Consider the following 115,343-nt stretch of genomic DNA (forward strand, 5'->3'; position numbering starts at 1 on the left):
GGCGTCCTTTTCTATCTCTCCTCTGTATTGGAGTCAAAATACGGGATTGGCAATATTAAAAAGGGTCTTTTTTTAGCCATTCCGTTAGGTGCGCTTTGCATTGCCTCCTATATTGCCGGGAAAGCCATTAAAGAAAATAAATCTTTGATGAAATGGGTTACCTTTATTGGACTCGTTTTATTAGCCATTAGCACAGTAGTCTTAAGCTTTTTTGAAAGTCTTTGGCTGCTTATTGGTTTATTTGTCATTGGCGGAATCGGAATTGGCATAAGTTTACCTTGTCTTGATTCCCTCATTACGTCCGGAATTGAGGAGGAATTTCGTGGCACTATTTCATCCATTTATAGTTCCATGCGCTTTATCGGTGTTGCCTTTGGTCCTCCGATCATTGCCATATTAATGAAGAAATCGAATATATTGATATTCTATTTATTAGGGGGTTTGGCCGTATTATGTGTCCTTGTATGTTTATTTGGCATTAAGCCGGAGAAACATGCCGTACGTTGATCATATAGTTATCAGAAAAAGCTGTTCTCTAGTACTTTTTATACTTATAAAGAAAGATGCTGTCCAAGGTGTCTGACCTCATCCAGTTTGCTCAATCTTGTTTCTGCGATATCCAGTGTAGGCAAGATACAGCATTCCGGGTCAGTTCCTTTACTTGGACAGCTTTTTTTGTGAGAAGGATTGGCATGTTGCCTTGATTAAGGATGGTTTTATGTAATTTTTTTATTCATTCTTATCTGAAAATGAATTGTCCATATTTTTGTCCTAAACAGACCTTTTCATGAATATGATGGTACAAGCTATACCATTATGGAGGTCGTTTACAGATGACAGTCTTTTTCAGTTACATCCTTTTAGGTCTCTCCTTGGCTGCTCCCATTGGACCGATTAATGCTGCCCAGCTTGACCACGGCATAAAGCATGGTTTTTTTCATTCATGGTTTGTCGGACTTGGTGCCATGTTGGCAGATGGTTTATTTATGTTACTTATATTTTTTGGTGTCGTACACTTTCTGGAAATCCCGTTCATGCAAACTTTTTTATGGCTATTCGGCTTTTTTGTCCTTATTTATACCGGAATTGAAAGTTTGATTCATTCTGCCAAAATTGACACAAGAAATGAGCGCAATAATGAACCCTTAATAAAATCTTTTTTGACCGGTTTTTTTATGTCATTATTAAATCCGTTATCAATATTATTTTGGCTAGGCATCTACGGATCTGTCTTAACTACAACCGTAAAACAATACGGACAAGAACAATTGCTCCTCTACAGTTCTGCTATTTTTATCGGACTTTTTATTTGGGATATTACAATGGCAGGAATTTCAAGTACATTCAAAAAATACTTTGCAACGAAATTCTTAAAACTGCTATCCATTATCTCCGGGTTATCCCTGATCGGCTTCGGTATTTATTTTGGTTATCAAGGAATAAAAGCACTATTTTAATTTTTTATACAGAAAATGCCGGGTTTTCTCGTTTAAAGAGCCCGGCATTTATTCTATATATTTCAAATATTTTCCAGCCTTTCAAATAGTCCTGTCTGTTTCGTTCGTTGCCCTTCCTCTTTCGCACCTTTAAAACGGCGATTCATGATGACAGTCACAATTCCGATGACGAAAAGAAAGCCGATACTGATGTAAAATCCAGGTCTGCTCGAATGATAAATAAGAGATCCGGTCACTGCTGATAAGATCAATACTGTGGCAATAATCCGTTTGATCTGATCAACACGAGTCAAAGTCAGTAATCTTTTGCCTGAATACAAGATGAAAACCCAATTATAAAGCAACATTAACCCTGCTGCTGTTGTAATATATTCATAAACGGAATTTGGCAACAATAACCCTAAAACAATGGAGACAATCAGCCCGCCTGTCGTTAATACTAAAGCAGGGAAAGGAACTTTTAATTTGCCTTTCTTACTTAATTTCTTCGGCGCATATCCTTCTTTTGACAATGAAATCAGCAATGTTGTAACCGCATAAAGGGAAGCAGACATTGTCGAAAATCCGGCAATGACTAAAATAGCCGTAAATAAATGGGGAATAAATGCTAAACGAAATCCATCCAAAGCAACGACGAACGGACTATCATCCATCGTAAATTTTGATAATTGAACTAAAATAACCGACATTCCGATCGAAACAAGGTAGATGGTCGTCAGTAATACAAGCATTACTTTCCCTGACTTTGGTGCATCTTTTGCATTTTCCAATCTCGTTGCATAGATGCTCATTATTTCAATCCCACCAAATGCATAAAAGGAAAATAGAAGTGCTGCCCAGACTCCTTTCAATCCGGCCGGTAGAAATGTCGTTAATGAATTAGGAAAATAGGTTCGACCTCCACCTCGGTCCAATACACCGAACAAACCAAGGATGGCGAGGATAATAAACATTACGATGGCAGACAATTTGGCAATGGCAAACAAGTTTCCGAGCCGTTCAAACCATTTAACTCCTACCAGTACTACAATGATTCCTAATACGGTATAAATACTGGCAAAAATCCAGATCGGAACTTCCGGAAACCAAAATTTTGTAAAAATGGAAATGCCCGTAAGCTGACTGCCCATGATTAACATTTCCGAACTCCAATACACCCAACCGCTTGCGAAACCTGCCCAATTTCCAAACGCTTTTTTTGAATAATAACTAAAGGAACCGGACTGGGGATCATCTGCTGTCATTCGGCTCAACACATCATAAACAATATATGTGCCGATTGCCGCCAACAAAAACGTGACCAATACGGCAGGTCCGGCAGCTTTGATGGCAATATTCGATCCGAGAAAAAAACCGGTGCCAATAATAAAACCAGTTCCCAAAATGGACAATTGCCACCATTTTAATTTTTTTTCTTCTTTATTCATCCAGATCCTCCCCAAATTGATATTTTAAGATGTTTGTTAGTGTTCCCCTCAACAGTTGAAAATAATCGTTCTCTGTCAACTCCTTCATGGATTTCAGGAAAGTTTTACTAATTCGTTTAGGTGGTTAAGTTAAAACAAATAGGAAACGATAATATTGTAAATTAAAGCTATAAATTGGGAGGTTAATGTATGGGTATTTTAAGCGGAAACCGGAAGACTGCCAAGAAATGATAGATTTCATTGTTGTTAATGTATGGGTATTTTAAGCGGAAACCCCAAAAATGAACCATTACATTATGGGGAAGTATTTGGTATATGGTCATTTTTATTTACATCACAAGCATGTGTTGCCGCCTATCAGACGATGTTAAACCATGCTGGTGACGGTGATCTTAAGGAATTAATTCATGAAGCGATTACAGCAAGTCAAGAAGAAATGTAAGAAGTAGCAGAGTTGTTAAAAGAAAATGGTGTTGGTCTGCCACCTTCGCCACCAGCAAGACCGGTTGCAGATTTAGAAAGTATTCCTGCAGGCGCAAGATTTATGGATAATGAAATTGCGGCAAAAATATCCGCTGACATCGCGGCAGGATTAATCACCTGCAGTACGATGATGGGGCAGGCCATTCGGGAAGATATTGCCTTGTTATTTGGCAGATTTCACGGAAAAAAAGCGGTTCTTGGCGGCAAATTTTTACGACTGAATAAAGAAAAAGGTTGGTTAGTTCCACCGCCGCTCCATTTACAACCAAAAGAGGATTAAACCATCAACAGTTTTTAATCTATATTCGACTAAAAACAACAAAGGGGCTGTCCCCAAGTGATGGACAACCCCTAATTATTTGATCAAGATTTCGTTATTTTACATTGAAGTGAACAAGATTATATCTTTTGAACATTTACTGCTTGAGGTCCTCTTTGACCTTCTTCAATATCAAATGAAACGCTTTGTCCTTCTTCCAATGTTTTGAAACCTTCTCCTTGGATGGCAGAATAATGTACAAATACATCGTTGCCGTCCTCTTGTTGAATAAAACCAAATCCTTTTTCAGCATTAAACCATTTTACTTTTCCTGTTGCCATGTAAATCCTCCTAAAAAATGAATGTGGGCTTTCTACCCATACATTACTATTATAAATGAAAAATTGAATTCTAAACGTTCTTTTTGAAAAAAACAAGAAAAATTAGTGGAAGAAATTCCAAAAATTAAATATGGTGATGAACCACTTTGCCCATCACCAATGATTTATTATAGTCTTACAACGTTAGCAGCTTGTGGTCCACGGTTACCTTCAACGATATCAAAAGAAACAGATTGCCCTTCTTCTAATGTTTTGAATCCATCACCTTGAATAGCTGAATAATGTACAAATACATCATTTCCGCCGTCTACTTCGATGAATCCGAAACCTTTTTCTGTGTTAAACCATTTTACTTTACCTTGATTCATGTTAATCCTCCTAAAAATATGAACATTTTTACATACTTCTTATATAATGAAAAAAGTCGCAAACCGAGATGCAGGACAACTTAAATCGCCTACATCATTTGGTGTTGCGACTTTAAATCCCAAAAAAATATAAAGAACTATGTATCACACTTATAAATATAAAGGAATTTGCTGAAAATGTCAACTCAAATATTAGGGTTTTTTTAAAAATTTTGCAGTTTCCCTTATTTTTCTATCCTCTATGGACGGTAAGTTAATACAATCGGACGCATACGGGCAGCCCGTTCCTCACCAACTTTTTTTATAAATTCGAAAATCTTGAAAGTGGGGGTCTTGACTGCCGTTAAGATCGGATCCATTTTTTTAATAAAACGGTTTAATCACACCACAAGCAAGTCGTTTTCCTGCGTCACCTGCAGGCTGCGTCCGGAAGTCATCAGGGCTTTCATGAATGATCATTGCTTTCCCAATCACTTCACGGACACGAAATTTGTCCGTAAACACATTCATGCGTGTGTACCCGTTGTTCGAAAATATGACAGGCAGATCCCCTGCATGATTCCCATGTGGTTGATTGGTCGGGTTCCAGTGACCGCCGGCTTCTTGAAACGGATCATCCCCCTTCCCTACCGCACAACTGCCTTTTTCATGAATATGAAAGCCATGTGGACCGATAGGGTCTTGACCATTTCCTCGCTTTTGATATAGCGGTAGCCCGTTTACCTCAACAAACACATCGGTTCCATTGCCCATATCGGTAAATACAACAAAGCCATGAATATTCGGTGCCAATGGTCCCCCTTTTATTTCAGCGTAAGCCCTCACCGGTGTTTGACTACCGTGGTAATACAATGGCCATGGTTGAACAGGATAACAAAAATAACCAACCTGATACAATACCGCTTCCTCCTCTTAAATTTTTCTCTCTATTGTATGTTAAGAAAAAAATCGCGCCACTTCTTATCAGCCTCTTCCCCTTACTAAGCTTTTTTCTTGGCACGAGTAACAGGTTTCCGTTTTTTAACCGGTTTTTCTTTTGTTTCCTGATTCGGTTTTGTTCGGTCTATCGAAGCTTGTAGGGCTGCCATTAAATCCATAACATTATTCGGCTTATCTTTTGTCTCGGGTGTCACCATTTCTTCTCCTGTCCGTTTTGCTTCAATTAAGTTTAATACCGCTTCTCGATATTCATCATGATATTTTTCCGGATGAAATTCCGTTGATAATTGATCAATCAAAAGAATGGCCGTGTCCAATTCCTTCTTTGTTATTTGGTTAGCAGAAGGGACATTCGGTACGTCCTTTGCTTTTCGAACCTCATCGGGATAATGAATTGTCTCCATTACCAATGTGTTTTCATAAACCCGGATCACGGCAAGCTGCTCTTTGGAGCGGATGACAATTTTGGCAATACCGACTTTTTCAGTTTCTTGCAACGCTTTTCTTAATAATGAATACGCTTTAACCCCTCCTTCATTCGGAGACAAGTAGTAACTGCGTTTAAAATAAATCGGATCAATATCTGTAATTTTCACAAAATCGATAATCTCAACTGCTTTATCTTCTATTTCTTTTTCAAGACCGGCAAAATCTTCATCCTCAATAACGATATATTTTCCTTTTGTATACTCATAAGCCCTCACAATTTCATCATTGGAGATTTCTATATTACAATTGGGACATACTTTTTGATATTTGATGGGGGTATGACATTTTTTATGCAGACTCCGAAATTTTACATCTTTATCTTCCGTCGCAGCATGCAATTTTATCGGAATATTTACTAACCCGAAGCTGATACTTCCTTTCCACATTGTATGCATTTCATAATCATCCCTTTATCTTTGTTTTTATTACATAGTGTTCATAAGCACCGTTTTTTTCATACAGATGAACTTTTGGTAAATAAGTTATTACTACTATAGATATACTAAGAAAAGCGCAAGTAGCGACCACTGTTAGATCATACCAGCTTTTCAAAGTTCTTTTATTAAAAAACGGGTGATAAAAAATGAAACCAATGCTGCCTACACCATCCTTTGATGTTCCAAAAGAAGAAAAATGGGTTTATGAAATTAAATATGACGGGTTTCGTGCCATCATACAAATGGATGATCAAGGAATTGATATGATTAGCCGCAACGGTAAAAGTCTGATTGACCAGTTTCCTGAAGCAGTCAATTTTTTTAATCATTATAAAAAACATTTATCCGATTTTTTTCCCATCCTATTGGACGGTGAATTGACCATTTTGGAAAATGACAGTAAGAGTGATTTTTTTCGTTTGCAGACTAGGGGACGAATGCGCAGTAAAAAGCGAATTTTTGAAGCATCGCTGTCAAACACTACCACTTATCTTGCGTTTGACTTACTTCAATTAAAAGGTCAATGGGTGACAAAGCAGCCTTTTCTAAAACGAAAGGAGCTGCTTTATCAAGTGATGAAACATTGCAGTCTTCCCCTTTCACCCGACCCGGCCAATCATTGCTTTATCCAGTTTCTTCCATTTCATAAAGAGTTTCATGAGGTTTGGGAAACGGTCAAGCAGAAAGAAGGAGAAGGAATCGTCGCAAAGCAGGCAGAAAGCAAATGGATTGAAGGAAAGAGAACGACACAATGGCTTAAGATCAAAAATTGGAAAAAAGTGCACTGTTTCATTACTGCTTTTGAGAAAAACAACGGATTTTTTCATGTTGCTGTTTATGAAAAAGAAAAGATCATTCCCATAGGTCTTTTCAAAAATGGAATGAATCAGGATGAAACAAATATACTGATTCAAATAATGAAGAAAAATGCCACCGATGAAGACGCCAAATTCGTGTATGTACAGCCTTCAATATGTGTAGAATTATTTTATTTACAATTTTATGATGGAACTTTACGTGAGCCGTTTTTTTCTCAATTTCTTTTCCAGACATCACCGGCTGACTGTACCCTTTCCAAGATGATGGAAATGTCCGAAGTGAACAAGACGGAAACTGATACGGATATTCCGATCAATATCACCCATCCGGAAAAACCGCTTTGGGAAAAAAATTCAATAACGAAATTAGATTATATTAAATATCTGAAATTTATTTTCCCTTATATGGAACCGTTTTTAAGAAATCGATTACTTACCGTTATCCGCTATCCGCATGGGATTTTCGGGGAAGCTTTTTTCCAGAAAAACTGTCCGGACTATGCACCAGACTTTGTGGAGACTTATTTGGACGAAGGAATAAATTATATTTTATGCAATAATTTTGAAACATTTCTTTGGCTCGGGAACCAGTTGGCAATCGAATTTCATACCCCATTCCGAACCATTGATAAAAAATTCCCGACAGAAGTTGTCATTGATTTAGATCCGCCAACAAAGGCAGAATTTCCGCTGGCCATCGAAGCTGCCCTTTATCTAAAGGAAGATATTATTGACAAGTTAGGACTTCATGCTTTTGTCAAAGTGTCCGGCAATCGGGGAATTCAAGTGTATTTTCCGCTATCCGGCAACCGAATCACTTGGAATCAAACGAGGAAGTTCACTGAATTTATCGCCAATTATTTACTTATGAAAAATGACAAGCATTTTACAATTGAACGGTTAAAGAAAAACCGCGGTCATCGGTTGTATGTTGATTACATCCAACATGCAAAAGGAAAGACGATCATTTGCCCGTTTTCGGTTCGGGGAAATGCAAACGCCGGTGTGGCCGCACCGCTGGAATGGGATGAGTTAACCGATAACATCACCCCCGACGGCTTTTCCATAGATGTGGTTATGAAAAGGATAGAAGGAAAAGGAAATCCCTTTGCTTCTTTTTTTCAAGTTGACAATGACGGGCCACTACAGGAAATGATTCGTTTCATAAAAGACAAGTAAGCCGGATGCATGAATCACTATTTAGATGGATTCTCTACCAAAAATTTCCATCCGTTTTTGTTTCGCTTTTTCTTCTATTTTCCGGTATTGTTCAACTTCATCTTCATATGCTTGTAATTTGGTGAAGTCTATCATGAGATCTCTTGAAAGATCAACCGTTACCTTACCATCAAATTCATAAGTTCCATTGCCAATTAGGTCGATCCATTGTTTGTCGTCTTGCTTATGAACAATGGTCTTGACAAATCCGCCGTTATTGTAAACGATAAGCGGTGTTTCATAGTCGTGGAGTCCGTTCAATATAGCAACCAAGCTCGAAGCTGACATTGCGGTTCCGCAGGCGTTCGTAAAACCGACTCCCCGTTCAAATGTATGAACAAAAATTTCACCCTTTTGAATCGGATAAATGAAACTAACATTAACACCGTCAGGAAAATATTGATTTTCTTTGTTAACAAATGAAGCAATCCGCTCCTGTTCCCCTCCAAGGAGAATCTCTTTCGGAACAATGGAAATGAGATGAGGATTCGGGACGGCAAGCGCAGTAAATGTTAAGTTTTCTGATAAATAGGGCAGTTTTTCATTTATGATCATTGCTTTTTCCGTATTCATCGGTAATGATGCCGGATCAAACAAGATTGGTGAAATTTCAACTTGGTAAAAAGGAAGATCTGCTTGTTCAACATATTTTTTTACATATAAATCTGCTTTTAATGTTTCAACAATCACTTCTTCTTTACCTGTTTGTTCAAGAATATATCTTCCGGCAACACGTAAACCATTGCCGCACATGGATGCCACTGTGCCATCCGAATTATAGATGGACATTGTTCCGTCTGTCCGGCCGCCGACAGTAACAAAAAGAATCCCGTCCGCTCCAATTCCGGTTTTCCGGTCGCATAAAAGAAGAGCCAGCTTCACCTTTTCTTCGTGGCTAAGTTCTCTTTGCATATTTTTTTCATCAATTAAAATAAAATCATTTTTGGAACCGTGCACTTTTTTAAAGGTACATGTAAACATAAAAAAACTCCTTACATTCTATTTCTTTGAATCTATCTTAACAACAGACTGCGTTTTATTCAAATAGAAAAAGGCTGCTTCAACTGTTTTTTTGAAACAACCCATTATGATTAACTCATCTTTGTCAATTCCTCTTTCATATATGCTTCATCCATCGGTCCAAAATAAATGGAGTGGATGATTCCATTCGTATCAATAAAATAACTGGTCGGCAGTCCATATATTTGATAAAGTTTAATAACTTCACCTTCTGTATCTAATGGAATCGGAAACGTCAGCCCAAGTTCTTTAACAAATTCTTCTGCTTTTTCTTTTGTTTCTTTCCCTACAGTTGAATTGACGGCAATTATTTCTACATTGGAATCACTATATTGTTCGTAAACCCTTTCCATTGCAGGCATTTCTTCTCGGCATGGCGGACACCAGGTTGCCCAGAAATTCAAAATTACTTTTTTTCCAGCTAATTCACTCAAACTTATCGTTTCACCGGATAATGTTTGTAATGTAAAATTCGGTGCTTTTGTCCCAACCTTTAACCCCGAAGCAGCATCCCCATATACCGCTTGTGCTTGCGATTGACCGTTTACCAACTGTTCATCCTTTTTAACAACATGCTCTTTTCCATCCTTATGGATAAACAACTCAATGCCGGCAAGAATAACAAGCACAAGCAGAACACCGATAAAAAATTTCTTCATCTTATCACCCTTTGTTTATATATAAGTAAATGCGAAATTGCAATTTACCATATGTATCCTTTGCTAAAAACAGTCTTTTATTCAAAAAATTTAAATTACCTCTCGATGCAGACTAACGCTAACAAAATTGCCGCTTTTTCAGTACTAGTCAGTTTCTCTTGAAAAGTCACAACCGGTGTATTCAACCGAAAAAAGCTGCTCCAATCAAGCGGCAACCATCCTTTTTTGCTTACAGCTAATTGCCTGTACTTATTGTAAAAAACAATTTCCCGGTTCGGCAATCTTTTTATCTTGAATATATTTTGAGGGAAAATAATTTCACCGATGATATTCTTTTTCCCTTTCGGATCGATGTGACCGATAACCTTTCCATCGTTAAAGGTAAATGTAATGGAACGGTCATTTTTCTTTCGAATTTTCATAAACATGACCCGATTGTTTTCAAAATAAACCAAATATGGCCCTTTCAACGTATGCTTCAACTGAATTTTTATATTCGCCGTACCGTCCGGCTGAAAAAAATATGTATAAGAAGATGCCTTTTCAATGAGAAAAACATCAAGTCCGCTCTTACCATAATTATATCCGTTTTTTATGTTAAGACGCACAGATTTTTTAAAATAATATAAATGAATCATATAATAAAAAATACTTAAAGACAATAATAGAAAACAAGATGCTAATGGTTTATTATGTTCAGCTAAAAATATCGAAATGATAATTGAAATCATCGTGAAAAACAGACTAATGTTTAAACTTTGATTTCCTAGTTTATAGTAAAACATTTTGATAGACATATGGCGACCCTTCTCCCTATGAAACCTATTTTCGATAAATTTCACTTTATCTCTTAATAGCAATAAAGGCTAGAAACCAGCCTTATATAAATATTCATATGTTTACAAGGTGATATTCATGAATTAAATACACCAATTATCCATTAATTATTAATAAAATATTTACAAATACTACTTTTCTTTTGTAATAAATTTTTGTATCATACAAATAGATCATAACTATCCTACACAATTGAAAATATATGGGAAGGCAAATGGTGCGCCACCGGATTTTCCGGTTCTAGTGGGTTCGATTCCCACCCCGAAATTTTTTATTAATACTAAAAAAATTTCGAGGTGGGCTTCTTTCTATCTTTCTGAATGATAGAAATCCCCCTCAGTAATTGGAGGGATGAAAATGTTATTAAAAAAGAGAGATTTATCCGACTGTCAAGCATTGTATTCATTGCTGACCCACCCGGATGTCTTCCCGTTTATACGTCATAAACCGAATTCATACGAAGAATTTTTATTTATGACTAAGCAAACCATTGAGGCTGAAGAACGTGGTGAAATGATCTCACGTACGATTGTTGATGAATGGGATCGACCCATTGGCACGATAAACTTATATGATATTGAAAATGGTGCAGGTTTTTTAGGAACGTGGCTCGGCAAACCGTACCATGGAAAGGGATATAATATACTTGCAAAGGAATTGTTTTTTGAAGAATTATTTTTCGTTCAAAATATGGAAACGGTTCTTTTGCGAATTCGACTCGAAAATATCCGCTCACAAAAAGCAGCAGAAAAAATTCCTTATGTCACTCTTGCCAATCAAAGTCGGCCCTCAATTTACAAAGCAATTAACGAAAATCCATCTGGTTACCGATATAATTTATATGAGATAACAAAGGATGCGTACAGCTTATATTATAAAAAGAACAATGCACAAGTTCAGGGACCTATCCACCCATTGGAAGCATAATTTTTTCATTTCTTGTTGTTAAACGTCCATTGATTGGGCGTTTTTTTAGCTAATAGGGTCTCTCTAGAGTGAATTCCCCACCTCAATTGGATGCGGTTGAACAATGATTCTTCGCTTAACGACAAGTCAAGACCGTTTGTGCAAAATCACCAACCCAGTTCCCCAAGCATATTATGTACAAAAGTTTTTATTATTCATTAGGAAAGAATACGGACAACTAGGCGTCACGGGTCGCCTAAAAGCTCGGCAATTGCCTATTTTTTTATCAAACATGCCATACATATAAACAGAGAGGTGTTTTGGATGTGGCCATGGGGTTTCTTCGGATCAAATAAAACTAATTTTGACCCTTTTCAATATTTAAGCGAAGGAGAGTTCCAACAAATGCTTGACCAGTGGATGAAACAGGCTTTCCCTGACTTTATCCAGTCGATGATGAATGATGGAACTACTTTTCACCATAAAAATACGGATGAGGAAAACGAGAACCGAGAAACTTCGACAGTGAAAGAAACTCTATTTGAAACACATGATGACATCTTTATTCGAATACCTATTCAAGATGAAAAGCAAATTGATCGATTAAAGATATATTACAGTTTGAATAAATGTGTCATCGACGGATTAAACGAGGACAGCAGTCCGCACACCATTATCCTCCCTGCAACTGTCAAGAAAAAAGGAGCAAAAGCAATTTATCGCGATCAAATTTTAGAAATTCGTATTCCAAAAAGTATTGAATGGCAAATGAGTGAAATTGATGTTGATAAATTTTAACATCATCCGGAATATAAAATCATTTTTTGGGCAGTTTATGAATAAAAACAATTATGGAGGATGATTTTCATGTCCATTCCCTATCGATGTCCCAACTGTAAAACAAATAAGTCCCGCTTTAATCTGATCAAACAAGTGGCAGAATCAGTCAAATTGGATCCGTCAACGGGATCGGTGGTACAAACATATACGGATGAAAATTTAGATCCTTTCCATATACCTTATCGAGGACCGGAGTATAAAATTCAATGCGGTGTTTGTGGATTAATAGAAGATGAACGGACGTTTGCTAAATTTGGAGAATCTGAGCTGTAGGATATGATCAAGTTGGAAAAACCCTTTCAATTTCAAACACAAGGAAAAATTTTCGACTCGTTTTTTTATATAAAGAAAACTCGGGCGTCCGAGCCTTTAGGCGAAAGCAGAGCCGCAAGAGCACTTATACTTAATTCTTAAAATTTCCAACTACGTCGAATTCGCTTCTTTGCTGGAAATTTATACTTTCTTAACGTACCAAAAAGGGCAGTCTGGAAAGTCGTCTATTGTACTTTCGGCTGCCCCTTTTAGTTTGCCGTGTTTACTTTATTTTTTCGTTTAATATTTCCACTGATTTTGCGATTTGCGGGTCTTCCGCAATTAGTTTATTTCGCAATGCCTCCATAATTTGAACGGTTGTATCACCGGTTACAACCCCTGTTTGTTCCAATCCGTGATCCTTTTGAAATTTGATGACTGCTGCTTCTGTCTCATCATCAAAAGCGCCGTCAATGGTGCCCGGTTGATATCCAAGAGCCTCAAGCATTTTTTCAATGGTTGAAACTTGTTCATTTATACTTTTCTTTTTCAACTCGACTCCGGGATCAACATAAGTTAAATTCGCATATTCCGGCATTTTCACTTCATAATCCGGTACAATTCCTTGCTCATTTATCCACTTTCCGCTTGGTGTTAACCATTTTGCGGTCGTCAATTTCAAGGTGGAGCCGTCATTGTAACTAGCAGCCGTTTGTGCGGTCCCTTTTCCAAAAGTTTTTTCACCGACAATTGGTACCCCTGCTGATTCCTTCAAAGCACCGGCTAATATTTCCGATGCACTCGCACTTCCGCCATCTACAACAGCAACTAGAGGAATATTAAAAGGTTCCTTCTGATTTGACAATTGACGGACTTTTTTACCATCATTTTTTTCCATTTGATAGATGACTTTCCCATTCGGCACAAATAAACTAGAAATTTCAATTGCTTGATCCAGTAAGCCTCCTGGATTTTGTCGTAAGTCTAAAATTAGTCCTTTCATTCCTTGCTTTTTCAACTCATTGATGTGTGATACGAGTTCCGTATAGGTTCGTTCAGAAAACATAGTGATCTGTATTTTTCCAATTTGACCATCCAGCATCTCGCTATAAACCGTTTCGACCGGGATAACGTCACGAGTGATACTCAATTCAATTGGGTCAGTAACCCCCGGACGAGAAATTTTCAAATTGACTTTCGTTCCTTTTTCACCGCGGATTAGGGAAACAGCTTCATTGGAACTCATTCCTTGAATACTTTTTCCATCCACTTCAAGGATGATATCATTAGCCTTAAGTCCTGCTTTTTCTGCCGGTGAACCTTTAATTGGAGCAACAATAACGATATGATCATCCTTTTGTTCGACCTGTGCGCCAATACCTTCAAAAGAGGACGAAATGGTCTCATTGAATTCTTCTGTTTCTGCGGATGTCATATAGTCCGAATAAGGGTCCCCTAGAGATTCCACCATCCCGTTAATGGCCCCTTCTATTAATTTTTTATCATCCACTTTATGAATATAATTGGCTTTGATGCTTTCAAATGTTTCATATAGTTTTGTAAAATCTTTCCGATCCTGAATTTGAATTTTCTCCACTACCTTTTCATCCCCAAAAGAAAGGACAAAAGCGGTCATTCCTGTCGTAAGTATTACGATAAGGAAAATTAGTATAATAAAATGAAATTTCTTTATTTTCATGTATTTATTTGGATCAACAGAATCGGTTTTATTTTCGGTATTTTTCTCTTCTATTTTTTCACCGTTATCCACTCATTCTCACCACTTTCAAAAAAACTAAATAATGAAACTGCAGGTATATTTCAATGCGAAACATTACACGGTTCAATGTCTAAACGGCTTTTGCATTTTGGAAAAATTCTTCCAATGTCCAATCGTTTTCATAAATAATTTTTGCCGTTTCTTCTCCAACATAGCGGAAATGCCAAGGCTCATATTGATATCCGGTGATTGCTTCTTTTCCTTTTGGATAGCGTAAGATAAAACCGAATTTATGAGCATTTTCTCTCAGCCATGTGCCTTCAGGGGTGCTTTCAAAGGACTCTACTAAATCAAGATTTGCACTCTCTGCCGAAATATCCATGGCAAGTCCGGTTTGATGTTCACTTTGTCCAGGTATGGCAACAGCTTCCACTGCTTTTTCTTCACCTTTTGCTTCAACTTCTCTTTGAAAGACTTCCGTTTGTCGCGTATAGGAACGATAACCGGATACAGCATACAAGGAAATTCCTTCAACTTCAGCTTGTTGAAACATTTTTTCCAAAGCACGAGCAGCTTCTTCCTTTAAATAGCTCTTTTCGATATCTAAAAACCGAACATTAGGTCTGACAAGATTAGCCGGAACATAATCTGCCGGTAAGTAAGCGGATTGTTTGTTTACAAGAATTAATAGATTATCCACATTTTGAATGACTTCTTTTCCATCTTGTTCTGCAACGATATTAAAGTACTTCTTATCTAATTTTATTGTGCCATCATTTTCATCAGCGTTTTCCGGTGAATTTGACTGGTCATTTTCGGTTGTTTGTTCATTTGCCTGATGATTGTTGTTACTTTGCTTATTTTCTCCGGTTAAATCATTAAGCGAGCAGCTCGTTAATAGTAATAGCATTCCGGTCAATACGGATATAATAATCGTTCTCATTTATTTTCTCACCTATTTTCCTTTTATTCAACATTTATCATTTTATCACTCTCCTGAAGCCTTGAACAGATAAATTTATTTTACTCATAAATACCAGTATTTCCCAACTTACCGTGTTGCATTTGGTTGCGATGGCTTACGAAAGTGCTCCGGGGCCACTGAAAAAGTCAATCTGAAAATTCGAAATAATTATATGTATAATAAATTGAAAAAAATACCCCCAATATTTGGTATAATAAAGTTATACTACAAACCAAAACCAAACTGGGGGTATCTATCATGCTTAAAGAAAAAGATAATCAATTAAGCATCTATTCCATATTATACGATAAAATTCCTGAAAATCATACACTTAAATTATTAAGAGATGAAGTAGATTTTAGTTTTATCAATAAAATGCTTGAAAAAACTTACTGTAAAGAATATGGAAGGCCAGCAAAAGAGCCCGAACTTATGGTTAAAATCTTGGTGTTACAAAAACTCTATGACTTATCTGATGAGAAAGTTATAGAAAATTGCTCATTAAACCTTGCATATATGTATTTTTTAGGAATCAATCCGGAAGACGACCTCCCTCACCCAAGTCTTTTGACAAAATTTCGTAAAAGTAGATTAGAAGGCAATCTCACCATAGATGAAATTATTATTGAAATCATAAACCAATGCATTGAAAAAGGAATTTTACAAAAGGTTTCTGGTATAACGATTGATTCCACTCATACAGAAGCCAACACCAAAAAATATAGACCGGAACGAGTCATGAAACAATTAGCGAAAAAAATCTTTAAAACGGTTAAAGAAGAAAACGGAGAAATACCAAGTGAAATCAACCAAGAAATCCCTGATTATAAAGAAATAGAAAACCATGATGAAGCTAGAAAAACAATGAAGTCCTATCTTGAAGAAACGGTATCAAAGGTAGAAGAACTAGTTGAACTAGAGAAAGCACCTGAAACAAAAGCACTCGTTAATAATGCGAAAGAAATTTTAGCAGACCCGAAGTTTATAGAGCAAAGAGGGGTACGATCGATTGTCGACCAAGAAGCGAGAATAGGGTATAAAAGCAAAAATGATCCTTTCTTTGGTTATAAAACGGAATTTATGATGACAACAGAAGATCGAATAATTACAGCTGTACATACTGGTAATGGAGCTTATGTGGATGGCACGAAGTTTGATGAATTATTAGAGTTAACCAAGAAAACGAGAATAAAAATACCAGAAGTGTACGGTGATAAAGCCTATTTTAAAAAGCCAATCTTAGACAAAATCTCTGAACTTAAAGCAAAGGCATACATCCCTGTAAGTGAAGCTGCATATCGCATAGACGAAGAAAGATTCAGTTATAACAAAGATTCTGACGAGTGGTTCTGTAGTCAAGGAAACAAAACAATCAAAAAGAAACACTACATAAGAAAATGTGGAAAAGAAACGTATAATTACTATTTTGACAGAGAACAATGTAGAAATTGCCCAATGCGAGAAGTTTGCATAACCGGAAAAACAGTCGGGAAAGTATTAGGGATCGGAATCAACACCCCAGAATTTTATGAGTATAGTCAACAACAGAAATCGGAGGGATTTAAAGAGAAGTATAAAAAAAGAGCATGCCAAGAAGGGAAAAATGGCGAAATGAAGAATTTCCACGGGTTAGATCGTGCCAAATGGTACGGTCTAAAAAGCATGGGCTTACAAGCCAAGCTCACAGCCTTGGCAGTAAATTTAAAGAGGATAGCCGCCATACTATCCTCTAAAAAGGCGAATTATATCCAAACATTTGTCATTTTTACTAATTTCTATGGTAAAGAGTACCATTTACAGAAAATTCATCTAAATTCTATTGTAAAAAATACCATTTACAGAAAATTTCTTACACTACACAGCAAATTTTACATAAAAAAAATGGCTTTTTTCAGTGGTCACAAGTGCTCCTTATGTACATATTTTTATTCTTCATCTTTCCTACTAGAAGTAAAACACTATCCGAAATTTATACATGAATATATAAAAAAGGCCGGTTTATGCAATAACCGGTTTCCAAATCAGAACACTATCTATCGATATATTATATCTGATTGAAGTTTCATCTTGAAAACCGACATTACAAAGCCAGCCCGTTTTAGCAAATTAAATAATTATTGAACAGCTGCTTCTAAAGCTACCTCAATCATGTCATTGAAGGTTAGTTGCCTTTCTTCGGCCGATGTGGCTTCACCGGTTAAAATATGATCACTAACCGTCAAAATCGCCAATGCTTTCCGTCCAAATTTTGCAGCCAATGTATAAAGTGCAGCCGCCTCCATTTCAACGGCTAAAATACCATAGTTTGCCCATTTTTCATGTTCAGCATAATCATCGTAAAATAGATCGGCACTGAACACATTCCCAACTTTTAGATGCAAACCTTTTTGGATTCCGGCATCGTAAGCATTTTTCAACAACTCAAAATTGGCTGTTGGGGCATAATCGACCGCACCGCCAAAAATTTTCCGATTGATTTGTGAGTCTGTTGAGGCTGACATGGCTAAAATAACGTCACGAACCTTTACATCTTTTTGAATCGCCCCGCATGTACCAACACGGATTAAATTTTGAACGTTATAGCTTTGCATAAGTTCTGTTATGTAGATTGAGATTGATGGGATACCCATACCCGTTCCTTGTACGGACACTCTTTTTCCTTTATAGGTTCCCGTAAATCCTAGCATATTACGAACTTCATTATAACAGACCGGGTTTTCTAAAAAATTCTCGGCAATATATTTCGCACGTAACGGGTCTCCAGGTAGCAATATTGTTTCAGCAATTTCATTTTCTTTTGCACCAATATGCGTACTCATCTAAAATTCCTCCTTTAATGATCCTATACTATTATTGACACATTCAATATACCATATTAAAAGAGGCAATGTTGAATTTTTTCAATAAAAATTAGGATATTTATGAACAAATCATTCCATCATAAAAGAGAAGGAATTTTTGAAAGGGAGGAATAAACTTGGGTAAAAAGCATCGGAACCGAATTAACCAGCCAAAGAAAAAAAATAACATTTCGGAAGAGGCTTTAATCGCAGAACAGGAAGCACATGGAAAAGATATTTACTCAGCTGAAAAAAGGAAAGGTTAACTGATAAATGATTAAAGTCCTATGCAAGCTGCAACCTTCATAGGACTTTAAGATATTAAAATGGCAAGCAATAAATCAATGGGTGTAACGTGATATAACATCTTGAAGTTTGTGTTTCATGTTGGCTAGATCATTAGATGTAACCGTGAGACGGACTTTCGATTCGTCCATCTCGAGAACCTCGGAAAAAAGAGAAGTCAAACCGCGAGCCTTTCGATCAACTTCCATTAATATGTCAACTTGATGTTCGGACTGATTAAAAAATGTCATTTCCAGTTCATCTAATTTACCACGGAACGGGCCGGAATATGGTACAAATTCAAATTCTTGAATAATTGGTAAACTTGTCCGTAAAAAACGCGGTGCTGCTTCACAATCGACATTTCGAAGTCTGAAACCTATATCATATATCGAATTAATGACAGCTGCCGCTAAATTCCCCGGATCAACTTTAATGTAGTCCTTGTCGGTCGGATCTACGGAACTTTTTATATCTGCACCGGTGGCAACCCATATTTTTGTTTTTCCGTATGTGACAGGTGTATCATAAGGTAATTGAAAAGAAAACGGAATCTCTTTGAGTGCTCCGGGTTTGATGGTGAAAGATTCAGAGATAAAAAAATGTCCGATATTCGCTACATCTGTTACCTTCCGATCGTCCGTTTCCCTGATAAAATTTGTATACACATTTAAGTATAGGGAATCAATATTTTGTTCGACATTTCCCCCTCTCACTTCGATACTCCCGCTGATCATTTCTCCCGGTTTAAGACGATCCTTTTCTAATTTCGTGTCAATTTGTGCACTACCGATCCCGACACTGGCGAGCATTTTATTGAAAAATGACATCTATAAAACTCCTTCCCAATTGTATTCGCTTATTTATACGAATACTTTGGCCGGAAGTTCCTATTTTTTTAAAGTAACAATCAGCGGGAAGAGTCGAAATCCCCCGCTGATTGAAGTTTCACTTTACTCATTGTTTTGAAAACGGTGTTTGGACAATGCTTCCAATTTTTTCAGGATTTCTTTCATCTTTTTTTGATAACCGGACTCACCAAAATTTAAATATAAATATTGATAGTCATTATAAAGATCGAGTAAAGAATCAATATTTTCCATATCCTGTTTACGATTTTGCATTTTTTGCGATGCGATTAATAAAGGGCTTTTTTTCCCCTGTTGCTTTTTGGCATTTAATAATTTCTTTGCATTTTCCTCATTTGTTATATAAGTTAACTCATCTTCTCCCGCTTCAACCCAAGCTCCATCATAAAGTCGTGAACATTCATAAATAAAATCTTCCCATGCTGAATCTTTATACCTCCAGATTTCTGCCCGAAAGCCGATTATAACAAATAAATCTTGCCCGTAGCCATTAACCCGAACAATATCTCCAAACTGGAAACGATATTCGATTTGAACATTTTCCTGTTTCTGTAAAATAATGTTTTTCTTATGGTCCTTCCAAGCCAGCAAATTCTTTTCAAAATACAAATCGTGGCTGTCCTTCACTTGATAAAACCATTCTCCACCAATTTGGTAAATTTTGTTGATTTCCGAAACCAAACCGTTTTGATCGATTGCCACACGATCACCTATATGAAACTTTGGTTGCTCATGTTTCGACATTCCCCCTATCCCTCACTTTCTCGCTGTTTCTCTATTATATGCATGGAGGAAACATGATGAAACACGAACGAGATTCGAGTACAATAGGCGATACCACTAAATAATGATAACTTGACTTTTTATGTCCGCTTTTTTGATCAAGCACTTATTGTAAAAAAAGGGGATCGGAATTTTGAATCATTTCGACTCAATCCAATCACCCTTCATTTCATTTATCTTCTATTTCTTTATATAACTCCCAAGCCCGATCAAAAGTAGTCATTGATGGTAAATAGTCACCGTTCATTTCCAAATAGCGACTCAACTCATCATAGTCGGTTGAACTTTTCGGAAAACCGTGATCGAGAAATGCATCATTTGCAAATTTTGCCATTTCATCCTTTGCCCCGGCATTACGATATCTCATTAAAAAATGATAAAAAGATTTTGCCATTTGCCTTTCCTTCCTAAAATTTGTCTTTCTAACCAACAGGCAGCTTGATTTTTTCAAGTCAATCAAACAATTTTTTATATTGTCCGTATCCTTCCTTTTCCAAATCTTTCTTTGGAATAAATCGTAAGGCAGCCGAATTAATACAATAACGTAATCCGGTTGGTCCCGGTCCGTCCGGAAATACATGTCCTAAATGGGCATCACTCGTCTTCCCTCGAACTTCTGTGCGAATCATCTGATGGCTCGTATCCATCTTTTCCATCATTTCTTCATCATCAATCGGTTTTGTGAAACTCGGCCAACCGCATCCGGCATCATATTTATCTTTTGAACTGAAAAGCGGTTTTCCGGAAATAATATCAACATAAATTCCTTCTTCAAAGTGGTCCCAATATTCATTATGATATGGCGGCTCCGTTCCGTTGTTCTGGGTTACCTCATATGCAAGCGGCGAAAGTTTTTTCTTTAATTCATCCTTTGATGATGGCATTATTTATCCCTCCAATGTTTTTCGATAAATGTCGCTCTTCCCGAACCAATAAAATATCGCTTGTAATGCTCAGGATTTTTTTTGTAATAGTCCTGATGGTATTCCTCTGCTTCAAAAAAATCGTTTGCAGGTAATATTTTTGTGGCAATTGGTTTATGAAAGCGTCCACTTTTCTCTAGCGCTTGCTTTGATTGTTCAGCTTTTTGCTTTTGTTCATCATTCAAATAAAAGATTGCGGTCTGGTAGGATTGCCCCCGATCATAAAACTGACCGCCGGGATCAGTCGGATCAATTTGTTGCCAAAAAATATCAAGTAATTGCTCATAAGATATGATGGACGGATCATAAGTAATTTGGACCGCTTCATAATGACCCGTTGTCCCTAGACAAACTTCTTCATATGTCGGGTTTGGAAGAACTCCTCCCGTATATCCGGATACCACTTTCTTAATACCCGGCCATTGGTCAAAAGGTTTTACCATACACCAAAAGCAACCCCCTGCAAAAATTGCCTGCTCATATTTATTACTTGTCATTTTACCACCCCTCACTCGTGCTTTTTGGTTCTTTATATTTTAGCAAAAATGACTTAAACGTGTAAAAACATTCGATTGATTGCATGTGTAACGTATTTATTGTTCCTTTGCCATGCTGTAAAAATTGCCATCAATAGCGAAAATGTTATTTCCCTTCCTTAATTTATTTTGTTAATATATCTTTAGATTACTCGTCCTGATGGTTTGAAAGGAGAAACAATATTGTCAATTCAATTACCCGAAGCTTTTATTACAAAAATGAAAAATTTACTTAAAGAAGAAACTGCAATGTTTTTAAAAACCTATCAAGATGAACGGACAGCAGGCTTACGACTAAATCCGCTAAAAATTACGAATGAAAAGTGGGAAAGCATCAGCCCATTTCCGATTGAAAAAATCCCCTTTACCGATTACGGATATTATTATCATTACCAACAAGATGAACCCGGAAAACATCCGTACCATAGAGCCGGACTTTATTATATTCAAGAACCTAGTGCCATGTCTGTAGCTCGATTGCTTGATGCTAAACCAACTGACAAAGTGTTGGATTTATGTGCAGCACCAGGCGGGAAATCAACCCAAATCGGCTGTGCCATGGAAAGTAGAGGTTTACTCATTTCAAATGAGATCCATCCGAAACGGGCAAAAGCACTTTCCGAAAATATTGAACGGTTTGGGCTAACGAATACAGTCGTCACAAATGAAACACCGGAGCGACTTTCGCAACATTTTCCGTTTTATTTTGACAAAATTCTACTTGATGCTCCGTGCTCGGGAGAAGGTATGTTTCGAAAAGATGAGGAAGCAAGGCAATATTGGAGCCAGGAGCATGTAGAACTTTGCCGGGAAAGACAGCTGGAGATTCTTGACTCCGCCTATCAAATGTTAAAGGAAAACGGAATTCTCGTATATTCAACCTGTACGTTCTCACCCGAAGAAAATGAACAAGTCATTGAAACATTTCTTAACAAATATCCGGACATGGAATTGTTAACAATCGAAAAACGAAATGGGATCGAAGGCGGCCGCCCTGAATGGACAAAATACCGGTTATCGGAAGTGGAAAAATGCGCCAGACTTTGGCCGCATAAATTAAAGGGAGAAGGTCATTTTGCGGCCAAGCTCATAAAAACTTCCACAACCCCGGAAAGTCCGACCAAGCCATTCAAATCGAAGAAAAAGCAAGATTGGCAAGACTATTGTTTATTTGAAAAGGAATATTTGCAACAGGTGAACTGGAAAAATTTACACGTATTAGGGTCTGTCATTCATTCGCTTCCCGATGAATGTCCGGATTTAAGCGGGTTAAGAGTCATACGTGCCGGCCTCCACCTGGGAGAATTAAAGAAAAACCGATTTGAGCCAAACCATGCCCTCGCCCTTGCATTAATGAAAAATCAATGCCGGCAAACAATCGATTTGTCTTTAGAAGGCGAGGATTGGCAACGATATTTAAAAGGCGAAACTTTGAAAGGAACGGGACAATATAAAGGATGGGTACTGATGACGATTAACGGTTTTCCGCTCGGTTGGGGAAAAGAATCGAATGGAATTATCAAAAACCTTTATCCCAAAGGGTTACGGATTATGTAAGAATAGTAGAAAAGCGCAGAAGGCTGCGCTTTTCTTAATAAACAAGCAATGAAAATGAAATATCATCATTTTTCAGGTCAAAGGTATTGGCATGAATGTGTAATTGATTTTTCAATTTGATATCCGTTAAATGGATGTAAATAATTTTTTCATTAGGGAAAATTTCCACCCATTTTGGGAAGTGATAATTATTTTTGATAAAATTCATCACATATCTTGACGGCAATTGTAATTTCCCGATATGGATCGTATTTTGCGATAAAATCAAATCACCATTTTCCAGTGCTTTTGGTTCGAAGGTTAATTTCATTTCAACATTCTGGTCAAAAACCGGTAACGTTCCATATAACTCCACTTCATCATTTAAATACACTTTATAATCAATCGGACTATCCGCATTCTCTTTTTCAATGAAGTCGTTAATCAAAATATTTAAGTCCTGTTTGTTTGCCGTAACCGTTAGACTTGCCTGACTTTTTTTAGACACTCCATTCTCACCGGTAAGTGAATCACCGCCTGCCGGAAGAAAAACCATCGTGAAAAGGAAAACAATGATTACGATATTTATAATAAGCAACGTAAAAAAGGCTGTTTTCCACGTAAACTTTTTACTCATCGATAACCTCTCTTTTCTATCAATCCCATTTTTTTATACCTTGATTTTTCAATATAGCTGAAAATACTTCTTTGCTAATCCGTTCATACCCCTTATTGTTCGGATGGAAATGATCCTCATACAATAAATTTTCATCCGGATTAGTGAAAATAGGTGATACATTGACAAAAATCGCATGATCATATTGCTCAACAACTTCCCGGGCAGCTGTATTCCAGTCTTCCATAATGGCATCAAATTCTTTAATCTCTTGAAACCATTCCGAAAATGGATTATATAACCCGATCAAAACAATAATCGCATCCGGATTAGCGGTCGTAATTTCCGATAATATTGAATTTAACCGTTTTTCATAACCGACTAATTCTGTTTCAAATTGATTTATTTGTAAATTCGAAATATGATTGCTGACAATTTTCATAATATCATTTCCACCAATGGTAATTAATACCATATCTGCCTTGTTAATTGACTCCTTAACTTCATTCGTTTTGAGCCGTTCCAATAACTGGTCTGAGCGCTGACCTTTAATACCAAGATTGGTAACTTGCACATCTTTAACCCCTTTTAATGTTACCAAGTCTTCCTGTAAATATTTTAAATACCCACCCTGATTTGTCGTATCGCCAACCCCTTGAGTCAGTGAATCGCCAATTGCCGTAACGTGCATGGTTGAAGGGATAAAATCAACGGGCAATTTCGTTTTTTTATTGTCGGAATAGATTTCCCTGAGCGGTTGAGTTGATACAGAATTTGCTTGAGTGGAAAAAATGAAATAACCAAAAGTGGAAATCAAAACGACAGCAAATATTGTGAAGGTGATTTTTTTCAATCTTTTCACCTACTTATAATAGTTTAATAAAATTGTATTTTTATTATATCATATTCATATTGGAAAAAAGAACATGCAGCAAGATGATGCCGCATGCAATTAATCACTTTGTTTTAATAAAATTTGAATATCGGATAACAATTCCTCATATGGAACATCCAAGGCCGAATAATATTTTACAATAATACCATCTTGGTTGACTAAAAACAAGTCCGTTCCGTGAATCACTTGATCATCATCTTCCGGTTTATATACCTGGAATTTAAAGTTCTCTTTAGCAAATTGTTCAATATGTTTTTGTACATAGCCGGTAAGAAAATGCCAATTATGTAAATCCTCGGTAAAATGACTTGCAAACGCTTTTAATATATCGGGTGTATCCACTTCCGGATCGACACTGAAAGAAACCAATTCGACTTTATCCAAACCTTCTTCTTCAAGCATTCTCTGAATACGAGCCATATTTGCCGTAATTGGCGGACAAACGGTTTCGCAGTTTGTGAAAATAAAATTAGCTACCCAGACCTTTCCTTTTAAATCCGCTAAACCAAACGGCTCACCATTCTGATCTGTATACTCAAAGTCTTCAATCGGCCATTCGACACCGTTTTTAATTGTTGCAGAACTACAGCCATTTAAAATAATTAGCATAAAAGCCAACAATGCCAGAATACGATTTGTCCTCACATGATCCCCCCCTGTCCTTGGCAACATTGTAGCAAACCAGAAAATTAAACGAAAATATAATGACTTTTATAAATAAAATATATTTTTTACATAATAATACCAAAAAACATTAAAAAACCAGCTTAAAAGATTTAAGCCGGTTTTCTTTAAAATTTTTTGTAAAACAAATGCTATTATTCGGCAAAATAAGTGAAACCGATCGCGCCAGATCCGGTATGCGTACTGATGATCGGAGTCGTTTCCACAATTTTTATCTCCAGATTTTCATAGAGCTCATGAAGTTTTTCTTTTAACCTGGTCGCCAGTTCCATTCCATCAGCATGAGCGAGACCGATACCTTTAATAGTTTTCCCGTCTACATCTTCCTTGAAATTTTTCACTAAATGCTTAATAACTTGACTGTAATTACGGACATTTGCCATTGGGGAGTACATTCCATCTTTAAGTATTGCAATTGGCTTAATATGTAAAAGAGAACCTATTAAAGCTCTTCCTTTTCCGATTCGCCCACCTTTAATTAGATTTTCTAACGTATCCACAACGACAAATAACCTCGTATGATGACGAACTTCTTCTATTCGATGCAAAATTTCTTTAATCGATTTTCCTAAATTAGCCAATTTACTAGCTTCAATTACTTGAAAGGCAAGTCCTCTGGAAATATACAATGAATCAACAACTGTTACTTTCCCGTCAAATTGGTGTGCCGCCGACTGAGCCGTTTGAACTGTTCCACTTAACGGACCAGCACAATGAATTGAAAGTACTTCACTCCCATCCGCAGTCAGGCGTTCATATAATTCCGTAAAAGTACCGAATGAAGGTTGAGATGTTTTTGGCAACTCTTCTGATTTTCTCATTTCCCTCATAAATTCTGACGGCGTTATATCTACTCGATCCAAGTAAGTTTTTCCGTTTAAATCAATTTTTAACGGTATAATATGAATTCCATACTGCTGGGCTTCTTCAAATGATAAATCTGCTGTAGAATCTGTAACGATTTTAGTAGACATTAAAATCCACATCCTTCTGACAATAATTTAACTAAATAACGGTCGAATACATTCCTCTCCATTATTTTTAGGAGAGTTTACAAGACTTGAGACAACATATAATTTTTGGTTTTCCATCGGATAGGGCTTAAGAAGTTCCTTTGCTTTTGCATAAGGATATTCCTTTGTATTTAGCCAAGTTTCCCATGCCTCTTCATTATCCAACATAACCGGCATTCGTTCATGAATATTTCGTACCTTTTCATTGGCGCTTGTTGTCAGAATAACACAAGTGAATAATTCCGTATCGCCTTCCTGATTACGATCCCAAAGAGCGGCAAAGGCAAACGGTTTTCCATCATCTTTCATGATCCGGTACGGGGTTTTCTTACCATTTTCCACTTTCCACTCATAAAAACTATCGGCAAAAATAACACAGCGATGTTTTTCTACTAAATGTTTGAAACTTGATTTATCAGTTAACGATTCAGAACGGGCATTAATCAATGGTTTCCACTGCTTCGGTTGTTTCACCCAATATGGAACCAATCCCCATTTCATATAACCCGCCCTTCTTTCACCGTTATGAGCAATAGCAGTCAAAACTAGTTGGGAAGGGGCAATATTGAAACTCGGCGAAAAGTGGTCCGGTATGAACTGTAACTGAAAATAGTCAACTACATCTTGCAGATCAACAGTTAAGGTAAATCTGCCACACATATTTCGCACCTCTTCCATGGGTTAACGTTTTTTATAAAGCAAATATTCATAATCATAGGGATTTTTTTCGTCTCTTCTCCCTTTTTCCTTAGAAACCAATTGAAAGTGAGACCAATCCAGTTCCGGAAAATAAACATCCCCGGAAAACTCTTGATTGATTTTTGTCACATATAATTTTTCAACAAAAGGAAGGAAAATGCGAAACATATCAGCACCACCGATGATAAACACTTCGCCATCTTTATTCCGACAATAATCAAGCAAATCTTCCAGTGTGTGAAAAACGGTACAACCTTCAAAAGATATATTCTTATTTCTTGTCAATATAATATTTTCACGACCGGGGAGCGGATGACCGATGGATTGGAAAGTTTTTCGCCCCATGACGATGGGATGACCCATTGTTATTTTTTTAAATCTTTTCAAATCATCCGGTAAATGCCACGGAATTTCGTTGTTGTTTCCGATTAACCCGTTTTGATCCATTGCAACGATAAATGATATCATACACTTACGACTCCTTTGATCGGCGGGTGTGGATGATAGTTTTCCAGTGAAAAGTCTTCATATTTAAAATCAAATATATTTTTGACATTCGGATTTAATTTCATCGTCGGCAGTTTCCGGGGCTCTCTCGTTAATTGCAATTTTACTTGTTCGATATGATTTAAATAAATATGGACATCACCAAATGTATGAATAAATTCCCCGGGCTCTAGGTCACATACCTGGGCGATCATCATCGTGAGCAATGAATATGAAGCAATATTAAACGGAACACCTAAAAACAAGTCACCGGATCGTTGATATAGTTGACAGGACAGTTTGCCATCGACAACGTAAAATTGAAACAAAGTATGACATGGGGGCAGTGCCATCTTATCCAAGTCACCGACATTCCATGCACTAATGATGAGGCGTCTGGAATTCGGATTCGTCTTTATTTGTTCAATGACTTCCTTTAATTGATCATGGGTTCTGCCGTCTGCCCCTGTCCATGACCGCCATTGGTGACCGTAAATCGGACCGAGATTGCCATCTTCATCTGCCCATTCATTCCAAATACGAACCCCGTTTTCTTGTAAATATTTTACATTCGTATTACCTTGAATAAACCATAATAATTCATGAATGACCGATTTTAAATGGACTTTTTTTGTCGTAAGTAACGGAAAACCTTCTTGAAGATTAAACCGCATTTGATAGCCAAATGTACTAATGGTTCCGGTACCTGTACGGTCTTCCTTTTTTACACCATTTTCAAGCACATGTCTACATAAATCCAGATATTTTTTCATCATAAACCACCTTTATTTATTGCAATTTCTTGATAAACGTATATGTTTTTGGGGCGTGCTCTTTTAAATAATGATTTGTATCACTATTCGCATAAAAGTAAGCAAAGACCTCAGCGAAATATTCTTCCGGATATAACAAATAATAATTATTATTCCCGAATAATTGTTTAGCTTCAAGTTTCCAAATCGATTGAAAATAGATTTGATCGCGAATCCCCTTAAAAACGATTCGGTCAATGGAATGAGCCAACTCATGCAATTCCAAATTTACTGAACCATGTCCTTCTCCTTTATCACTGGCACCGATTTTCACAAATACGATCCTGCCTCCACCTGCACCGGGGACATTATCCCAAGTTACCGTTGTATCTGCATAGCCTCTGGGTGTTATTCCTGTCAACGAACGGGTACTTGGAAAATCCGTCAAATGGCCGTTAAATAAACGAATTTTAATATGTTGATCATATATTTTTTCCAAGAGCAATATGGGCAGTGAATCAATTCGGTTAACCATCTGTGCTGCTGCTTCTTCATCAAATGAATTATTCGGTAATAATATTATGGACGGAGTAATCTCTGAAGCTCGTAAATTCAAATGTTGGTTGAAATGTGTATTTTCAATATCTTTTAAAAATAAAAAATCAAACGTTGTAGTTGAGCCTTGAATAAAAATCACGATCAGCACCGTAATCATAAGGGATAATTTCTGTCGTTTCATGCTGCATTCCACCCTTAACAAGTAGGCTATTTACATAAACTTTGTTGCCATAGATACCGACTCATATGTTTCCTATGAAGTTAACACGCAATGGACAGCAGATTTCCTCTCTATTTGTAAAAGCATATATCCGTTTCCGAGAATATTGATAAAAAACTCTCTTAATCTATCATATTATAACTTGGTAAATATGGCTATAGCTTTCTATCCATCTTTGAAAAAAGCACATACCAATAAAGTATGTGCAAATATGGCGATAGCGCTATCCATCCTTGAGAAAAGTACAATACCTTTAACATATGTGGAATTTCGCATCATTTGACTTAAGAAGGAGGTACTCAGGCGCTGTGAAACCGGCAGAGTACCTTCTCGAATGGGCAGACTTTCATTAACAGTGATCAGCAAAGGCAGTTAGTAATTTGTCAACAACTTCTTCAACAGCATGACCTTCAATCTCATGACGGGGGATAAAATGGACGACAGTTTTTCCCTTCAAAAGTGCCATTGAAGGTGAAGATGGTTCAATACCGATAAAATATTCCCGCATTTTTGCTGTAGCTTCTTTATCTTGCCCGGCAAATACCGTAACGAGATGATCAGGTTTTTTTTCAGTATGTTGAATTGCATAAGTAACTGCCGGACGGGCTAGTCCGCCTGCACAGCCGCATACTGAATTAACGACAACAAGCGTCGTTCCGCTGACACCTTCCATAAACGTCTCTACTTCTTCAGCGGTTTTTAATTCTTTAAAGCCGACTCCTACTAATTCTTCACGCATCGGCTTAACAAGTTCACGCATATATTCTTCATATGCCATTGACATAATTTATCCTCCTCGTACAATTTGTTTTAGCGTTAAGTGTATAATATTTTACATTTCATTTTATTAAAAAGCAAAAGCTCTAACTATTCGGTTGTTTTCTTGCCTCGGTCATTTGTTTCCAAACCGATCCCCTTGCATTCTCTCCGCCTTCAATTCGTTCAATGGCCATCTTTATTTGTAAGGCCACTTCAAACTCAGGGTCATTCTCGGCTTCTTTTAATGCGGGCAAAGCTTTTTCATCTCCTGTTTCATATAAAAACATGGCAGCGCGCCAACGGACAATTTTACTCTTGTCTTTCAAAGCATGGATCATTTCTCCTTGAGCTTCCGGGAATCCGAGATCACTTAAACAATCACCGGCTGTTCGTCTTACCGTAACTGTCTTATCTCTTAATCCTTGATAAATATAGGGCAGCACTTTCTTATCCTTTATCATACCAAGGTATACAACAGCAAGTCTTCTAATAGACGGTTTCTCGTCATGCAACGCTTTTTCGAGGACAGGTAAATCAGCAAGTGTCGGCTCTTCCATTTGTTCTAAAAGTTGATAACGTCTTTTCCAATCAGGATGATCTAAATCTTGTCGTGTCAATTTCCGATATTTTTTCTGAACAACGGACCGTTCGGGTTGTTTTGCCGACTCGACAAGTGCGGCCAAACGTTCTGAAGGATAAGATGCAACAACCTCATCTAAAATTGTTTGACCGATTTCATCAAAGTCGCCATAACGAACCCCGTGATCCACCCATTTTCTAAGAAAAACAATATTATCTTCCGGCAATTGGGCTTTTGTAATTGCCCGGACAAACTCTTCAGGCAAGGCCACACGTTTTTCTGTTTGCCCGTCAGTCAATTTTATTTGCATTGGAATCCCCTTGAACATCTGCAAAAAAACTTGAACTTCCCCATAATGTTCATCGGGGCCAATAAAGTTTTCTTTTTCGGTTGCTTCTTCACCGAGCGATATACGAACCAAGGGTAATATTTGTTTCCAATCCGCTTTCGGATGCCTTTCAACTGCCAAAAAATCTGCCACATGGTAAACTCCTTTAACACCTTCAATTTCCAAAATGGCCCGAATTTCCTTTGGTGCTTCATTTCGCATCTCTTCACGGTAATTATTTCGTGCTCCTTTTGGCAATTCTTCATTAAGAATTATTTTCATCGTATGTGGACTGGGTGTTGGTTCAATTGCTTTTATTTTCATACACATTCACCTCTCCTTCTGCCATCTTTTTATTATCTTAATACGGAAAGTTGTCGTAACGCAAAATATTCGACTTTTCTATAAAAAGCACTAGACATGAATCAATTGAAAACTTTCGACCAGTTCCCTACAAGTTATGTCAAGACGCCGGTCGTTTTCTATCCTTCCGCACGTTCAGCTAAATAGGCCCATCGTTCGATTAAATATTCAAGTTCATTGTTCCACTTCTCTTCTTCTATCATCAGCTCTTGCAACAAAGAAAAATCACTGCCGGAACTTTCCATCTCCTTTTTAATTTGTGCCAACTTTTTTTCTGCTGCAGCAATTTTTCCATCAATTTCTTCCCATTCTTTTTTCTCTGCAAACGTCAATTTCTTTTTTATCGGTTGATTTTCTTGCGGATTTTGCTTTTTGGGTGAGACCGGTTTTTTAACATTTTTTTCCTGCTGACCGGCAATCATTTGTAAGTATTCGGTGTAACTGCCAATGTATTTATCAATTACTCCATTACCTTGAAAAATTAACAGCTCATCACAAACTTTATCGAGAAAATACCGGTCATGAGAGACAGTAATGACCACACCTGAAAAATCTTCCAAAAATTGTTCCAGAACCGTTAACGTTTCCGTGTCAAGATCATTTGTCGGCTCATCCAACAGAAGTACATTTGGTTCTTCCATTAACAACTTTAATAAATACAATCGTCTCCGTTCACCACCGGACAACTTGCGAATGACCGTCCCGTGGGTATGCATCGGAAATAAAAACCGTTCCAACATTTGTGCGGCGGATATTGTTTGACCTTCTTTCGTATGAATAACATCGCCCGTTTCACGAATATATTCAATCATCCGGCGATTGACATCCATATCAACTGATTCTTGAGTATAATAGGCAAGTTTAACCGTCTGACCGATTGTTATTGTTCCTTGATCCAGCGGCTCTTTTCCGGCAATTATATTTAATAAAGTTGATTTTCCGCTTCCGTTTTGTCCGACAATGCCGATACGGTCTCCCGGTTTTACCAACATATCAAATCCTGCTAATATCGTTTTCTGGCCGAATGTTTTATATGCTTCTTTTATTTCAATAACATCTTTGCCCAGTCTTGTACCGCTAAAAGCAATATCGATATTTTGCATATCTCCCTTTTTACGTATATCTTCTTCCAGTTTTTCAAATCGCTGAATCCGTGCTTTTTGTTTTGTCGATCGGGCTTGTGCACCACGCCTGATCCAAGTAAGTTCCTTCCGATATAAATTCTCCGCCTTTTCTCGTTGGCGCACAGATTCCACCTGGCGAACTGCTTTTGCCTCAAGATAATTTGCATAATTGCCCTTATATACATATAAAGAGCCTTGATAAAGTTCAAAAATACGATTAGAAACGGCATCAAGAAAATACCGATCATGGGTAACAAACAGGATCGAAGCCGGATGCTTTGCTAATTCATCTTGAAGCCATTCGATCATCTCGTAATCAAGATGGTTTGTCGGTTCATCCAGTAAAAGAAGATCGGCTTGGTCCATCAAAACCTCAGCTAAAGCAACTCGCTTTTTTTGTCCCCCGGATAGATTCCTAATTTTTTCATTAAAATCGGTCAGTCCAAGCTTTGTAAGCATCGTTTTTGCCCGAGAGCTGACATCCCATCCGCCAAGCTCATCCATTTTCTTTTGCAAGTCGAATAATCGGTTCAATAGTTTTTCATTATCAGGATCATTATTCAACTGTGTTATTACCGTTTCGTATGCCCGAATGGTTTGATTGATTTTTGTATCACGAGCTAAAATTTGTTCCAAAACGGTCAGTTCATTATTTAAAATCGGATCCTGAAGCAAGATAGAAATGGAATAATCATTCGGTTTTGTAAATTCACCTTGATCCAAATCATCTATGCCGGCGATTATTTTAAGGAGGGTTGATTTACCTGTTCCGTTCACACCGATTAAACCAATTCGTTCCTTTTCACCAATGGAAAACGAAATATCTTTAAAGATTTGCTTTTCACCGATTGTTTTTCCTAATTGATTTGCAGTCAAAATACGCATGTTTCACCATTCCACTCATAAAAATTACTGTAACCATCCTTTGAATACAAGTTCGCCATATGATTTTGTTTCATTGCCTAGTGCTGTAACATCTGATAGATCGATTTTCCGGCCATGATTGTTTGTTCGATTATCGATCCTACCTCATCAAGCGTCTTTTCGGTAATCGGATGGATCTTATTAAATTTGTAAACTTGAACGGTTCTTTGGTCTAAATAGATTTGTTTGTATGCTTCAAAATAAAAATCTAAAGCAGGCTGTTGTTTAAAAAACTTTAAAATTCGCTTTTCTAATATTTCATTTAATGAATTCGATAAGGAATATTGAATCGATAAATTTGCCCCCGGTTCCTCTGCTACTGCAGCCCATTCCGAAGCTAATTGTTTGAAGTCTGCTTTCAACTCTACGGTCATTGTTAATAGTTGTTTCCGGTCTCGTTTATGGATAAACGACATGTTAAAATTCCGTGACAAATCAGCTAAATTAACGAGATCATTTCTTTCAATGACCTTGATTTGGCCTGAAAGATCATAATCATAGACAAGCCCTTCAAGAATAACTTTGATATTTTCATATGCGGTCGGATCAAACATGCTATCATCCTTTTTTCAAAAAATTATTTCACCGATTAAGGAGGACTTTGAGGCGAAAAAAGTTCTGTTCACCGAAGACCATGGATTTTTATTATCTCTTGCAAACAAAAACAAAGAAATTTTCCCTTCCAATATATTAAAATAGGCCGGTGACTTTTCCGCTTTCATCAAGATCCATTCCCATCGCTGCAGGGCGTTTTGGTAAACCTGGCATGGTTAACATATCGCCTGCATAAGCAACGATAAAACCGGCACCAACGGAAGGCTTAAATTCGCGAATGGAAATCATAAAGTTATCAGGTCTACCGATCTTTGTCCGATCATCTGATAATGAATATTGAGTCTTTGCGATACAAACAGGTACATTTGCCCAACCGGCATCTTCAATGGCTTGTACCTGTTTTTTCGCTTTTGCTGATAATTTTATCCCGTCGGCACCATATACTTTCGTAGCAATCGTTGTTAATTTCTGTTCTATTGAATCTGTTACTTCATACAATGGGGCAAATGTTTGGTTGTTGTTATTTTCTGAAAGTAATGACATCATCTTGTCGGCAAGTTCGTTTCCTCCCCGGCCGCCTTTCTCCCAAACTTCGGTTAAAGCATAAGGAATATTTTGTTCTCGACATAACTTGTCAAAAGTCGCTATCTCATTACTATGATCGCCGGTAAACCGATTAAGTGCGACAATATATGGAAGTCCAAATTGTTCCATCGTTTCCACATGTTTTTTCAAATTGGCAAAACCTTGAATCAAAGCTTCCGAATTTTCTTTATGCAACTCTTTTAAGGGAACACCGCCGTGCATTTTTAACGCCCGGATTGTCGCAACGATAACGACTGCACTTGGATTTAATTCTCCAATCCGGCATTTAATATCAAGAAATTTCTCGGCACCTAAATCTGCTCCAAAGCCGGCTTCCGTTATGACATAATCAGCAAGTTTTAAGGCGGTTTTTGTTGCAATCAGACTATTACATCCGTGAGCAATATTGGCAAAAGGTCCGCCATGAATAATTGCCGGCGTATGTTCAAGTGTTTGTACAAGGTTCGGCTTAAAAGCATCTTTTAATAACAAGGTCAAAGCTCCCTCAACACCCAGATCCTGAACGGTTACCGGTTCATTATGCACAGTAAAAGCGACAACGGTTCGAGCAATTCTTTCTTTTAAATCACGGAAATCTTTTGCCAGGCAAAAAATGGCCATCATTTCCGATGCCGCCGTTATTTCAAAATGATCTTCACGGGGAACGCCATTTTTTTCTCCGCCCAGTCCGATAACGATATCTCTTAAGACCCGGTCATTTAGATCAATGGCCCGTTTCCAAATGATTTTTCTCGGATCAATTCCAAGCTCATTCCCTTGATGAATATGATTATCGATAAAAGAAGCGAGCGCATTGTTGGCAGAAGTAATTGCATGCAAGTCTCCGGTAAAATGGAGATTGATATCTTCCATTGGGACAACTTGCGACCAACCGCCGCCGCAAGCACCTCCTTTTAATCCCATTACCGGTCCGAGTGATGGTTCCCTTAAAGCAATGATTGCTTTTTTCCCTAATTGCTTTATTGCATCACCGAGACCAATGGTTACCGTTGATTTCCCTTCACCGGCAGGAGTCGGATTAATCGATGTCACTAAGATTAATTTTCCATTTGAACGATTGTGTAAACGACGAATCGCTTCATTTGATAATTTTGCTTTATATGGTCCGTAACATTCAATTTCGTTTTCTGCCAATCCGATCTCTGCGGCAATTTCCCGGATTGGTTTCATCTTTGCTTGTTGTGCAATTTCAATATCCGTTACAAGGTTTGACATGTTTTTCCTCCTCAATCTGTCATTAAAATATATCTTCAACCATTGGGAAAATCACTATCCCGCTAATTGTTAGGTAAATAATTGGACGCATGCGGGAATTCCCTCTTCCGGTTATTTTCCTCATGGACTTAACATAACAGACTTACAAAAAAGTACGATAAGCCTATTTTAACATGACATTTTCTGACAAGGAACATCGTTTTTTCATCATTGCTTGAATTTTCTTCCTAATAATTGGAGAAAGTAAGAATGAGGTGAGAATATGGAAGAAATTGTCGCTGTGGATAGAAACTATAAAGGTGAAATTATTAGTTTTCAAACATCCACCGGAAGAGTGATTTCTTATCAAAAAGCAATGGACGAAATTATCGAAGGTCGCATTACCGGAGTGGAAATCGTGGAAGCTCATGATGATGACAAACCACTTATCATTAATTCAAATCATCCGGATGACGAATCTTTTGTCAATTACCCACCGATATTCTAAACAGGAAAATTGTATAATTAATTCATTTTGCCTCACCACAATGTTCTTAAACTGTTGAACTTTAAAGTTTTTTGAATGGTATATTTATTTTAAACAAATAACTTATGAATAAAGTGGAGGACGATTAAAAATTATGTCAATCCTCCATTTTGTTCTGCATTCGGTTTAATTCTTCCAAACGTTCCGGATTTTCTTCAAAATACTGGACTAAGTCTCCAATGCGGTCAATTGCATTCCAGCTGAGATGGTGCTCAATCCCTTCAACATCATGATAAATATTTTCCTCTGCAACACCGATCATTTTCAAAAATTGTTCAAGTAATTCATGACGATATACTAACCGCTTACCTGTCTTTTTTCCTTTCGGTGTTAAAATCAGGCCGCGGTATTTTTCATAAATTAAATACTCATTTCGATCAAGTTTTTGAACCATTTTCGTCACGGATGAGGGATGAACGGAAAGTGCTTCGGCAATATCGGAAACCCTTGCATACCCTTTATTTTCAATCAATAAATATATTTGTTCAATATAGTCTTCCATGCTAGGTGTCGGCATTTTATTTCCTCCACAAAATCGTATACATATAATATATATTTTACTATAATTCCATGGTATTAACAAGATTTGCCATTGTTTTGCCTTTTTTGTCAAAGGTGTTAATGTTTTTCCAATATCCTCTGAAACATCTCTTCCAGTGCCTGAATTTTCTTGACTATGAATACGCTTTATTGTATATTAAATTTAATCAAGAAATGTGATGCAATCCTTTTTTGTATTCGTTTTTTGAGAAATAATTTTTATTGACACTTTGGTGTCGGGAGAGTTTAGGAGGAAGAAAAATGCAAAACGGTAAAGTAAAATGGTTTAACAATGAAAAAGGCTATGGTTTTATTGAAGTTGAAGGTGGAAATGATGTATTTGTACACTTCACCGCCATTCAAGGTGACGGGTACAAAACACTGGAAGAAGGGCAAGAAGTTTCTTTTGACATTGTGGAAGGAAATCGTGGACCTCAAGCAGCTAATGTTGTGAAATTATAAATTAAAATTCATATAAATAGAACAGTGAATCATCTAGGCTGGTTGTTAAAGACCAGCCTTTTTGGTGCATTAAGAAAGTATAATTTCCCAACAAAAAACGACCATTCTACGCAGTTGAGAATTTTCAGGCTTTTCGGTCAGGCATAAACTTTGTTCTATAGGCTCGGACACCCCCTTTATGACAGTTTCCTGCCTGTCTCTTTTAATTTCATCCCGACAGTACAATGATTGATACAAAAGCTATGGGCAAACCTTCTCCCTTTTTCTTTTTTAAAAAATTGAAAAACAAAACAGCCGTCACATATTTTTAACAATTCATCGATCTCTTCCAGCAATGCCTTTCGTTCCTTGTCAATCGCTTCATCCGACATGATCTTTTTCATCATTTATTCTTCATCACCTAATTTCTGTTTACTTTCGATCATTACTTGTTTTAATGCTTGACGTGCCAATTTGTCAGCTTCTTTATTATCATTCCGGTTTATTGGTTCATACACCGGATGAAAGTTCAACTTTTTCACCAATCTTTCAATCCGATCCAGCCAGCGATTAAGATTTTCTTCGTAACATGGCCATTCACCGCGCAGTTGCATTAACAACCCTTGACTGTCCCCTTTTATTATTACTTTTTTTCCGGCAATTGGGAACTCACCTAATCGTTTGACGGCATAATGGAGAGCACAATATTCAGCCTCATTGTTCGATTTCAAACCTTCCACCCGTTCATTCCAACGTTCGCGGTACTGCTGAGCGCCTTGTTTATAATAAAGGACGACACCGATTCCTGTCTCGTCGGTTTCTTTATTGTAACTGGCATCAAAATACAAGAGAAATTCATCCGGTTCTTGTTCAAGCCTTTGAAGAACTTTTTTCACTTCTTTTTTCGTCCATGATATTCCTGTTTCATCTTCAAACGACATGTTTTTTACCCGACCGGTTTTTTCCAAATCCTCGGCTATTTCCAAAAGAACATCGTCTTTGATCCATTCAGAAATAAAGTTCGTTTCTGTTTTATTTTTATTATAATAGTCCCATTTTATTTTAAATTTCATCTTCTCATCCCACAGTTTATTAGAAATAGATTTTATAAATTTTATGGTTCATCCATGCAAGCTTTAAGTTTGGTATCAATCTTTCACAAACTAAAAAATATCGGTTTAAAACTTAGAGTGACATTGATAAAATGGAAATAATTATTTGAATAACATTATCATAAACAGGTATACATTTTTTATTCAAATAAAAACCTTTCAAAAGCTACTATTTATAAAATATAAATAAACATTCGAGGGGGGTTTCAAGTGAACAAGAAATACATTGCAGATTTCACCTTATTATTCGTAGCATTTGTTTGGGGAACAACATTTGTCGTTGTACAGAATGCAATCTCATTCTTACAACCTCATACCTTCAATGCTGTTCGTTTTTTTATGGCCGCACTTCTCTTATCCGTTTGGTTAGTTGTTTTTCGCAGGGATGAAATAAAAGCAATCAATAAAAAACTTTTACTTTCCGGAATGGCCATCGGTTTTTGGCTTTTTATCGGCTATGCATGCCAAACCATTGGTCTTGTTTATACAACCTCGTCTAAAGCCGGATTTATAACCGGTTTAAGCGTTGTTCTTGTCCCGCTATTATCTTTTTTTATTTTAAAAATCAAACCGGGGATTTATGCAATCATCGGTGTTAGTATCGCAACTGTTGGGCTTTACTTATTAACAATGAGCGGAACTGCTATATTAAATATCGGGGACTTGCTTGTATTTTTTTGTGCGATCGGTTTTGCCATGCAAATTATTTATACAGGTAAATATTCATCGCAATATCCTTCTCTGTCATTAACCATTATCCAAATTAGTTTTGTCGCAATATTGTCAAGTGATTGTGCATTTCTGTTTGAGGATTGGCAAAAAGCAATCCAACCTGAAATTCTGTTCCAAAGAGAAGTTGTTATTGCTTTAATGGTTACAAGTTTTCTAGCAACTGCTTTTGCGTTTTTGGTTCAAACCTATTTTCAAAAATACACTTCAGCGACCCATACCGCATTAATTTTCGCAACTGAACCTGTATTTGCTGTCCTTACCGCATTTCTTTTTGCCGGTGAACGAATGTCAGTCGGCGGTATTATCGGCTCAATCTTTATCTTACTCGGGATGATCTTCGCTGAGTTCCCGAGCAAACGAAAAAAAGCGGCAGAAAATACGATTCAAGAAAAAGCCGTTTAGTAAAGAAAACTCGGCGAATGCCTAGCCTTTAGGCAACGGAAAATCCGCAGTTACACTTATACATAAATCCTAAAATTTTCCACTCGGCGAATTCGCATCTTTGTTGGAAATTTATACTTTCCTATTAGCCAAGATTTAATCCCCGACTTAAGAACTTCGATCGGGGACTATTCTTTATAATAATTGCTTTTGTTTTATAAATTGATATGCTTCGCGTTTATCCTGAATATTTTCGCTCTTTAACGTTTCAAGTAGTGATAAATAAAAACTGCCGTCAAATCGTTTTTGCACTTTTAAAGTCATTTCAATGGCAATTTTTACTAATTTCTCATTTGCATTCGCATAGTCCATTCCAAAGTAGATAAACCCTATTGCGTCTTCTTTAAATTGAAAACCTTTCCCTTGTAAATTGCGAATATATTCTCCTACGGCTTCTTTTTCAGTACTCATTTTAATCAACCTCTAACATGCTTTTATATTCAATGCTAGGAAACCTATTTTCGATCATGTCACTTATCTTATGCTTGTTCGATGAAGATCGTTAAATAATTTTTATCAAAGCGAAAATACTACAAATGGAGGTGAATGAAACATGTCCGGCAGAAATCGCGGAACAAAAGCACTAGGTGTCAATCCACAAGGGTATGGCCAGGATGATACGATGACCCATGATCCGAAAAGCAAATTGGAAAATGCGGCAAAAAAGAAAAATACAAAATAATTTTTTCCTAAAAAGGCTGTTCACAGGAATCCTCATGCTTTCCTGACGATTAGATTACTGAACAGCCTTTCTATGAATTACCCTACATGCGTTTCTTCATGCCAGTCTTCCAACATTGTTAAGATCCGTGACATTCCTTTAATATCAAGTTGTTTCAGTTTTTCTCCCCAACCTTTCTGAAAAAAGCGGATCTTTGCGTCGTCAAAATGAAATTCTAACGGAACATCCAGCTTAATTTCTGCCAATTTTTTTGATAATAATAAGGAGTCCATATCTGTCTCAATCTTTTTTCGTTGTCCGGGTGATAATTGAGCCAGCGATTCCAATAAGTTCTCAACTGAAGTATATTCTCGAATCAATTTTTCGGCTGTTTTCGGACCAATTCCTCGAACCCCCGGATAAAAATCACTCGTATCCCCGGTCAAGCCCTTTACATCGATAAATTGGCGAGGATGATAACCTCTTTCATTTATAAAAGTCTCCTTTGTTTGGATATCATAATTACCGAATCCTTTTTTTAATAACACAACGGAAATATGGTCATCTAATACTTGCAAGATGTCATGGTCTCCGGTTACGATGACAACATCTGCTTTATCTTTGCTGCGAGTGGAAATCGTCCCTAAACAATCATCCGCCTCAAAGCCGGGGATTCCTATATTAGGAATCGAAAAAGCTTCGACCACTTCTTTTGCTAAATCAAATTGTGGAATCAATTCATCCGGTGGTGCTGCTCTGTTCCCTTTATAATCACTGTATAACTCATTGCGGAAAGTTTTTGCACCCATATCCCAGCAAACAGCTAAATGGGTCGGGCGAAAACGGTTAACCGCCGTAAACATATGTTTTAAAAAGCCGTTTACGCCGTTTGTCGGAATACCTGAGTCATTAAACATAAATTGACCGGATGGACTTGTTGCATAAAAAGCCCGGAACAAAAGAGCCATCCCATCGATTAACATTAATTTCGATTGTTTATTGTTCAATCATGTCACCTCAAACGTTATCTATAAGAAATTTCAAACCTCAAAAACTAACTTTGATTCACAGATAATAATTCTACCTCATTTAAACGATTTTTTAAATGGCCAATATCGATTTTATCATCCAAAATCGACAACCAGCCTTCATATTGTTCCGCTATCTCACTGCGTATTTGTTCAATCATTTCGGCAAATTGCTGTTCCAAAATGGCAGTAAAATGGGTGGAAAGAGCCGCTTCATTTTTTGCTAAGTTTGCTTTCATCTGTTCCTGCAAAATGGCTTGAATCATTTCAGCCATCTGTTTTTTCTCATTCTTTTCAAAAAATGTCCGTGTATTTTTGAACCCGGCTAAAGCTTTGGTAAAAAGATCAAGAGGAAGATCTTTTAATTCGTTTTGAAAAACAACGGTTTCGACTCGATCTGGCTCATATAACGAAAAAGAAAGATTCCCATTTATTTTTAGTAATTGTTGTAAAAGCTTTTCATATATTTCTTTTAGTTTCAATGATAAAAAGTTTTCCAACCGCAATGAAGTAGCCCTTAACTCCTGTGCCAAGTCAAAACCAACCGAATGAAGTAATTCTTTCATTGCTTGATGTAAAGCTTGTTTCGCCTCATGACCGCTTCCTTTTATTGTAGCCGGATTAAACGCCTCTTTGAAAAAGTCGTTGAATCGATAATTCGTCCGTTGATAAATATAATAAATGAGTTCTTTTAATTCCTCGTTTACTTGTTCCTTTAAAATGGAGGAGGTGTAGGTACGAATCGATTGTTCAGCTGTCTCTTTTTCAGACCTTAATGTTTCTCTTTTTTCTTCTTTCATCTGTTCATCTGTACTTGCTGTTTCAATAAGGTGTTTCAACCGATCCACCGCATGTTCCCATTCCGATTGACCCGCTTGCAAAGTGATTTGTCCTAAATCATTCGTAATAAATTGATAAAAATCTTGTTCGAACAGCGGGAAACGGGAACCATGTTTTTCACCGGTCTGTTTTTCTTTTAAAGCATTTTGACTGGAAACGGGGTAAATTTTCGCATTTCGTATACCATAGGTCAACAATTGCTGTTCTACATATGAAAGAACATCTTGCAGTTCCTCTTCTGTGTTGGCAAGATCAATGGCGTTTACGATAAAAAACATTTTATCAAGGGCAAATTGATCCTTTACTCTGCCAAGTTGTATCAAGAATTCGCGATCTGCTTTCGAAAATGCATGATTGTAATAAGTAACAAAAACAATCGCGTCCGCTTTCTTGATATAATCAAAAGCAACATCCGTGTGTCGTGCATTAATCGAGTCGGCTCCCGGTGTATCTACAAAAGCTATCCCCTCATTCGTTGCCTCTGATTCATAATAAAAATCAATTGCTTCAACAAAACAGGATCGTTCTTCCAAAGCCACAAATTGTTGAAATTCTTCAAGACCAACCGTTACCTTTTCCCCTAATTGATGTTTAAAAACCGGATATCCTTTGGCAAAAGCAGTCAAAAAAGAAATTTGTGTTTGAAATGATTGTGTCCTATCAATTCGTTGGATGATTTTCCCAACAATCGATACAGCTTCTTCCAAATTTTTTGCATCAATGTCAAATTTTTCCAATGCTTCATTTACATCCGCCAACATTTGCTCTTCCCTTTTTAACGTAACAACACCGGTTTTTGTCGGGTGTTCGTCATTTGCCGGCAGGATTCGATTTATTGCGGCGGTAGTCGGATTCGGCGAGACCGGTAATATTTTCTCCCCAACAAGCGCATTGGCAAAAGATGATTTACCGGCACTGAAAGCACCGAATAAAGCAACGGTAAATTGCTTTTGATTCAACCGATTAGCCCTTTCAATCAACTGCTTGCGAATTTTGTCCATATTGGGAATATCTGTCAACAATTCCGCTGTTCTTTGCAATTTCTGAATGATTTTTTGTTGTTCAAGATGAAAAGCAAAAGATTGTCCGGTACTTGCTTTTTTAACAGTTTTCGTCTGATCATTTTGTGGTTCTTTATTTTCCTTATTCACTTCCAAAGGTTCCTCAACAATCCCATTCACTTGTGACTCGGTATAAACAATCGTTTGGATCTCCTCAACAGTATCACGGTCCAATTGAGTATTTTCACGGTTCATAATCGTCAATAACTGATCTTTTACAAATTTATATTCTTTATCCATTTGATCCAGTTCATTTTTAGCTGATAATAAATGTTGTCGTTCCTGATGTTTTCGTTTTATCCCGTCCAGTTCGGTTTCAAGTGTTTCTAACAATACCGTTTCAATTTTTGCCAAAAGATTATGACTGATTGAGATAACATATTTCTTTAGATTATCGGCTACTTCATTGGTAAAATGTAAAACGGATTCCCCGGTCACAAGAGCACCCGGTTTGACGGCATTTTCAATATGTTCATTTTTAACAGGAATTGTCAGTTTTTGAACTTGACTTTCAATCTCGAATGGTTGAATATTGTACTGTTTTAAAGTCGACAGGAACAGTTTTTTCAAATGAACACTAAGTTGAGTATCAACCGTTTTTTGTAGTGCCTGATAAAAAAAGTCGAATCTTGCCTTTCTCACTTCTTCCGTTTTTTTCTTGGAAAAGAACAGTCCGACTTTAAAATCTTTTTGTACCGATTCTAAATATTCTTTGGCCAATTCACGGGTTTCTGCCGGCATTAAATAGGCATTTTTTAACATTTCCTGGATATCTGCAATCATTTGATCCCGGAAATTTTGTAACCCGGATTCTTTTATCTCTATTTCTTCTTGCAACTGTTTTAAATCGGCCTCCAGATGGTTTTGTTCTTCAACAGTTATGGACGATAGGATTTGTTCGAGCTCGTTCCTTCTCATTTCTTGATCTTCTGAAACCTTGCGCAAATGTTCTTCCATGACTAGCCTGAGCGATCCTTCCAATGGTACCGGCTCTTTTTTCGCAAAGATATGTCTAAGTTCCTCAACCATGCTAGTTAATTCATTGTGTGGATGATCAATTTCTTTCAAACTAGTATAAAAAATTTTTACCGGTTGAATATCCCATGCAAGGAAAGCATCCGCTATTGATTTTTGATACGTGTCAAAACTCAACTCATTGGCTTGATGTTTATCAATCATATTGATGACCAAATAAACTTCTTTGCCATGATTTGCCATTTCTTTCGTAAAAAGAAAATTTTCTTCTGCCATAACATGGTTATAGTCCATTACATAAAACAATGCGTCCGCCAAATGAAGAGCTCCCTCGGTTGCCAAACGATGGGCATCATCCGTAGAGTCAATACCCGGAGTATCCATAATCACCGCACCCTTTGGTAAAAATTTTGACGGATATGCAATTTCTACCCTTTTAATCGACTCACCATTTTTAAAATACTGTTTAAAGTGGCCAAAGGAATCGGTTGGCTTGTATTCCCGGACAGCCCCGTCTTTATAAAAAATTTTAAAAGATATATTATCGCTGGCTTTCAGTTTTACCAAATTGGCACTTGTCGGGATCGGGCTGGCTGCAAGAATATCCGCCCCGATTAACCAATTGATCATGCTTGATTTCCCGGCTGAAAAATGACCACAAAAAGCAATTATTTTTTCGCCATCCATTACTTTGGCAAGTAAATCCCTTATTTTATCCGCTGCTTGAAGATCGCCGTTTTTTGTGTAAAACTGATGCAAATCAAATAATCGGTTAATTGAACAAATGTCCCCTTTTGTGAAATCAAGTGTTGATACGTGCATATTGCTACCCCTTTGTAAGATTGATTATGATAATCCTATTCTAAATGGTTTTTGCCGATTTTCCCACTAATAAGGCAAATTTTTATCATGTTAACAGGTTAAAAGTTTTGCCGGAATAAGAAGCCGCATAATCATTTTGAGAATGTACTACAGTCTCAGCAAATAATTAATTACAAAAACGGCTGAAGGAATCAAACTCCATTGGGCTTTGAATCTCTTTGTTAAAGACAGTAAGAAATTGGATAGTGACGATTACTTCGTAGTTGGTGTTTTTGCGGTTTTTTGTACAATTTATTTATAAAGGGTCCCTGCATGGAAGGACCCTTTTGCTGATGTAACACTTATGATACCTTTTGTTGTTTTTGCAAAAGATATTTTGATTGACCGATTTTCAAAACATTAAACACAAGATTAAGTAAAACCGCAGTCAAACTTCCAAGAACAATGCCACTATCTGTTAAAATACGTAAACTGGCCGGTAAATCACCGAACATTTCCGGAACAACCGTAACCCCTAAGCCTAACCCTACTGAACAGGCAACTATTAGAAGATTTTCTTGCGATGAAAAATCGACTTGACCTAACATTTTAATACCTGAAGCAATAACCATTCCGAACATAGCCACCATTGCCCCACCAAGAACGGAAGATGGTATGATGGTGGTGAATGCGCCAATTTTTGGAACGAGACCTAAAAGAACTAACATTCCCGCAGCCGTATAAATAATATTTTTGCTTTTCACTCCGGACAATTGAAGCAAGCCGACATTTTGTGAGAAAGTTGTATATGGAAATGCATTGAATATCCCACCTAAGACAATGGCTATCCCTTCTGAACGATACCCTCTCGCAATATCATGTTCATTGATTTTTTTTTCGCAAATATCACTAAGAGCAAAATAAACACCGGTTGATTCGACTAAACTAACAATGGCAACAAGTGTCATCGTCACAATCGGCATGATATGGAACTCAGGTGTTTCAATAAAAAAGAGTTTCGGTAAATGAAACCATGACGCTTCTTTTACCGCCGAAAAATCAACCATGCCCATGAAAGAAGCAGCTAAAGTTCCTGCTAAAATACCAAGCAAAATCGCTATTGAACGAATAAAACCGTTAAAAAATCGAAAAATGGCAAGGATAAACAGCAATGTGCCAAAACCTAGCAGCACATTTTCCACTGCTCCGAAATTACTGCTGCCCTGACCGCCTGCCAAATTGTTCATCGCAACCGGAATTAACGTTACCCCAATAACCGTAACAACCGATCCCGTAACAACCGGCGGGAAAAATTTTACGAGCTTACTGAAATATTTGGCAATGACGACAACGATGAGGCCACTGGCAATAATAGCACCGTAAATTGAGCCAACACTATATTGATTTCCGATCGCAATAATCGGTCCGACAGCTGTGAATGTACAGCCAAGAACAACCGGTAAGCCGATGCCAAAAAATTTATTTTGATACACTTGTAAAAAAGTAGCAATGCCGCACATCATAATGTCAATGGAAACAAGGTAGGTTAATTGTTCACCGGTTAAACCGATGCCTGCTCCAACAATTAACGGGACAATGACTGCCCCTGCGTACATCGCTAAAACATGCTGAATTCCTAAAGATACGATTTTTGATTTTGACAAGTTCATTGTTTAACCTCCTCATGAACAAAATGAACCCTTCCATTTTCCAATGACAATATTTGTGCCAACGATTCAACGCGAATGCCATTTTTACGTAATTGATCTCCACCATTTTGAAAAGTTTTTTCAATGACAATACCAAGTCCGACTAAACTGGCCTCCGCCTGGTTCACAATGTCTATTAAAGCCAGTGCCGCTTGTCCGTTAGCTAAAAAATCATCAATGACCAAAACACGGTCATTTGTATTTAATAATTTTTTAGAAACGGATACTTCGGTTTTTTCCTGTTTCGTAAATGAATAAACTTTTGAATGATATAAGTCATCAATCATCGTTAAAGATTTTTTCTTCCTCGCAAACAATACCGGCGTCTGCAGGATCAGACCGGTCATCACCGCCGGGGCAATCCCCGATGACTCCAATGTTAAGATTTTCGTAATTTGGTCATTTTTAAACCGTTCGGCAAACTCTTTTCCGATTGACAACATGAGTTCCGGATCAATTTGATGATTTAAAAATCTATCAACTTTTAAGACAGAGTCAGAAAGGACATTTCCTTCTAGTATGATTTTCTCTTCTAACAGTTTCATAGATGCACTTCTTCCTTTCATTTTGTATTAGAAAAGCGCAGAGCGCCCGCTTAGCGACGTACAAACTGGAGCGCCCCGCAATGAGAACAGATTTGCTTCCTCGAATAGACATCGCACGAAGAAAAAGCGATTAGCTTTTTCGAGGAAAAGGAAACACGGCGAGGGACGAGCCGTTGTTGACTTATCGTAGTGGAGGAGAGTGAAGTTTGCTAGTCGCTGGCGCTCGGAGCTAGACAATAAAACTAATTCCAAGTTATTTACATGTATTTTTATACTTTCTTATCTTTAAATAAAAACCCAAAAGTATTGCTCACAGATTATGAATGAGCAAAACTTTTGGGTAATATACAGGATGTAAAGACAATAAACTTAATAAACCTGTACAAACGAAAACAATTGCTCACCCATAGTCAGATTATTTACGGTAATCTGGTAGAAACTTGCGGGCCGTATCCCCGCGATTATATGAGTGATTCGCTGTAAAATTAATTCCATTATAGCACAGATGAAATAGGAATCAACAAAAATAGTAAATCAGAAATATTTCAATATTGGCAATTACAACATTTTTGACAAAATCCCGATAATCGATCCTAATACAGCACCTATGACCGGAATAGCCACATACATCAATTTTTTTCGAAAATCCCGCTTTCTTGCCATTTCTTCGGGTGTCATCCAGTTATTCATTTATATTATTTTCCTCCAAAATAGTATCAATAGACTAATTATAACGTTTTCATATTTTCAAATACATATGAAAAAATACCTATATTTTTTACAAAATGTTAACAAATTGGCGACATTTACGATGAACTATGTAATCGTGACGACATAATGACGATATATATTATAAAATATAGAAAATGGCGAAAGGAACTTATTGATGGAAACATTCGTAGCACGACAACCAATCTATGATATCGAACATAAAATTTACGGATATGAATTATTATTTCGTAAATCTATCGACAGTCATTCGGCAGGGTCCAATGATGATTCGGCAACAGCGGACGTTTTGGTCAACAGTTTTCTTAATTTCGACCTGGGTGAATTGACAAACCATACTTATTGCTTTATCAATTTCACAGAAAATTTATTGCTGAACGGTACACCGGAAAATTTTCCCCCTTCCAAACTTGTAATCGAAATTCTGGAAACCGTTTATCCAACTGAAGAAATTATCTCTGCCTGCCAAAAATACAAGGCCTTAGGGTATAAAATTGTTCTTGATGATTATCAATTAAATATTCAGGATAAAAATTCATTAAAAATATTACCATTTGTTGATTTGATTAAAGTTGATTTTCGAACCACCGGAAAAGAAATGCGGAAACAAATGCTCAAATTAAAAAACTTTTTCTCTATTCAATTTTTGGCTGAAAAGGTAGAAACAAAAGAAGAATATCTCGAAGCATGTGCGGAAGGTTTTGATTATTTCCAAGGTTATTTTTTTCAGAAACCTGTTGTTCTTTCTCAAAAGGATATTCCGACATTCTTTCATAATTATATGCTACTAATCGAAGAAACAAGAAAGCCTGAACCGAATGTTGATTATTTGACAAAAGTTATTGAAAGCGATCTCTCTTTTTCTTTTAAACTATTAAAATTAATTAATAATCATTATCGACGCAATTTTAAAATTGAGTCGATTAAACAGGCCATCATGATTTTAGGATTAAAAGAATTCAGACGATGGCTATATATATTATCGATTCGAGATGCTTCGAGACAACAAGATCCAATCATTGAAAATTTAATTCAAAATAGCTTGGTACGGGGAAAGTTTTGTGAGACTCTCGCCAAAAAGATGAAAATTCAAGGAGAGCCGGCGAGTTATTTTTTAACTGGAGTGTTTTCTTTAATAGACGAAATTCTCCAAACACCAATGACCACCCTTGTAAAAACTTTACCATTGAAAGATGATATTATTGATGCGCTATTAGGAAAAGAAAATCAGTTTCAATTAGTATTAGCATTGATTATTGCTATTGAGCAGACAAATTGGGATCAGATTGGCCAGTTGGCTAAAAAAATTAATGTGGCTTATGATACGATTACAGAAAGCTATTTAGAAGCAATAAAGTGGAGTAATCAATTTTTTTCAGAAGAAGGGTCCTAAGGTTCATCTGAACAAGTTGCGCGTTTCAAGGGTGAAGGGGGTCATAAGCCCCTGACCCCTAAAATTCATAAATTTCCTTATATTTTTCTGTCAAATAGTTGAGCAGATATTTCGGATTCGGTCCTTCACCTGTTACATCCTGCAAAATCTCTAACGGTTTTTTTGTTTTTCCAAATTGATGGATGTTTTGGTTAAACCATTCTTTAATTTTATCAAGCTTTCCGGCTGCCAGCAGTTCATCAAAATTTGGTAAATCTTTTAATAACGCATGTTTGAATTGAGCAGCGTATATAAACCCGAGTGCATATGAAGGAAAATAACCGAAACTCCCCCCGGCCCAATGGACATCTTGTAAGACACCGACACCATCATGTTCCGGTTCAATACCCAAATATTCCTTATATTTTTCATTCCATATTTTCGGTAAATCCTTTACTTCAATCGTATCATTAAACAGTGCCTTTTCTATTTCATAACGAATGATAATATGTAACGGATAGGTGACTTCATCTGCTTCAATTCGAATCAATGACGGTTTTACTTCATTAATGGCTCGGTAAAAATCAAGCAATGGAACATCGTCGAATTGTCCCGGTGAATAGGATTTTAACAGATCATAATTTTTCTTCCAAAACGATAGATTCCTTCCAACAAAAATTTCATTAAATAATGATTGAGATTCATGAATCCCCATCGATGTCCCTTCAGCAAGCGTCGTTCCGGCCAAATCTTTTGAAATGTTTTGTTCATATAATGCGTGCCCGCCTTCATGGATAGTACCAAAAATGGCGACACGAAAATCATTTTCAACATATTTCGTCGTCACCCGAGCATCGCCGATATTTAATGTAATTTGAAAAGGGTGTACCGTTTCATCCAAACGCCCTGCGTCAAAATCATAGCCCATTTGTTTTAAAATTTCGATGCTGAAATCAAGTTGGCGATCCTTTGGAAAACGGTTATAGATGAATGATGTATCAAAAGTTTTCCCGGAGCTTTGAATTTGTTGCAAAATATCCCGAATACCATCGCGAACATTTTCAAAAACTTCATCTAATATATCGACCGTCATATCCGGCTCATACATGTCCAATAACGTATTGTACTTATTTCCTTCATATCCCCAATAGCCGATAAATCGTTTCGTTGTGTCCACTAATTGTTCTAAATATGGACGAAATAACTCGAAGTCTTTCTTTTCTTTTGCCTCTTCCCAAACCGACTCCGCTTTTGTTTGTAAAGTTACATATATTTGATACTCGTCAAGCGGGATTTTTTTCATGCGATCATATGTTTTTTTACAATCTAAAGCAGTTTTTAATGCAATTTCAGAGACTGCCGGTTCTCCTTCTTCAATTAATGCTGTTAAGTAGCCATTCATTTCCTCTGAAGTTTGCATTTGATATATTTCTGAGGAGAGAATGCCGATCACCTCGGAGCGACCGTCTACACTTTTTTTCGGTGCTCCGGTCCGTAAATCCCAGTACATAACACTTATTGCCTCTTGATACGCCGTAATTTTCTTCACATAATTTAAAAATTTCTCTTCTATTAATTTAACATTTTCATTTGTCATAGCCTTCCCCCCAATGATAGTATGTTTATATTTTAACATAAGTTTACGAAATATTAACCTTTTTTGACAAAAAAGGAAATTATTCCCTTTTAGCAAAATTGCATGAAATTTTCAGCCAGTTTTCCTTCCTCTCCGTTTCAGTAAAATAAAAAGCAATCGAATTTGATTGCTTTTTATTTACGCATTTGTGTATTTATCGGTGTTGTCAGTGAATATTGCATAGCTAGTTGTAAATTTTGTTCCGCTTCTTTAATCGTATCTAATGCTTCGTTCGAAATATTTTCTGATTGCAATTGCTGATACGTAGCTTCCAGCGCTTTTGATATTTTTGCAAAATCAAGATTCCACTTATCCATCGTCCATCCCTTTCCGATAACCATTGATAATACTATTATAGACGGTGGCAGGGAAAATATTCCTTGATTGAAAAATCGATTTTTATCATCATACACGTTTTTTGGGGCCAAAATATTGATAATAATCCGTTTTAATAAACCCGTTAAATAATTTCCGCTTTTTAGTCGCTTTTTTTCCAAATAACTCTTCAAAATCTTCGTTTGATGTAATCAAATAAATCGACCACGTGTCAAGCATTTGTAAAGTTGCACCAAGTTCCCGGTATAACTTTTCGACTTTTTCTTTTTCGCCTATACGTTCTCCGTAGGGCGGATTGCTGACAATTACACCGTATTCAAGATCGGTACGGAAATCAGTCGCTTGCATTTGTTTAAACTGGATGAGGTCCCCGAGTCCGGCTTCCATGGCATTTGCTTTTGACATATCTACCATTTTATGATCGATATCCGATCCGAAAATTTGTAACGGCCGATTATATTCTGCCAAGTCTTCCGCTTCCGTTCTTGCTTCATCCCAAACCTTCGAATTGAACCAATGCCATGTTTCACTTATAAAATCCCGATTGAAACCGGGTGCAATGTTTTGTCCGATTAATGCCGCTTCAATCGGGATAGTACCTGAACCGCAAAAAAGATCGACAAACGGCCGATCCGCTGTCCAGTTTGTTAACAGAATTAATGCCGCTGCCAACGTTTCTTTTAATGGAGCCTCACCTTGATATGCCCGATATCCCCGTTTATGTAATCCTGACCCCGCTTGTATCAATCGTAATCGTTACGATGTCTTTTAAAATAGAAACTTCCACAGGTACTTTCGGTCCTTTTTCCTGAAACCAGGTGATCTGTTTATATTTTATTTTTAATCGATCTACGATGGCTTTTTTAACAATGGCTTGACAGTCCGGAACACTGTGCAAAGTAGATTTTACTGATTTCCCCGAGACTGGAAACGCACTGTCCACATTGATAAATTGTTCCCACGGGAGATTTTTTGTTCCCTCAAACAGTTGTTCAAATGTTGTTGCTTTAAATTCACCAACGATAATTTTTACCCGGTCTGCCGTACGAAGCCAAAGATTACTTTTGGCAATCGCATATTCGTCACCCATATATGTAATTTTTCCGTTATCGACTTGACATTCATAACCGAGATTTCTCACTTCTTTTGCGACAATCGCTTCAATCCCCATTGGAGATGTGGCAAGAATTTTTAATTTGTTCATGTCATCACCTTTACTATTATTAACACAATTCAAAACAAAAATGCTCCCTTTCAAAATGAAAAGAGAGCATTTTTTCCGTTTTAGCCGTTAATAACGTTCTGTAAGCCATGTTCTGTACCATCGTACTGCTTACGATTGAAAAATCTCGTACTCCGGTGGTAATCATCTATCTGCAAGAGCTTGTCTCTTGCCTCTCTCTTGAGTTGAATTCCTCAGAGAAAGTTCCCCTACCATTATTTGGGTTTCTCGCTCGCGGGGTTTACCTCGTTCCACCCTTGTCATTTCTTCCAAGGCTACGTCACTGTGGCACTTTCAAGGTAATAGAGCCATATCCGAAGACTTAGGCTCGTTCCCTGCCGTCAGCCCAGTCGAAACCAGGCTGCCCTAGCTTATTGTTTCGCTAGGCACGAACACTACGGGCATCTCAGCACCGTGCGAGCATGGACTTTCCTCAGCATAATTGCCGCGATTACCCGAACGTTATTAACATGACACGTATATATTATAAAAGAACTTTTTCTAAAATACAACTGGTATTTTTTTCTGTCATTGTGACTGATAAGCAAGATAAATTTTCGATAACTGTTAAAAACCGTTGTGTCTGAAAAGTGGTCCTTTATCTATATACCAACTTACTTGATTGGAATTACCAGTCTTTATCATTATTTAATTTATTCCCAAAGACATGTTTTTCCAAATTGCTCAATCTTTTTAATATATCAAAATTCGTTGCACCGGTTGTTTGTACGGGCTGTCTTCGCGCTTCTTCCAATTGTTTTTTTAGTTTTTGATTTTCGAATACAAGTGTTTCAATCTCCTTATTGAAATTTTCATAATCCTTTATAATGATATCCAGAAATTTATCAACTTCCTCTTGATTATATCCACGCATACTCGTTTTAAATTCTTTTTCTAAAATATCCTTAGGTGTTAATTGAATATTGTTTGCTATCAAAGTTTTTCACCTCGATCATGCTCATCATTAATCTTATTTTTTCAAAAATGCATTCCTTTGTCAATTCTTGCTTGTTGTTTGTTTCAATCGTCTAACGTATTTATGTAATCATTGATATACCTTATTATATAATAAAATGGAAGAAAAGGGTCTAAAGAACTATTATGGGGGGCCGATATTTTTCATCAGCCCCATATTTCTCATTTACGTTTAAAAACCAAATGGTCTTCTTGGCGGCGGACAACAGCAATTCAAATGCTGATGGCATACTTCATTTACCACTGAATGGGTATGCGGGCAATAATGTTGGTGCTGAAACATATGCTGGTTGACAGTGGTCGTATGTGAAGGATGAACATGCGGTACGATATGTGTAAATTGGTTTGTATTTACAAATTGTTGCGTTGGATGTACCACCGGCGGCAATACATTGGGTGGAAATGCAGGCATACATATACTCCCCTTTCTGCTGGTTGATTTCCTTATACATTAATAACCTATGTCAAAACAGGGGAACATGTACTAATGAAAATACCTATTTTTCAACTTTGAAACCACCGTCATCAATACCAGAACAATACCTTCATAATCACGTCTCGAAAAACCGTAAAAAAGAACATCGTTGAAATAACAATTGTAAAGAATAAAAATAAAACTGTGCGATGCATGGCATTCCCTTTCTTTCAAAAAATATGATGATAATCCAGAACTAATTTTAATTCCAGCCAAGCTTTTCATCAATATTTTTTTACTGGAAAATATGCATCCACTTTTCAGCAACCAATAAGGTTAGGTGAAAGATTTTACCAAGCCGGTATAAACAAATCCGATTTTTTGGACGTGAACCGTCATGACCATGTTCAATTTAACTTAATTTTTTTCTTCTTATTTTCCCTTCCAAGCGAAAAATTCTTTTTTCTAATTCTTCCTTTAAATGATTATTTTTATAATCCAAGAGCTGAGTTGATTCATACTCTTCTAATGCCAATATGCTTAATTGTAGTGCCTTTTCAAAATCCTTGTTCACATGCTCATGAACTTTTGCCAGTTCGATGCAAGCATTTATTTTCTCTATTCCGTTGCCCAGTTCAATGATTTCTTGCCAAATCGCTTCTGCCATATCCCGCTTCTTCTGTTTTTTATATTGAATGGCAAGATCATACATGCCCTTCCATTTTTCTCTCCCTCGTAAACTTGTTATCGCCTCTTCATATACTTGAATGGCCGCATCCCTTTCATTCAAAGCAGAATACCATTTACCGACGGCTAATTTTTCCCTATTTGTTTGATTCACATCAAGTCCTAATAATTGACAGGAAATATGCGTATATAAAATGATTAGGGATAGTACATCTTCCTCATTATGCTCCATCACCTTAACAATTCCGTCCAGTTGATTGGATTGAAGAAAATCAAAATAAATGATGGGCGCTAAATATCCGGGAACATCTTCTTCCCTTTCGATTCCCAAAACCTCTTTCTCAACGATTGTAAGTTTTACGGATTCTAATTCATCTTTCCATAGTCTCCTTGATGCATGCAGCAAATCAAAATGACCAAATGCCGGAAGCTTCGGTACATGTTCTCTGATCAATGTGTGTCTTGTTTTCACTTGCGGCCAATCAAATGCTTTTCCATTATACGTAACAAGGGTGGTATAATCAACTGATTTCAAAAAACTGTGATAAAGCGGAATTTCACCCCCGGGTTCAGGCAATAAATGTTGTTTCACTACGACCTCATCATCATCAATGAAAGCATAACCTAATAAAAAGATCGTATTGCCTGTTCCACCACCGAGTCCTGTCGTTTCCGTGTCAAAGAAAAACAAATCTGTTGGACGGTACCCTTTTGCGGATAAAGGGTGGAGAAGAGAATGATTTTGCCAAGCATTGACGACATTAAGATAATCAAAAAATGTATATTTCCCCCTTTGTGTTTCAAGAGGATAGCGGACTTCACGAATAAGGCAATATTGATCATCTAATATATATGGAGCAACCCCGAAATTATGCCATTTTTCCAAGTTTGGTATGTCGATAAGTTCTTGTTTTGCTTCCGGTTGCGATTCTTGTTTCTTCGTTCCGGTTGGTAAGTACGACTGATAAACTGCTAACTTGTTTTTTAACTTCATTTAAGCACCCCATTTAAGAAAGCATTCAAAAGGGTAATTGCATCTATTTTGCCGTTTTGTGAAGTACCGTCCGTCCCAATACAAGAAGGACAACCATTCTCACACGGGCAATTTTTTATCATTTTCCTCGCTTCCAGCAAAATATCCGTTATTTTATCGTAAATTTGATCGCTCAGGCCCACTCCACCCGGATAACGGTCATATAAAAAGATCGTTGGTTTTTCATTATGACTCGATTTCAATTGCGGTGTCACATACACATCGCTCGGATCACACATCACATACATCGGCACCATATTTTTTAAAAGATGTGCCATACCGATCAACCCTTGCTCCAGGCGATCTTTATGCCAATTCGGCTCATCCTTTAATGAAATCCATGCCGAAGTTGTATGCAATATTTGTTCCGGTAAATGAATCGGACCGGAACCGATATTTTCATGGGTTTCAAATTTAATCTTTTTAAAAATTGTCGCCATCGCTTGTACAGCCACGTCCCCATATTGAATTTGCGCGACATCCGTTTCTCTTTCCTTATCAACCTCTAAAACTTTCAAATCAACAGCCAAGTTTGCATCTGTATAATAATCCGTTTGCACTTCACGTACAAATGCCTTTTTTTCCTCCCAGTCTAATTTTTCTACCTGATATTGAACTCCTTGATGCATGTAAATTGCCTCATCATGGAGAAGCGTTAAAGCGCTGAAAGTATCCATTTCTCCGATCACTTGTACATGGGCAATGTCGGTTTGGTCAATAATGACTACATTTTCCTGTGAAGCGGAACGAAGACTGATATTATGCGCCGGAAATGAATCACTCATCCAATGATATTTATTCCCGCTAAAAACAAGAATTTTTTGATCAAGCAGGTAATCGAGTACATCCTCCACATCAATCCCGCCAAACGTTTCTCCTTTTTTAAACGGTAATTCGAAAGCTGCACATTTTACATGATCAACAAGAATGATTAAATTATCCGGGTTGATTCGGGCAACTTCCGGTGACTGTTTGAAAAAATATTCCGGATGATTGATAATGTATTGGTCTAGTGGGGCTGAACTGGCGACATACAAAATTAGCGCCTCTCCATGTCTTCTCCCGGCTCGTCCGGCTTGTTGCCAGGCGCTCGCAATCGTACCGGGATAACCGGTCATTATACATACTTGTAATTGTCCGATATCAACGCCCAACTCCAACGCATTCGTGCTGACCACACCATAAATATCCCCATTTCTCAGCCCTTTTTCGATTTCTCTTCGCTCTGTCGGTAAATAACCGCCCCGGTACCCACGTATTCCCTTTGGTCCAATCTTATCTTTAATCAACTCTTGTAAATACGTTAAAATAATTTCCACTCGAACTCTGCTTTTCGCAAAAATAATTGTTTGAATTTTATTTTTCAGAAACTCCCCGGCGAGCTTCCGAACTTCCAAAGTTGCACTTCTCCGGATATTTAATTGTTTATTTACAATCGGCGGATTATAAAAGACAAAATGCTTTCTTCCGCTCGGGGCACCGTTTTGATCAATTAACTGCATGGTTTTACCTGTTAAAGCTTCGGCCAGTTCCTTTGGATTGGCAATGGTCGCTGAAGTACAAATAAACACCGGATCACTTCCGTAAAAACGGCAAATCCGTTTTAATCGACGAATAACATTTGCTGTATGGCTTCCGAATACACCACGGTAAATATGTAATTCATCAACGATAATAAATTTTAAGTTTTCGAACAGAGAGACCCACTTTGTATGATGCGGCAAAATTCCGGAATGAAGCATATCCGGGTTAGTTATTACGATATGGCCAGCTTTGCGAATTTTTTGCCGGATATGCGCCGGTGTGTCCCCGTCATATGTATAACTATTAATTTCGATCCCCGCTTCATCAATCAATTCATTTAATTCACTTTTTTGATCATAGCTGAGTGCCTTCGTTGGAAACATATATAACGCTCTTGCTTCAACGTTCTCTAAAATCGTTTGCAGAACCGGAAGATTATAACAAAGTGTTTTCCCGCTCGCCGTCGGGGTTACGGCAGTAAAATCCATTCCTTTCATACCATAATCAAAAGCTTCCCGTTGATGACTGTATAAAGAGGTAATCCCCCGCTTTTCTAATGCTGCCTGCAATTTTGGATGCAATTCTTCAGGAAATGGAACATTAATGGCCTCCTTCCCTTCTATCGTTTCCCAATGGATAATATTTTCGTTAATTTCATTTGTTTGTTTCATCCAATTGATGATTTCTTGTAATTGACGCTTACCTAGCATCCGCTTCACCCTCTACAATTCATACCAAATTTCCCTTTAACATTTATTATAACGAATACACGTTCCTATATCAAAAAATATTTACCGTACAAACATCGTACCATTAATCTAACACGATTTTTATTATTTTTCATATATTATATCGGAAATAAAAATAAAAAGTGGGGTGGAAAACATGGATGAACAATTACCGGAAAAAAAGGACAGCCATTCAAATGAAGCTTCTCCATTTTCTCATATTTTTCAGGACCGGCCATTTCGTAATATTTTGGAGACCATTGATCAATTTTTTCAAAACTCCAATTTAAAACCGGGTTTCAAAGTCAATGTTCAAGAAGATGTTGATAAATACATCATATATGCAGAATTACCCGGGGTAAAGAAAAATCAAATTGACATCCATATTTTGGAGAGAAGCATTACCATCACTGTGAATCGTTCAGAAAGTGAGACAATTCAAAATGATAAAGCTAAATCATATACGAAGATACACGAATATGAAAAAGCCAGCCGGACGATTCCTTTTTATCATCCAATTCATTCAAAAAACGCCAAAGCCAAATACCGTGACGGGCTATTGACGATCATCCTGCCAAAAAAATCCGGGAAGAAACTGAATTTAGAAGATTGATGTTTTTAAAAGTTAAATAATTGTTTTATACAAACAGATGAATTTCGCTAATGTCCATTGAAAATAATGGTAACCTACAGCAATTGGTTTTTCGCCAATTGCTTTTCTTAGATATGATGGAAGGACTTGCACTTGGCACATATTTACGATTTAAATAAAAGACTGAATCCTTTTAGTAAAGAAGAAACTTGATTGATTACTCCCATGAATTGACCGGCCGTTCCTAGCATTTTATTAAAATCGATGGATCCATCTTTATTTTTAAATGATTGGATAAAGCTGTTCATCGGACTCTGGGGAAAAGATTGATGCGACGCCGATAAACTAAAATTTGGTAATATCTGATTAGAAAAATTTGAAATTTGATTATAAATTGGGTGTAATGGATCATCCAAAAATTGTGTAAACGGTACATCGTTATTATTAGATGGGAAATGGTTGTCTTGATTAAAAAAAGCACTCGGAGGCCAGACTTGTCCGGGAGCGACACCGGGAAACATACCCTGAGAATTCATTGGTGTTGGACCATGAAAGAATGGCGGTGGGAACGTATTTACCCCTACAGGAAATTGCAGGTTGGCATTCGTACCTAAATGATTTTGTGGCATTCCAAATGTCTCCGGAATCGCATTATATTTTCGTGGAAAAAACTGGTTGTGTGGCAGATGATACATACATATCAATCCTCCTCATGAACTCCACCATATTGTATGATTGTTCGCCTAATCATGTGAATTTAAAAGTTTTGCGGAAACTCATTTTCGTTTATTTCGCTATGTAATTTTTCTAATATATAATGGATTGAATGGAGACGATGTTTAAAACGGGAATAGCTTGTTTTAGGAAAAAAAGCTTGTACACTTATTTCTTTAATATTCTCAATAGTGGCATCGATTTGTTGAATATATAAGTGTTTCGGGTGAGAAGTGACAATGAATTTCTTCGCCAGTTCCCCCCACTCTTCTAAAACGAAATGGACTTCATCAACAAATGGTTTAATAACCGTATAAAAATCTTTTTCTTCTCCCGTTTCCCGTGCATGTTCATAAATGTGATCCATTTCCATTACATAATGTTTTAATTTTTTCGTTGCTGATACAAGTTGCATTTTGTCCATACATTAACCCCTCCTATCCATCCAATTATATCATAAGTAAAGAAAACCCGGTGATTGCCGAGCCTTTAGGCGAAAGCAGAGCCGCAAGAGCACTTATACTTAATTCTTAAAATTTCCAACTACGTCGAATTCGCTTCTTTGCTGGAAATTTATACTTTCTTAACGTATAAGTAAAGAAAACCCGGTGATTGCCGGGTTTTCTTTAAACAGTCCTACTGATTGAAGTTTCACAATATCAACGGAAAATCAAAGCCGGACCAATTTTTTTACATTGATGCTGCCTGTTTCATAATCGGCTCCGTATTCCTCACCTGTTGTTTCGTTTGATTTTCTTTCGTCACTTTCATTATTTCCTTTTCTATCGCAGAAATATTTCTTGAAAGGTTACTTGTTTGTTCTATTATTTCTTCCGTTACAACGAGATGCATCTTTTGCTCCACTAACGCTATTTCCATTTCCAAACACTTGATTAATTCCAAAATTTCGCTCGTTTTCACTGTTTTATTGCTTGCCATCTCAATCCCTCCATCCTTCGTTATTATGTAATTTCGACCTGCTTTCATCACTTCCTTCCTGTTTGACAAAACTAGAAGAAATTCGCCAAACAAAGTGGAATTCTGACAAATATTCAGAAATCATTGTCAAAACATGTTTCTTGACCTTTTGTTCATAATAACGATAGGAGGTGCAGCCAATGGAAAAAAAGAAGAAACAAAATCGCGTAACTGAAAAAGAAAATCATGCAGACACAAAAGCGGCTAAAGGAAATCCAAAACTAAATGGCCCAAACCGTCCATCCACTTAAGTTAAAGGAAGACACCACTACATATTGACTTCTTTCCCCATCGTGGTGTCTTCCCTTCTTACCTACTCATTCCACCGCATCCATTCCTTCAAGTTTACCAACAGTTCAATTTCTATATGTTTTTTCCTTAACCAATAAGTCATGTTCACTTCTTCTTTTATGATGGGTGGCAGGAACCATCGTTTTTTAACCCGTTGCTTTTTATCCCAAGATATCCCGGTTAATGGTTCCTGCTTTACAATCGGATACGTTAGTCTTAACATAGGCGTGTTCCGTTTTTTTAACCAAAATTTTTCGTAATCGTACCGTGAACCTGTATGCGGTGTATGAATGGCAAAATCAATAAATGTTTGAAGCCTCCCCGTATCAAATAAAATCCACGCTAATTTTTTCCCGAGTTCGATTCGTTGATCCAGTTTGACAAATTTTTTTACAGTTGCCCCGAAAATTTCACCGTAACAAGTTGGAAAAATAACTGCATTGAAATGAAAAAGTTCCTGCAAATAAAAAGGTACTGTTTGAAATACTTTTTTTTGATAAAATAGTTTTGATATGATTGGCTCTTGTATCAAGTTCTGTTCATTAATAATGAGGGAATACAATAATCGATTTTCATTACCGGTTTGCCAAAATCGAAACCATTCTTGCTGCATAAATGCCGAAACATGAAAATAAGGTAGTAAGTGAAACAAAGGACGCCCTATTTTCGTTGAATAATGATAAAGTAATAATTGTGGATACGCATCTTGAAAAATCAGCCAATTAGCCCGTTCATAAGTTAAAAACAAATACGTGCGATATTGCTTGGTCAACAAGGAGGAATACGATTTGCCTTCCAAATCACACATATTCCAGCCGGCGTTACGGGAAACCAATCCGGCAAGAAAAGCCCATTTAATTTCTTGGTAACGAAAATAAAATGACTCATAACAATTCGTTCGTGATATATTATCTATATTGCCTTTTCTTGTTGTTTGTAAAATATGTTGGATTAATTGCCTCTCGTCATGATTCATCGAGATGTTCACATCCTTTATAAAATTTCGGTCGTTTCATTCCGACCGGTAAATAAACAGCCCGGAGTTGCGCATGAAGAAGGTTTAACGAGGTGGTTAGTTTGGAAATCCATTATCCGAATGGAAAAACGTTTCATTTTAAAAAAGAGGATAGAAAAATAAAAGTAAAAAAATATCAATACGGAAACCGTGGGATGACTTTAGAGGATGATATTAATGAGTCCAATAAATATTATTTGTCAAACAAGATTGCGGTTATTCATAAAAAACCAACTCCTATTCAAATTGTTCAAGTCGATTATCCGGAGCGTAGCAAAGCAGTAATAAAAGAGGCCTATTTCAAAACACCTTCGACAACGGACTATAATGGTGTGTACCGGGGGAAATATCTTGATTTTGAAGCAAAGGAAACAAAAAGCGAAACATCTTTGCCGTTAAAAAATTTCCATGAGCATCAAATTAGACATACAGAAGCGGTACTAGCTTGCGGAGGTATTGCTTTTGTCATTATTCGTTTTTCAAAAACAGAAGAAGTATTTCTTTTAGAGGGTGAACATCTGCTGAAATTTTGGCAACGGATGGAATCAGGCGGCAGAAAATCGATAGCGAAAGATGAAATTATGCAATATGGACATTATATACCACTTGGAATTCAGCCAAGAATTGATTATATTAGATTAATAGAATCTCTATATTATTAGGGGTAAAATAACTTACCTCAAATTGTGAGAAATTCCTTATTCGATATTTGACGGACAATCCCGTTTTCGATTTTGATAAGGAATGAAAGGATGGTCATTGTTTATGACAGAACAATATAAATCAAGAACAGAAAAAAGACGTGCGAACCAGAAAAATAAACAGAAACAACCAAAAGGAAAAGGGAAAAGTATAGCCAAGAAAATATTTTTAACGATGATAATTGTCGGATTTCTATGTTTAGTTGGCGGATTGGGAACCTTTGCTTACTTTGTTTCAGATGCACCAAAACTGGATCCGCAAAAGCTAAAAGTCCCTGTTCCGTCAAAAATTTATGATATGAATAAAGAACTGGTTACCGAATTAGGTACAGAAAAAAGGGATCTGGTTGAATTTAACGAAATTCCGGACCTGATGAAAAATGCGGTTTTGGCAACTGAAGACGTCCGTTTCTTTAAACATAACGGAATCGATTTAATTCGTTTGGGCGGTGCCGTCATTAGTAATATCACCGACGGCTTTGGTTCACAGGGTGCATCTACCTTAACGCAACAGGTCGTTAAGCTCTCCTTTTTATCAGAAGAAAAAACATTGAAGAGGAAGGCGCAAGAAGCTTGGCTTGCTCTGCAACTTGAACGCAATTTTTCAAAAGAAGATATTTTTGAAATGTATGTTAACCGTGTCTCAATGGGTGGGAATGTGTATGGAATTAAAGCAGCGGCTCAAACATATTTCAATAAATCACTCGATGAATTAACATTACCTGAAGCGGCTTTAATTGCCGGCTTACCGCAACGACCGAATGCTTATAATCCATTTGTCAATCCAGATTTAGCCGATCAGAGGAAGAACACTGTGTTATCTCTTATGCATCAGCACGGCTTTATCTCTGAGAAAGAAATGAAAGAAGCTCAAAATATATCTATTGCATCATTAATTGTAAACAAACCGGAGGACACAATTAAAGATGATTCGCCATATGATTCCTTCGTCGATCAAATTATCGAGGAAGTTGAAGCATTAGGTTATAACGCATTTACGGATGGCCTTGAAATATATACAACAATGGACCCGAACGCACAAAAGAGAGTCAATGATATTTTAAATACAGATGAATATATTAAGTATCCGAATGATGAAATCCAAGCCGGGGTCATTTTACTCGATACTCAGTCTGGAGAAATTCGGGCAATTGGCGGCGGTCGCCATCAAAAAGTAAGGCGTGGGCTTAATTATGCGATTGATATAAAAAGACAACCGGGTTCAACAATCAAACCAGTTCTTGATTATGGTCCGGCAATCGAGTATTTAAAATATTCAACATATCAAATTTTCAAGGATGAACCTTATACGTATTCCGACGGGACACCGGTTAAAAACTATAACGGGAAAAATTACGGCGAGGTGACCATGCGTTATGCCTTGCAAGAATCCTTAAATATTCCAGCTGTCAAAGCAATCCAAGCGGTCGGATTAGAAAAAGCGAAAGAGTTTGCCAATAATCTTGGAATTGGATTGAAGGAAATTTATGAATCATATGCAATCGGCGGCTTCGGAGGCGGTGTTTCCCCTTTACAGTTAGCCGGTGCTTATAGTGCTTTTGGTAACGGAGGAATATACAATGAACCGTATGCCATTAAGAAAATTGTGTTATCTGACGGGGAAACCGAAATTAATTTGGAACCGAAACCGGAACGTGTTATGAGCGACTACACCGCATTTATGATTTCTGATATGTTAAAAACGGTCGTCCAAAGCGGTACAGGTAGGGCTGCACAAATTTCCGGCGTTCCGATTGCCGGAAAAACCGGGACGACAAACTATACGAAGGATGAGTTAAAAAAATATAACTTAAAATCATCTGAGTCACCGGATTCTTGGTTTTCCGGCTATTCAACCAATTATACAGCTACAGTCTGGGTTGGTTACGAGAAGAAGGCAAAACCGGTAGATGATACAAAATTACCGATAAAGATTTTTAAATCACTTATGACCTATATGCATGACGGGATCGATACACCTGATTTTAAACAACCGTCAAGTGTTGTTAAATTACCGATTGAAAAAGGTTCCAATCCGGCAAAACTGGCAAGTCCGTTTACACCGGAAAGTAATATTGTCTATGAGTATTTTGTCAAAGGTACAGAACCGAAAGAAACATCAAAAAAATACGAATCGATTCCGGCTGTAACCAATTTAAGCGTTGATTATAACCAACAAAACGCAACGGCAAGCTTAAATTGGAACTATGAAAATGTTGATAATGTCAATTTTGAAGTACATTTATCAGCAGATGGTTCGGGTGATCAAATACTAGGCACAACAGATAAAAACAGCTTTGAGGCTAATAATTTAGTACCCGGATTAAAATATACATTTACGGTTTATGCCGTTTATGATGGCCATAAGAGTGATCCGGCTTCCGTTACCCTTGATCTTTCTTCTTTCACAGATGATTCACCGGATAATAATCAAGGAAATGAGGAAGATACGGATAATGAAGGAACAGACGAACAAGAAGACGATAGTGGAAGCACTCCCGGACAGGGAAATCCTCCGGGAACAAATCCAGGAAACCCAAACCCAGGGAATCCGAACCCAGGAACTCCAAGTACTCCTAATCCCGGAAATGGCGGGAATAACGGAAATGGCGGAAATAGTGGGGGTGGCGGAAATGGTTCATCGCAATACTCAACCGGTTCCGGCACGTAAATCTTCAATGAAAAGTAAAAAGAGTGAATCGACTAAGTTCGATTCACTCTTTTTTTCATTACCATATATTTATAAAAAATTTTTTCTTGTTCAATCATTAATTCGGATAGTTGGATAAAGGAATGGTACAAAGTCGGTCGCTGCATTAAAAACTGAAGCCGTTCGACGATATTTACCGGTTTCGCCTCAAACAGCACTAATTTCTCCTGTAAATTTTTTAAATCAGTCGGTTCATTGTTTGACCAAAATAACAGTCGGATGAAAAGGCTGATTCCCTTTACCATCAACGGTTTCGTTTCTTTATTTTTTCGTTCTTTAAACAGCCCAGTAAGCTCCTTCAAGTAAGGTTGCCACTCATGGACAATTTGGATAACTGCTTCTTTTTCATTTTTCCAAGGCATGCTTTCATCTATACCGAGATAAAACCGATTTTCTTCAGGAAAAAAATCGGCCGGCGTCAACGAATCAAGATAAAAGAACTCATGTTGTAATCGTTCACTTACCTGCATTTTCCAATTCAAGACCTTTCGTTCGTTTTTTTCCTTCACGACAAAGGGAAAGCAGCGGACATTCCAAACATTTTGGTGATTGGGCTTTGCAATGGTACCGGCCAAAAAAGATCATGCGATGATGGGTAATACTCCATTCATCCATTGGAACTTTTTTCATTAACGTTTTTTCCACTTCCAGAACACTATCTTTCCAACGACAAATGGCCAAACGTTTCGAAACCCGTTCGACATGCGTATCAACAGCAATCGCAGGAATACCAAAGGCAACAGAAACAACAACATCTGCCGTTTTTCTCCCCACCCCGGGAAGTTGCATTAATGTATCGCGATCACTTGGAACTTGTCCATCATATTTTTCTATTAAAATTTGACAAAGCTTTTGAATGTTTTTTGCTTTGTTCCGGTATAAACCGATTGACCGGATATCTTGTTGTAATTCATCTAACGAAACTTTTAAATAGTCCTCAGGCCGCTTATATTTTTCAAACAAAGATTTTGTTACTTTATTGACAAGGGCGTCTGTACATTGAGCAGACAAAACAACTGCAATTAAAAGCTCAAACGGATTCGAATGATTTAATTCACAATGGGCTTTTGGAAACATTTTCCCCATTTCATCCAAACAAAAACGTATCTCCTTTTTCGTTAACATATTCACTCCCCTTAACTTTCTAACCAATTATAAAACGGCACCGCTTCGGTTTTCTTTTGCTTTTCCTGCCCGCGGTTTTTTTGTTGCCCGTTGCGGAAATGTCTGCTTTGATCCTGTGCTTGTTCCACAGTTTTAATCCCGGCTTTTTTCCATTCAAAGAGAATCCGATCGATATAGCGGAAATTTAATTTTCCTGATAAAACAGCTTCCTTCAATGCAGCTTTGATGAGAGCGGGACTATGATGATCATTATCGATCCACATCGATAAAGTTTCACATTCTATCGGGGATAATGCTCTGGCAAATTCTTGCTCAAACAGGGTAAATAGCGAGCCTTCTTCCAGATTTGTTTGAAATTGCAAATCTTCCTGTTCATGAAGCGCATGCTCATTGATCAGTTTTAGCCAAAGTGGTTTTAGAGAATATTTTTCGAAATAAATGCCCTCTTCTGTCTGACCTTTCAAAATCTCCAAATACCCTCTTTGGATTAAAGTTAAGATGGTTTGCGAACAATGCTCAGTCGATAATACCATCCGCTCGGCAATTTCATCAATGGTAGGGAACTCTTTACCCTTCTCGATAAAATTGTAAATATGTAGAATAACCATACACTCGATATCGGTTAACCCGATTTTTTTATAATAACGGAATAAAAAAGAAGGAATCGAAATAACCCCTTCTTCAATCCAGGAAAGGAACGTGTTTTTATTCATATTTGACACCTCAAAATTAGTATAGCATGAATAAAAAGTTAATGAAATAGGGACTGTCATAAGTGTGACAATCCCTCTTCTTTCTATGGATATAGACGGTTTAATAAACGCGGGAATGGAATGGTTTCTCGGACATGTTCACAACCGGCAATCCAAGCAACGGTTCTTTCCAGGCCTAAACCAAAGCCGGAATGTGGAACAGAACCGTATTTCCTTAGATCTAAATACCAACTATACGTTTCTAAAGATAATTGATGTCGTTCAAGTTCTTGTTTCAATAAATCATAGTCATGGATCCGTTCAGAACCGCCAATTATTTCACCATAACCTTCCGGGGCAATTAAATCGGCACATAACACGACATCATCACGGGTCGGATCCGGTTGCATATAAAACGGTTTAATGGCTTTCGGGTAATGGGTAATGAACACCGGCTTATCAAATGAATTGGCAATCGCTGTTTCATGCGGTGAACCAAAATCGTCGCCCCACTTGATATCATCAAAACCTTGTTCGTGTAAAAATTTAATCGCATCATCATATGTAATTCTCGGGAACGGAGCTTGAACTTTTTCTAATTTCGTTGTGTCACGATTTAATATTTTCAATTCCAACGAACAATTTTTCAAAACCGATTGAACCACATAGGAAACATAGTCCTCTTGAACTTTTAAATTGTCTTCAAATTCATAAAAAGCCATTTCCGGTTCAATCATCCAAAACTCGATTAAGTGACGGCGTGTTTTTGATTTTTCTGCACGGAAGGTTGGTCCAAAAGAAAACACTTTTCCAAAAGCCATTGCCGCTGCTTCCATATATAATTGACCGCTTTGAGAAAGATACGCATCTTCGTCAAAATATTTCGTATGGAATAATTCCGTTGTTCCTTCAGGCGCACTCCCCGTCAAAATCGGAGGATCAATTTTTATAAAACCTTCTTTATTGAAAAATTCATAGGTTGCCCGAATAATTTCGTTTCTTATTTTCATATTGGCATGCTGACGTTTTGAACGTAACCAAAGATGACGGTGGTCCATTAAAAATTCCGTACCATGTTCTTTTGGTGTAATTGGATAATCATGGGCTTCGTGGATTAATTCCAATTTGGTTACTGATAATTCATAGCCAAACGGTGAACGCTCATCTTCACGAACGATACCCGTTACATACAAAGAGGATTCTTGCGTGAGTGATTTCGCTAATTGAAAAACTTCCTCAGGTACTTCATTTTTAACGACAACACCTTGGATGAAACCCGATCCATCACGAAGTTGCAAAAAGGCAATCTTCCCGCTGGAACGTTTATTGGCAAGCCAAGCTCCGATCGTTACTTCTTGTCCAACATAATTTTTCACTTCTACAATCGTTGTCTTCACAAACTTCCCTCCAAAAATACTACTAAAGCCCTTCTTTATTATACAGCTCCAAAAATTCACTAGCAACGTTTCCTAAACTTACACCGCACCTATCATAGTCAGTTCGATATGAACTAACCATCAGTGGTCACTTGATGGAAGTTTCGCTTTATCCCGCATGACGGGCACTAAATCTTCCTCTTTACGTTTAGAAAAAATTTACGATGCAATTAGTGAAAGATAAGTGCCCGTATGTACCCGATTGGCTCAACTAACCATCAGTGGGGCCTTCTCTCCCCACTGATGGAAGTTTCGCTTTATCTTGAAGTCATTTTAGTTTCCACAAAGTTTTTAATACGGGCGGCAGCCTCTACTAAAATATCTTCACTTGTTGCATACGATAAGCGAATATAGTCAGGCGAGCCAAATCCTGTTCCCGGAACGACTGCAACATGCGCTTCACTCAATAACGCTTCAGCAAACTTATCAACGGTATCATAACCGGTCAATTTTGCTGCTTCTTTCACATTAGGAAATAAATAGAATGCGCCATGAGGTTTGACACAGGAAAATCCAGGTATTTCCATTAATTTTTCATAGAATAGGTTTAACCGTTTTTCAAATTGAAGCTTCATTTCTTCCACGCTTTTTTGACTGCCACGATATGCCGCAATGGCTGCATATTGAGATGGAGTGGCCGGATTTGATGTGCTTTGGCTGGCAAGAGATGTCATTTGTTTTATTAATGCTTTGTCTCCTGCTGCATAGCCAATCCGCCAACCGGTCATCGCATGAGACTTTGATACCCCGTTAATAATCACCGTTTGCGATTTTAACTCTTTAGAAAGTTGGGCAATCGAAACATGTTGCTCCTCATCATAGATTAATTTTTCATAAATTTCATCAGATACGATGAGAATATCATGAAGCAAACAAATCTCACCCAAAGCAGCAAGCTCATCACGACTATATGTCATTCCGGTTGGATTGCTCGGGGAATTAATAATCAGTGCTTTTGTTTTTTTGGTAATGGCGCGCTGCAATTTTTCCGGTATTAGTTTAAACTTGGTAGTTTCATCTGTTTCAACAATTACAGGAACACCACCTGCCAGTTTTACTTGCTCAGGATAAGTGACCCAATATGGTGCAGGGATAATGACTTCATCTCCATCATTGATCAGTGTTTGAAACAGTAAGTAAAGCGCATGTTTTGCCCCATCGGTTACAATAAGGTTTGAGGGTTCATAGCTTAATCCTTGGTCTTTAGCAAATTTTTCAATGATTGCTTGTTTCAACTCTAACAAGCCACCAGAGGGAGTGTACTTTGTTTTTCCCTCTTTCATTGCCTGGTAAGCAGCTTCAATAATATGCTCAGGTGTGTTGAAATCGGGTTCGCCGACACCTAAACCGATCACATCTATTCCTTTCCCTTTTAATTCATTGGCCAGTGCGGTTATTGCCAATGTTGCCGACGGAGCCAATGTTTTGATTCGATTTGCTAGTTCCATCCGTGTTCCTCCTTCATTTGCCGGTTTTATTTATATTAAAAATAACTGAATCGACAACGTTTTTGAGCCTATTTTCTATAAATTATACACTCTGTACCATTCCCCATTATAAAAATCAACATATAAAATACTATAACGGTCTTCCTGATCCCGATAGGTTATTTCATATGCCGGAGCATTTTCAACCATTCCTAATTTTACCCGAATAATTTCTTTCGGCTTTTTATCATTCGATAAGGTAGTTAATCCACCCCGTACAAAGTTTAGTAATTCTTTTTCAGACATGCCTTCATTTTTTTCTTTTACAATTATATCTTTTTTTGCATCTTCCGGAACCCAGACAAAAATCTCTTTGTCCTTATCATTCTTACCCTTAATGACATAATAGCTGTCTGTATAATGAAACCAATCAACCGAAGTAACAGACACTAAATTCGTCTCCTTTTCCGCTCTTTCAATTGCTTGCGTTTCGCCTGTTTTCACCGATTTTGTAGCCGAGATATATATTGATATGAATCCGATCGTTAACAGAACAACCGAAACGATCGAAATCATGAAAATTTTAAATTTCATCATCCGTCCCTTCTTTTCAATGAAATGATTATTATGTAGCCTTTATGTTCGGTAAATGGTAAAAATAGCTTTTTTTTGATCTTCTTTATCTAATGCGAGTCCAAACATTAAATCTTCTTTTTTTAATGTTCGATTTAAAATATCAACGATTTTATAAAGGTCCGGTGAATATTCCACCTTTATTGTCGAAAGAACCTCTATCTTTCTTTCCATAAATCATCCTCCCCGGATCTTGTGAAACCAATTTCCATCATATGGCAAGTCTATAGGCGACTCGTAATGACCAAGCAGGTCCTTTGACTTGCCGCAAACAACGAGAAATCATTCCTTTCTCGACAGCTAAAGAATATTAAAAATCTTTCTTTATTATACCAAGAAAATAGTGTGAAAGATAACTGCTTTCTCCCGATCTTGAAAAAATTTATTACTATTTCATTAAAATATTTTGTCGTCTAGGAATCATTATCAAGCTTTTTACATAATAAAGTTAAATCGACCTTTTCCAGTGGTACCGGTGGGATTGAATGTAAAAACGTACGTCCATAACTAGTTGAATAAATGCGTTTATCAAATATGATCCATTCACGAATCTTCGTTCCCGGATTCATCAGTTTTACAAATCCTTGTTTAAAGCGAATAACCGCTTCCGGTAAAGATAACGTTTGAAACGAATTGATCCCTTTATTTTTCAGTGCTTTTGCTCGATGGTAATGAACCGGTTCATTAGGAGAAAGAAAAGGTAGTCTTACCATTATCGCCGTTTGAAGTGATTGATCGAAACTGAATTGTTCCAGATTCGAGTTTGAAATGAACAAAATCACCTTATCAAAGCGGCTAAATTGCTTACTAAGCCGATGTAAGCTTCCGCTTGAAACGCCTTGTGCCATGAGTAAATATTCATCAAGTGCACCACTGTCTTTTATTAAATGGTACGTTTTTTTCAACATTTCATTGGAACTGAATAAGATTAACAACTTTCTTTCCAAAGTTGTTGCGATGGCGATAATGGAATTACTAATTTTTTCAATATACTCCTCTTCCTTTACCTCTGAAATATTGGGTAAATCGTTTAAGCTGTATAAACGAATCTGTTTATAAAACGACTCGGTGGAATAAAACTGTTTAGTAACAACAGGAAAATCATTTAAGCCAAGCTTTTTTATCATATATTGGAAAGAGTCCTCGACTGTTAACGCATTTGAAATAAAGATGATCGCCTTTTTACGTAAATATAATGTCTTTGCTAAATCATCCTCCACATATAATGGCTGACTGTGAATGACAATAGATGTAAGAGGATTCCGTTCATCCATGTCTAACCAAATTAATTTATTGTTTTGCAAATCTTGAAATTCCATGTTCATTTGTTTAAGGATGGTTAGATCTGTCAATAGTAAGGAGAAGTCTTCAACTGTCATTTTTTCCTGTTCAGATAAAAAATGATAATAACGGAATAATTGATTTAACCGTTCTTCTAAACATGAAAAGAAAACGGTAAATGCATCATAAACTCGTTCCCAACTATAAAGAATATCGGAAAAAATCGGTGTATTTTCAATAACAATTTTTCCGTTATATATATTTTTGTTGTTTTGTTTATAAACAACCACACATGTTTGAAAAAACTCATCCAGACGTTCTAAAAAATCATGAATAATCAATTGAACTTTCTCTGCATTATATGTAACCGGCAAATTGTATTTTGTCAGTATCGCATCAATTTTTCCCGACACTTTCATTTGTTCAATCGGACCTAATTGATTTAATAAAAATTTCATTCTCCGGTAAGTTAATTTCATTCCGAAAACCGATAAAGCGTTATTTTCAAATAAATGTGCCTCATCAATAATGACATATTCAAAATCAGAAAAAATATTATTTTCTTCCTCCACATTTGTTAACAAATAATGATGATTTGTAACAACAATTTGTGCTGCGCTGGCTTTGGTTACGGCTTTCCGATAAAAATCCCGGTCGAACCATGGATTACTTCCTTCCTTATCGATTTGAATACCGGAAATCCTGCGCAAAAATTGCCAACCGCCTGTCGATAAATTCAACTCATCACAATCACCGGTTTCTGTTTCAGTCAACCAAACTAGAATTTGCATTTTTGTAATCACTTCATCATAATGCTCACTATGCTCATGTAAGATTCGTTCAAATTTCCATAAATTTAAATATCGGTTTCGTCCCTTCAACAACTGAACGGAAATTGGTTGAGCCAAACATGAACGAACTTGTGGAATAATCTCTTGTAAAATAACTTGCTGATCATGAACCGTTGCGGTTGCCACTAATACAGGCTTGTTTTTTTGCATCGAAAAAACGGCGGCCGCTAATAAATAAGAAAATTTATGATTGGTCTCTGCACCGGTTTCAATTAATGCCAAATCACCACGATCAAGAGAAGCATGAATAAAAGAAGCGGGTGATTCTTCTGCCCATTCGTCTTGTAAATTCACTTTCTCCAAAACCGCTTTATGGTGCCCGGTACTTAGATTTTGATCGACTTTCTCTTTTTTCAATACAATTCCGCGAAACAGTTCCAAATCAACAGCTAATTTTCGCGGATGACTGACCCTTTCTAAATACCACTGATCAAGAAGGTGAAATAAATCCGACTTTACATATTTTGCCAGATTACGTAAAGCGAAAATCGTTTGATCCGGAAGATGATCCAGTTTGTTAAGCATGGCTAAAAACCATTCAGCCGTGACGATGGCATCACTGTCTGCCTGATGCGGCCGGTCATGATCGAAACCGGCGAAATTGGCAATATCACTCAACTTGTAACTTTCCAAGGTAGGCATAAAGATGCGCGTCATTTCCACCGTATCAATAACCGGAGAGGTAAGTTTCGGAAAACCCCCAAGCTCCAATTCATCCTGCAAAAAGGTTAAATCAAAATGGGCATTATGAGCAACAAAGCAAGCTTCCTCCATCAGTTGGAGAATTTCCCCGGCGACCTCCGTAAAAGATGGGGCATTAGCAACCATCTCATTATCAATCCCGGTTAATTCGGTAATAAATGGAGAAATAGGGATTCCCGGATTAAGAAAGGTGGTAAATGTCTCCGTTATTTTTCGATCTTCCAGGACAACGCCGGCAAACTGGATCATTCGGTCGCCTTTTTTCGGAGAATGTCCTGTTGTCTCTATATCCACGATTACAAATTTATTCAAAGTCAACACCTCATATTTCTATCAAGAAAACATTACCATAATTTTGCACTTTCGAAAAGTCTCCTATTCCTGATAGGAAAGTAGAAGCTGGTTCTTTCGTAGCTTTCCTTGTGAAGCCAAACAAGAAATAAGAAAAGCGCAGAGCGCCCGCTTAGCGACGTACAAACTGGAGCGCCCCGCAATGAGAACAGATTTGCTTCCTCGAATAGACATCGCACGAAGAAAAAGCGATTAGCTTTTTCGAGGAAAAGGAAACACGGCGAGTTTACGAGCTGATGTTGACTTATCGTAGTGGAGGGGAGTGAAGTTTGCTAGTCGCTGGCGCTCGGAACTAGACAATAAAACTAATCCCAAGTTATTTACTTGTATTTTTATACTTTCTTATTCTGTTAAAAAGTCCGGCTGAAATCGATATTCGATCTCAGCCGGACGTGAATACAAAAAGTTTATGATTCAATCACCGTTTTTTCCTTTTCTGCTCCGATGATTTCAATTATTTTGTTTTGTTCATTTAAAACGGCAATTTTCGGTCGGTGTTCTTTCACTTCTTTTTCATCAACAAAAACATAAGAGATCACGATAATAATATCACCCGGTTGGACTAGTCTTGCAGCGGCCCCATTCAGGCAAACAACATGGCTGCCTCGCTCGCCGGGTATGATATATGTTTCAAAACGGGCCCCATTATTGTTATTGACAATTTGAACCTTTTCGTTGGCTACCATGCCAACCGCATCTAATAAGTCTTGATCAATCGTAATGCTGCCAACATAGTTTAAATTGGCTTCCGTTACACGGGCACGATGAAGTTTGGCATTCATCATTACTCGAAACATTTCTACATTCCACCTTTAAGTTCAAGAATGATATTGTCGATTAATCTCGCTTTTGAAAATTGGACGGCGATAGCGATTATGATTTTCCCCGTTAACCTTGTCTGAGGTTTTAATTCGGGATATGAATATATTTCGACATAATCAATCTTTCCATTTACTTTGTTTTGTAAAAATTGTTTTATTCCCGCAATGATGACGTCGGGGTCTCGTTCACCGGCAAAAATTCGTTCTTTTGCCTCTACCAGTGATTGATAAAGAAACGGTGCTTCCTGACGTTCTGCCTCTGTTAAATTCACGTTCCGGGAACTTTTTGCAAGCCCGTCTTCCTCACGTACCGTTTCGACCGGACGCAACGTAATTGGGAGATTTAAATCTTTTATTAACCCATCAACAACAGCGACTTGCTGGGCATCTTTCAACCCAAAATACACATGATGCGGGCGAATAATAGAAAATAATTTTACAAGAACCGTTGCAACCCCGTCAAAATGACCGACACGCTTCCTGCCACAAAGAACATCTACCCGCTTTTTCACTTTTATTTCCACGGTCATTTCATCGGGATACATTTCTTGAACAGTCGGGCAAAATAAGTAATCAACACCGACACTTTTTGCCAACCGTTCATCTCTTTGGAGATCCCGCGGATAAGCATCATAATCTTCATTCGGTCCAAATTGAAGCGGATTAACAAAAACACTGGCTACAACAATGTTATTTTCTTCTTTCGCTCGCCTCATTAATGTTAAATGACCTTCATGCAAATAGCCCATTGTTGGGACAAAGCCGATTATTTGGTTATTTTGTAAGCATTGACCTGAAATGTTGCTCATCTCTTCAACCGTCCGGATGATTTTCATGCTTTCACTCCTCCATACAAGCCCGCCAAAACTTCTTCTTTGAGGGTGTAGCTTGTCTGTTCATCCGGAAATGTACCGTTTTTTACCTCAGTAGCGTAGTTTTTGATTCCGTTTATAATTTCTGTTTGGATATTGGCATACGGTTTAACGAATTTAGGTAGACGATCAACGCCGTAACCAATTGCATCATGATAAACAAGTACTTGTCCATCGGCATGATTCCCCGCACCGATCCCGATTACCGGAATTTTCAATTGTTTGGTTAGCTCAGCTGTAAGTTGGTAAGGAATACATTCAACGACAAGCATGAAGGCTCCTGCTTCTTCACATTTTTTCGCATCTGCTATCAGTTTACGGGCAGCTTCCACCGATTTCCCCTGTACTTTATATCCGCCTAATACACCAACCGATTGTGGTGTTAACCCGAGATGTCCAACAACAGGAATCCCGGCTTTCGTTAATTGAGAAATCGTTTCCAATACATCGTCTGCCCCTTCCACCTTCACCGCATTTGCCCCGCCTTCTTGCATAATTCTTGCGGCATTTCTTAACGTTTCATCTTTTGATAAATGATAAGTGGCAAAGGGCATATCAACAACGACAAAAGTATTTGCTGCCCCCCGTCTGACAGCTTTTGCGTGGTGAATCATATCATTCAAGGTTACTTGAATAGTTGATTCATAGCCAAGTACGACCATTCCCAGTGAATCCCCTACTAAAATACAATCGATGCCTGCCTGTTCGACAAGTTTTGCTGACGGATAATCATAGGCAGTTATCATGGTGATTTTCTCTTTCATTTCTTTCATCTTCAAAAAATCGATTGTTTGTTTCATTTTTTTTACGTACCTCCTCTTTTTTTCAGAGGAAATGAAACTTTGAACTCCGCCAAACAGATTTGACGCAGTTGCCCTTATGTCAGGAAGGAAAAATCGGCTAGTTTTGCGTTCAAAACTTTAAAGAAAACTCGGCGACTGTCGAGCCTTTAGGCGATGGCAGAGCCGTAGTTGCGCTTATACTTAAAACTTAAAATTTCCCACTACGTCGAATTCACTTCTTTGCTGGAAATTTATACATTCTTAAGGTACAAGGAAAAATTGTTGTCGTTTTCCCCTCTCGCTGTTCCTCTTCTCATGGATGAAAAACATAAGCTCTGGTGTCGAGAGGCGATTCGCTTGCTTGAACTTCACAGCTCTTTTTATCCTTTTTTGAACACGTAAGATAAACAAAAAAATCCTTCCAGGGCACGAAGGATTTGAAAATTTTTTTCAGTTTCATCCCTCTGTCCCGGTCCTCTACGGCTACAGGCAGATTTTCTATTATAAAAAAACCGATGAGATGATAGATACCGCCCGGAGAGGTGCAGTTCTATCTCTTGGAAATCATTATATCAACTTAACTGATTTTTGACCAGTAAAATGTAAAAAAGAACCGGACCTGTTTATGATCCGGTATTATGGCAAATCAATATCCGCAGAATAAATTTCCATTACTTCCCCGGAGGCTTGCTTCAGTAATAGAACACCTTCATCATTAATTCCTATGGCAAAACCGGTATAACTCCCCTTTGCCGTACGGGCAGTAATTTGTTTCCCGATTGAGTTCGCGTAACTTTCCCACAATTGTTTAATTGGTTTAAACCCTGTATGTAAATAATCATTTAATAGTTGTTCTAATTGATAACAAATATTTTGTAACAGCTTTGTTCGGCTAACGGTTTTGTCGGCTTCGATTTTTAATGATGTAGCAATCGTTTGTAATTCTTCCGGAAAATCCGCCTTGTTCTGATTCACATTCACACCGATACCGATAATAACCGATTGAACCCTGTTTTCTTCAGCTTGCATTTCCGTTAAAATGCCACATACTTTCCGGCCGTTAATCAATATATCATTTGGCCATTTAATTGTTGGATGTAGACCGGTTGTTGCTTCAATTGCCTGAATAACAGCCACCGCCGTCAGTAATGTTAGCTGAGGCGTTTTCTGTATCGGGATTTCGGGGCGAACGATGATACTCATCCACAATCCTGTTCCTTTAGGAGAATACCATTGCCTGACTAGTCGTCCCCTTCCTTCCGTTTGCTCATCGCTTACAACCAATGTTCCGTGCTTTGCTCCATTCAATGCGAATTCTTTAGCTAACTTTTGGGTGGATGAAACGGATTCATAAAAATGAACTGTGCGACCAATTTCTTCCGTCTCCAACCCTAAGTAAATTTCATTGGCCGATAGTTTATTGGAATGTTCAACAAGTAAATATCCTTTTTTTCGGACAGCCTTCACTTGAAAACCTTCCTTTTTTAACTCTTCAATATGTTTCCAAACAGCCGTTCTGCTGCAACCGATTTCCTTTGCCAATTTTTCTCCGGAAATATATTCCCCTTTTGCATTTCGGAATGCGTTTAAAATATCTTTGCGAACGTTCGATTTCACGGGAACAACCACTCCTTGATTTTGCTCTTGTCATTATCAATTTCCTTGTTTATTATCGCCTTTTCGATTTTTTCTAGCGTTTCCTTGATCCAAGGTCCGCTTTTTTGATTTGCCCAGTTCATTAAGTCATATCCGGAAATCGCCAGTTGTTCACGACTGTTAATCGGCAAATCAGCCCATATGTTTTTCACCGTTTGCACATTTTGTTGTACAGGGAGATGATGCAGAACAGAGTAAATTTTTTCGGAACTTATACACGTATCATACCCGTTGTAATAAACCATTTCTTTTGTCCAACTCTGTTCTTTCCGCAATTTGTATGCCACATAAATCTTTTTCACTGCTTTAATTATTCTTAAAGGTGTTTTCCATGCACGTAAAAATGCGTCAACCGGTTCTTTATCAATTAGGATGAGTAATATCGCCCATATTTCCGCTTCTTTCCATATTGGCAGATGAATTATATCAGCAGTCTGTTTCAGTTCTTGTCCATAGCCGCTAAGTTTTGGTAAATAATGATGCAAATTTTGTTCAACAAGTAAGCGAAGGGCATGTTTCCGACTCTTCCCGACAAGGATTTTTTGAAATTCCGCATAGATTCGTTCAACCGAAATATTCGTTAAAAGCTCCCCGTATTTTTCGATAGCCTTATAAGTATCTTGCTCGATTCGAAAATTAAGTTGACTAACGAAGCGAATGGCCCGCATTATGCGAAGAGCATCTTCGGTAAATCGCTCTTCCGCATTTCCGACCGTTCGAATCAATTTGTTTTTAATATCTTCTTGACCGGAAAACGGGTCGATTAATTCACCGGTTTTCGTCATAGCAATCGCATTCATCGTAAAATCTCTCCGTTTTAAATCCTCCTGAAGGGAACGAATAAATGTAACCTTATCAGGTCTGCGGTAGTCGGTATATTCACCATCTGTACGAAACGTGGTAATTTCGTAGTTCTCACCATTATAAATAACAACTACTGTACCATGTTTAATCCCGACATCAATTGTTTTTGGAAAAATTTGTTTAATTTCTTCCGGGAATGCACTTGTTGCAATATCAACATCCTCAATGGATCTATGTAAAAGTGCATCTCTGACAGAACCGCCGACAAAATACGCTTCAAATCCGGCTTGTTCAATTTTTTCCAAAACCGGAACAGCCTTCTTAAACTTCTCAAGCATATCACTCATCCATTTCCATTAGTTGGTAATAAATATCTTCATATTGGTTCAGGATTTTTCCTGAAGAAAACTGGGTCCGGGCTCTTTTTATTCCTGCTTTTGAAAATTGCCAATGAAGCTCATCATCTTGCAAAATCTTTAAAGACATGGAGGAAATCATATCGATATCACCCACCTCACAAATATAGCCCGTTCGTCCGTTTTCAATTACTTCCGGTATTCCGCCGGTATTCGTTCCGACACAAGGTACACCGCAAGCCATTGCTTCCAGCGCAACTAACCCGAAACTTTCTTTTTCCGATAACAATAACAATAAGTCACTTATAGCATATAATTCTTCGAGATTCTCTTGCTTGCCAAGAAAAAGAACCTGTTTTGTTAAATGACGTTCATCCACCATTTGTGATATTTTTCCCATTTCCGGGCCGTCACCGACTAACAATAGTTTTGCCGGAATCATCTCCGTAATTTTTTGAAATGACTCAATCACATCTTTCACACGTTTGACCGGTCGGAAATTGGATACATGTATAATTACTTTTTCATCTTCTTTAACGCCAAAATCAGCTTTCAATTGATGGTTAGCATCCATTTTATAGTAGATTCTTTCGTCAATAAAATTATATACGGTTCGAATTGGTTTCATAGGTGTAATTAAAAGATGCGTTTCATCAACTAGCGCATTGGATACGGCTGTAACTTCATCTGATTTTTCAATACCAAATTGTATGGCTTTTTTCAAAGACGAGTCTTGACCTAATACAGTAATATCCGTACCGTGCAATGTTGTGACAATTTTAAAATCGGTTTCTGCCATCTGCCTGGCTAAAAGCGCACAAATGGCGTGGGGAATTGCATAATGGACATGAATAATTTGCAATTTTTCCCGATCCGCTACCTCAGCAATTTTACTAGCAAGCTGAATATCATACGGGGAATATTGAAAAACAGCATATTGATTCACTTCCACTTGATGGAAAAAAATGTTGGGATACATTTTCTTTAGACGAAACGGCATGTTTGATGTTATAAAATGAATTTCATGGCCTTTTTCCGCTAGCATTTTTCCCAACTCTGTTGCAATAACCCCGGAGCCGCCGACTGTTGGATAACAAACAATTCCTATTTTTAGTTTCATAATCCCATCCTTTAATGATAATTGCGATGTTTTACCGTTGTGACTTTTCTATAATTTTAGACATTAACACCTGTCTAAATACTTACACGTAACTGATAAAATGAAAAAACTTTCATTGTCTCATATTCTTGATGACTTCTCTCCAATCAATATCTCCTCTTTCTAAACCGCGAATCAATACTTCCGCAGTTCCCATATTTGTTGCGATTGGAACACGATAGACATCGGCAAGACGAATGAGTGCAGAAACATCCGGCTCATGCGGTTGGGCAGTTAAAGGATCCCTAAAGAAGATAACAATGTCCATTTCATTTTTAGCAATCCTCGCACCAATTTCCTGGTCACCGCCAAGAGGTCCGGATTGAAAACGATGCACCTGTAGTCCGGTTGCCTCGATAATTCGCTGACCTGTTGTTCCTGTTGCAAAAAGGCTGTGTTTTTCAAAAATATAACGGTAGGCTGTAACAAATTGAACTAAATCATCTTTTTTTCGATCATGTGCAATCAGGGCAATATTCATCTATAAACACCTCTATTTTTTTATTATGATGGAACCTTGTTAGTCCAGAATGTTCTCTAAACCATAGACGTATCCATCAAGTTTCATAACTGTCTCAACGGAAACTTTCACTCCCGTCATGAAGGATGACCGATCATATGAATCATGGCGAATGGTTAATGTTTCGCCTTTTGCGCCAAATATCACTTGCTGATGAGCAATTAAGCCGGGCAGTCGGACACTATGAATATGCATACCGTAAAATTCAGCTCCACGGGCTCCTGTCAATTTTTCGGTTTCATTCGGATGACCTTGTTGTTTCGGCTCCCGATATTCATGAATCATTTCAGCAGTTTTAATTGCCGTTCCACTCGGGGCATCCAGTTTCCCGTCATGGTGCAGTTCAATAATTTCAACATCGCCGAAATATTTGGCTGCCATTTGAGAAAATTTCATCATCAATACGGCCCCAATTGCAAAATTAGGAGCGATAATGCAGCCAAGCTTTTTCTCATTGGCAAGAGCTTTTAATTCTTCTAACTCATCAGGTGAAATTCCTGTCGTACCAACAACCGGCCGTACATTTAATTCAAGTGCCGCCTTGGCGTGATAAAAGGCTGCTTTCGGAACAGTTAAGTCAATTAAGCAATCCGGTTCCGTATGTTTCAAACAAGTATGTATATCGGTATAAATCAGGCAATCCACTCCCTGAAATTCCGATTCAACTTCAGAAAGCTGTTTCCCATCGTTTTCTTTATCAATAACGGCAACCAGTTGAAAATGCCTTTGACAGGTGACCATTTTAACGGCTTCACGTCCCATTCTCCCCCGTGGCCCGGCAATAACAATTTTAATTGGATTCGTCATCGTGATTCTCCTCCTTTTTTGTCCAGCGATTTGCATCCCGCGTTTTAAATTTCTCCATTACTCTATTATGTGCTTCTTCCAAGTCAATTTCCAATGAATTGGCAAAACAAATTAATACAAATAGCATATCTCCCAATTCTTCTTCAATGGTTTTTTCCTTCTCTGTTGATTTTTTCGGTTTCTCACCATAATAATGATTCACTTCCCGGGCCAGTTCACCTAATTCTTCAGTCATTCGAGCCGTTAATGCCAAAGGGCTGAAATAACCTTCTTGAAACTGGGAAATATACTGATCGACATCTTTTTGCAAGTCATGGATAGTTTTCAAGCGTATCACCTCTAGTATTTTGGATGAATCTTGCAATGCTACTATAGTATATGTTACTTGAAATTACGAGAGAATGACAATCATTTATTGTTGAAAAGTAATATTTGCTATGGATTGAGGAAAAGAGTAAAATATTGACGGACTCATTAGATTGATAGAGAGAAATTCCATTTTTAGAAAGGAACATGCTTATGAAAAAAATTACCGTCAACATCAAAATGAAAAATATCCTTCTTATCTTATTCGGTACAGCCATCTATTCATTTGGACTCGTCCATTTTAATATGCAAAATAATTTAGCAGAAGGCGGATTTACCGGAATCACATTACTTCTTTATTTTTTATATTCAATTAATCCGTCTATCAGCAATTTAGTTTTAAATATTCCTGTTTTTATCCTTGGATGGAAATATTTAGGAAAAACTAGTTTTATTTATACCATTATCGGTACAGTCGGCCTCTCCTTCTTCCTCGAAATTTTTCAACGTTACCAAGTTACCATTCCGCTTGATCATGATATGACATTAGCAGCACTTTTTGCAGGGGTGTTTATCGGCGGGGGACTGGGGATTATTTTTAGAAGCGGCGGAACAACGGGAGGGGTTGATATTATCGCCCGCTTAGTTCGAAAATTCCTAGGATTTCCGCTCGGACGGACGATGTTCTTATTTGATGCGGCAGTCATCACCATTTCCATCATCGCCTATTTGACACCAAGAGAAGGAATGTATACTTTAGTTGCTGTGTTTATAGGTGCGAAAATAATTGATTTTATCCAAGAAGGAGCATATTCAGGCCGGGGTGCTTTCATCATATCCGACAAATATTCGGAAATCGCAGAAAAAATAAGTACAGAATTATATCGAGGTGTAACCGCTCTTGAAGGGCAAGGATATTATTCAAAAGCAAATAAAAAAATCTTATACTGTGTTGTTGCCAAACGTGAAATTATACCTTTGAAGAATATTGTAACTGCGATCGATCCCCATGCTTTCGTTACGATTACCCATGTCCATGAAGTGTTAGGTGAAGGTTTTACTTTAGATGAAAACAAAAATCCAATCCATATTTAGTATTGAACGAAACAAGAGCTGATGATCATCAGCTCTTGTTTCAGTTTCGTCATTTTTATTAATCATCATTGTTCATGCCAACAAACATCAAAACGAATCGTAACAGTTCCAATAATGCAACGGCAGCAGCAGCAACATATGTTAAGGCGGCAGCATTCAGTACACTTCTTGCGCCTCTTTCCTCGTCATTTCGAATAATGCCTAAGGAAACAACTTGGTTTAATGCCCGACTTGATGCATTAAATTCTACCGGCAACGTGACAACTTGGAATAGTACGGCTACTGCCATAAAGATAATTCCAAGTAAAGCCAAATTCGCCATTTGGAACATGAAACCGATGATTATTAAGATCCATGATGTATTTGAACCAAAACTTGCCACCGGAACTAATGAAGATCGTAAACGTAAAAAGGCATAATCTTCTTGATCCTGAATAGCGTGTCCGCATTCATGGGCTGCAACAGCAAGTGATGCAATCGAATGACCATGATAGTTTGCCGAAGATAGCCGCACTACTTTTGCACGTGGATCATAGTGGTCACTTAAAAATCCCCGTGTTTCTTCAATTTGAACATCATATAAGCCATTCGAATCCAAAATTCTTCTGGCCACTTCATAACCAGTGGTTCCTGTGGAATTTGGAACATTCGAATATTTTTTGTATGCACCATTTACTCGCATACTTGCCCATATTGGGATAATTGTAATGATAAGAAAGTAAATCAGGAAACTTCCCATTTACATCCTCCTTATTCTATTTTATAAAAATTTTATAGAATATCTCTGTGTGTGTCAATTTTTTTGCCCTTTTTTTGCTGCTTTGTGAGCCGCTCTTTCAGCCTTGTATTTTTTCCAACCAACATAGGATAAAGTTAATATGATGATTCCTCCCGTTGAAATAATGACCCACCATAAAGATAAATCGGCTTCATCTTCTTCGGCATTTTCAAAAAGACTTTGTAAATCTTTTTGGAGTGTTTCTATTGCTTCCAGTCCATCATCACTATTCAATAGCTTATTTGAATATTGTTCCCAGTATTGAAGTTGGGCATCGACTTTTTGAACTTTTTCAACTGGAACATCCAACATAATACTCGGATAAACGATATCATATACGCTTAAAAAACGGTTAAATTCTTCATGAAAATGTTGGTAGTCTTTTTGTTCAATTTTTTCTTTCACGGATTGAAATGCTGTTAAAACAGAACTTTCCATATTCGTCCAAAGGGGTTCGTAGTCTGTGATCACTGCATCAACAACAAGGCGAAACTTTGTTAGACGATTGACGATTTCCTCATTTGTAAAAGTCCCGTTTTCTATCGTTCTCATTGACTCATGGTGGGCAACTTGTAAGATTCGCTTTTCATCAGCGGATATGTCACTCGTATGTTCAAGTATCTCACCAATATTCTTCAAAACTTTTTGAGTTTCTACATATCTTTGTGCTTTTGAAAGTTGAAGGGCTTCATTCGCCAGCATATCCAATGTATTGAGGTCGCTCCCATTTTCTACAGCTTGTACACCATTTACTGGTCCAATTAAAAAGGTAAATAAAGTAAATAATATGACTAATTGTTTCATTTCCTGTCCCCCCTATTCCTACTAAAATGTATGATAGAGTGGACAAGGATAGACCTTGAAAAATTAAAATACCATTGTTTTTCTTTGTTTTTTCATCCCAAAGTAAAAGGTGATCCAGATCGAAACAATACTTAGCCAAAATGTAAAGTAGCCGATTTGGGGAATAAATTGATCAAGCGCTCCGTATCGAGGATACATAAAAAAGACATAATCGATGATTTCATTATGTAAAGTCCATATGGCAGCAATCACTAAATGTTTTCCTTTTATTCGATAATATGGAGAATAAAGTAAACCTTGAACAGCCATTCCTAAATGGGAAGCAATTAACATATAGCCTTGCCATGGCAAGTAGCCTGAAACAATCAAGGTTAAGATATTCATGACTACCGCCCAAATCCCATATTTAAATAATGTCATTATCGCCAAAGCCTCAAACAATGGCCAATTTTTTTTGAACAGAAAAGCAATGAGGACGAAAACAAAGAAAAAGCTGGCAGTCGGACTGTCCGGAACAAACGGTAAAAAAATTGGAGGGGTTTCCGCCAATTGATATCCGTACCAATAGTAACCGTAGATTGTCCCGATAACATTAATAAATAGCAAGATAACAAGAAATTTTTTCCTTGTTAAAAAATATTGAAGATTTATCACTCGCATCACCTCTATTCTATTATAAACGGATTTAAACGTAACCAAAAAAATAATTTCAAATTAGAAGGGTAAGACCTCTTTTTCATATAAGTCAACTGCTGACCAAATGAAATCAAGAGTCTTACCCTAGAAAAAGACCATTATTATTTTTCAATACTTTTAATAAATTCGGCAATTTGTTGCAATTCTTCATCTGTTCCTTGGAAAATTCCCGGTGGCATACTACCCTTTCCATTTTTCGCAATATCTTTAATCTCATCAACAGATAATTTCGTTCCTGCTAAAGGTGGCCCGGAACCGCCTTCCAAATTTCCGCCATGACAGCTTAAACAAGTATTGGCTTCAAGAATTTTATAAGCCGGATCCTCTTTATCGACCTCGACAACTTCACGAATCATCCCTTGTTTTTTGGCCGCTTCCCAATCATGATGAGCGGCGGCTTCCCAAGTTAAATAAAATATAGCGCAAATCGCAAGTAGCATAAATCCCGTAGCAAACGGACGGTCAAGCGGACGCCTTTTTGGTCCCCGATCAAGAAAAGGCGCCAAGAGTAAAGCAGTAAAAGCCAGCCCTGGAATGATAAAAGCACCTAAAATATTATATGGTCCTGATGCAAATGAATACTTTAACAATTGATAAAGAAACAGAAAGTACCAGTCCGGCATCGGTATATAGCTGGTATCCGTCGGGTCGGCAATCCTCTCTAATGGAGGCGGTTCGACAACTACCAGACATAAAAAGCCAATTAAGAAGACAGCCCCGACCATCCATTCTTTCAACAAGAAATCAGGATAGAAAGCTTCTGTTTTTCCGGGATATTCCGAGTAGTCTTTCGGGATATTCGGCTTCCGATTATTGATCGGAACACGAGAATCCCCGACAAACTTCATTCCTTTCCCCCTCTTCATATGTTCCCCTCCTTAATACAAAACAACTTCAACCCATTGAAATTACAGCGGACCTGAAATCCCTTGTTTACGAATCATAAGGAAATGCAAGCCGATTAATCCAAGCAATGCTGCCGGTAAGAAAAATACATGGATGGCAAAGAAACGCGTTAATGTCTCTGCACCAACAATATGTTCATCACCGCTCAGCAATGTTTTTAGCATATCACCAATCAAAGGTGTAGATTGTGCAATATCCAAAGTAACTTTTGTAGCGTTTAGCGCTTTCATATCCCACGGTAACAAGTAACCGGTTAAGCCTAAGGCCAACATGACAAAAAAGATTAAAACCCCAACAATCCAGTTTAACTCCCGGGGCTTTTTATAAGCACCTTGGAAAAATACCCGCAACGTATGTAAAAACATCATAACAATCACAATACTTGCTCCCCAGTGATGCATTCCACGGACAATCTGCCCAAATGCGACCTGATTCTGCAAATAATATACCGATTCCCAAGCACGCTCAATATCCGGAACATAATACATAGATAAGAACATTCCCGACAAAACTTGGATTACAACGACAAAGAAAGTCAAGCCGCCAAAGCAATAAACAAATGCACTGAAATGATGGGCCGGGTTTACGTGCTCAGGTACTTCATGGTCTGCAACATCACGCCATAACGGGGTAATATCTAAACGTTCGTCGATCCAATCATATACTTTGTTTAACACTTTTATGCACCCCTAACCGCACTTGCTCGTCTACTTAAATAAAGCACGCCATCTTTTACCTTATACTTATACCGGTCTAATGGTCCGCGAGGCGGTGTCCCCGGTACATTGGTTCCATCTTTTTCATACAACCCTTTATGGCATGGACAGAAAAATTGATTTGGATGGTCTTTGTTCGAATTCCAGTTAACCGTACAGCCTAAATGTTTACAAACCGGTGAAAGTGCAATAATTTCACCCTTATCATCTTTGTATACCCATGCTGTTTGTGTTACATTGGACGTATACCATCCGTCTTCCTGCTCAAATTTAAAATCGACACGAGTCGGTTCGTTTGTCAATTCATCAACTTTCACGGTTGTTGCAATAAAATCGCCCCCCGCTTCAACCTGTAAAACAGGATCAACTGCCATTCGCAGCATTGGCATCACTGAAGCAGCCGCCATAAACCCGCCTACACCCATTATCGTATAGCTAAGGAATTGGCGCCTTGTTACCCGTTGTTCACTCATCCTACTCCCCTCCAATCTTGCAATTCAATGGGTATACCCCTTTCTATCATAGTCAATTTTTATAATATATCATCATCAAAATTAGGTCAATATAATAAATATTATTAAATAATATTTTATTCAGTTATCAACTTCACAATTCTTATTAACCACTTACATCTTCTGCTGCCTGCCATTTTTCTACAAAAAGATTCAACAATTGTTTAACTTGATTATCGATAATGGCCATTTTATTCGTTCCATCAAGATGTTCAAGCGGAATGGATGGAATCCAAATCAACTCTCCTTTTAACTGTTCAACGATACTTTTCCATGATTGGTCAGAGCTGATAAAGAAAAGATGTTTAAACGATTTCTTAGTCAGTTCGTGATGCCATTTGGTAAGCAACATTTTTTTATCTTGATCGGAAAAGTTTAAAAAATAGACAAATGATGGTAATAGAAGGATTCTCCCTTTAAATTGGCGCTCAATTTCGATTGCAATCATTTGGATGAATTCGCTTCCACTTGCAGCGTCTTTTCCACGTTCATCAAAGGAGATTGGAACCATTGGAATCAGAACGGTATCAATATATTCCTTTGAAAGAGTGAAAGTGGAAAAATCTTGAGCTGTCCAACGCACTCTTTCACCTCCCTTTTCCTAAATCTGTTTCAAAAATAATTTTTTAAGCAAATAAATATCTTTGTTTAATTATAAAGATAGCATAATTTTATACAAATATTTGAATAAATTGTGAACAATTTTAGACATTTTTATGAAACTACTGTTTTGTTTTTCCACCTTAACAACGAGTCAAGACCTCCATCTCAAGACTTTCGAGTTTATAAAAGGAAAAGGTGGGACTGCTGCCCATATATGCCCGACTGGTTCAACTAACTTAAAGAAAAAGGTGCCCAACGAACGGGCAAGTTCATTAAAAACTACAAAGAACCCGTGGTCGGACACCTTTTCTATCGATTCAAAATCCGGTTTAACTGTTCGGATAACATGATAAATTCTTCTTTATCTTTCCGGTCCAATGCTTTATCAATTTTTTCCCGAATTTGCTCCAGTTGGAAATTCTTAATGGAGGTTTGTAAGAACTGTTCTGCAAGTTCACGGTCCTTATCCGAAATCTCCAAGTGTTCCGGCATATACGGATTATTCTCAAGAACAAGTGCATAATGATGCGATTTGTGAACTGCCTTAAAGTTCAATTGGATATATATCTCCTGATCACGATTGAGTCGAATATCATGAAAAGATTTTTCAGCATCTGTTGTTAAAATAGAATCTTTGTAAAAACGAAAAGGGACATCATCCACACATTGGGTACTCATTATAATTCCCCGGGGACAAAATTCGGCATGTTCCACAAAATGGACTTTTTCCATCAATTGATCATGGCTCATTAAATAATTTAAAATCCATACACATTCCCGCCTTTTCAATTGATAATGATTAAGAAACCAGCGGATAAATTCTTTTTTCTCATTAACAGATATAGGAGCGGCCATCGACAATCCCTCCTTGTTAAATAAAATTAATTACTTACTGTCTGCTTCCAATCTCTCCAAAACATCCAGATACTCAGCATTCGTTGGGTCCATATTTTGCAGTTTATTAAATACTTCGATAGCTTCATCAAAAATTCCTTCTTCTAACAGAAAAAATCCATAATTTTGTAGAAAGTCACTGTTTTCTTTTAAATATCTATATGCACTACGGTAAGCATTTAATGCCTCAGAATATTGTTCTTCTTTGTCACAACTGACGGCATAATCCCAGAGAAGATCAGGGTCTTCTTCACCTTCCGCTAACAATGGTTCGACTAATTGGATAATCTCTTGATATCGTTCCTGTTTTAAATAAAGCTTATTCAAAGTAAGAAGTGCATCGATATACGAAGGATCCAATTCAATTGCATCCAAGAAAAATTTTTCTGCAGATGATTCATCTCCCAGCTTCAAACTGATTTTACCGGCAAAATAATGAAGTTCTCTTTGATAAGGGTTCACTTTTAACCCGGCTGTTGAAATTTGCAAAGCTTTTTCAAGATCCTCGAGATGTTCATAACTTTTGGCAAGCGGCAGATATAAGCTGTGATAATCAGGATCCAGTTCTTTTACTTCGGTTAATTTTTCAATTGCTTTTTCATATAAACCGGCCTGGTAAGCAGTCAACCCGTAACCAAAAAGCACATCGATATCAAGCTTGTCTTCCAATACATGGTCATAATGATGTATTGCTTTTTCAAATTCTCCTGCTGCCGCATAAGCATCCGCCAGTCGCTGGTGTAAATTGACATGACCGATTTCTTTTGTATCTTTAAGCAGTTGTTCATATTTATAAATCGCTTCAGCAAATTTTCCAATTGAGGCATACAGTTCTGCTAAAGCAAATTGAATGACAGGTTCATCAGGTGCTATTTTTTCTGCCTGTAAAAGTTTTTGTATACTTACTTCAAAAAGCCCTTGGGAATCATATAAATCCGCTTGTAACAAAAGGGCTTGAGCATAAAATGGGTCTTCCGCGTTAATTTTTTCCAATGTTGATAAAGCTTCATCTTCCCGATCTAACTGGATAAAGACTTCGGCAACCGCTACCAGTAATTCTCCCTCATCCGGGTAACGGTCAAGCAAGCGCTGATAAAGAGTCAATGCCTCTTCCAAAAAACCGAGATGGGTTAATTCCTCAGCAAGGGCGTAGATCTCCTCATCACTACCTTTATTTAAAACTGCATGAAAAATTTTTTCAGCTTCTTTCAATTTTCCTTGCTTCATTAACAGTGTATATTGCTCCGTTTTATTCATCGAACATTGCTCCTTATGACAATAATCAATAACTTTCTATCTATTTTAATTAAGAAAAGCTTTGAATCCAGCTTTGAAAACTGCAAATAATCGGCTAAAAGCGACACGTCCTGTTGCAACACTGGGACATATCAAAGTCCGTAGCCAACCAGACAGCCGTAAATTAAATACGGAAATCTTTTTTAGCTAAAAAACGACGGACGGTTAATTGTAAATTCTTCGCCATTCTCCAAATTATAATATATCTTTTCTCCTGCCTTGACAATTTTTCCTTTATGCACCGTAACTGCTAATATGAATTTTTTTTCATCGTTCATGAACGAAAAAACAGGATGTTCGTTTCCCGACAAATATAAATTATAGCTTAACTCCCCGCCGGTTTGTAGATAACCTTTCAGCGGATAAATACCGATTTTTTTAAGGACTTGAAGATGTAACGGTGTTTGTTCAGAAAGCGATTCTTCAATATGGGGTATTTTTTCACGTTGTAATATCGATTGCCATGTTTGGAGTAATTCCTCTTTTTCTTTTCCGGAGTTTACGATTACCGGTATAATCGGACTATTGTAAGGAAATAGGGCTTCACGAATCCATCCCCATGGAATTTTGTACAACTCTCGTTTATCGTTAAATTCAATAAATATCGCCGGTATTTTCTTTCTCTTGCATTTTAAGACAAAAGGAACAGTAAAATCTTTAATGGGAATCTTTACAGCAATTGTATAGTCTAAAGGGCTGTTTTTATAAAAGTTCCTTACCTCTTCTATCGCTTGATCAAGTTCATTCACATTTTTTATATAGGCGGAAACGAGAACAGTGGTGCAACCTTTTGCCAAATACCGGGAGATCATATATTGCTCAATTGTAGTATCTTTATCTTGCGGAACACCATCGGCATAAAATACTGAAGTTGAAGTCATAATGAAATCTTTTGCGGACATTTTCATGTATAAGTATTTAGGAAAATTGGGCTGAACGGATAAAATTTTCCCATTATCAACTAACAGAGAAGTTGTAATAAGCTGATTTTGCTTATACAAATTGGCATTTTCAATAATATATGTCATAAAACCACCTCCAATGGTCTTATGACAAGCTATGAACATGAAAATGATTTTATTCAAATTTTTTTGCTAAAAGTGATTACATATCCATTACATATTAATTACTCTTTTGTAACAAGTTATCATTTTCACAAGGTAATTTCCAGTTTTATATACTCTAGAAAAGTTTGAAGAAACTCGGCGTTCACCGAGTTTTCTTTACTCTATTTTTTGATAAAAAAATGTTTCGATTGGTTCAAGTTTGTATTGACTCGCATTAAAAATTTGTTCTGTACTGCCGACAAATAAGACACCGCCGGGTTTTAACGAAGCACTGAACTTTTTATACAGTGAATTTTTCGCCTCTTCGGTAAAATAAATCAATACATTACGGCATACGATCAAATCAAAGTTTTTATCGAAAGGATCAGCCAAAAGATTATGCTTTTTAAAGGTGACTGTTCTTTTTACTTCCTCATGAATTAAATAGTGATTTTGGTCTTTGAAAAAAAATTTTCTCTTCATCTGCTCGGGAACTTCCTGTAGAGACCGCTCCTGATAGGCCCCAATCTTTGCTTTTTGAATTGCGTTTTCATCAAGATCGGTAGCCAATATTTTAATTTCGGAGAGCGGCAGGAAATTACTTAAAATCATTGCGATTGTATAGGGCTCTTCCCCTGTTGAACAAGCTGCACTCCAAATTTTTAAATTTCTATTTTTGGTAAGTAATCGTGGAACAATTTTTTCCTCCAAAACATCCCATCTTTTTCGATTCCGATAAAATTCCGATACATTAATCGTCATTCGATCGAGAAAAGCATAAAGTAATTCACGGTCTCTTTCCATTCCTTGAAAAAATTCTTGAAAGGAATGAAAACCTTTTTTTTGATATAATGACGTTAATCTTCTTTTCATTTGTGTTTCTTTATATAAAGATAAATCAATCCCTGTTTTCCTCTTCACTTTTTCAATAAACAACCGGTAATCCTGTTCCATTCATTCTTCCTCGTTTCTAAACCACCAGACAATTCTTAGCGAATGATTTCATAAAGTGAAACTTCCATCAGCGGTGGTTTTGTTCATCCACCATTAATGGTTAGTTGAACCAATCGGACCTTTACGGGTAGCTCGTTCCCCACCTATCTTCTTTGTAAATTAGAAAATCTTGAGATAGGGGTGTTTCTACCCGTTAAGGAGGGATATAACGGAAACAGACTGGTGAAGGGATTTCTCGACTAACCTAGTGTTATAAGGTTAGCATTAATAAATCCATCCATCAACTGTTCTTGTATATTCAACCAATTCTTCTTCTTTGAAAAATAAGGAAATTTCCCGTTTTGCACTTTCCAATGAATCAGAGCCGTGGATGATATTTTTACCAACCGTCACACCATAATCGCCACGAATTGTTCCCGGTAACGCATCTTTCGGATTCGTAGCACCCATCATTTGGCGAGCCGTTGCAATAACATTTTCACCTTGCCAAACCATGGCGAATACAGGTCCTGAAGTGATAAATGAAACCAACTCATCGTAGAAAGGTTTTCCTTTATGTTCACCATAATGTTGTTCTGCCACACTGGTTGGGATTTGCATAAGTTTTGCTCCAACCATCTGAAAACCCTTCCTTTCAAATCTGGAAACAATTTCTCCAATTAATCCTCTTTGTACTCCGTCCGGTTTTACCATTAAAAATGTTTTCTCCATCATTCTCTCTCCATTCATTCGTAGCGTTAATAGTTTTCCAAAAACATATTATCATCTGTTTTCATTGTTTGCAAATAAAGAAAACTCGGCGACTGCCGAGCCTTTAGGCGAGAGCAGAGCCGTAAGAGCACTTATACTTAATTCTTAAAATTTCCAACTACGTCGAATTCGCTTCTTTGCTGGAAATTTATACTTTCTTAACGTATAAGAAAAGCGCAGAGCGCCCTCTAGAATGCTGTCAAAAATTTCGTTTTCCGATGAATTTTAACATGGTTCCTAATAATTTTTTTGTCGGATTTGGCGGTAAAACATTCAATACTTGATTTGCTTTTTGCAAATATAAGTTACTAATTTGCATCGCTTTATTGATCGCACCCGTATTTTTTATTAATTCAATGATTGCAGACAGTTCATCACTATCCATATATTCATTCACTTTTTCAATCTGGGATTTTACATCGGGATTTTTTATGGCAAGAAGGACCGGGAGAGTAATATTCCCTTGCAACAAATCTTCTCCGGCAGGTTTACCCAACTTTGCTTCGGTTGAAGTAAAATCCAATATATCGTCTGTAATTTGGAACGCCATGCCTGCATAATAACCGAACTTTGCCAGTTTGATATGAACATCTCGTGGTACGTCAGCGGCAATTCCTCCAAGTTGACAACTGGCTGCAATTAAAAGTGCCGTTTTTCGTTTAATTCGGCGAAAATAATTTGTAATCGTTTGTTCAAAATTATATTTATCCCGAATTTGTTCGATTTCCCCAATACTCAACTCTACCATCGTCTTTGATAATATTTTGTGGGCTTCTACATTATTTAAGCTAGTTATGATTTCTAAAGCACGTGCCAATATGTAATCACCGGTATACATGGAAATTTTGTTATCCCATTTCGCTTTAACAGTTGGTCGACCTCTTCTCGTATAAGCATCATCTATCACATCATCATGGATTAATGAGGCCATATGTATTAATTCAAGACTGACAGCAACATCTTTAACAATTTGAAAATTATAGTTTCCAAATTTGGCTGATAACAATACAAAAACGGGACGGATTCTCTTTCCCCCCGCCTGCAAATAATGCAAGGAAGATTCTTTTAACAGCTGCGAATGTGCATCCAATACGTATTCCAATTCATTTTCAATCTTTTTTAAATCATTATTTAATATTGTATATACCGTTTTATAGTTCATATGTACCACCCAGCTTGACTAAAGCCTACTCCAGCCCTTTATATCCTAAGTGTAAAGCTGCAACTCCGCCAAAATATTTTTTATAGGTTACATGATCAAATCCCGCCGCTTCAAACATCGACGCCAATTTTTTCGCATCCGGAAACGCTCTTGCCGATTCTTGCAACCACGAATACTCTTGATAGCTTTTGGCAAACAACTTCCCGAATAGCGGCATAATGTAATGAAAATAAAAATAATATATTTGTCTGAAACCGAACATTGTCGGTTGGGAAGTTTCAAGGCAGGCAACGACTCCCCCCGGCTTTAAAACCCGGTACATCTCCCGGAGAACCTGCATATAATCAGGGACATTTCTAAGGCCAAATCCAATCGTGACGTATTCAAAACTGTTATCGGGAAATGGTAGTTCCATTGCATTTCCTTGAACGAGTTTGGCATTATGAATATGTTCTTTGACTAGCTTTTCCCTTCCAACTTTTAACATATTTTCACTGAAATCGAGTCCTATGACTTCCCCGTTTTCCCCGATTGCCTTGCTCATTGCAATCGTCCAGTCAGCAGTACCACAGCAAACATCCAGCGCCTTTTTCCCCTTCTGAACGTTCATCTGTTTCATCGTATCTTTCCGCCAGCGAATATGTTGCCTAAAACTAATAATCGAGTTCATCTTGTCATATTGTTGATAGATATTTTCAAACACCCGGTGAACTTTTTCTTCTTTCGATTGTTCCATCTACAACGACTCCCTTTACCGGTCAATTTCAAGAAATGAAGGTAGAATTGACATTATTTTTATTGAACGCAATCAACTCAAGAAAATCTTCAATTAAGGATGGTTCTTTCACCATTTCAATAAGTTGGCTGTACATGGAATCTATATACGCATCGATTTGTTTTCCTACAAAGCGATTCAATTTTTCACCTTTTAAGTTGCTATGTTCTACCAAATCATTTTCCTTAATGTAATTCATGTACTTTTCTTTTTCTTTAATGATTTGGTTAATATGTAACCAATTGCTTGATAGCAGTTCTGAAATCGGATGATGAAAATAACGAGCCAGTTTTTGATAGATAGCCGTTTCTTTCTTCATCATGCAAGACATATATTCCTCAAAAGAATGCACTTCTTTGTTATAGATACGAATTTTGTTTTCGTTAACAATTTTAATCCCTTCCGCAAGATTGCGGATCATTTGGATATTTGGTAAATGAGACAAAGAGTAATAATATAAACCGCTATAAAAGTCACCCGCAAGCACGGTTAATTGACGCTTTTTATGCTGCATGTATTCATCATCATTTTTAACAAGATCATGGGTATCAAGGGCAATTTGAATAAACATCACTGAAGTAGCATATGTTTCAAACTGAGCTCTCGGCAAATCTTGAAAACGTAAGATGGATAAGAGTAAGTAGAGTTTATCATTATCAATCTCCGGCAGTTCCAATTGACTAGATAAAAATGAATGATGAATTTTGTTATATATTTTTTCTTTCATCTCCGTAATATACTTTTTCGAAAATTGCACAAAATCACCCTCAAATACCGTTCTTGTTTAATATTGGTTCATTGATTTAAAATTTTTGTATCCATGCAAATAACCTGATTTGTTCTGATTGAAGCGAGCACAAAGCTAATTTTCCATTTTTGCAATCATCATTTTGTCAAAAGTTTCTTTACTACTTTTAAACCCGAAAAGTAAACTATCACAATTATATCACAAGTTTTTCCGTTTTTTGAAAGGCATTTTATATTATTCGAAACACAAAAGAGTGTTTATTTACTGTCACTGAAAACTTCGCCAAAAGCTGAAATGATTTGAGATTTACCGCGAACTTTTATCGCTGAAGTATGATCCGTAAATTGTGCGATCATTACTTCCCCTTTATCCAACTTTTCTGAATGGTGGAAGCGTGTGTCTTGCCCCCTGGTTAACCCGATAACGTTTACCCCATCATCCAATGCCTTGATGATTACATAATCATTTGTGATTGTATGCTTATCCATACCAAAGCCCCCTTGAAAGTTATTTAATCAAAGACAAGACTTCTTTTCTTTTTTCTGCATCTGTATCAAAACAACCTCTTGCTACTGTTGTCACCGTCTTTGAACCCGGTTTTTTTACCCCGCGCATTGTCATGCACATATGCTCTGCTTCAACAACGACCATAACCCCCAATGGGTCCAGTTTTTCCATTATGCTGTCAGCAACTAAGCGAGTAATTCTTTCTTGGAGTTGCGGCCTTTTGGCAACCGCTTCAACAGCTCTTGCCAGTTTGCTTAATCCGGTAATTTTCCCGTTTCTTGGGATATAGGCAACATGTACATGTCCGAAGAACGGAACAAGATGATGTTCACACATTGAATAAAACGGTATATCTTTAACGAGGACAAGCTCCTCAGTTTCTTCGTGAAAAACTGTATTAAAGTATTCTCTCGGATCTATATTAAGCCCATGAAACATCTCTGCATACATTTTTGCAACTCGTTTTGGCGTGTCTAGTAAGCCTTCACGATTCGGATCTTCACCTATTCCCTCAAGGATAAGACGAACCCCTTTTTCAATTTGTTCCAGATTCATCTCTTTCATCGTATGTTCCTCCCTATATGAACTGCAAATTCCTGATAGATTATAATTAAAACAAAACAATATTTAATTTTAATCTATTTCATATTAGCACATTGGAACATATGGGGCAAAAAAGAAAGACCGTAAAAAAACGCTTAATAAAGTGAAACTTCCATCAGTGGGGCTCTGTTAGTTGAACCAATCGGGCACTTAGGGGTAGCCCGTCCTTATCTATCTTCTTTGTAAATTCGAAAATCTTGAGATGGAGGTCTTGACTCGCCGTTAAGGTGGGAAAAATTCCGTGGAAAAACGAAAGGACCTGTATATGTAACCACATACAGATCCATTTAAATTACAATTTTATGTAATTATTTGACTGCTTCTTTAAGAGCTTTCCCAGGTTTGAATGCAGGAACTTTACTTGCTGCGATTTCAATTTCTTCACCGGTTTGCGGGTTCCGACCTTTACGAGCAGAACGTTCACGAACCTCGAAATTACCAAATCCGATTAGTTGGACTTTATCGCCTTCTTTTAAAGCATTTAGAATTGAGTCAAAAACAGCATCAACTGCTTTCGCCGCATCTTTTTTAGAAAGTTCAGCAGCTTCAGCAACTGCGCTTACTAATTCAGTTTTGTTCATGCCATTCACCTCCTCCCAATAAAGTGGTGCAATATATGGATTGCAACTCATTTTCAAAATTATACTTGTTCTTTTTTCCATAATTGGAAAGTGAAACAAGAACAATTCTGTTAAAAGATTATCACAACATTTCTATCATAGCAAGGTTTAATCAGAAAACAATCCAAATTTTTCTAGTTTTAATCAATTTTCTTGTCTAAGGTTCATTTTATATCATGTACAGGTGGTTATTTATATCCTTTTGCCCGTAAAGTAACACGAATAAAGTTCCATCATTCAGACGGTCTATATTCACTTTTTCCACTTTTTTGTCATTTTAAACATAAAATACATTTTCGTTTACATTCGTTTACAGAAATTAACGTTGGGCGTGCGGAACTAGACAATAAACTTGCCTATAGACTAGTCACCCGTATTTTTTATTTTCATTCATATACCATGAAAAAAGACCCCATTCTCTCTGGAGTCTATCGAAACTATAAAATAATAGCAATCAATCCGCCTGATCCTTCATTGATGATTCGTTCCAATGTTTCTTTTAATTTATACCGGGCATTTTCCGGCATTAATGCAAGTTTTGCTTGAATTCCTTCTCGGACAATCGAATTCAAATTTCTACCAAAAATATCTGAATTCCAGATTGATAAAGGATCATCCTCAAAATCTTGCATTAAGTAACGGACAAGCTCTTCACTTTGCTTTTCCGTCCCAATAATCGGAGCAAATTCACTCTCTACATCGACTTTTATCATATGAATGCTTGGTGCCACGGCTTTTAAACGGACACCGAATCTGGAGCCTTGGCGAATAATTTCCGGTTCATCCAAACTCATATCCTCAATGGATGGTGCAGCGATCCCATATCCGGTTTGTTTCACCATTTTCAACGCATCGGCAATTTGATCATATTCCTTTTTCGCATGAGCAAAATCTTGCATTAATTCAAGAAGATGGTCTTTCCCGCGAATTTCAACGCCGACAATTTCTTTCAACACTTGATCATACAGTTCATCAGGTGCATGTAAATCAATTTCCGCAATCCCTTGCCCCATTTCAATTCCGGCAAGTCCCGCCCGCTCAATAAAGTCAAATTCAGTAAATGATTGAACGACACGGTCCACATCTCTTAATCTCTTAATATCTTTCACCGTTTCTTTTACTGCCTCTTGATAACTTGTTCTTAACCAATGACCTTCTTTTAATACCATTACCCAACTCGGCAAGTTGACATTGACTTCAAGAACAGGAAACTCGAATAATGTTTCTTTTAAAACATTATGAACATCTGCTTCCCGCATATTTTCCACACTCATGGCAAGCACAGGGATATCATATTTTTCTTGAAGCTCCAGTCTTAATTGTTCCGTTTCAGGGAAATGAGGCTTTGTCGAGTTGATGATAATAATGAAGGGCTTTCCAACCTCTTTCAATTCTGTAACGACCCGTTCTTCTGCTTCAACATAATTATCCCGTGGAATTTCTCCGATTGTTCCGTCTGTCGTTATAACAACGCCGATTGTTGAATGCTCTTGAATAACTTTACGGGTACCAATTTCCGCCGCCTCATGAAATGGAATCGGTTCTTCATACCATGGTGTGTTGATCATTCTCGGGCCGTTTTCATCTTCATACCCTTTTGCTCCCGGTACGGTATAACCGACACAATCAACGAGGCGAACATTTACATCCAATCCCTCATCCACATGAACAGTCACCGCTTGATTCGGTACAAATTTCGGTTCAGTTGTCATAATTGTTTTACCAGCTGCACTTTGAGGGAGCTCATCTTGGGCCCGTGCCCGCTCTGCCTCATGTTCAATATTTGGTAAAACGACGAGTTCCATAAATTTTTTTATAAATGTGGATTTTCCTGTTCGAACGGCACCGACAACACCAATATAAATATCACCGCCAGTACGTTCGGCAATGTCTTTAAAAATATCGAACTTTTCCAAAAAATCCCCTCCCGTTCCTCGATTGCTGGGATATTTAATCCGGTTTTTACTCCTATGGACATTATATATTTATGTTGTTGTCCACTTAACTTATGACTATTATTTTATTTGTTTTATATTTTTTACCCTCCCTGCCTGCAAAAAATATATAACCCCTCTCCTACAATATATTGTAAAAAAGAGGGGTTATTCCTGTTTTTTATACTTTTTGAAAGATTAACTTTTCAACAATGAAGTAAATTCCAAGGATAGCGAAAAATTTTTTGATAAATGCATATAGGAGTCAGCACAACGTAAATCACTTCATTCCTTTTTCTCCATAAAAACCGGTTTCCCTTGTTCATCAATTGTATACGGAAGAGAATAGGCCGGTACAAAAATAGATTGCTCCGCCAACATTATTCGAATATCTTCACCCGGTTTTACTTTTGAAAGTTTACCTGTTTCCCATAGTTGGTAAAGGTCATTTGTATAATCGACATAAAGCTCACCCTCACCGGACATAATCAAAGGCAAGTTCTTTCCGGTATAGGGACTTTCTATCATTGGATCTTCTTCAAATCCTAATTTCTTATAGTCTAAAGAAAATGCGTTTTTACCGATTACTTCTTTAAACGGAGGATATTCTTTAGATACTAAACGGTAATTTACCTCTCTAATTTTCTCAGCAATTCGTAAATCAAAAATTTTGACGGTCGGGTTCGTTTCCGGATTCATAATAACGTACTGGAACACGCCACCATTTTCATAAGCATTTTTCGGGATTTCCGATAAATATTGCGGGACAATCCGTTTGAAATCAACCAAATATTTCATAAACATGTCTGTTTCGTCATCTTTATTTTTTATCGGTAAAATTCCGTCATTATCTTGATAATAGTTATCTACCGCTTTTTGAACAGCTTCAACTTCCACTTCATTCGGTAAACGTTTTGCCTGATCGTCTTCCGGATATAAACACCCGCTGAGTATAAAACAAATGCTCATAATCGTAAAAAGGAATATTGCTTTTTTCACCCTGTTATTTCACATCCCCGCATGTCCAAATGGTTATTGTTTTATTCAGTTAACGACAGTTAAAATAGGAATACTTGAAAAATTTCATTCAATCGTTGGACCGGAAAAAACGATAATAAAGATAATGATACCGGAGTAAATCATCAATCCGTATGCAACAAAGGCCGTCAGTATTCGTAAAAGTCTCATTTTCAATTTATAGCGGCTTAAATAAATGAGAACGATGGAAAGAAACATAAAACCCATAGCCGCAAATGATATCCACATTTTTGTTAAGGCTAAAGACAACCTGTTCACCCCTTTTTGAGTATTTCAATAATTATAAAGTGTTTTTCGTCATCCATTCTATCATAATTTTAATAAACTGTATTGAAATATGTACATGCATCTCTGTTGTTAACGAACAAAAAGAAAAAGCTGAATGAAGCGGAGGCGTACACTTCTTTCAGCTTATCAGACAATTAATACCCAACCCTCGTTAAAACACACCATATTCTATGCACAAATAAAATATTCTGTATCTTCGAAGGCCCATTTTCATTGAAATATTCCATCTTCGTAATCGTGAAGATCATTCATTTTGTAAAATGTTGACTAAATCCTCCATCTCATGTGTCTTTTTTCTTGTCATTAATTCATCAACAGCTGCTTTCGGATTTAAATTTTCAAACAGCACTTTATATAATATGATTGAAATTGGCATATTGACTTGATATTTTTCTGCCAATTGATAGGCTGCTTTTGTTGTGCGAACTCCTTCAACCGTTTGTCCCATGTTATGTAAAATCTCCTGCAAACTTTCTCCTTTACCTAATGCGTTTCCGGCTCGCCAGTTTCTCGAATGCACACTCGTACATGTTACAATTAAATCACCAATTCCTGTCAATCCGGAAAAAGTGAGCGGATTCGCCCCCATCTTTGTCCCAAGACGGGCAATTTCGGCAAGTCCTCTTGTCATTAATGCGGCTTTGGCATTATCCCCATAACCGAGTCCATCTGAAATACCTGCTGCAAGGGCAATAATATTTTTCAATGCCCCGCCGATTTCAACACCGATTACATCCGGATTTGTATAGACCCGGAAATTCGTATTCATAAATAATTCTTGAACCATTTCAGCTACTGCAAGATTTTCCGAAGCAACTGCAACCGTTGTCGGGTGGCGCAGACTTACTTCCTCAGCATGGGAAGGCCCGGACAGAACGACAATATCTTTCAATAGATATTCAGGAACTTCCTCTTTAATTATTTCGGAAACGCGCTTTAAAGAACCGGGTTCAATTCCTTTACATACATGAACGATCGTAACCGGATTCTTTATATAATTTAATAATTTTTTCATCACTTCCCGGACAGCTTTTGTAGGGACTGCGACAATAATGATTTCACAGTTTTTAATTGCTTCCTCTAAATCATGATAAGCAATTATCGTTTCCGGCAGTAAAATATCCGGTAAATAATTTTCATTCATTTTCGTTTGATTGATTTTTTCTGCTTGTTCCTTATGATAACTCCATAACCGTACATCATGCCCGTTGTCGGCAAGAACAAGGGAAAGTGCAGTTCCCCAGCTTCCGGCACCTAATACGGTTAACGTTTTATTCGTCATTTTCTCCACTCCTTTATTTTCTAGCTCGCGGAATGATTCTAATCGGGGTTCCTAAAAATCCGAAAGCGTCCCGGATCCGATTTTCTAAAAAACGTTCATAGGAAAAATGCAGTAATTCCGGGTCATTTACAAACAAAACAAAAGTTGGAGGCTTTACGGATACTTGGGTTATATAATAGATTTTCAGCCGTTTCCCTTTGTCCGTTGGTGTCGGATTCATGGCAACCGCATCCATAATCACATCGTTTAACACATTCGTTTGTACTCTCAGTGAATGATTTTCACTGACGAGTTTAATCATCGGGATCAATGTATGTAACCTCTTTTTTGTTTTTGCGGAAACAAAAACGATCGGTGCATAATCAAGAAATAAAAATTGATTACGTATTTTCTTTTCAAATTCATTCATTGTTTTTTCATCTTTTTCAATGGCATCCCATTTATTAACGACGATGATGACTCCGCGTCCGGCCTCGTGAGGTAACCCCGCAATCCGTTTATCTTGTTCAATAATTCCTTCTTCAGCATCGATAACAACAAGAACCACATCAGAACGTTCAATTGCTCTTAACGCACGGAGGACCGAATATTTTTCCGTACTCTCATAAACTTTCCCTTTTTTACGAATTCCTGCCGTATCCATTATGACATAGTTTTGCCCTTCATATGTATAAGGCGAATCGACCGCATCTCTTGTTGTCCCGGCAATATCACTGACAATTACCCGTTCTTCACCCAATATTGCATTGACTAAAGAAGATTTACCGACATTCGGGCGGCCAATTAATGAAAATTTAATAACATCCTCGTCGTAATCGGCAGCAGCTTTATTTGGAAAATGTTTCACAACTTCATCGAGTAAATCACCAAGGCCAAGACCATGACTTCCGGAAATCGGAAACGGGTCCCCGAATCCTAATGAGTAGAAATCATAAATTTGATCACGCATTTCCGGATTATCCACTTTATTGACCGCTAAAACAACCGGTTTCTTTGAACGGTATAATATTTTCGCCACCTCTTCATCAGTCGCCGTCACACCGTCTCTACCGCTTGTTATCATAATGATCACATCTGCTTCATCAATGGCAATTTGTGCCTGCCAGCGGATTTGTTCGAGGAACGGTTCGTCTCCGATATCAATTCCACCGGTGTCGATAATATTAAATTCAACATTTAACCATTCTCCTTTTCCGTAAATACGGTCTCTTGTCACACCGGGGACATCTTCCTCAATTGAAATACGTTCCCCGACGATTCTGTTAAATATTGTTGATTTACCGACATTTGGCCTGCCAACTATAGCTACTACTGGCATTGACATATTCTTCACCTCTTCATCACTTCTTAAGATTCTTTCATGGCTATTTTAATGGAATGGCAAGTTTCAAGGATTTTCAATTAATTATCCCCTAGGCTAATATCTGATTGAAGCGAATCATCGCTTGCTATCCATCTATTTATATAAATGATAGAAAATAAACCCTTCTAGCCATAAAGAAGGGTTTAATCCATCCGTCTTCCATTTACAAATTATCCGAAGAAAATGTCCCAATATATTTTACCAAATTATAACTCATTTGCCAAATTGGATTAATGTTTTACGATAATCATGATTTCATCAGTTATTTTATGGGCAATTCCATCTAAAATCGGTTCTAAAACAGAGCATATTTTATACATTTCCTCTTGGTTATCACAATGGAATACAGCAATTCCACTCGGAGCTTTCTTTGGATTCGTCGTAATTATTGCAAGGATCATTTTTTCAATAGACATAACCAAATTCATTCCTCTTTCGTATTTCTTTCTGTCGGCATTCTTATTGCATTTTCCAAAGTTGGTGTATTGCCGATAATTTCAAGGGCCCTTTGAATATCGCGATTTTGTGGTAAAACAAAAACGGCAACCCGTCCGTCTTCCAAATCCCGTTTTGCAAGCGGCACAAGAGCCGGTGTTCCCGAATCTCGATAAACGCCTAAAGCGACTGCGACATCATGTAAAATGGCTTGTCGTTGCCCTAAATTGGCTATCGTCGAACGAGCATCGAAGTTTTTCGGCTTCAAGATAAATCCCATGCCGTATTTTAATATTTCTTCCTGCCTTTGGGGAAGGCCGATATTCATAATATAAATATTATCGATATAAAGTCCCTCATTAACAAAATGCGGTTTGACAAATTCAATATCAACAATATCTTTCAGTTTCCCGCCACCCATCAATTTTTTTGAAATAAGTATGCAAATCAAGGCAGCAATTAGTCCAACAACAATATTAAACTCGATATAAACCAATGTTGTAATCATTGCCGTAAAGATAACTAAATAATTGCGGCTTTCAAAAGCAACTGCGATTCCCTCGATATATGTGCTGCCACGGGAAACTAATTCATAAGAATCAAGCTGTGCTAACGTATTTCTTTCCATATTGCGAACTTCCCGAAATTGAGAAGCAGCAACCGTCAAAAACGTAATCGCGGTAATATTTTCTTCCATTAAAGCCGGGACTGCTACTGCTCCTAAAGCTGAGGCAATAAATCCTAGTGCTACATGGATAATTTTCCCGTGTAAATAAGTAGGATATTGCCGATAATCCGTTCGTAACATTAATATACGATCAAACAGACCGCATGCCATTCCAAATAATACCGGATATACGTATTCACTCATATTACAATTGTTTCTCCTTCTTTTGCTGAAAGTTTTTATGTTCAAAAGTCGTTTGTAAATATTCAAAACCGGACCAGATCGTTATAAAAACACAAGTCAAGGTCAAACCATCCAGAAAAGCGAAACTGCCAATCGGAAAATCAATGGAGAATTTTTTTAAAATGATCGCATAAAGGATATCTCCTTGAATAAGTCCAATAATAGTTGAAAAAATTCTTGCCTTATATTCTTTAAAAAGTAAAACAGCTAAACAAGCGCCAAGAAAACTAAGCAATATCTGCTGATCAATAAATATCCACACCGGATCATATAAAGATATGAGGTAAAAAACAGCTGTTGCACTCGATACAATAAAAATCCCGATGGTACAATATAGAAGTTTCCAAAAGGGTAATTTTATAAATGTTAAAAAAGATATGAATAATAAAAATAAAGTTGCTAACGATATATCAAGTCCGAGAAACCGAATCTTAAAAACAGACAAAATGATTGTTACAAGAAGGTATGCAGCTATTGGAAATCGATAGGGATTTGTTTTTTCCATAATAAATGTAGAATAAATCCATCCCGCCCAAGCAAGTCCGAAGAAAACAAAACCTGTCATATACTCCCTCCTATCTTTTCCATTATGAGCAAAATTATGTATTTTAAAACATAACGATACTTTGAATTCACTAAAGAAAACTCGGCGATTGCCGAGCTTTTGGCGAGAGCAGAGCCGTAGTTGCACTTATGCGTTAGGAAAGTAGAAATTGGAAAATTTATACTTTCCTATTAGCTAAAAAAGGGCAAAATTATCCTTGAGAGTCTTACAAATATAAACGATGAGCAAGAAGAGAAGTTAGGCTATTTCGTAGTAAGATGGTGAGGGCATGATTTTGGCGGCCAGGCTCGTTTCTTTTACCAAGACATAAAGAAAACTCGGCGAGAGGAATGCCGAGTTTTCTTTATTTAACTCACAGTTTTAATTTTTTCAATTGGTCACCGATCATATCACCTAATTGGAAACCTCTTTCTTCTTGTGGGAGTTCCACATCTTCTTTTACTTCCGGTTTTTCTAACTCCTTCATCGAAAGGGAAAGACGATTTTCAGCTTCATTGACACTCAAAACTTTTACAGTTACTGTTTGCCCTTCCTTCAACACTTCATGCGGTGTTCCTATATGTTTTTGTGAAATTTGTGAAATATGGACAAGACCTTCTACGCCAGGCAGTACTTCAACAAAGGCACCAAAGGAAACAAGCCGTTTTACCGTTCCTTCTACAACAGAACCAACAGGAAGTTTTTCACTTACTCCTTCCCATGGACCCGGTAATGTATCTTTAATTGATAGGGATACTCGTTCTTTCTCTGGATCAACAGCAAGGATTTTCACTTTCACTTGGTCACCTACATGAACAACCTCTGAAGGATGATTTACATGTTGATGAGAAAGCTGGGAAATATGAACTAAACCGTCGATACCACCGATATTAACGAATGCACCAAAGTCGGTAACTCGTTCGACCGTACCTTCGATCACCTCTCCCTCTTTCAAATTTGCCAATACTTCTTGCTTTTTCTGTTCATTTTGTTCCTTGACAACATCACGATGAGATAAGATTAACCGATTTTTTTCTTTATCCAATTCAACGATTTTAAATGTCATTGTTTGCCCTTTATAAATTGAAAGGTCTTCTACAAAGTGATCATCAACGAGTGAAGCCGGGACAAATCCACGGACACCGACATCAATAACAAGACCACCTTTTACGACATCACTTACTGTTGCTTCAATATATTCGCCATTTGCACTTTTTTCACTTAAACTTTCCCACGCTTTTTCAGCATCGACGCGCCGTTTTGATAATATAAGTGCTTCATCTTCCACTTTTGTAACGACTAAAGTTAATTCATCGCCCAGTTGAGCGGCGTCTTCAGCCTTTTCTATATGAAGGGCACTCAATTCGCTAATCGGAATAATTCCATCCAATTTACTGTTAGGAATATTGACGATTACTTGCTTGTCTTCCACTTTCGTCACCTGACCGGTAACATAATCTCCCACTGAAAAACTTTGAACCTCTATCTCATTCATCGTTTCGTTTGTATTTTCAGTCATATGTACTCCTCCTTAACTTGACACCAATGTTTATTATAAAGGAAAATAATTACCTTTACTTAACTTCTAATAAAAATTCCTATTTGTCAACACATTATTTATATTGTAACAAAATTTCTTTAATATGAGTCATAATTAATTCCGTTGCTTCTTCAGCTGAAGTTTTTTTATTTCGTAATTCATCAAAAGGAATCGGCTTTCCATAAACTATTTTTGTTTTTCGAAAAGGTTTATAAGTTCCGATAATAGCACAAGGTATTACGTAAGCATCCGATTTCAATGCAAAAAAACCAACCCCGGACATTCCTTTTCCAAGTTCACCTGTTTTACTTCTGGTCCCTTCAGGAAAAACCCCCAACACCTTTCCTTCCCTTAATGTTTCCAAACCTTTCCGAAGTGCTTCCCGATCGGCTTTACCCCGCTTAACGGGAAAAGCATGACAAAGTCGGATAATTTTATTTAATACCGGAATATTGAACAGCTCTTCTTTTGCCATGAAAATAACCGGTCTTTTCATGGTAATTCCGACAACCGGGGGATCGAGATTGTTAATATGGTTCGAACATAAAACGATTCCCCCTTCTTTCGGGATGTTTTCCAATCCAATTGTTTCGATCCGGAATAATGGGGTAAGAATGATTTTTACAATAATACGTGCAAATTTGTAGAAAAACATATTATTCCATCCTTTCAAAAACAAGTGCCATTATATTTTCAACAACTTGTTCAATCGACAATGACGTTGTATCAATTTCAATCGCATCTCTCGCTTTCTTCAAAGGGGCAAATTCTCGTTCAGAGTCCAAGCGATCTCTATTGGCAATATCGTTCTTCAATTGTTCAAAGTCGGAAGGAATTCCTTTTCGCATGTTTTCTTGGTGGCGCCTTTTCGCCCGTTCTTCTACACTCGCTTTTAAGAAAATTTTCACTTCAGCATTTGGAAGTACATATGTCCCAATATCCCTGCCATCCATGACAATTCCACCATTTTTTGCCAATTGTTGTTGTCTGGCTACCATTTCTTCCCTAACCAATTTATGTTTTGAAACAATGGATACATGATTAGTTATTTCCGGTAGTCTAATTTCCACGGTGACATCCTTACCATCAACAAATACTCGTTGGTTTTTACCATCTTGTTTTAATTCTATATTTGTCATTTTTAATAACTGATACAGGTCCTGTTCGTTTTCTAAATTTATTTTCCGATTTATCGCTTTCCATGTTATTGCCCGATACATAGCCCCCGTATCGATATAAATGTATGAAAGTTTTTGGGCAACAATTTTGGCAACTGTACTTTTTCCGGCCGCTGCGGGACCATCAATTGCAATCGAAATCTTTTTTTCCATAGAATAAAAACCTCTTTCAATCCATATAAAAATTATTTACAACATAAAACTTAATTATTTCACTTTATTTTATCATAAATAATTAATCAAAAGCAGACCAGCTGATGATTTTTTCCATAATAGCACCTAAAAACTTCCTGCTGCATTTAAATTTACATCCTTTTTGAAATTAAAATTTTCTTAATGCAAAAAGAAAAAGCAGGTATATACCTGCCCTTAGGGGGAATGAAAGGTTTCTAACACTTTTGAAAAATTTTCTTTCGTTACCCCTTCATACTGTGTCAATTCTTTTAATTCGGGAAATGCATTAAAGTGATGAAAAAGTAATTGACAAAGTATTAGGAAGATCGCGTGAATGATTACCAGTTTCATAATGACTCTTTCTACTTGCCTCATTTCTCTTCACCATCCATAATTTGTCACTATTATGGATGAAATAAAGGCAAAATATACTACTCATTTAATTCTTTTTTCCTTAAAGCTACTTGAGCTTCATAACAAAATTGAAGTAATATTTGTTCTTGCTTTTGGCTATTATTCAAAAACTTTAAGGAAAAAATCTTCCTAGTTTCATTATAGTCTATGATTCGAATAACCTCACATGTGAATTTTAAATAATGGTATTCTCCTGATCTTCTCGGTAAAACAAACCAACAAAGAATTTCTTGATGTTGACTTATTGGTATATTTTTGGGAACAAAAATTGATGCTCCCCCAGCACTTATATCATTTGTGATTGTATTAAAAGGAGCAAACTCGTTATATAAAGGATGAACAGCAACATCAATTGCATAATTTATTCGAACAAATTCCCGCCGCTGAATACGCACAATATCCTCCTGTTTCGGTCTAGATAATACTAGTAATGGAATCGCTTTCTTTTGCTTACCAATAACCATGGTGTTAAATTGATATGCTTGCTCAGACTCTTCTTCTACAAAGGAAACCTTTAGTTGTTCATCATTCATAACATATAATAACCGCTTTGAATTAAGTTCAACGGGATAGTCAATAAAAATGGTATCTTCATCAAAATCCATAAATTTACTTTTAAAACGTTGGAATTGATCATCATTTACCTTTTCAATGGTTAGAACCGTTCCGAGTTTAAACAATAAGATCTCCCTCCCCAGATTTAATCTTCTCTATCATCATTATGACACGTAAAAGGGAAAACAGCAATTTCCTTTAAGATTTTCAGACAAATTTATCCCAACTTAACGGCAAGTCAATGATCAAAAGAAAAGTGGGAGAGGGACCCGCCCCATGCGTCCGATTTGTTCAGTAAACACTCAGTGGGTAAACTTCCCACTGAGTGAAGTTGACATTATTCATGCTTTGCCATTGGCAACATCTTCATAAATTGGTTCAGCATTTTGTAATTTTTCCACATATTCTTCAGAACCATCCTGTGCATTTACATAAATCCGGTACGTATCATTATCTAATGTTCCAAGAAACTCATAGCAAAGCACTTCATCATTCACTTCATTATTAATGATAGCTAAACGGGTTTCCATTACATTGACATTTTTGTTAATGGCTTTGCGTGCTTCTTCCTCTGAAATTTTCGCACTTGGAATTTCCTTGTGTTTATTATTTGTACCTAAATATTGTTCTGCGGAAAAACCGATGATACTTCCATCATCTAATGCTACTTTCACCATAATGGATTCCGGATAAATACGGACATTATTCTTTTTCGTAACAAAATTGAATAAACCAATATGATCATACTGAGTACTTTCAAACAGCTCTAAATCTTTAAATCCCCGTTCAGTCAAAAATTGATTGGCTTTTATGGAGGCATCATTTAAGCTGATTTTTTGTTCTTTTACATCTCGACTATTGATCAGCCAAATCGGGTATCCACCTTTTTTTGTAATATCCATATTGGTTTCGCCATTTTTATCTTGGATGGAAACACTATAAAAACCAAAGTCGGACCCTTTTCCGTTTTCAACCACTTTTGTTTTTGCGTTTTGGGAAACTTTTGTATATTTTTTTGCGATATTTACAGCTTCATTCTTTGTTATTTTTTTACCAGGCAAATTGCGATAACCCGATTCCTTTTTTTCCATACTCGTCATAATCGGCCCCATGTCTGTTTCGGAATACCCTTCCACTTTTTTTTCGACAGTTTTAAAGCCATCAATAATGGTATTGTCAGCAGCTTCCCTTCCGGATGCAATCGCCATTTCTACATCCATCCACCGCAAATTGTTTTTCAATGTAAGATGTTGGACTTTCCGTAGTTCATTTTGAATTTCAGCCGCCTGAGAATATAATGATTGCAATGTTTTATATTCTTCATCTGTCAAGGGTTCTTTTTCTAAATCACGGACAGCGGTTTTATAACTAAAGTCGCCAATATTCGACAGAAATTCTTCTGTTTTATTAAAAGGAAGCAGTGTTAAGGGCAATTGACCCACGGAATTATTGGCTTCCGAAGTAATTCTCCATACCTCTGCAAGCGTCGGGGAAAGACTTGTTCTGGAACTCATTGCTAACGTTGTTCCGATTTTATCATGTAAAATATCAATATTATAGGTCAGTTCATGGAAGGCCCGTTGATAGTTATTTTCCGCATTGATTAAAATTGCGTTCTTTTCTTTATGTTCTTGATAACCCCAAATACCGACTCCGACTATGCCGACTGTCAAAACGCCGATCAATATATTTCTTATCATGTCTTCACCCCTTATTTACAGAATATATGTTTTCCAATTTGTTTAATTTGTGGCCTTGACCAAATCCATTTGTTTGTAGCTGTATTTGGGTTAAAGTAATAAATTGCACCACCGGTAGGATCCCAACCGTTAATCGCATCAAGAACTGCTTTTTTCGAAGTTTCATTCGGTGTTAACCATATTTGACCATCTGCAACTGCAGTGAATGCACCGGGTTCAAAAATGACCCCTGCAATCGTATGCGGGAATGAAGGGCTTTCTAACCGGTTTAAAATGACTGCCGCAACTGCAACTTGTCCGATGTACGGTTCGCCACGTGACTCACCGTGAACGGCATTTGCCATTAACTTGATATCATTTTGCGAAAATCCATTTGGAACATTTGTTGCAGTTGGTTTAGCAGGTGGGGCAGGTGTGGCGGGTTGTTGATTGGCTGTTCCACCACCTTGATTATTACCGCGCGCTTGTTGATTATTATTTGCCGTATTTCGATTTTGATTGTTTCCTGCCGGTTTTTGATTTTGATTGTTTCCTTGGGGTGCCCTATTTGTAGGTTTTTGATTTGTTTTTCCGGCAGCTCCGTCCTTTCCTTCTGTTTTTTGTTTGTTTAAATCAACACCACCATAATGCGTGAATTTATTCCCCTTATTTATCTGGTCCTTCACATATTTTTCATTATATTGGCTTGCCCGGGCAAGTTTTTGCTTTGTTGTCGCTCCTGCTAATCCATCAATTTTTAAGCCAAACTCATATTGAAAATTTCGTAAAGCCCAATATGTTCTCCATCCGAAAACGCCATCAATTTTCCCTGTATAAAATCCTAAATATTGTAAACGTGATTGTAATTCAATAACATCGTCTCCAACCGCTCCAATTTGTATGACTTGATTGGAGAATGCTTTAGCATCGCGATCATGTACACCCGAAACTAATAAAAACGTGCATATAAACATAATAATTGTTAGTTTCATCCATTTCTTTCGTGTAATCATATTGTTGTCCCTCCATGATGTAATAATCAAGTATCACTATTTTTTGTAAGAATTGGTTTTTTATGCAAAAGAATACTTAGGAGTACATTACAAGACTTATTACATATAAAAATCAAAGTTTTGGATAGAATAAATCTAACGAGGAAAAACTTCTCATACTTGGAAATTTCCCTAATGTAAATTAGTTGAAAATCTTCCAGCAATGAGGTATAACAAAAGTAGGAAAGGTCAAATATAGTCAAACTAAGGAGGTTTTCCTGATGTTCCCGTTTTTTAATAAAGATTTTTGGAAATCAATGATGGAAGGTCAAAAAGAATTGGAAATGAAGGCGCCAAACGGGGCAATCTATCGGTTTACCACCAATGCTATGGATGACAAAACATTTAATAAGTACAGGATGAAATTAGAAGAAGCAGTAAAAAATAAAGATCAAACGTTATTTGATCAGACATGGGAAGAATTAACCACTGCTAATCAATTGAAAACAGATATTGAAAATGAATTTCAAAAGTTTTCAAGTGAGATGCAAAAGTTTTTCGCAGAAACAAGTCCATTGTTCAACTTTTCAATCCCATTGTTAAATGATTTTAATGAAAGATCTTTCCTATCTGAAGAACAAATTGATAAACAAATTGCCCATTATGAAGATAAAATTAAACAACTTCAATCTATGAAAAATAATATGGACAATGAAAGAAGAAAACTGGAATTGAAGAGTAAAATTGATGAAAACAAAAGATTACTTGATGAAAAACTGGATGAATTCTCGAAAAACCTTGATAATGAAGAAATGAAAAAACGGCTGACGGATGAAATGACTCAAATAAACCAAGTAATTAAGCAATTGGAAAGTGAATTGCAATCATTATCGTAAAAAGTACAAAACTGGTCTGTACTTGATAAAGTCAGACCAGTTTTTTTCTCAGCTCGTAAAAGGGCTTTTTTTCGGTTACTTTTTAACCGCCCGAATCACGGTAAAAAATGTCCGTCACTTTCCTGTAATGGAGTTGATTATGTTTCGCTTTTTTTACTTTTCTCAATGCCAGCCACCAAAGAAACACCATAAACGGAATAATGATCATTAACCAAACCTTTTCTTTTAACAAAATATAGTCGTATAAACTGTGCAATAAAATTGGAAAAACTAATGAATAGAACATCCATGGATGATGTTCGTCCCGTTTCATAAACTTTGCTTTTCCAATATAATATCCCATGATTACGCCAAATAATGCATGACTGGATACCGGTAAAATAGCTCTGCCTATCGCATATTTGATGCCATTTCCTAACAAATATAATATATTTTCAGCTGTAGCAAATCCCAGTGAAATGGACACCCCATAAACAATCCCGTCATAATGCTCATCAAATTCCATAGATTTATAGATAGTAAAATAAATGATAAACCATTTAAAAAACTCTTCTAAAAAACCGGTGGTAAATGCTTTTACGGAATCGAGCGGCAACACTTGCTCTTTTTCCAGTACATATTGTATAAACATAATAGGGAATACCATAATCATGCCGAGTAAAAATATGCGAAATACTTCTTTTAGAGGTTCCTTCTCGTATTCATCTTTTAAGTAAAAATAGGATAGAAGGGCAAAACCCGGTGCAATACCGGCTGAAATGATTGTAAACATGACCCGCCTCATTTCAATTCTTTTTTACCATCGTATCATGAATAAAAAAAATTGAAAATATGTAAAAGACTGTTCACTTGGAGGATTTTATGAAGAAAATAGTTGTTATTCTTACTGGTGGAACGATATCAATGTATGAAGATGCGAATTCAAAATCTGTTAAGCCACATTTATCCAATCCATTATTAGATAAAGCTGATGAAATGGAAAAAATGGCCGATATCATTTTCGAAACTCCATTCAATCTTCCATCACCACATATTACACCAAAAGAGATGTTACAAATAAAGAAAATCATCGATCGTTATCTTGAAAAAGGTGGTGTTGACGGATTTGTCATTACCCACGGAACAGATACTTTGGAAGAGACAGCATACTTCTTAAATTTGACCATTGAAACCGATGTTCCGATCATTATTACCGGTGCAATGCGGTCAAGCAATGAAATTGGTACGGACGGATTTTATAACTTTTTAACATCGATTCGCACGGCGGTTCACGATCAAGCAAAAAGTAAAGGTGTTCTTGTCGTATTAAATGATGAAATCCATACCGCAAAAAATGTCACAAAAACACACACGAGTAATTTATCAACTTTCCAAAGTCCGCAATATGGACCGATAGGCATTGTTACAAAAAAAGAAATTGTTTTCCATTACCAGCCAAAATTGGAATCAAAGCTGTCAATTAAAGAGCTGACAAAGCGAGTTGAACTTGTCAAAGCATACGCCGGCATGGATGCATCACTTTTTTACTATCTAAGTCAAATGAGTATTGACGGTTTGGTTATCGAAGCACTCGGACAAGGCAATTTACCGCCGATGTGTTTGCCGGGGGTTAAAGCATTATTGGATAAAAAAATTCCAATTGTCCTGGTCTCCCGCTGTTTCAACGGTATTGTCGAGGATATTTATGCTTATGAAGGCGGTGGCGTCCAATTAAAACAATTGGGAATCATATTTTCAAACGGATTGAACGGTCAAAAAGCAAGAATCAAATTACAAATAGCTTTAGAAAAAACAAATGATCTTAAAAAAATTGAATCTTGGTTTCATGAATAGTTGCTTTCCTTTACTGATAATGTCGAAACTATATTCATACAACATAAACTAAGAGGATAGCATACTTTTCCTATCCTCTTCTCATTATCGTTACTAAGAAAATGCGATGTTTTGTAAGTAAGCTTTCTTATTGAATTAGACAATACCATCAGTCCACAAACAAACACCATTTTGTATACACTTAATTTTTCAAAAAGAACTATTGCTATCTGATCTTTTTTTAAGTAGTTTCTAACAGACAGGGCAGGTCCATTTTCCAAGAAATCATGAATTTAATCGTTTTTTTATTTCATTGGCAATTAAGTCCCCGTGAAATCGACCGTTTTCAATAAAAATTTCATTTGCATTGTTTCCGGCAGCAATCACACCGGCAATAAATATACCTTCCACATTAGTCTCCATGGTTTCTTCGTTAAAAAACGGCCGACCGGTTACCGGATCGATGGTTACCCCCATTTTAGTAAGGAAAAGATGATCCGGATGGTACCCTGTCATCGCAAAAACAAAATCATTAGCTATTTCTTCTCTTTTTCCGTCAACCTCATAGATAACTGAATTTGGAGTTATTTCAATTACATTCGCTTGAAACACCATCGCAATCTTTCCGTTTCTCACCATTGCCTCAAATTCAGGCAACACCCATGGTTTAATATGATTTGAATATTCGGAACCGCGGTACAAGACCGTTACTTTCGCTCCTGCTTGCTGAAGTGCCAAAGCCGCATCGACACTTGAGTTTTTACCCCCGATAACAACAACATTTTGGCCAAAGTAAGGATGTGCCTCTTTAAAATAATGGAATACTTTCGGTAATTCCTCGCCGGGTATATTCATATCGTTTGGGTGATCATAATACCCGGTCGCGATGATAATAAATTTTGCTTCATATCGATCCTTTGAGGTAGTTACGGTAAAAAGGTCTCCAGTTTTCCCCACCGATTCGACTGCTTCAAACGGTGCAATCCGCAGTTGTTTTATTTTGACCACTTCACGATAATATGCCAAAGCTTGATTGCGAGTCGGTTTGCGGTTTTCCGTAATAAAAGGAACACCGCCAATTTCCAATCGATCACTTGAGCTGAAAAAAGTTTGGTGTGTTGGAAATCGATAAATTGAATGAACAATATTTTCTTTTTCAATAATTAATGGGTTAATCCCAATTTCTTTTAAACGAATAGCTGCAGCTAACCCACAAGGACCACCGCCAACGATGATGCACTCCTCATAATGCATAGTAAATCCTCCTCAACAAGTTCATCTGATGTGACCGTTAATTTCTTTTAATCTAATGATAGGAGAATAAGGGCATTCTTTCAACATTAATTTAAAGCGAGTTACGTGGAGGTTTAAACTTAAATTAATGGAATAAGGCAATTCCAGCATCTGGAATTGCCTTATTCCATCAATTTTCGTACTTAAAAAAAATACAATGATTAGACCCAACCTCGAAAACGGCATGCTTCTGCTAATTTACGAACACCAACCATATAAGCAGCTAACCGCATATTTATTTTTCTGGTGGCAGCGGTATTGTAAACATTATTGAACGCTCTAACTATAATTTTTTCTAATTTCTCTTCTACTTCTTC

At 37.2% G+C, this 115,343-nt stretch carries 120 protein-coding genes, 1 other RNA gene, 3 pseudogenes and 1 riboswitch (2 of these 125 only partly in view); of the genes and pseudogenes, 21 read left to right on the forward strand and 103 right to left on the reverse strand.

All coding sequences use genetic code 11. From position 1 onward, the window contains the following. Together NSQ14_RS10055 and NSQ14_RS10060 are read left to right on the forward strand one after the other, a co-directional pair. A protein-coding gene (locus NSQ14_RS10055) for an MFS transporter (protein WP_328186787.1) crosses the window boundary here: on the forward strand, positions 1-507 show its final stretch. 765 nt of this gene lie to the left of the window's left edge; the window shows 507 of its 1,272 coding nt (coding positions 766-1,272); its start codon lies off the left edge, out of view; the stop codon is at positions 505-507. Positions 508-833: 326 nt separating this feature from the next. Further along, positions 834-1,457 (forward strand): LysE family transporter, encoded by a 624-nt coding sequence (locus NSQ14_RS10060; protein ID WP_034770491.1) that lies wholly within the window; start codon positions 834-836, stop codon positions 1,455-1,457. A gap of 62 nt (positions 1,458-1,519) precedes the next feature. On the opposite strand, the gene NSQ14_RS10065 is transcribed toward NSQ14_RS10060, so the two are convergent. Next, complete coding sequence (locus NSQ14_RS10065; RefSeq protein ID WP_034770496.1) at positions 1,520-2,884, reverse strand: amino acid permease; 1,365 nt, start codon at positions 2,882-2,884, stop codon at positions 1,520-1,522. A gap of 253 nt (positions 2,885-3,137) precedes the next feature. Between NSQ14_RS10065 and NSQ14_RS10070 the strand changes: the two are divergent. Beyond that, positions 3,138-3,647 (forward strand): annotated as a pseudogene (locus NSQ14_RS10070) (DUF3231 family protein). A 119-nt stretch (positions 3,648-3,766) separates the two neighbouring features. Here NSQ14_RS10070 and NSQ14_RS10075 read toward each other — a convergent pair. The 4 genes from NSQ14_RS10075 to NSQ14_RS10090 form a co-directional block, all read right to left on the reverse strand. Beyond that, positions 3,767-3,967, reverse strand: coding sequence for a cold-shock protein (locus NSQ14_RS10075; RefSeq protein ID WP_034770500.1), 201 nt, complete (start codon positions 3,965-3,967; stop codon positions 3,767-3,769). Between the two features lie 167 nt (positions 3,968-4,134). Next, positions 4,135-4,335 (reverse strand): cold-shock protein, encoded by a 201-nt coding sequence (locus tag NSQ14_RS10080; protein WP_034770502.1) that lies wholly within the window; start codon positions 4,333-4,335, stop codon positions 4,135-4,137. Positions 4,336-4,698: 363 nt separating this feature from the next. Continuing rightward, positions 4,699-5,232, reverse strand: coding sequence for a superoxide dismutase family protein (locus NSQ14_RS10085; protein ID WP_346216299.1), 534 nt, complete (start codon positions 5,230-5,232; stop codon positions 4,699-4,701). An 83-nt stretch (positions 5,233-5,315) separates the two neighbouring features. Further along, complete coding sequence (locus tag NSQ14_RS10090; protein ID WP_328186784.1) at positions 5,316-6,158, reverse strand: Ku protein; 843 nt, start codon at positions 6,156-6,158, stop codon at positions 5,316-5,318. A gap of 188 nt (positions 6,159-6,346) precedes the next feature. On the opposite strand from NSQ14_RS10090, the gene NSQ14_RS10095 reads away from it, so the two are divergent. Continuing rightward, positions 6,347-8,197, forward strand: coding sequence for a DNA ligase D (locus NSQ14_RS10095; protein WP_346216300.1), 1,851 nt, complete (start codon positions 6,347-6,349; stop codon positions 8,195-8,197). Between the two features lie 21 nt (positions 8,198-8,218). On the opposite strand, the gene dapF is transcribed toward NSQ14_RS10095, so the two are convergent. The 3 genes from dapF to NSQ14_RS10110 form a co-directional block, all read right to left on the reverse strand. Further along, on the reverse strand, positions 8,219-9,217 hold the full coding sequence (dapF, locus tag NSQ14_RS10100; RefSeq protein WP_034770508.1) for a diaminopimelate epimerase: 999 nt from the start codon (positions 9,215-9,217) through the stop codon (positions 8,219-8,221). Positions 9,218-9,327: 110 nt separating this feature from the next. Beyond that, complete coding sequence (locus tag NSQ14_RS10105) at positions 9,328-9,915, reverse strand: peroxiredoxin family protein (protein ID WP_034770513.1); 588 nt, start codon at positions 9,913-9,915, stop codon at positions 9,328-9,330. 95 nt (positions 9,916-10,010) lie between these two features. Continuing rightward, positions 10,011-10,712, reverse strand: coding sequence for a hypothetical protein (locus NSQ14_RS10110; protein ID WP_034770514.1), 702 nt, complete (start codon positions 10,710-10,712; stop codon positions 10,011-10,013). A gap of 397 nt (positions 10,713-11,109) precedes the next feature. On the opposite strand from NSQ14_RS10110, the gene NSQ14_RS10115 reads away from it, so the two are divergent. The 3 genes from NSQ14_RS10115 (at position 11,110) to NSQ14_RS10125 (ending at position 12,771) form a co-directional block, all read left to right on the forward strand. Further along, entirely contained in the window at positions 11,110-11,679 is a 570-nt protein-coding gene (locus NSQ14_RS10115) for a GNAT family N-acetyltransferase (protein WP_034770515.1), read from the forward strand. A gap of 384 nt (positions 11,680-12,063) precedes the next feature. Continuing rightward, positions 12,064-12,456 carry an Hsp20/alpha crystallin family protein gene (locus NSQ14_RS10120; RefSeq protein WP_156103211.1) on the forward strand — a complete coding sequence of 131 codons (393 nt, stop codon included), beginning with the start codon at positions 12,064-12,066 and terminating at the stop codon, positions 12,454-12,456. A gap of 69 nt (positions 12,457-12,525) precedes the next feature. Then, positions 12,526-12,771, forward strand: a complete 246-nt coding sequence (locus NSQ14_RS10125; RefSeq protein WP_034770516.1) for a hypothetical protein — start codon at positions 12,526-12,528, stop codon at positions 12,769-12,771. Positions 12,772-13,033: 262 nt separating this feature from the next. Here the strand turns inward: NSQ14_RS10125 and NSQ14_RS10130 are convergent, their stop codons facing one another. Together NSQ14_RS10130 and NSQ14_RS10135 are read right to left on the reverse strand one after the other, a co-directional pair. Beyond that, the gene (locus NSQ14_RS10130) at positions 13,034-14,521 is read right to left on the reverse strand and encodes a S41 family peptidase (RefSeq protein WP_311315773.1); all 1,488 of its coding nucleotides are present in this window, start codon (positions 14,519-14,521) and stop codon (positions 13,034-13,036) included. Positions 14,522-14,600: 79 nt separating this feature from the next. Next, a complete protein-coding gene (locus tag NSQ14_RS10135; protein WP_034770517.1) occupies positions 14,601-15,413 on the reverse strand; it encodes a D-Ala-D-Ala carboxypeptidase VanY in 813 nt (270 codons plus the stop codon). Between the two features lie 279 nt (positions 15,414-15,692). Between NSQ14_RS10135 and NSQ14_RS10140 the strand changes: the two are divergent. Further along, positions 15,693-17,201, forward strand: a pseudogene (locus tag NSQ14_RS10140) (IS1182 family transposase); the annotation flags it as partial. 347 nt (positions 17,202-17,548) lie between these two features. Here NSQ14_RS10140 and deoD read toward each other — a convergent pair. Next, positions 17,549-18,253: a purine-nucleoside phosphorylase gene (gene deoD / locus NSQ14_RS10145; RefSeq protein ID WP_034770518.1), complete on the reverse strand. Its 705-nt coding sequence runs from the start codon at positions 18,251-18,253 to the stop codon at positions 17,549-17,551. A gap of 158 nt (positions 18,254-18,411) precedes the next feature. On the opposite strand from deoD, the gene NSQ14_RS10150 reads away from it, so the two are divergent. Further along, on the forward strand, positions 18,412-18,540 hold the full coding sequence (locus NSQ14_RS10150; protein WP_095141340.1) for a hypothetical protein: 129 nt from the start codon (positions 18,412-18,414) through the stop codon (positions 18,538-18,540). 75 nt (positions 18,541-18,615) lie between these two features. On the opposite strand, the gene NSQ14_RS10155 is transcribed toward NSQ14_RS10150, so the two are convergent. From NSQ14_RS10155 to msrA, 5 genes are all read right to left on the reverse strand, one after another. Continuing rightward, positions 18,616-19,389: a sporulation protein gene (locus tag NSQ14_RS10155; RefSeq protein WP_346206356.1), complete on the reverse strand. Its 774-nt coding sequence runs from the start codon at positions 19,387-19,389 to the stop codon at positions 18,616-18,618. 123 nt (positions 19,390-19,512) lie between these two features. Continuing rightward, the gene (locus NSQ14_RS10160) at positions 19,513-20,172 is read right to left on the reverse strand and encodes a hypothetical protein (protein WP_034770520.1); all 660 of its coding nucleotides are present in this window, start codon (positions 20,170-20,172) and stop codon (positions 19,513-19,515) included. A 208-nt stretch (positions 20,173-20,380) separates the two neighbouring features. After that, positions 20,381-20,605, reverse strand: coding sequence for a YozE family protein (locus NSQ14_RS10165; RefSeq protein WP_034770521.1), 225 nt, complete (start codon positions 20,603-20,605; stop codon positions 20,381-20,383). A gap of 58 nt (positions 20,606-20,663) precedes the next feature. Then, the gene (gene msrB, locus NSQ14_RS10170) at positions 20,664-21,095 is read right to left on the reverse strand and encodes a peptide-methionine (R)-S-oxide reductase MsrB (protein WP_034770522.1); all 432 of its coding nucleotides are present in this window, start codon (positions 21,093-21,095) and stop codon (positions 20,664-20,666) included. Then, complete coding sequence (gene msrA / locus NSQ14_RS10175; protein WP_034770523.1) at positions 21,095-21,631, reverse strand: peptide-methionine (S)-S-oxide reductase MsrA; 537 nt, start codon at positions 21,629-21,631, stop codon at positions 21,095-21,097. The genes msrB and msrA overlap by 1 nt, the downstream gene beginning before the upstream one ends. 228 nt (positions 21,632-21,859) lie before the next feature. On the opposite strand from msrA, the gene NSQ14_RS10180 reads away from it, so the two are divergent. Continuing rightward, positions 21,860-23,227 carry an RsmF rRNA methyltransferase first C-terminal domain-containing protein gene (locus tag NSQ14_RS10180; RefSeq protein WP_034770806.1) on the forward strand — a complete coding sequence of 456 codons (1,368 nt, stop codon included), beginning with the start codon at positions 21,860-21,862 and terminating at the stop codon, positions 23,225-23,227. 34 nt (positions 23,228-23,261) lie between these two features. Here the strand turns inward: NSQ14_RS10180 and NSQ14_RS10185 are convergent, their stop codons facing one another. The 13 genes from NSQ14_RS10185 to NSQ14_RS10245 form a co-directional block, all read right to left on the reverse strand. Continuing rightward, the gene (locus NSQ14_RS10185; RefSeq protein ID WP_034770526.1) at positions 23,262-23,843 is read right to left on the reverse strand and encodes a YpmS family protein; all 582 of its coding nucleotides are present in this window, start codon (positions 23,841-23,843) and stop codon (positions 23,262-23,264) included. A 19-nt stretch (positions 23,844-23,862) separates the two neighbouring features. Next, complete coding sequence (locus NSQ14_RS10190) at positions 23,863-24,675, reverse strand: SGNH/GDSL hydrolase family protein (RefSeq protein ID WP_051989090.1); 813 nt, start codon at positions 24,673-24,675, stop codon at positions 23,863-23,865. Positions 24,676-24,774: 99 nt separating this feature from the next. Beyond that, entirely contained in the window at positions 24,775-25,326 is a 552-nt protein-coding gene (locus NSQ14_RS10195; protein ID WP_034770809.1) for an SCO family protein, read from the reverse strand. Between the two features lie 209 nt (positions 25,327-25,535). Then, positions 25,536-26,387 carry a DegV family protein gene (locus NSQ14_RS10200; RefSeq protein WP_156103212.1) on the reverse strand — a complete coding sequence of 284 codons (852 nt, stop codon included), beginning with the start codon at positions 26,385-26,387 and terminating at the stop codon, positions 25,536-25,538. A 15-nt stretch (positions 26,388-26,402) separates the two neighbouring features. Continuing rightward, entirely contained in the window at positions 26,403-27,074 is a 672-nt protein-coding gene (locus NSQ14_RS10205) for an SOS response-associated peptidase (RefSeq protein ID WP_034770530.1), read from the reverse strand. Between the two features lie 21 nt (positions 27,075-27,095). After that, positions 27,096-27,581, reverse strand: a complete 486-nt coding sequence (locus tag NSQ14_RS10210; RefSeq protein ID WP_034770531.1) for a dihydrofolate reductase — start codon at positions 27,579-27,581, stop codon at positions 27,096-27,098. Further along, positions 27,578-28,372, reverse strand: coding sequence for a thymidylate synthase (locus NSQ14_RS10215; RefSeq protein ID WP_095141344.1), 795 nt, complete (start codon positions 28,370-28,372; stop codon positions 27,578-27,580). The genes NSQ14_RS10210 and NSQ14_RS10215 overlap by 4 nt, the downstream gene beginning before the upstream one ends. A 16-nt stretch (positions 28,373-28,388) precedes the next feature. Continuing rightward, complete coding sequence (locus NSQ14_RS10220) at positions 28,389-29,090, reverse strand: anthrax toxin lethal factor-related metalloendopeptidase (RefSeq protein ID WP_034770533.1); 702 nt, start codon at positions 29,088-29,090, stop codon at positions 28,389-28,391. A 388-nt stretch (positions 29,091-29,478) separates the two neighbouring features. Next, the gene (locus NSQ14_RS10225) at positions 29,479-29,913 is read right to left on the reverse strand and encodes a BrxA/BrxB family bacilliredoxin (RefSeq protein ID WP_034770534.1); all 435 of its coding nucleotides are present in this window, start codon (positions 29,911-29,913) and stop codon (positions 29,479-29,481) included. Between the two features lie 79 nt (positions 29,914-29,992). Beyond that, positions 29,993-31,120, reverse strand: coding sequence for a conserved virulence factor C family protein (locus NSQ14_RS10230; RefSeq protein ID WP_034770535.1), 1,128 nt, complete (start codon positions 31,118-31,120; stop codon positions 29,993-29,995). A gap of 158 nt (positions 31,121-31,278) precedes the next feature. Then, the gene (locus NSQ14_RS10235) at positions 31,279-33,168 is read right to left on the reverse strand and encodes an ABC-F family ATP-binding cassette domain-containing protein (RefSeq protein ID WP_034770539.1); all 1,890 of its coding nucleotides are present in this window, start codon (positions 33,166-33,168) and stop codon (positions 31,279-31,281) included. 77 nt (positions 33,169-33,245) lie between these two features. Then, entirely contained in the window at positions 33,246-33,761 is a 516-nt protein-coding gene (locus NSQ14_RS10240) for a hypothetical protein (RefSeq protein ID WP_095141346.1), read from the reverse strand. A 136-nt stretch (positions 33,762-33,897) separates the two neighbouring features. After that, a complete protein-coding gene (locus tag NSQ14_RS10245) occupies positions 33,898-35,583 on the reverse strand; it encodes a formate--tetrahydrofolate ligase (protein ID WP_343127839.1) in 1,686 nt (561 codons plus the stop codon). Between the two features lie 262 nt (positions 35,584-35,845). Here NSQ14_RS10245 and NSQ14_RS10250 point away from each other — a divergent pair, with 262 nt between their 5' ends. Continuing rightward, positions 35,846-36,070, forward strand: a complete 225-nt coding sequence (locus NSQ14_RS10250; RefSeq protein ID WP_034770543.1) for a DUF3892 domain-containing protein — start codon at positions 35,846-35,848, stop codon at positions 36,068-36,070. A 136-nt stretch (positions 36,071-36,206) separates the two neighbouring features. Here the strand turns inward: NSQ14_RS10250 and mntR are convergent, their stop codons facing one another. After that, entirely contained in the window at positions 36,207-36,626 is a 420-nt protein-coding gene (gene mntR / locus NSQ14_RS10255; RefSeq protein ID WP_034770545.1) for a transcriptional regulator MntR, read from the reverse strand. A 284-nt stretch (positions 36,627-36,910) separates the two neighbouring features. Between mntR and cspD the strand changes: the two genes are divergently transcribed. Further along, on the forward strand, positions 36,911-37,111 hold the full coding sequence (gene cspD / locus NSQ14_RS10260) for a cold-shock protein CspD (RefSeq protein WP_034770549.1): 201 nt from the start codon (positions 36,911-36,913) through the stop codon (positions 37,109-37,111). A gap of 176 nt (positions 37,112-37,287) precedes the next feature. Here the strand turns inward: cspD and NSQ14_RS10265 are convergent, their stop codons facing one another. Beyond that, positions 37,288-37,497, reverse strand: coding sequence for a zinc-finger domain-containing protein (locus tag NSQ14_RS10265; RefSeq protein WP_227092812.1), 210 nt, complete (start codon positions 37,495-37,497; stop codon positions 37,288-37,290). After that, a complete protein-coding gene (locus NSQ14_RS10270; protein WP_034770551.1) occupies positions 37,498-38,163 on the reverse strand; it encodes a reverse transcriptase-like protein in 666 nt (221 codons plus the stop codon). It abuts the gene before it with no gap. Positions 38,164-38,412: 249 nt separating this feature from the next. Between NSQ14_RS10270 and NSQ14_RS10275 the strand changes: the two genes are divergently transcribed. Beyond that, a complete protein-coding gene (locus tag NSQ14_RS10275) occupies positions 38,413-39,336 on the forward strand; it encodes a DMT family transporter (protein ID WP_346216301.1) in 924 nt (307 codons plus the stop codon). A 174-nt stretch (positions 39,337-39,510) separates the two neighbouring features. On the opposite strand, the gene NSQ14_RS10280 is transcribed toward NSQ14_RS10275, so the two are convergent. Further along, positions 39,511-39,786, reverse strand: coding sequence for a DUF6123 family protein (locus tag NSQ14_RS10280; RefSeq protein ID WP_034770555.1), 276 nt, complete (start codon positions 39,784-39,786; stop codon positions 39,511-39,513). Positions 39,787-39,928: 142 nt separating this feature from the next. Between NSQ14_RS10280 and sspL the strand changes: the two genes are divergently transcribed. Further along, positions 39,929-40,057 carry a small, acid-soluble spore protein L gene (gene sspL, locus NSQ14_RS10285; RefSeq protein WP_034770558.1) on the forward strand — a complete coding sequence of 43 codons (129 nt, stop codon included), beginning with the start codon at positions 39,929-39,931 and terminating at the stop codon, positions 40,055-40,057. A gap of 77 nt (positions 40,058-40,134) precedes the next feature. On the opposite strand, the gene NSQ14_RS10290 is transcribed toward sspL, so the two are convergent. The 5 genes from NSQ14_RS10290 to NSQ14_RS10310 form a co-directional block, all read right to left on the reverse strand. Continuing rightward, positions 40,135-41,019 (reverse strand): 5'-3' exonuclease, encoded by an 885-nt coding sequence (locus NSQ14_RS10290; RefSeq protein WP_034770814.1) that lies wholly within the window; start codon positions 41,017-41,019, stop codon positions 40,135-40,137. Positions 41,020-41,090: 71 nt separating this feature from the next. Further along, positions 41,091-44,762: a dynamin family protein gene (locus tag NSQ14_RS10295; RefSeq protein ID WP_346216302.1), complete on the reverse strand. Its 3,672-nt coding sequence runs from the start codon at positions 44,760-44,762 to the stop codon at positions 41,091-41,093. 341 nt (positions 44,763-45,103) lie between these two features. Beyond that, positions 45,104-46,411 carry a nucleobase:cation symporter-2 family protein gene (locus tag NSQ14_RS10300; protein WP_328168137.1) on the reverse strand — a complete coding sequence of 436 codons (1,308 nt, stop codon included), beginning with the start codon at positions 46,409-46,411 and terminating at the stop codon, positions 45,104-45,106. After that, positions 46,408-46,995 carry a xanthine phosphoribosyltransferase gene (locus tag NSQ14_RS10305; RefSeq protein WP_244809602.1) on the reverse strand — a complete coding sequence of 196 codons (588 nt, stop codon included), beginning with the start codon at positions 46,993-46,995 and terminating at the stop codon, positions 46,408-46,410. Before NSQ14_RS10305 ends, NSQ14_RS10300 begins: the two co-directional genes overlap by 4 nt. 387 nt (positions 46,996-47,382) lie before the next feature. Further along, positions 47,383-47,484, reverse strand: a riboswitch (purine riboswitch). A gap of 69 nt (positions 47,485-47,553) precedes the next feature. Next, positions 47,554-47,685 (reverse strand): hypothetical protein, encoded by a 132-nt coding sequence (locus NSQ14_RS10310; RefSeq protein WP_269147494.1) that lies wholly within the window; start codon positions 47,683-47,685, stop codon positions 47,554-47,556. A 196-nt stretch (positions 47,686-47,881) separates the two neighbouring features. Between NSQ14_RS10310 and NSQ14_RS10315 the strand changes: the two genes are divergently transcribed. Continuing rightward, positions 47,882-49,117, forward strand: coding sequence for an EAL and HDOD domain-containing protein (locus tag NSQ14_RS10315; protein ID WP_034770564.1), 1,236 nt, complete (start codon positions 47,882-47,884; stop codon positions 49,115-49,117). A 58-nt stretch (positions 49,118-49,175) separates the two neighbouring features. Here NSQ14_RS10315 and NSQ14_RS10320 read toward each other — a convergent pair whose 3' ends face one another. The 8 genes and pseudogenes from NSQ14_RS10320 to NSQ14_RS10355 all read right to left on the reverse strand — a co-directional run bounded on the left by NSQ14_RS10320 (position 49,176) and on the right by NSQ14_RS10355 (position 57,634). Then, positions 49,176-50,693 (reverse strand): carboxypeptidase M32, encoded by a 1,518-nt coding sequence (locus NSQ14_RS10320; RefSeq protein ID WP_346216303.1) that lies wholly within the window; start codon positions 50,691-50,693, stop codon positions 49,176-49,178. Positions 50,694-50,866: 173 nt separating this feature from the next. After that, positions 50,867-51,049: a hypothetical protein gene (locus tag NSQ14_RS10325; protein WP_141227945.1), complete on the reverse strand. Its 183-nt coding sequence runs from the start codon at positions 51,047-51,049 to the stop codon at positions 50,867-50,869. An 88-nt stretch (positions 51,050-51,137) separates the two neighbouring features. After that, positions 51,138-52,272, reverse strand: a pseudogene (locus NSQ14_RS10330) (THUMP domain-containing class I SAM-dependent RNA methyltransferase). Positions 52,273-52,368: 96 nt separating this feature from the next. Next, an RNA gene (gene rnpB, locus NSQ14_RS10335) (RNase P RNA component class B) lies at positions 52,369-52,753 on the reverse strand. Between the two features lie 165 nt (positions 52,754-52,918). Next, positions 52,919-53,227, reverse strand: coding sequence for a cell division regulator GpsB (gpsB, locus tag NSQ14_RS10340; protein ID WP_034770570.1), 309 nt, complete (start codon positions 53,225-53,227; stop codon positions 52,919-52,921). Between the two features lie 210 nt (positions 53,228-53,437). After that, positions 53,438-53,677 (reverse strand): CotD family spore coat protein, encoded by a 240-nt coding sequence (locus NSQ14_RS10345; RefSeq protein WP_072012686.1) that lies wholly within the window; start codon positions 53,675-53,677, stop codon positions 53,438-53,440. 415 nt (positions 53,678-54,092) lie between these two features. Beyond that, complete coding sequence (locus tag NSQ14_RS10350) at positions 54,093-55,361, reverse strand: ribonuclease H-like domain-containing protein (RefSeq protein WP_095141355.1); 1,269 nt, start codon at positions 55,359-55,361, stop codon at positions 54,093-54,095. After that, positions 55,358-57,634, reverse strand: coding sequence for a DEAD/DEAH box helicase (locus NSQ14_RS10355; protein ID WP_041846398.1), 2,277 nt, complete (start codon positions 57,632-57,634; stop codon positions 55,358-55,360). The genes NSQ14_RS10350 and NSQ14_RS10355 overlap by 4 nt, the downstream gene beginning before the upstream one ends. Positions 57,635-57,809: 175 nt before the next feature. Between NSQ14_RS10355 and NSQ14_RS10360 the strand changes: the two genes are divergently transcribed. Further along, the gene (locus NSQ14_RS10360) at positions 57,810-58,265 is read left to right on the forward strand and encodes an Hsp20/alpha crystallin family protein (protein WP_227092358.1); all 456 of its coding nucleotides are present in this window, start codon (positions 57,810-57,812) and stop codon (positions 58,263-58,265) included. Between the two features lie 143 nt (positions 58,266-58,408). On the opposite strand, the gene NSQ14_RS10365 is transcribed toward NSQ14_RS10360, so the two are convergent. From NSQ14_RS10365 to NSQ14_RS10380, 4 genes are all read right to left on the reverse strand, one after another. Beyond that, positions 58,409-58,939 (reverse strand): YppG family protein, encoded by a 531-nt coding sequence (locus tag NSQ14_RS10365; RefSeq protein WP_346216304.1) that lies wholly within the window; start codon positions 58,937-58,939, stop codon positions 58,409-58,411. A 62-nt stretch (positions 58,940-59,001) separates the two neighbouring features. After that, complete coding sequence (locus tag NSQ14_RS10370; protein ID WP_043988329.1) at positions 59,002-59,382, reverse strand: YppE family protein; 381 nt, start codon at positions 59,380-59,382, stop codon at positions 59,002-59,004. A gap of 266 nt (positions 59,383-59,648) precedes the next feature. Next, entirely contained in the window at positions 59,649-59,945 is a 297-nt protein-coding gene (locus NSQ14_RS10375) for a hypothetical protein (RefSeq protein ID WP_041846395.1), read from the reverse strand. A gap of 304 nt (positions 59,946-60,249) precedes the next feature. After that, positions 60,250-61,203 carry a DUF2515 family protein gene (locus NSQ14_RS10380; protein ID WP_326973389.1) on the reverse strand — a complete coding sequence of 318 codons (954 nt, stop codon included), beginning with the start codon at positions 61,201-61,203 and terminating at the stop codon, positions 60,250-60,252. Between the two features lie 101 nt (positions 61,204-61,304). Between NSQ14_RS10380 and recU the strand changes: the two genes are divergently transcribed. After that, positions 61,305-61,904, forward strand: coding sequence for a Holliday junction resolvase RecU (recU, locus tag NSQ14_RS10385; protein WP_034770578.1), 600 nt, complete (start codon positions 61,305-61,307; stop codon positions 61,902-61,904). A gap of 103 nt (positions 61,905-62,007) precedes the next feature. Then, complete coding sequence (locus tag NSQ14_RS10390) at positions 62,008-64,614, forward strand: PBP1A family penicillin-binding protein (RefSeq protein WP_346216305.1); 2,607 nt, start codon at positions 62,008-62,010, stop codon at positions 64,612-64,614. A gap of 32 nt (positions 64,615-64,646) precedes the next feature. On the opposite strand, the gene NSQ14_RS10395 is transcribed toward NSQ14_RS10390, so the two are convergent. The 17 genes from NSQ14_RS10395 to NSQ14_RS10475 all read right to left on the reverse strand — a co-directional run bounded on the left by NSQ14_RS10395 (position 64,647) and on the right by NSQ14_RS10475 (position 81,262). Continuing rightward, the gene (locus tag NSQ14_RS10395) at positions 64,647-65,135 is read right to left on the reverse strand and encodes a YpoC family protein (protein WP_156103214.1); all 489 of its coding nucleotides are present in this window, start codon (positions 65,133-65,135) and stop codon (positions 64,647-64,649) included. After that, on the reverse strand, positions 65,110-65,778 hold the full coding sequence (nth, locus tag NSQ14_RS10400; protein ID WP_346216306.1) for an endonuclease III: 669 nt from the start codon (positions 65,776-65,778) through the stop codon (positions 65,110-65,112). Before nth ends, NSQ14_RS10395 begins: the two co-directional genes overlap by 26 nt. A gap of 11 nt (positions 65,779-65,789) precedes the next feature. Beyond that, entirely contained in the window at positions 65,790-66,491 is a 702-nt protein-coding gene (locus tag NSQ14_RS10405) for a DnaD domain-containing protein (RefSeq protein WP_034770584.1), read from the reverse strand. An 83-nt stretch (positions 66,492-66,574) separates the two neighbouring features. Next, the gene (gene asnS, locus NSQ14_RS10410) at positions 66,575-67,867 is read right to left on the reverse strand and encodes an asparagine--tRNA ligase (protein ID WP_034770591.1); all 1,293 of its coding nucleotides are present in this window, start codon (positions 67,865-67,867) and stop codon (positions 66,575-66,577) included. A 296-nt stretch (positions 67,868-68,163) separates the two neighbouring features. Then, the gene (locus NSQ14_RS10415; RefSeq protein WP_346216307.1) at positions 68,164-69,354 is read right to left on the reverse strand and encodes a pyridoxal phosphate-dependent aminotransferase; all 1,191 of its coding nucleotides are present in this window, start codon (positions 69,352-69,354) and stop codon (positions 68,164-68,166) included. A 75-nt stretch (positions 69,355-69,429) separates the two neighbouring features. Beyond that, positions 69,430-69,927 (reverse strand): DUF5590 domain-containing protein, encoded by a 498-nt coding sequence (locus tag NSQ14_RS10420; protein ID WP_251249748.1) that lies wholly within the window; start codon positions 69,925-69,927, stop codon positions 69,430-69,432. 42 nt (positions 69,928-69,969) lie between these two features. Continuing rightward, positions 69,970-70,140 carry a YpmA family protein gene (locus NSQ14_RS10425; RefSeq protein WP_072012687.1) on the reverse strand — a complete coding sequence of 57 codons (171 nt, stop codon included), beginning with the start codon at positions 70,138-70,140 and terminating at the stop codon, positions 69,970-69,972. A gap of 239 nt (positions 70,141-70,379) precedes the next feature. Next, complete coding sequence (gene dinG, locus NSQ14_RS10430) at positions 70,380-73,112, reverse strand: ATP-dependent DNA helicase DinG (RefSeq protein WP_235819458.1); 2,733 nt, start codon at positions 73,110-73,112, stop codon at positions 70,380-70,382. 446 nt (positions 73,113-73,558) lie between these two features. Next, entirely contained in the window at positions 73,559-73,948 is a 390-nt protein-coding gene (panD, locus tag NSQ14_RS10435; protein ID WP_041847799.1) for an aspartate 1-decarboxylase, read from the reverse strand. Positions 73,949-73,950: 2 nt separating this feature from the next. Then, entirely contained in the window at positions 73,951-74,808 is an 858-nt protein-coding gene (panC, locus tag NSQ14_RS10440; protein ID WP_041847798.1) for a pantoate--beta-alanine ligase, read from the reverse strand. Beyond that, positions 74,805-75,644 (reverse strand): 3-methyl-2-oxobutanoate hydroxymethyltransferase, encoded by an 840-nt coding sequence (gene panB / locus NSQ14_RS10445; protein WP_034770607.1) that lies wholly within the window; start codon positions 75,642-75,644, stop codon positions 74,805-74,807. The genes panC and panB overlap by 4 nt, the downstream gene beginning before the upstream one ends. A 618-nt stretch (positions 75,645-76,262) precedes the next feature. Then, a complete protein-coding gene (locus NSQ14_RS10450) occupies positions 76,263-77,243 on the reverse strand; it encodes a biotin--[acetyl-CoA-carboxylase] ligase (protein WP_346216308.1) in 981 nt (326 codons plus the stop codon). Next, entirely contained in the window at positions 77,240-78,424 is a 1,185-nt protein-coding gene (locus NSQ14_RS10455; protein WP_346216309.1) for a CCA tRNA nucleotidyltransferase, read from the reverse strand. The genes NSQ14_RS10450 and NSQ14_RS10455 overlap by 4 nt, the downstream gene beginning before the upstream one ends. A 1-nt stretch (position 78,425) precedes the next feature. After that, positions 78,426-79,562 carry an N-acetyl-alpha-D-glucosaminyl L-malate synthase BshA gene (gene bshA / locus NSQ14_RS10460; protein ID WP_034770614.1) on the reverse strand — a complete coding sequence of 379 codons (1,137 nt, stop codon included), beginning with the start codon at positions 79,560-79,562 and terminating at the stop codon, positions 78,426-78,428. Between the two features lie 112 nt (positions 79,563-79,674). After that, on the reverse strand, positions 79,675-80,082 hold the full coding sequence (gene mgsA / locus NSQ14_RS10465) for a methylglyoxal synthase (RefSeq protein WP_034770616.1): 408 nt from the start codon (positions 80,080-80,082) through the stop codon (positions 79,675-79,677). A gap of 39 nt (positions 80,083-80,121) precedes the next feature. Next, a complete protein-coding gene (gene dapB / locus NSQ14_RS10470; RefSeq protein WP_034770618.1) occupies positions 80,122-80,928 on the reverse strand; it encodes a 4-hydroxy-tetrahydrodipicolinate reductase in 807 nt (268 codons plus the stop codon). Next, positions 80,912-81,262 carry a nucleotide pyrophosphohydrolase gene (locus tag NSQ14_RS10475; RefSeq protein WP_034770823.1) on the reverse strand — a complete coding sequence of 117 codons (351 nt, stop codon included), beginning with the start codon at positions 81,260-81,262 and terminating at the stop codon, positions 80,912-80,914. The genes dapB and NSQ14_RS10475 overlap by 17 nt, the downstream gene beginning before the upstream one ends. Before the next feature lie 185 nt (positions 81,263-81,447). Here NSQ14_RS10475 and NSQ14_RS10480 point away from each other — a divergent pair, with 185 nt between their 5' ends. Continuing rightward, on the forward strand, positions 81,448-82,329 hold the full coding sequence (locus tag NSQ14_RS10480) for a YitT family protein (RefSeq protein WP_041846379.1): 882 nt from the start codon (positions 81,448-81,450) through the stop codon (positions 82,327-82,329). Between the two features lie 58 nt (positions 82,330-82,387). Here NSQ14_RS10480 and NSQ14_RS10485 read toward each other — a convergent pair whose 3' ends face one another. The 33 genes from NSQ14_RS10485 to sleB form a co-directional block, all read right to left on the reverse strand. Beyond that, the gene (locus tag NSQ14_RS10485; RefSeq protein ID WP_346216310.1) at positions 82,388-83,068 is read right to left on the reverse strand and encodes a zinc metallopeptidase; all 681 of its coding nucleotides are present in this window, start codon (positions 83,066-83,068) and stop codon (positions 82,388-82,390) included. 54 nt (positions 83,069-83,122) lie between these two features. After that, positions 83,123-83,911: a sporulation protein YpjB gene (locus tag NSQ14_RS10490; protein ID WP_346216311.1), complete on the reverse strand. Its 789-nt coding sequence runs from the start codon at positions 83,909-83,911 to the stop codon at positions 83,123-83,125. 63 nt (positions 83,912-83,974) lie between these two features. After that, positions 83,975-84,571 (reverse strand): DUF1405 domain-containing protein, encoded by a 597-nt coding sequence (locus NSQ14_RS10495; protein ID WP_346216312.1) that lies wholly within the window; start codon positions 84,569-84,571, stop codon positions 83,975-83,977. Positions 84,572-84,708: 137 nt separating this feature from the next. Next, positions 84,709-85,473, reverse strand: coding sequence for a menaquinol-cytochrome c reductase cytochrome b/c subunit (locus tag NSQ14_RS10500; protein ID WP_041846376.1), 765 nt, complete (start codon positions 85,471-85,473; stop codon positions 84,709-84,711). Between the two features lie 42 nt (positions 85,474-85,515). Beyond that, positions 85,516-86,190: a menaquinol-cytochrome c reductase cytochrome b subunit gene (gene qcrB, locus NSQ14_RS10505; protein ID WP_033828556.1), complete on the reverse strand. Its 675-nt coding sequence runs from the start codon at positions 86,188-86,190 to the stop codon at positions 85,516-85,518. A 2-nt stretch (positions 86,191-86,192) separates the two neighbouring features. Then, a complete protein-coding gene (locus NSQ14_RS10510) occupies positions 86,193-86,702 on the reverse strand; it encodes a ubiquinol-cytochrome c reductase iron-sulfur subunit (protein ID WP_244809537.1) in 510 nt (169 codons plus the stop codon). A 145-nt stretch (positions 86,703-86,847) separates the two neighbouring features. Beyond that, the gene (locus NSQ14_RS10515) at positions 86,848-87,324 is read right to left on the reverse strand and encodes a YpiF family protein (protein WP_251245861.1); all 477 of its coding nucleotides are present in this window, start codon (positions 87,322-87,324) and stop codon (positions 86,848-86,850) included. A 329-nt stretch (positions 87,325-87,653) separates the two neighbouring features. Continuing rightward, the gene (locus NSQ14_RS10520; RefSeq protein ID WP_095141175.1) at positions 87,654-88,199 is read right to left on the reverse strand and encodes a ReoY family proteolytic degradation factor; all 546 of its coding nucleotides are present in this window, start codon (positions 88,197-88,199) and stop codon (positions 87,654-87,656) included. A 30-nt stretch (positions 88,200-88,229) separates the two neighbouring features. Continuing rightward, the gene (locus NSQ14_RS10525) at positions 88,230-89,495 is read right to left on the reverse strand and encodes a tetratricopeptide repeat protein (protein ID WP_041846373.1); all 1,266 of its coding nucleotides are present in this window, start codon (positions 89,493-89,495) and stop codon (positions 88,230-88,232) included. Positions 89,496-89,677: 182 nt separating this feature from the next. Then, positions 89,678-90,562, reverse strand: a complete 885-nt coding sequence (locus NSQ14_RS10530; protein ID WP_346216313.1) for a hypothetical protein — start codon at positions 90,560-90,562, stop codon at positions 89,678-89,680. Positions 90,563-90,757: 195 nt separating this feature from the next. Beyond that, a complete protein-coding gene (locus NSQ14_RS10535) occupies positions 90,758-91,534 on the reverse strand; it encodes a protein-glutamate O-methyltransferase CheR (protein WP_326973207.1) in 777 nt (258 codons plus the stop codon). A 264-nt stretch (positions 91,535-91,798) separates the two neighbouring features. Continuing rightward, positions 91,799-92,245, reverse strand: coding sequence for a nucleoside-diphosphate kinase (ndk, locus tag NSQ14_RS10540; RefSeq protein ID WP_346216314.1), 447 nt, complete (start codon positions 92,243-92,245; stop codon positions 91,799-91,801). Between the two features lie 238 nt (positions 92,246-92,483). Next, positions 92,484-93,446 carry a heptaprenyl diphosphate synthase component II gene (gene hepT, locus NSQ14_RS10545; RefSeq protein WP_108898197.1) on the reverse strand — a complete coding sequence of 321 codons (963 nt, stop codon included), beginning with the start codon at positions 93,444-93,446 and terminating at the stop codon, positions 92,484-92,486. A gap of 25 nt (positions 93,447-93,471) precedes the next feature. Further along, the gene (locus NSQ14_RS10550) at positions 93,472-94,182 is read right to left on the reverse strand and encodes a demethylmenaquinone methyltransferase (RefSeq protein ID WP_216407367.1); all 711 of its coding nucleotides are present in this window, start codon (positions 94,180-94,182) and stop codon (positions 93,472-93,474) included. Positions 94,183-94,210: 28 nt separating this feature from the next. After that, positions 94,211-94,978: a heptaprenyl diphosphate synthase component 1 gene (locus tag NSQ14_RS10555; protein WP_052480376.1), complete on the reverse strand. Its 768-nt coding sequence runs from the start codon at positions 94,976-94,978 to the stop codon at positions 94,211-94,213. A 248-nt stretch (positions 94,979-95,226) separates the two neighbouring features. Continuing rightward, entirely contained in the window at positions 95,227-95,457 is a 231-nt protein-coding gene (gene mtrB, locus NSQ14_RS10560) for a trp RNA-binding attenuation protein MtrB (protein WP_041846369.1), read from the reverse strand. A gap of 19 nt (positions 95,458-95,476) precedes the next feature. After that, the gene (folE, locus tag NSQ14_RS10565) at positions 95,477-96,040 is read right to left on the reverse strand and encodes a GTP cyclohydrolase I FolE (RefSeq protein ID WP_034770650.1); all 564 of its coding nucleotides are present in this window, start codon (positions 96,038-96,040) and stop codon (positions 95,477-95,479) included. A gap of 347 nt (positions 96,041-96,387) precedes the next feature. Next, complete coding sequence (locus NSQ14_RS10570; RefSeq protein ID WP_034770652.1) at positions 96,388-96,660, reverse strand: HU family DNA-binding protein; 273 nt, start codon at positions 96,658-96,660, stop codon at positions 96,388-96,390. 476 nt (positions 96,661-97,136) lie between these two features. Next, entirely contained in the window at positions 97,137-98,615 is a 1,479-nt protein-coding gene (spoIVA, locus tag NSQ14_RS10575) for a stage IV sporulation protein A (RefSeq protein WP_034770654.1), read from the reverse strand. Between the two features lie 303 nt (positions 98,616-98,918). Next, on the reverse strand, positions 98,919-99,632 hold the full coding sequence (locus NSQ14_RS10580; RefSeq protein ID WP_034770657.1) for an LptM family lipoprotein: 714 nt from the start codon (positions 99,630-99,632) through the stop codon (positions 98,919-98,921). An 84-nt stretch (positions 99,633-99,716) separates the two neighbouring features. Continuing rightward, complete coding sequence (locus tag NSQ14_RS10585) at positions 99,717-99,920, reverse strand: DUF2768 domain-containing protein (RefSeq protein ID WP_034770660.1); 204 nt, start codon at positions 99,918-99,920, stop codon at positions 99,717-99,719. Positions 99,921-100,203: 283 nt separating this feature from the next. Then, positions 100,204-101,241 (reverse strand): NAD(P)H-dependent glycerol-3-phosphate dehydrogenase, encoded by a 1,038-nt coding sequence (locus tag NSQ14_RS10590; RefSeq protein WP_328189004.1) that lies wholly within the window; start codon positions 101,239-101,241, stop codon positions 100,204-100,206. Between the two features lie 13 nt (positions 101,242-101,254). Next, positions 101,255-102,565: a ribosome biogenesis GTPase Der gene (der, locus tag NSQ14_RS10595; protein ID WP_095141182.1), complete on the reverse strand. Its 1,311-nt coding sequence runs from the start codon at positions 102,563-102,565 to the stop codon at positions 101,255-101,257. A 269-nt stretch (positions 102,566-102,834) separates the two neighbouring features. Then, on the reverse strand, positions 102,835-103,032 hold the full coding sequence (locus tag NSQ14_RS10600) for a capping complex subunit for YIEGIA (RefSeq protein ID WP_408912574.1): 198 nt from the start codon (positions 103,030-103,032) through the stop codon (positions 102,835-102,837). Then, positions 103,029-103,910: a YIEGIA family protein gene (locus tag NSQ14_RS10605; protein WP_346216315.1), complete on the reverse strand. Its 882-nt coding sequence runs from the start codon at positions 103,908-103,910 to the stop codon at positions 103,029-103,031. Before NSQ14_RS10605 ends, NSQ14_RS10600 begins: the two co-directional genes overlap by 4 nt. 1 nt (position 103,911) lies before the next feature. After that, positions 103,912-104,514, reverse strand: coding sequence for a YphA family membrane protein (locus NSQ14_RS10610; protein WP_251245866.1), 603 nt, complete (start codon positions 104,512-104,514; stop codon positions 103,912-103,914). A 352-nt stretch (positions 104,515-104,866) separates the two neighbouring features. Beyond that, positions 104,867-106,012 (reverse strand): 30S ribosomal protein S1, encoded by a 1,146-nt coding sequence (rpsA, locus tag NSQ14_RS10615; protein WP_041846362.1) that lies wholly within the window; start codon positions 106,010-106,012, stop codon positions 104,867-104,869. A 94-nt stretch (positions 106,013-106,106) separates the two neighbouring features. Then, entirely contained in the window at positions 106,107-106,688 is a 582-nt protein-coding gene (locus NSQ14_RS10620; RefSeq protein WP_216407375.1) for a lysophospholipid acyltransferase family protein, read from the reverse strand. Between the two features lies 1 nt (position 106,689). After that, a complete protein-coding gene (gene cmk, locus NSQ14_RS10625) occupies positions 106,690-107,364 on the reverse strand; it encodes a (d)CMP kinase (protein ID WP_346216316.1) in 675 nt (224 codons plus the stop codon). A gap of 216 nt (positions 107,365-107,580) precedes the next feature. Continuing rightward, positions 107,581-107,760 (reverse strand): YpfB family protein, encoded by a 180-nt coding sequence (locus NSQ14_RS10630; RefSeq protein ID WP_034770679.1) that lies wholly within the window; start codon positions 107,758-107,760, stop codon positions 107,581-107,583. Positions 107,761-107,816: 56 nt separating this feature from the next. Beyond that, complete coding sequence (locus tag NSQ14_RS10635; protein ID WP_346216317.1) at positions 107,817-108,479, reverse strand: flagellar brake protein; 663 nt, start codon at positions 108,477-108,479, stop codon at positions 107,817-107,819. Between the two features lie 216 nt (positions 108,480-108,695). Then, a complete protein-coding gene (ypeB, locus tag NSQ14_RS10640; RefSeq protein WP_041846358.1) occupies positions 108,696-110,054 on the reverse strand; it encodes a germination protein YpeB in 1,359 nt (452 codons plus the stop codon). A gap of 11 nt (positions 110,055-110,065) precedes the next feature. Next, entirely contained in the window at positions 110,066-111,007 is a 942-nt protein-coding gene (gene sleB / locus NSQ14_RS10645; RefSeq protein ID WP_428831593.1) for a spore cortex-lytic enzyme, read from the reverse strand. A 299-nt stretch (positions 111,008-111,306) separates the two neighbouring features. On the opposite strand from sleB, the gene NSQ14_RS10650 reads away from it, so the two are divergent. Then, a complete protein-coding gene (locus NSQ14_RS10650) occupies positions 111,307-111,921 on the forward strand; it encodes a hypothetical protein (protein WP_095141188.1) in 615 nt (204 codons plus the stop codon). Between the two features lie 82 nt (positions 111,922-112,003). Here NSQ14_RS10650 and prsW read toward each other — a convergent pair whose 3' ends face one another. Then, positions 112,004-112,693 (reverse strand): glutamic-type intramembrane protease PrsW, encoded by a 690-nt coding sequence (prsW, locus tag NSQ14_RS10655; RefSeq protein ID WP_034770688.1) that lies wholly within the window; start codon positions 112,691-112,693, stop codon positions 112,004-112,006. Between the two features lie 89 nt (positions 112,694-112,782). Here prsW and NSQ14_RS10660 point away from each other — a divergent pair, with 89 nt between their 5' ends. Continuing rightward, on the forward strand, positions 112,783-113,754 hold the full coding sequence (locus NSQ14_RS10660) for an asparaginase (protein ID WP_034770690.1): 972 nt from the start codon (positions 112,783-112,785) through the stop codon (positions 113,752-113,754). Between the two features lie 264 nt (positions 113,755-114,018). Here the strand turns inward: NSQ14_RS10660 and NSQ14_RS10665 are convergent, their stop codons facing one another. Beyond that, positions 114,019-114,987, reverse strand: a complete 969-nt coding sequence (locus NSQ14_RS10665; RefSeq protein WP_034770694.1) for a YpdA family putative bacillithiol disulfide reductase — start codon at positions 114,985-114,987, stop codon at positions 114,019-114,021. A gap of 200 nt (positions 114,988-115,187) precedes the next feature. Beyond that, a protein-coding gene (locus tag NSQ14_RS10670) for a Glu/Leu/Phe/Val family dehydrogenase (protein WP_034770697.1) crosses the window boundary here: on the reverse strand, positions 115,188-115,343 show its final stretch. It continues 1,122 nt past the right edge of the window; 156 of the gene's 1,278 nt are visible here — the last part of the coding sequence; the start codon falls outside the window, past its right edge; it ends in the stop codon at positions 115,188-115,190.

The sequence above is a fragment of the Caldifermentibacillus hisashii genome (assembly GCF_039654145.1).
Classification (GTDB): domain Bacteria; phylum Bacillota; class Bacilli; order Bacillales; family Caldibacillaceae; genus Caldifermentibacillus; species Caldifermentibacillus hisashii.

Coding starts and splice junctions, on each gene's coding strand:
- NSQ14_RS10315 (WP_034770564.1), top strand. CDS start 47,882: ATGGAAACATTCGTAGCACGACAACCAATCTATGATATCGAACATAAA.
- NSQ14_RS10420 (WP_251249748.1), bottom strand. CDS start 69,927: ATGAAATTTAAAATTTTCATGATTTCGATCGTTTCGGTTGTTCTGTTA.
- folE (WP_034770650.1), bottom strand. CDS start 96,040: ATGAAAGAGATGAATCTGGAACAAATTGAAAAAGGGGTTCGTCTTATC.
- cmk (WP_346216316.1), bottom strand. CDS start 107,364: ATGGAAAAAAAGATTTCGATTGCAATTGATGGTCCCGCAGCGGCCGGA.
- NSQ14_RS10605 (WP_346216315.1), bottom strand. CDS start 103,910: ATGAGTGAATACGTATATCCGGTATTATTTGGAATGGCATGCGGTCTG.
- prsW (WP_034770688.1), bottom strand. CDS start 112,693: ATGTTTACAATCATTTCAGCCGGTATTGCACCGGGTTTTGCCCTTCTA.
- NSQ14_RS10390 (WP_346216305.1), top strand. CDS start 62,008: ATGACAGAACAATATAAATCAAGAACAGAAAAAAGACGTGCGAACCAG.
- mgsA (WP_034770616.1), bottom strand. CDS start 80,082: ATGAATATTGCCCTGATTGCACATGATCGAAAAAAAGATGATTTAGTT.
- panD (WP_041847799.1), bottom strand. CDS start 73,948: ATGTTTCGAGTAATGATGAATGCCAAACTTCATCGTGCCCGTGTAACG.
- NSQ14_RS10510 (WP_244809537.1), bottom strand. CDS start 86,702: ATGAGTGAACAACGGGTAACAAGGCGCCAATTCCTTAGCTATACGATA.
- mtrB (WP_041846369.1), bottom strand. CDS start 95,457: ATGGATAAGCATACAATCACAAATGATTATGTAATCATCAAGGCATTG.
- NSQ14_RS10225 (WP_034770534.1), bottom strand. CDS start 29,913: ATGTCAATGGCATATGAAGAATATATGCGTGAACTTGTTAAGCCGATG.
- NSQ14_RS10265 (WP_227092812.1), bottom strand. CDS start 37,497: ATGATGAAAAAGATCATGTCGGATGAAGCGATTGACAAGGAACGAAAG.
- NSQ14_RS10065 (WP_034770496.1), bottom strand. CDS start 2,884: ATGAATAAAGAAGAAAAAAAATTAAAATGGTGGCAATTGTCCATTTTG.
- NSQ14_RS10415 (WP_346216307.1), bottom strand. CDS start 69,354: ATGGAACTAGCAAATCGAATCAAAACATTGGCTCCGTCGGCAACATTG.
- NSQ14_RS10380 (WP_326973389.1), bottom strand. CDS start 61,203: ATGAATCATGACGAGAGGCAATTAATCCAACATATTTTACAAACAACA.
- NSQ14_RS10570 (WP_034770652.1), bottom strand. CDS start 96,660: ATGAACAAAACTGAATTAGTAAGCGCAGTTGCTGAAGCTGCTGAACTT.
- NSQ14_RS10205 (WP_034770530.1), bottom strand. CDS start 27,074: ATGTGTGGCAGATTTACCTTAACTGTTGATCTGCAAGATGTAGTTGAC.
- NSQ14_RS10495 (WP_346216312.1), bottom strand. CDS start 84,571: ATGCGAGTGATAAATCTTCAATATTTTTTAACAAGGAAAAAATTTCTT.
- NSQ14_RS10590 (WP_328189004.1), bottom strand. CDS start 101,241: ATGACGAATAAAACGTTAACCGTATTAGGTGCCGGAAGCTGGGGAACT.
- NSQ14_RS10480 (WP_041846379.1), top strand. CDS start 81,448: ATGAAAAAAATTACCGTCAACATCAAAATGAAAAATATCCTTCTTATC.
- hepT (WP_108898197.1), bottom strand. CDS start 93,446: ATGAACTATAAAACGGTATATACAATATTAAATAATGATTTAAAAAAG.
- NSQ14_RS10095 (WP_346216300.1), top strand. CDS start 6,347: ATGAAACCAATGCTGCCTACACCATCCTTTGATGTTCCAAAAGAAGAA.
- NSQ14_RS10195 (WP_034770809.1), bottom strand. CDS start 25,326: ATGCTAATTATTTTAAATGGCTGTAGTTCTGCAACAATTAAAAACGGT.
- NSQ14_RS10155 (WP_346206356.1), bottom strand. CDS start 19,389: ATGTCATTTTTCAATAAAATGCTCGCCAGTGTCGGGATCGGTAGTGCA.
- NSQ14_RS10295 (WP_346216302.1), bottom strand. CDS start 44,762: ATGCACGTATCAACACTTGATTTCACAAAAGGGGACATTTGTTCAATT.
- panB (WP_034770607.1), bottom strand. CDS start 75,644: ATGAAACAAACAATCGATTTTTTGAAGATGAAAGAAATGAAAGAGAAA.
- bshA (WP_034770614.1), bottom strand. CDS start 79,562: ATGAAACTAAAAATAGGAATTGTTTGTTATCCAACAGTCGGCGGCTCC.
- msrA (WP_034770523.1), bottom strand. CDS start 21,631: ATGACAAGTAATAAATATGAGCAGGCAATTTTTGCAGGGGGTTGCTTT.
- NSQ14_RS10620 (WP_216407375.1), bottom strand. CDS start 106,688: ATGTTTTTCTACAAATTTGCACGTATTATTGTAAAAATCATTCTTACC.
- NSQ14_RS10405 (WP_034770584.1), bottom strand. CDS start 66,491: ATGAATAAAAACACGTTCCTTTCCTGGATTGAAGAAGGGGTTATTTCG.
- NSQ14_RS10355 (WP_041846398.1), bottom strand. CDS start 57,634: ATGCTAGGTAAGCGTCAATTACAAGAAATCATCAATTGGATGAAACAA.
- NSQ14_RS10485 (WP_346216310.1), bottom strand. CDS start 83,068: ATGGGAAGTTTCCTGATTTACTTTCTTATCATTACAATTATCCCAATA.
- NSQ14_RS10060 (WP_034770491.1), top strand. CDS start 834: ATGACAGTCTTTTTCAGTTACATCCTTTTAGGTCTCTCCTTGGCTGCT.
- ypeB (WP_041846358.1), bottom strand. CDS start 110,054: ATGATAAGAAATATATTGATCGGCGTTTTGACAGTCGGCATAGTCGGA.
- sleB (WP_428831593.1), bottom strand. CDS start 111,007: ATGTTTATATGCACGTTTTTATTAGTTTCGGGTGTACATGATCGCGAT.
- NSQ14_RS10235 (WP_034770539.1), bottom strand. CDS start 33,168: ATGCGTATTTTGACTGCAAATCAATTAGGAAAAACAATCGGTGAAAAG.
- NSQ14_RS10250 (WP_034770543.1), top strand. CDS start 35,846: ATGGAAGAAATTGTCGCTGTGGATAGAAACTATAAAGGTGAAATTATT.
- nth (WP_346216306.1), bottom strand. CDS start 65,778: ATGTTAACGAAAAAGGAGATACGTTTTTGTTTGGATGAAATGGGGAAA.
- msrB (WP_034770522.1), bottom strand. CDS start 21,095: ATGCCATCATCAAAGGATGAATTAAAGAAAAAACTTTCGCCGCTTGCA.
- NSQ14_RS10185 (WP_034770526.1), bottom strand. CDS start 23,843: ATGAGTAAAAAGTTTACGTGGAAAACAGCCTTTTTTACGTTGCTTATT.
- NSQ14_RS10160 (WP_034770520.1), bottom strand. CDS start 20,172: ATGTCGAAACATGAGCAACCAAAGTTTCATATAGGTGATCGTGTGGCA.
- dapB (WP_034770618.1), bottom strand. CDS start 80,928: ATGACGAATCCAATTAAAATTGTTATTGCCGGGCCACGGGGGAGAATG.
- NSQ14_RS10300 (WP_328168137.1), bottom strand. CDS start 46,411: ATGAACTTGTCAAAATCAAAAATCGTATCTTTAGGAATTCAGCATGTT.
- NSQ14_RS10310 (WP_269147494.1), bottom strand. CDS start 47,685: ATGAATAACTGGATGACACCCGAAGAAATGGCAAGAAAGCGGGATTTT.
- NSQ14_RS10530 (WP_346216313.1), bottom strand. CDS start 90,562: ATGACATATATTATTGAAAATGCCAATTTGTATAAGCAAAATCAGCTT.
- NSQ14_RS10650 (WP_095141188.1), top strand. CDS start 111,307: ATGTTCCCGTTTTTTAATAAAGATTTTTGGAAATCAATGATGGAAGGT.
- NSQ14_RS10210 (WP_034770531.1), bottom strand. CDS start 27,581: ATGATATCATTTATCGTTGCAATGGATCAAAACGGGTTAATCGGAAAC.
- NSQ14_RS10370 (WP_043988329.1), bottom strand. CDS start 59,382: ATGGACAAAATGCAACTTGTATCAGCAACGAAAAAATTAAAACATTAT.
- NSQ14_RS10520 (WP_095141175.1), bottom strand. CDS start 88,199: ATGGCCGCTCCTATATCTGTTAATGAGAAAAAAGAATTTATCCGCTGG.
- NSQ14_RS10525 (WP_041846373.1), bottom strand. CDS start 89,495: ATGAATAAAACGGAGCAATATACACTGTTAATGAAGCAAGGAAAATTG.
- NSQ14_RS10220 (WP_034770533.1), bottom strand. CDS start 29,090: ATGAAACGACAGAAATTATCCCTTATGATTACGGTGCTGATCGTGATT.
- NSQ14_RS10660 (WP_034770690.1), top strand. CDS start 112,783: ATGAAGAAAATAGTTGTTATTCTTACTGGTGGAACGATATCAATGTAT.
- NSQ14_RS10320 (WP_346216303.1), bottom strand. CDS start 50,693: ATGACAAATGAAAATGTTAAATTAATAGAAGAGAAATTTTTAAATTAT.
- NSQ14_RS10490 (WP_346216311.1), bottom strand. CDS start 83,911: ATGAAACAATTAGTCATATTATTTACTTTATTTACCTTTTTAATTGGA.
- mntR (WP_034770545.1), bottom strand. CDS start 36,626: ATGCCGACACCTAGCATGGAAGACTATATTGAACAAATATATTTATTG.
- NSQ14_RS10290 (WP_034770814.1), bottom strand. CDS start 41,019: ATGTTAATCGATGGGATGGCTCTTTTGTTCCGGGCTTTTTATGCAACA.
- NSQ14_RS10080 (WP_034770502.1), bottom strand. CDS start 4,335: ATGAATCAAGGTAAAGTAAAATGGTTTAACACAGAAAAAGGTTTCGGA.
- NSQ14_RS10425 (WP_072012687.1), bottom strand. CDS start 70,140: ATGGAAAGAAAGATAGAGGTTCTTTCGACAATAAAGGTGGAATATTCA.
- NSQ14_RS10110 (WP_034770514.1), bottom strand. CDS start 10,712: ATGTCTATCAAAATGTTTTACTATAAACTAGGAAATCAAAGTTTAAAC.
- NSQ14_RS10105 (WP_034770513.1), bottom strand. CDS start 9,915: ATGAAGAAATTTTTTATCGGTGTTCTGCTTGTGCTTGTTATTCTTGCC.
- NSQ14_RS10600 (WP_408912574.1), bottom strand. CDS start 103,032: ATGAATTTGGTTATGTCTATTGAAAAAATGATCCTTGCAATAATTACG.
- NSQ14_RS10280 (WP_034770555.1), bottom strand. CDS start 39,786: ATGAGTACTGAAAAAGAAGCCGTAGGAGAATATATTCGCAATTTACAA.
- NSQ14_RS10245 (WP_343127839.1), bottom strand. CDS start 35,583: ATGTCAAACCTTGTAACGGATATTGAAATTGCACAACAAGCAAAGATG.
- NSQ14_RS10200 (WP_156103212.1), bottom strand. CDS start 26,387: ATGTGGATTTTAATGTCTACTAAAATCGTTACAGATTCTACAGCAGAT.
- NSQ14_RS10270 (WP_034770551.1), bottom strand. CDS start 38,163: ATGAAATTTAAAATAAAATGGGACTATTATAATAAAAATAAAACAGAA.
- NSQ14_RS10120 (WP_156103211.1), top strand. CDS start 12,064: ATGCTTGACCAGTGGATGAAACAGGCTTTCCCTGACTTTATCCAGTCG.
- NSQ14_RS10455 (WP_346216309.1), bottom strand. CDS start 78,424: ATGCTTGAGAAGTTTAAGAAGGCTGTTCCGGTTTTGGAAAAAATTGAA.
- NSQ14_RS10230 (WP_034770535.1), bottom strand. CDS start 31,120: ATGAAAATAAAAGCAATTGAACCAACACCCAGTCCACATACGATGAAA.
- NSQ14_RS10115 (WP_034770515.1), top strand. CDS start 11,110: ATGTTATTAAAAAAGAGAGATTTATCCGACTGTCAAGCATTGTATTCA.
- NSQ14_RS10630 (WP_034770679.1), bottom strand. CDS start 107,760: ATGAGGCAAGTAGAAAGAGTCATTATGAAACTGGTAATCATTCACGCG.
- NSQ14_RS10215 (WP_095141344.1), bottom strand. CDS start 28,372: ATGAAAAAATATCTGGATTTATGTAGACATGTGCTTGAAAATGGTGTA.
- rpsA (WP_041846362.1), bottom strand. CDS start 106,012: ATGACTGAAAATACAAACGAAACGATGAATGAGATAGAGGTTCAAAGT.
- NSQ14_RS10305 (WP_244809602.1), bottom strand. CDS start 46,995: ATGAAACTGTTAGAAGAGAAAATCATACTAGAAGGAAATGTCCTTTCT.
- NSQ14_RS10360 (WP_227092358.1), top strand. CDS start 57,810: ATGGATGAACAATTACCGGAAAAAAAGGACAGCCATTCAAATGAAGCT.
- NSQ14_RS10345 (WP_072012686.1), bottom strand. CDS start 53,677: ATGCCTGCATTTCCACCCAATGTATTGCCGCCGGTGGTACATCCAACG.
- NSQ14_RS10075 (WP_034770500.1), bottom strand. CDS start 3,967: ATGGCAACAGGAAAAGTAAAATGGTTTAATGCTGAAAAAGGATTTGGT.
- sspL (WP_034770558.1), top strand. CDS start 39,929: ATGTCCGGCAGAAATCGCGGAACAAAAGCACTAGGTGTCAATCCACAA.
- der (WP_095141182.1), bottom strand. CDS start 102,565: ATGTCAATGCCAGTAGTAGCTATAGTTGGCAGGCCAAATGTCGGTAAA.
- deoD (WP_034770518.1), bottom strand. CDS start 18,253: ATGAGTACGCATATTGGTGCAAAAGAAAATGAAATTGCTGAAACAATA.
- NSQ14_RS10365 (WP_346216304.1), bottom strand. CDS start 58,939: ATGTATCATCTGCCACACAACCAGTTTTTTCCACGAAAATATAATGCG.
- NSQ14_RS10090 (WP_328186784.1), bottom strand. CDS start 6,158: ATGCATACAATGTGGAAAGGAAGTATCAGCTTCGGGTTAGTAAATATT.
- NSQ14_RS10125 (WP_034770516.1), top strand. CDS start 12,526: ATGTCCATTCCCTATCGATGTCCCAACTGTAAAACAAATAAGTCCCGC.
- NSQ14_RS10325 (WP_141227945.1), bottom strand. CDS start 51,049: ATGGATAAGTGGAATCTTGATTTTGCAAAAATATCAAAAGCGCTGGAA.
- NSQ14_RS10665 (WP_034770694.1), bottom strand. CDS start 114,987: ATGCATTATGAGGAGTGCATCATCGTTGGCGGTGGTCCTTGTGGGTTA.
- dapF (WP_034770508.1), bottom strand. CDS start 9,217: ATGTTTACATGTACCTTTAAAAAAGTGCACGGTTCCAAAAATGATTTT.
- NSQ14_RS10535 (WP_326973207.1), bottom strand. CDS start 91,534: ATGGAACAGGATTACCGGTTGTTTATTGAAAAAGTGAAGAGGAAAACA.
- NSQ14_RS10550 (WP_216407367.1), bottom strand. CDS start 94,182: ATGGAACAATCGAAAGAAGAAAAAGTTCACCGGGTGTTTGAAAATATC.
- NSQ14_RS10375 (WP_041846395.1), bottom strand. CDS start 59,945: ATGAAAGCAGGTCGAAATTACATAATAACGAAGGATGGAGGGATTGAG.
- NSQ14_RS10500 (WP_041846376.1), bottom strand. CDS start 85,473: ATGAAGAGGGGGAAAGGAATGAAGTTTGTCGGGGATTCTCGTGTTCCG.
- NSQ14_RS10240 (WP_095141346.1), bottom strand. CDS start 33,761: ATGTTTGATCCGACCGCATATGAAAATATCAAAGTTATTCTTGAAGGG.
- ndk (WP_346216314.1), bottom strand. CDS start 92,245: ATGGAGAAAACATTTTTAATGGTAAAACCGGACGGAGTACAAAGAGGA.
- NSQ14_RS10135 (WP_034770517.1), bottom strand. CDS start 15,413: ATGAGAACGATTATTATATCCGTATTGACCGGAATGCTATTACTATTA.
- cspD (WP_034770549.1), top strand. CDS start 36,911: ATGCAAAACGGTAAAGTAAAATGGTTTAACAATGAAAAAGGCTATGGT.
- NSQ14_RS10350 (WP_095141355.1), bottom strand. CDS start 55,361: ATGAAGTTAAAAAACAAGTTAGCAGTTTATCAGTCGTACTTACCAACC.
- NSQ14_RS10610 (WP_251245866.1), bottom strand. CDS start 104,514: ATGACAGGTTTTGTTTTCTTCGGACTTGCTTGGGCGGGATGGATTTAT.
- panC (WP_041847798.1), bottom strand. CDS start 74,808: ATGAAAATCATCCGGACGGTTGAAGAGATGAGCAACATTTCAGGTCAA.
- NSQ14_RS10165 (WP_034770521.1), bottom strand. CDS start 20,605: ATGGCAAAATCTTTTTATCATTTTTTAATGAGATATCGTAATGCCGGG.